Here is a 115343-nt window from a genome sequence, read left to right on the forward strand (position 1 = left end):
CCCACCAAATATTTTTGGGGGGTGGCGGGCTTGTTACCCCGGGGGGCCCCGCACTACCCCCCCGGGCGGCCCCCCCCCCCCCGGGGGCGGGCGGGGGGTGGGGGGGGGGGGCCCCCCCCCCCCACACCCCCGGCCGCCCGCTCACATCCGCGAGACGTTGCGTTCGTACACCAGACGCAGCCCGATCAGCGTCAGCCACGGCTCGTGCTCGTCGATCACCGAGGACTCGCCCAGCACCATCGGCGCCAGCCCGCCCGTGGCGATCACCGTCACGTCGTCGGGGTCCTCCGCCAGTTCCCTGGCCATCCGGCCCACGACCCCGTCGACCTGGCCGGCGAAGCCGTAGACGATGCCGGACTGCATCGCCTCGACGGTGTTCTTGCCGATCACGCTGCGGGGCCGGGCGACCTCGATCTTGCGCAGCTGCGCGGCCTTGACGCCCAGTGCCTCGACGGAGATCTCGATGCCGGGCGCGATGACGCCGCCGACGTACTCCCCGCGCGCGCTGATCGCGTCGAAGGTGGTCGCCGTGCCGAAGTCCACGACGATCGCCGGGCCGCCGAACAGTTCGTTGGCGGCGACCGCGTTGATGATGCGGTCGGCGCCGACCTCCTTGGGGTTGTCGAAGAGGATCGGTACGCCCGTCTTCACACCGGGTTCGACGAGCACCGCGGGGACGTCGCCGTAGTGGCGGCGGGTGACCTCGCGCAGCTCGTGCAGGACGGACGGGACGGTCGCGCAGATGGCGATGCCGTCGATGCCGTCACCCAGCTCCACCCCGAGGAGGGGGTGCATGCCCATCAGGCCCTGGAGGAGGACCGCCAGCTCGTCGGCCGTGCGGCGGGCGTCCGTCGAGATCCGCCAGTGCTCGACGATGTCCTCCCCGTCGAACAGGCCGAGCACGGTGTGCGTGTTGCCTACGTCGATCGTCAGCAGCATGGCCGGATCCCGCTCCTACTCCGCCGCTCGCAGGTCCAGGCCGATGTCCAGGATCGGCGAGGAATGGGTCAGGGCGCCCACGGCCAGGAAGTCGACACCGGTGTCGGCGTACGCCTTGGCGTTGTCCAGGGTGAGCCGGCCGGACGCCTCCAGCAGCGCGCGCCCGCCGACGACGCCGACGGCCTCCGCGCACTCCTCGGGCGTGAAGTTGTCCAGCAGGATCAGGTCGGCGCCGGCCTCCACGACCTCGCGCAGCTGGTGCAGGGTGTCGACCTCGACCTCGATCGGCACGTCCGGGAAGGTCTCCCGCACGGCCTGGAAGGCCTGGGCGACGCCGCCCGCGGCGACCACGTGGTTGTCCTTGACCAGCGCCGCGTCGGACAGCGACATGCGGTGGTTGACGCCGCCGCCGCAGCGCACGGCGAACTTCTCCAGCGACCGCAGGCCCGGCGTGGTCTTGCGGGTGTCGCGCACGCGTGCCCCGGTGCCCTCCAGGGCGTCCGCCCACGCGCGCGTGGCGGTCGCGATGCCGGAGAGGCGGCACATCAGGTTCAGCGCGCTGCGCTCGGCGGTGAGAAGGTCACGCGTGCGCGTGGTGACCGACAGCAGCTTCTGCCCGGCCTCCACGCGGTCGCCGTCCTCGACGTGCCGCTCGACCTCGAACTCGTCCGTGCAGACGATCGAGAGGACGGCCTCGGCGACCCTGAGGCCCGCCACCACGCCCGCCTCGCGCGCGGCGAAGTCGGCCGTGGCCACCGCGTCCTCGGGGATGGTCGCCACCGTCGTCACGTCCACGCCGTGGGCCAGGTCCTCCTGGATGGCGACGTTGGCGATGTCCTCGACCTCGACCGGGTCGAGCCCGGCGTCGGCCAGGAGCTGGGCGAGCGCGGGATCGAGCCCGCACTCCAGGTACTCCTCGTCGGTGAGGCCGGCGTCCGTGCCACAGGCACAGCCGTCGCCGCAGCCTCCGCTCGGGACGAGGGGAAGGTCCTCGGGGGTGCTCACTTCTGTCACTGCTCCTGCTGCCGGCGGGTCGGGGGGAAGTCTGCGGTATCGGTGGTGTGCACGGCGAGCGTCCGGTCCGGATTCAGCCGTACGACGATGTGGCGGCGCCAGTCGGTGTCGTCGCGCTCGGCACGGTCCTCGCGCCAGTGGCAGCCGCGGGTCTCCTCGCGCAGCCGGGCGGCGGTGACCAGGACGCGCGCCACGCACAGGAGGTTGGTGGCCTCCCAGGTGTCGACGCCGGGCTCGGCGGTCTTGCCGTTCTCGTCGAGGGCGTCGCGGGCCTCCGCGTGCAGTCGCTGGAGCTGCTCGGCGGCCTTCTCCAGGGAGCCGGCGGAGCGCAGGACGCCCGCGCCCTCGGCCATGATCCGCTGGATCGCGAACCGGGCCTCGGGGGCGAGGAGGGGGTGTGCGGGCCGGCCGGGGTGCTCGACGGGCGCGGGCACGCGCGCGGGGAGGCCGTCCGCCGACCGGCCCGCCGCGATGTCGGCGGAGATGCGCTCGGCGTAGACGAGGCCCTCCAGGAGGGAGTTGGAGGCGAGCCGGTTCGCGCCGTGCACGCCGGTGCAGGCGACCTCCCCGCAGGCGTAGAGGCCCGGCACGGTGGTCCGGCCGTGCGAGTCGGTGCGCACACCGCCGGAGGCGTAGTGGGCGGCCGGGGCGACCGGGACGGGCTCGGTGACCGGGTCGATGCCGTGCGCCCGGCAGGCGGCCAGGATGGTCGGGAAGCGGTGCTCCCACATCTCGGCGCCGAAGTGGCGGGCGTCGAGGTACATGTGCTCGGCGTCCAGCTCCTGCATGCGGCGCATGATGCCCTTGGCGACGATGTCCCGGGGCGCCAGCTCGGCCAGCTCGTGCTGCCCCAGCATGAAGCGCGTGCCGTCGGCGTCGACCAGGTGGGCGCCCTCGCCCCGCACCGCCTCGGAGACGAGCGGCTGCTGGCCCTCCGCGTCCGGGCCGAGGAACAGCACGGTCGGGTGGAACTGCACGAACTCCAGGTCGGAAACCTCCGCACCCGCGCGCAACGCGAGCGCGACGCCGTCGCCCGTCGACACGGACGGGTTGGTGGTCGCGGAGAAGACCTGCCCCATGCCGCCGGTGGCGAGGACCACCGCGGGCGCGTGCACGGCGCCCACGCCGTCGTGCTGGCCCTCTCCCATGACGTGCAGGGAGACGCCGGCGGTGCGGCCGTCGGCGTCCGTGAGGAGGTCCAGGACGAGCGCGTTCTCGATCGTGCGCAGCCCGCGCGCGCGGACCGCCTCGACGAGCGCGCGGGAGATCTCCGCACCGGTCGCGTCACCGCCCGCGTGCGCGATGCGGCGGCGGTGGTGGCCTCCCTCGCGGGTCAGCTCCAGGCCGCCCCCCTCGGACTCGTCGAAGTGGGCGCCGGTCTCGATGAGCCGCCGCACGGCGCCGGGGCCCTCGGTGACGAGGAGGCGTACCGCGTCCTCGTCGCACAGGCCCGCGCCCGCCACCAGCGTGTCCTCGAGGTGCTGTTCGGGCGTGTCGCCCTCACCGAGCGCGGCGGCTATGCCGCCCTGCGCCCAGCGGGTGGAGCCGTCGTCCAGACGGGCCTTGGTGACGACGACCGTCGTCAGTCCCGCGGCCTCGCAGCGCAGGGCGGCGGTGAGGCCGGCCACCCCGGAGCCGACGACCACGACGTCCGCGGAGATGGACCACCCGGGCGCGGGCGCGTGCAGTCGTATGCCTGTGCTGGTCACGAGGCGGCTCCGAAGGTGAGGGGGAGGTTGTCGATCAGCCGGGTCGCGCCGACCCGGGCGGCGACGGCGAGGACCGCCTCGCCGGTGAAGTCGTCGTCGACGTCGCCGAAGTCGGACGGGTCGACGAGGGCGAGGTAGTCCAGCCGCAGCGGCGGGACCATGCGCGCGGCCTCGTCCAGGACCGTGCGGGCGGCGGCCCGGACCGCGGCCACGGAGCCGGGGGCGGCCTTGGCCACGGCGTGCGCGTCGGCGGCCGCGCGGGACTCGCCCAGGGCGTTGAGCGCCTCCGCACGGGCACGGGTGGCGGGCACCTCACGCGCGCGTGCCCGCAGCGCCTCCTGCGCGGCGTGCCGGTCGCGGCCCGCGAACAGGGCCTGGGACAGGGCGAGCGCGGTGCGCCGCTCGGCCGGTGACAGGAAGCGGTTGCGGCTGGACAGGGCCAGGCCGTCCTCCTCGCGCGCGGTCGGCACGGCGACGATGTCGATGCCGAAGTCGAGGTCGCGCACCATGCGCCGGATCAGGGCGAGCTGCTGGGCGTCCTTCTGCCCGTACAGGGCCACGTCGGGGCGCGTCAGGTGCAGCAGCTTGGCGACGACGGTGAGCATGCCGTCGAAGTGCCCCGGGCGTGCGGCGCCCTCCAGGCGCTCCCCCATCGGGCCGGCGCTGACCCGGACCTGGGGCTCGCCGCCGGGGTAGACCTCGTCGACGGACGGGGCGAACACGACGTCGGCACCGGCCTCCTCGGCGGTCTTGAGGTCGGCGTCCAGGGTGCGCGGGTAGCGGTCGAGGTCCTCGCCCGCGCCGAACTGGAGCGGGTTGACGAAGACCGTGACGACGACCTCGCCCCCCGGCCCGGCGATCTCGCGCGCGGTGCGGACGAGGGTGGCGTGGCCCTCGTGCAGGGCCCCCATGGTCATCACCACGGCGCGGCGGCCCGCACGCGTGCGTGCGTGCAGTTCACCCGCGGTGCGCAGCAGGGTCGTGGTCATCGGGCATCTCCCTCGGCGCCGTCGGTCCCCTTGGCGAGTACCCCGAGGAGGTCCTCGGCGAGCTCCGGCTTGAGCAGGCCGCTGGCGAGGGCCCGGTCGGCCGTCGCGCGGGCCATCGCCAGATAGCCGTCGACGCTCTGCGGGGCGTGCCTGCGCAGCTCCGAGACGTGGGCGGCGACCGTGCCCGCGTCGCCGCGCGCGACGGGGCCGGTGAGCGCCGCGTCGCCGGAGCGCAGCGCGTTGTCCAGGGCGGCGCCCAGCAGCGGGCCGAGCATCCGGTCGGGGGCCTCGACGCCGGCCGCGCGCAGCAGCTCCAGCGACTGGGCGACCAGGGTGACGAGGTGGTTGGCGCCGAGGGCGAGGGCCGCGTGGTAGAGCGGCCGCCTCTCCTCGGCGATCCACTCCGGTTCGCCGCCCATCTCGATGACGAGGGCCTCGGCGGCCAGCCGCAGTTCGTCGGGCGCGGTGACGCCGAAGGAGCAGCCGGCCAGGCGCTGGACGTCCACCGCGGTACCGGTGAAGGTCATCGCCGGGTGCAGGGCCAGCGGCAGCGCGCCCGCGCGCAGGGCGGGGTCCAGGACCCGCGCGCCGTACCGGCCGGAGGTGTGCACGAGCAGTTGCCCCGGGCGGACGGCGCCGGTCTCGGCGAGGCCCTCGACGAGACCGGGGAGGGCGTCGTCGGGGACGGTCAGCAGCACGAGGTCGGCGCGCCGCAGGACCTCGGCGGGGGTGACGAGGGGGACGTCGGGCAGCATCGACGCGGCGCGTCGCCGGGAGGCGTCGGAGACACCGGAGACGGCGACCGGACGGTGCCCGGCGAGCTGCAGGGACGCGGCGAGGGCGGGACCCACCCGACCGGCGCCGACGACGCCGACGGTGAGCCGCGCGGGGCGGTCCCTGGGGTCTGGCTGTTGGACTGTACTCACGCGACGGCGGCCTTCCCGTTCCAGTCCGCTCTGGGTACCGGACGATTTCTCGTCATGTTAACGCGATCGGTTGCCGGGGACCCTGGTCGTCCACAGGCTGTGGGTGACCGCACTCCCCCTCCGGCGCGGAAACCGGGTGCCCGTACGGCCGCGCGCGCGAAATGATCCCCCGTATGAGCGATACGGCGGATCAGCCTCCACGGACGTACGAGCAGGAGCCGTCCGGCCCGATGTCGGACCCGGAGCCGGTGTCGGAGGACGAGCGGCGCGGGCGGCGCCGGGAGCGGCGGAGGCGCGCGGCCCGCGGCGCGCGGCGGGTGCTCACGCGTCCGGGGTTCCAGAGCACGGTCCGCCAGCGGCTCGCCCTCCTGGACGGGGCCGGTGAGGTGTACGACCTGGACGAGCCGGTGGACACGTACGGCGACGGCGTCGTCGCCGCCCTGGAGGCCGAGGTCGCCCGGCTGCTGGGCAAGGAGGCCGCCGCCTTCTTCCCGACCGGCACCATGGCGCAGCAGGTCGCCCTGCGGTGCTGGGCCGGACGCACCGGGAACCCGGCCGTGGCCCTGCACGGCAAGGCCCACCCGGAGGTGCACGAACGCGCGGCGTTCAGCCAGGTCAGCGGATTGCGCCCGGTCCGGCTGACCGACGAGCCCCGCCAGCCCACCGCCGAGGAGGTCCGCGACTGCGAGGAGCCCTTCGGGGCGCTGATGCTCGAACTGCCGCTCAGGGACGCCGGACACGTCCTGCCGTCCTGGCAGGAGCTGACCGAGCTCGTCGAGGCGGCGCGCGAGCGGGACGCGGTGGTGCACTTCGACGGCGCGCGCCTGTGGGAGTCGTCCGTCCACCTCGGCCGGCCGCTCGACGAGATCGCCGGGCTGGCGGACAGCGTCTACGTGTCGTTCTACAAGTCCCTCGACGGCTTCGGCGGCGCCGCGCTGGCCGGCCCGAGCACCCTGGTGGAGGAGGCGAGGACCTGGCGCCACCGCTACGGCGGCATGGTCTTCCAGCAGTTCCCCACCGCCCTGTCGGCGCTGCTCGGCCTGAAGCACGAGCTGCCCCGTCTGCCCTCGTACGTGCGGCACGCGCGCGTGGTGGCGGCCGCGCTGGCCGAGGGCTTCGCGGCGGCCGGACTGCCGTGGTCGCGCGTGCACCCCGAGGTGCCGCACACCAACGAGTTCCAGGTGTGGCTGCCGTACGACGCCGACGTCGTCGCCGAGGCCGCGATCCGTACGGCCGAGGAGACCGGGACCCTGCTCTTCGCCCGCGCCTGGGACGCGCCCGTACCGGGCCTGGCCGTCACGGAGGTCGACGTGCGCGCCCCCGGCCTGGAGTGGAGCGCCGGGGACGTGCGGACGGCGGTCGCCGACTTCGCGGCCCGGCTGGGGGAGGAGGACGCCGCGGCGCGGGGACGCACGGACGGGTAGGCGCCGGCCGGTGCCGCCGTCGGCCTCCGTGAGGGCCGGGCCCGGGGGACCGGCCCGGCACGCGCCGCCCCGCGCGGATCGCCGGCGGCGTCGAGTCGGCGAAGGCGTCGGTCGGCGACGGCGTCGGTCAGCGACGGCGTTGTCGGTGGCGGGATGCACCATGAGGGCATGAGCGTGAGCATCGACATCGCGGGGCTGCGGCCGGAGAGGGTCGCGATCGTGCCGTCCCCCCTCGCCGAGCTCGGCATGGCGCTGCACGCGCTGTCCGAGCCGGGGCACCATCCGGGTCTCCAGGGCTGGGTCACGGGTGTCACCGCGCGCCTGGACCCGCATCTCGCCGACCGGATGTGCGAGGCCGACTTCCTGTGGCGGTCGACGTTCTCGGACCTCTTCCTGCCCTACGCCGGCATCCCGGGGCGCAGCACGCTGCCGCGCGGGACGCTCGCCGAGGAACTGGACATCCTCGACGAACTCACGGACGAGCAGTTCGTGGACGCCGCGCTGGAGTTCACCTGCGTGATCACCTACGGCTCCTACGAGCCGCTGCTGCTCACGGACGAGCGCGTGCGGCGGCGGGCCCTGGAGGTGGCCGCCTCGCGCGGGCCCCGGCAGGTGCGGTTCACCCAGCGGCTGCTCGACGACCCGCCCGGCGTGCGCGCGTGGCTGCGGCGTTTCCTGGAGGACTGCGACGAGGCGTTCTTCGCGGAGGTCTGGTCACGGCTGGGCCACCAGCTGACGGCGGACGCCCGGCACAAGACGGAACTGCTGCGGCACCGCGGCCTGGCGGAGGCCCTGGCGGCGGTGTCCCCCGTCCTGAGCCTGGACGAGGCGGCCGGCCGGATCGAGGTCGACAAGCTCGTCGAGGGCCGTACGGTCACCGCGGGCGGCGGGCTGCTCCTGGTGCCGACCAGTCTGGGCTGGCCCCACCTCAGCGTGCTGCACCGCAGTGGCTGGCAGCCCGTGCTGCACTACCCCGTCGGATCCCCCGAGCCGGCCTCGCCGCCGTCGGTCGAGCAGCTCGCCCTGCGGATGACGGCCCTGTCCCACCCCGTCCGGATGCGGATCTGCCGCCATCTGGCCCGCAGCGCGTACACCACGAGCGAGCTGGCCCAGGTGCACGGCATGACCGCGCCCGAGATATCGCGGCACCTCGGCGTCCTGAAGAAGGCGGGCCTGATCACCACCCGCCGGCGCGGCCGGTACGTGCTGCACCAGCTCGACGTGACGAGGGTGGCCCGGCTGGGCAGCGACTTCCTGGAGGGGGTCCTCAGGTAGGGCGGGCGTCAGCCCGCAGGGCCGCCGGTGCCGGCCGCCGACCTCGCCGCGCGGCGGCGCGCCCGGCGGCGTCGCCGTCCGTCGCCGAGTTCTCCCCCGAGGATCGTGAGGACGGCGGCCGCGGCGCACACCGGAAGACTCGCCCGCTGGTCCACGAGGAGACCCAGGAGCCAGAAGGCCAGCGTCGTGCCGGCCCACCACGCGGCCCAGAGGGCGAGCGCTCTCCGTCCCGGAAGCAGTTTCACGCCGTCACCGTAGCCCGTCGGCCCTCCGGGCCTGCCGTCCGGATCACGCCGCGGACGCGGGGGCCGAGAGACCCTGCTCCCGCGAGGGGGACCGGGCGGCCCCGCCGGAGCCGGTCCTCAGTCGAACCGGATGTGCCCCAACCCCACCCGCACCTGGCGCAGTCGCGTGCGCAGCGCCCCTTCCGTGTTCGGCCGCAGGGTCAGCCCGGCCAGGACGGCGATGCGGTCGGCCGTCCTCGGCACGCTCGTGTGGTCCGTCCACAGGTGTTCGGCGAACTCCGGCTCGCGCAGCCGCTCCAGGCAGTGATCGAGCCGGCGAACGGCCCGACCGTCCCCGCGCACAGCCGCGTTCCCCGCGACGAAGAACCGCAGAAGACGCACCGGTCCGCGCTCACGCAGCCGCCTCAGCACGGTCTCCCGCTCGGCGAGGAGCGTGAAGTGGTGCACGTCGTGCCCCAGTTCGCGCAGCCGGCCGACGGTCTCGGCGAAGTGGCGCGGATCGGTGACCGTCATGGGGGCGATCACCACGCCGTCGTGCTCGCGGAGCGCCAGGTCGAGGACCTCGACGACCCCCTGCCGCCAGGACACCAGGTCCTGGAAGTCGCCCCGCAGGTCCGGCGGCAGCATGCGGCGCAGTCCGAAGCCGACGAGTTCGGGGTCGCAGACGACGCTGCCCGGCAGCCGTCGCCGGATCTCGTGTGCGGTCTGTGTCTTGCCGCCCCCGAAGGGACCGTTGATCCACAGGAGCATGCGCCGACCCTAGAGCCTGGCGGGCGTGCGCGGGGCGCGTTCGGAGGTGATCCTCACACCGCCGGGAAAGGCGCTGCCGGACATGTCCGGCTCAGCCGTGGCCCCCGGCCCGCACCAGCCCCGTCTCGTACGCCAGGACCACCACCTGCACCCGGTCGCGCAGTCCCAGCTTGGTCAGGATGCGCCCCACGTGGGTCTTGACGGTCGCCTCGGACAGCACCAGCCGCGCCGCGATCTCCCCGTTGGACAGCCCCTGGGCGACGAGGATCATGACCTCGCGCTCCCGCTCGGTGAGCCGCTCCAGCTCCTCGTGCCGGGGCTCCTTGCCCGCGCTGGGCAGCAGCGGCGCGAACCGGTCGAGGAGGCGGCGGGTGGTGGAGGGCGCGACGACCGCGTCGCCGCTGTGCACGGAACGGATCGCGGCGAGCAGTTCACCCGGCGGCACGTCCTTCAGCATGAAACCGGAGGCGCCCGCCTTCAGCCCCGAGAAGGCGTACTCGTCGAGGTCGAAGGTGGTCAGGATCAGCACCTTCGGCGGGTCCGGCTCCGCGCAGATGCGGCGGGTGGCCTCGACGCCGTCCAGTTTCGGCATGCGTACGTCCATCAGCACCACGTCGACGGGGGTGGAACGCACCACCCTGAGCGCCTCGACGCCGTCGCCCGCCTCCGCCACGACGTCCATGTCCGGCTGGGCGGCGAGCACCATCCGGAACCCGGTGCGCAGCAGCATCTGGTCGTCGACGAGCATCACGCGGATCGTCATCGAGTCCTCTTCCGTGAGTGGTGACAAGGGTCGGCACGGGGCGTACGCCGGTGTCGGTGCGCCGGTGTCAGTGCGCCGGTTTGAGCGGGAGCAGCGCGCTGATGCGGAATCCTCCGCCGGGGCGCGGGCCGGCGTCCAGCGTGCCGCCGACCATGCCGACCCGCTCCCGCATCCCGATCAGTCCGTGGCCCCGGCCGTCGGCGCCGCCCTCCTCGTACAGCTCGTGCGGCGCTCCCTTGCCGTCGTCCTCGACCAGCAGGCCGAGACCGTCGTCGAAGTAGACCAGGCGCACGCTGGCGCCCGCGTCCGGCCCCCCGTGCTTGCGCGTGTTGGTGAGCGCCTCCTGCACGATCCGGTACGCCGTCAGCTCGACGCCGCTGGGCAGGGGCCGCGGGGTCCCCTCGACCTTGAAGTCCACGGGCAGGCCGGAGCCGCGGCACTGCTGGACGAGGTCGTCGATCTGCTCGACGTCCGGCTGCGGGACGTACTCGCCGCCCTCCTCGTGCTCACCGGTGCGCAGGACGCCCAGCAGGCGGCGCATCTCGGCGAGGGCCTGCCGGCCGGTGGAGGAGATCGTCTCCAGGGCCTTCTTGGCCTGGTCGGGCGCCGCGTCGAGGACGTAGGCGGCGCCGTCGGCCTGCACCACCATCACCGAGACGTTGTGCGCGACGACGTCGTGCAGTTCGCGGGCGATGCGGGCGCGCTCGGCGGCGACGGCGACCTTCGCCTGCGCCTCGCGCTCCTTCTCCAGCCGCGCCGCGCGCTCCTCGAGCTGGGCGAAGTACGCGCGGCGGGTGCGCATGGAGTCGCCCAGCACCCAGGCCAGCGCGAACGGAACCGTCTGGAAGACGACTATGGCGATGTTGCCCGCCATGCTCGTCTGCTGGTTCGGCCAGCGCATCTGCGCCAGGGCCGCGGCGATCAGGCCCATGCCCAGCGCGAGCCGCGAAGCCCAGCGGGCGCCCGTCGCGGCGACCGTGTAGACGATCACCAGCAGGGCGAAGTCGGCGGCCGTGGTGGCCACGTCCAGCACGAGCTGGGCGAGGCCGAGCGCGCCGGCCAGCAGCAGCATCCGCTCCGGCACGCGCCGCCGGAGCGCCACCACCAGACCCAGCAGGAACGCGATCGGCACGAGCAGCGCCAGGGAGTCCGTCCCCCGGTGGTCCTGGCCGGAGGTGACGCCGGCCACCACGGAGATCCCGAACAGGACGAGGGCCCAGAAGCCGTCGACCAGGGTCGGGTGTCCGCGGAGGAAATCATAGAGACGCTGCACGTGACCCAGCGTAGGGAAGCGGGATGCGTGCAGGGGTCAACCGGAGGACCGATCCGGGCCCGGCGCGCGTACTCCGCAAGGTGGAGACCGTGATCACCTGGGCGCCTAGTCTGATCCGGTGGTGGAAACGATCCGGAGGGCGAAACGGTGACGGCCGCCGGCGGCCGGCGCGGCTGGCGGGCGGCGACCGAGGAGGCCCTGTACGGACCGCACGGCTTCTACCGGCGTCCCGAGGGTCCGGCCGGGCACTTCCGCACGTCCGTGCACGCCTCCCCGCTCTTCGCGCTGGCCGTGGCCCGGCTGCTGTGCCGGGTCGACGAGGCCCTCGGCCGGCCCGCGTCGCTCGACTTCGTCGACATGGCCGCCGGCCGCGGTGAACTGGTCACGGGCGTGCTCGACGCCCTGCCCGCCGACGTGGCCGCCCGCACACGCGCGTACGGCGTCGAGGTCGCCGCCCGTCCGGAGGGCCTGAGCCCTCGGATCACCTGGCTGTCCGCGCCTCCGCCGCGGGTCACCGGCCTGCTGTTCGCCAACGAGTGGCTGGACAACGTGCCGGTGGACGTCGCCGAGGTCGACTCCGCGGGTGTGCCCCGGCTGGTCCTGGTCGGCGACGACGGGACCGAGCGGCTCGGCGGGCCGGTGTCCGGGGCGGACGCGGAGTGGCTCGCGCGGTGGTGGCCGCTGCCGGGCGAGGAGGGGCTGCGGGCGGAGATCGGGCTGCCCAGGGACCGCGCCTGGGCCGCCGCCGTCTCCCGCGTCGCACGGGGGCTCGCGGTGGCCGTGGACTACGCGCACACGGCGCGGACCCGCCCTGCCTTCGGCACCCTCACCGGCTTCCGGGAGGGCCGCGAGACCGCTCCCGTCCCGGACGGCACGTGCGACATCACGGCGCATGTGGCACTGGACGCGTGTGCGCAGGCGTGCACTCCGGCGCACACGCCCGAGCGCCCGCTCCTCCTCAGCCAGCGCGCCGCCCTGCACGCCCTCGGGGTGGCGGGTGACCGTCCGGCGCTCGCGCTCGCCGCCACGGACCCCGCCGCGTACGTGCGGGCCCTCGCCGGCGCCGGGGAGGCGGCCGAGCTGACCGCGCGGGGCGGACTCGGGGACTTCGGATGGCTTCTGCGGCCGGTGGGCGTCCCCCCTCCGCTCGGCCCGCGCGTCCCGGCCGCCGGATGAGCCGCGCGGCCTACTTGTCGATGTCCCCGACGACGAAGAACAGCGATCCCAGGATCGCCACCATGTCCGCGACCAGCGTGCCCGGCAGCAGTTCGGTGAGCGCCTGGATGTTGTTGTAGGAGGCCGACCTCAGCTTCAGCCGGTACGGCGTCTTCTCGCCCTTGCTGACGAGGTAGTAGCCGTTGATGCCGAGGGGGTTCTCGGTCCACGCGTACGTGTGCCCCTCGGGCGCCTTGAGGACCTTCGGGAGCCGCTGGTTGACCGGGCCGGGCGGCAGGTCCCCGAGGCGGTCCAGGCAGGCGTCCGCCAGGTCGAGCGCGTTGTGCGTCTGCTCCAGGAGGCACTCGAAGCGGGCGAGGCAGTCGCCCTCGGTCCGGCCCACCACCTTCAGGGTGTCCCGGAGGTCGCCGTACGCGAGGTAGGGCTCGTCGCGGCGCAGGTCGAAGTCGACCCCGGACGCCCGCGCGATCGGTCCGCTCACGCCGTACGCGTGCACGGCCGCCGGGGTCAGGACGCCCACCCCGCGCGTGCGGCCCCGGAAGATCTCGTTGCCGAGCACGAGGTCGTCGTAGACGTCCATGCGCGAACGCACGGCGGCGACCGCACCGCGCGCGCGGGACGCCCAGCCGGCCGGAAGGTCCTCCTTGAGGCCGCCGACGCGGTTGAACATGTAGTGCATGCGCCCGCCGGACACCTCCTCCATGACGTTCTGGAGCACCTCGCGCTCGCGGAAGGCGTGGAAGACCGGCGTGATCCCGCCCAGTTCCAGCGGGTACGACCCCAGGAACATCAGGTGGTTGAGCACCCGGTTCAGCTCCGCCAGCAGGGTCCGCGTCCACACCGCGCGCGGCGGCACCTCCATGCCGAGCATCCGCTCCACGGCGAGGACCACGCCCAGTTCGTTGGAGAACGCCGACAGCCAGTCGTGGCGGTTGGCCAGCATGATGATCTGGCGGTAGTCGCGGGCCTCGAACAGCTTCTCCGCGCCCCGGTGCATGTAGCCGATCACCGGCTCCGCCTGCTGGATGCGCTCGCCGTCCAGCACCAGCCTGAGCCGCAGCACACCGTGCGTGGAGGGGTGCTGCGGGCCGATGTTGAGCACCATGTCGGTGCTCTCCGCGGCACCGCCGATCCCGACCGTGGTCTCCGTCGTGGGAGTCATGGCCCCAGTCTCCCCTACGTACGCTGGCCGCATGGAGACGGGGAGCACGACGGGCGCCGGGACGACGACGGACCCCGGGCCGCGGTGGACCGGGCTGCCGCCGGGCCTGCTGCGCATGCGGAGGCTGTTGCTGGTGGTGTGGCTGGGACCGGTCACCGTGGCCGCCGGAGTGCTGCCCGCCCTGTTCGCCGGCCCGGCGTGGGCCGCGTCCGCGCTGCTGCCCCTGGCGGGGGCCGTCTGGGGCTGGGCCGGACTCGGCCGCAACTGGCGCTCCTGGCGGTACGCCGAGCGCGCGGACGACCTGCTGATCAGCCGGGGCCTGCTCTGGCGCGAGGAGACGGTCGTGCCGTACGGGCGGATGCAGCTCGTGGAGGTGACCTCCGGTCCCGTCGAGCGGCACTTCGGTCTGGCCTGCGTGCAGTTGCACACGGCGGCCGCGGCGACCGACGCGAGGATCCCGGGTCTGGACCCGGCCGAGGCCGAACGGCTGCGGGACCGGCTGACCGCGCTGGGCGAGGCCCGATCGGCGGGGCTGTGACGGCGTCGGGCGTCGAGGAGGGCATACGGCCGGAGCGGGTCGTCGCCGAGCGGCGGCTGCATCCCGTGACGCCGTTCCGGCGGGCGTGGGCGCCCGTCGCCGTGGTCGTCGGGTGGGCGGCGCACGATCCGCACCAGGCGCAGGAGCAGCTGGCCCGGCTGACCACGGCGACCCTGGTCATCGCGCTCGCGGTGGTGGTGCCGGCGGCCTCGCTCTACGGGTTCCTGTCCTGGTGGTTCACCCACTTCTCGGTGACGGACAGCGAACTGCGCATCCGCACCGGCCTGGTGTTCCGGCGCACCGCGCACATCCGGCTCGAACGCCTCCAGGCGGTCGACGTCACCCAGCCGCTGCTCGCACGCGTCGCGGGCGTCGCGAAGCTCCGGCTCGACGTCGTCGGCGCCGACAAGAAGGACGAACTGGCCTTCCTGGGCGAGGCGGAGGCGCGCGCCCTGCGCGCGGAGCTGCTGGCGCGCGCGGCGGGCTTCGCGCCCGAGTCGGCGCACGAGGTGGGCGAGGCGCCCGCGTGCGAACTGCTGCGCGTGCCGCCGCGCGAACTGGCGGTCGCGCTGTTGCTGACCGGCGCCACCTGGGGCGCGCTCGCCGCCGCGCTCGTCGTGCCCCCGGTCCTGTGGCTGGCCACCCACAGCCTGTGGACGGTCCTCGCCACCGGTGTGCCGCTGCTGGGCGCGGCGGGCGCGCGCAGCGCCGGGCGGTTCGTCGGCGAGTACGACTGGACGGTCGGCGAGTCGCCGGACGGGCTGCGGATCGACCACGGTCTCCTCGATCGCGCGCACGAGACGGTGCCGCCCGGCCGCGTGCAGACGGTGCGCGTCGTCGAGCCGCTGCTGTGGCGGCGGCGCGGCTGGGTGCGGGTGGAGCTGGACGTGGCCGGCTCGGCCAACTCCGTGCTGGTGCCCGTCGCCCCGCGCGCCGCGGCCGAGGCCGTCGTCGCGCGCGTGCTGCCCGGTGTGCGGGTGCCCGCGGCGGCCGTCCCGTCCCGGCCACCGCGCCGGGCCGGCCGGTGCGTCCCGCTGTGGTGGCGGGGTTACGGCGTCGCGGTCACGGACACGGTGTTCGTCGCCCGGCGCGGACTGCTGCGCCGCAGTACGGCACTCGTGCCGCACGCCAAGGTGCAGAGCGTGCGCCTGTCCCAGGGGCCCTGGAAGCGGCTGTGGCGGCTCGCCGACGTCCATGTGGACACGGGGGCGGGCAAGACGGTGACGGCGCGGCTGCGGGACGCGCGGGAGGCCGCGGAACTGCTGCGCGGCCAGGCGGACCGGTCCCGGACCGGGCGCCGTGACGCGCGGTCCGACCGGTGGACGGCGTGAGCGCCGCGCACACCGCGGCCCGCCGCGCCCGAGTGGGCGTGGCGGGCCGGGAGGTGTGACGGTCCGGGAAGGCGTGACCGGCCGGCGTTCAGGAGGCGGCGCTGCGCAGTCCCTGGACGTCGATCTGCTCGGTCTCGTCGTGCTCGGTGAGGTCGATGACCTGGCCGACGGCCCGCGCGTGCTCGTCGGCCGGCTTGAACTCCGCCTCCGTCTCGGCCTTGTGCAGCGCGAGCGCCTCCTGGCCGACGACGTCGGCGAGGTCCTCGTTCTGCACGGCCTCCAGCGCGGCGGACGCCGGCTCCTTCTGCGTACCGAAGAAGTCGAAACCGCCTTCGGCCGCGGGACGTCGTGCCGGCTGCGCGGTCGGCGCGACGGCGACGGCGGTCGGGACGGTGAAGTGGCCGGAGGGACGCCGCACGGGGGCCTCGGAACGCGGGACGAGCACGCCGACGCCGGCGGAGGGGGCCGTCACGGGCGCTTCCGGGGCCTCGGCCGGGCCGGCCGGCCCGGTGGGCGGGGCGTCGTCGGCCTTCGTGCGCGCGACGGGCTCCTGCGGGGCGGGCTCTTCCTGGACGGGTCCCCGCGGGGCGGTCTCCCGCGAGACGGCCTCCCGGAGGGGCTCCGTCCCTTCCGGGGTGCCGTTCGTCCCGTCGGTCGGGTGGGCGGCGGTCGCGCGCGCGTGCTCGTCGACCGCCTCGGGCTTCCCCTCGGCCTCGTCCTCCCGCGCGGCCTCCGCGTCGCCGCCGGACTCGGCGGGGGCGGCGGCCCGGACGGGATCGGCCCCGGCGGGCTCGTCACCGGCCGCCGCGCTCCTCACCGGTTCCGGTCCGTCGGCGCCGAAACGGTCCAACGCCGCCTGTGCCCGCAGGAACAGCCGGGACCCGGACGGGGAGAAGACGGCGGGGGCCCGCGGCCCGTCCTCGGCGGAGCCGGCGTCCACGCCCGCGCTCCCGGACTCCGCGGTCTCCGTGGCGTCGGTGGCGTCGGCCTGCGTGGTCGCGCCGTCCTCGGCCGTCTCACGCGTCTCGTCGGTGGACCCGTCGGTCTCCGCCGTGTCGTCCTGCGCGGACCGCGCGGGCGGCAGCGCCAGCGACGGGACGGAGCCCTCTATCTCGAGCAGGCGGCGGCCCTCCAGGGCGCTCGCCCGCTCGGTCTCCGCGGTGGCGTAACGGCGCAGCAGGGACGCGTGCTCGTTGCGCAGGCCGGCCAGTTCGGCGCGCTTGGCCCGCAGCCGCTGCTCCAGCTTGACGCGCAGCTCGCGCGACTCCTCGAGGTCGCTCTCCAGTTCGGCGACCCGCTCCTCGTGGCGCCACTCGTCGCCCGCACGCGCACGCGTGAGGTCGGCCACCTGCTTGCCGGCCTGGATGTCCCAGCGGCGCATGACGAACGCGCTCGCGACCGCCGTCGCCGCCGCCGCGGCGGCCAGACCTCGGAGCACCAGTGGCTCCGTGAACACCCAGGGGCCGAGGGCGCAGACGAGGGAGACGCCTGCGATCGCCGAAGGGGGCAACAGCCGGTGCAAAGGTGGGGAATGGCGGTGACGTCCACGTGGCATGGCCAGAAACTTACCGCGCGTAGGCGAATGTTGGCGCCCCACCCCGTAAAAACACGGCCGTGGCGAAACCTTCACGGGACATCAGGAAACGGAGCGGTCACCGAATTCCCCGGAAATCAAGATCATTCATGATCGGCGGGGTGGTCCGCCGACGTCACCGGCCGCCCGGCCCCCGCCCAGCCGCCCGCTGATCCACTCCAGGGTCGGCGGGATCTCGCGCCGCCAGGTGTTGAAGTTGTGCCCGCCGCTTTCGAGGACGATCGACGAGATCCTCGTCCTGTGCGTGGCCTTCGCCAGTTCGATGAACTCCAGCGTGGCCTTGTAGTTGGATTCCCCCACCTTGCTGCTGGTGACGAGCAGCGAGGTGTCGGGCGCGGGCCGGTGTTTCAGGAACCACCGCAGATCGGCCTCGTGGCGTCGCGTCGCGTCACCGTGGAAGAGGTCACCGGTCGTCGGGTCGCTCGGCGCTTTGTAGTACGCCGACAGGCCCGCCCCCGCCCCGTAGACCTCGGGGTGGTGCATCGCCAGCTTCAGCGCGCAGTAGCCGCCCGTGGAGTCGCCTATGACGCCCCAGCTGCCGGGCCCGCTGTTCACCCTGTAGTGGGCCGCCACGGCGGCCGGCAGGTCCTCGGCGAAGAAGGACTCGGTCTGCGGTCCCCCGGGGACGTCCACGCACTCCGTGTCCCGCGGTGGCGCCACCGTCGGCCGCATCATCACCAAGATCATCGGCTGCATGCGGCCGTCCTCGGCGAGCCCGCGCGCGGTGCGCGGGTAGTCCAGCTTGTCCACGAGGGCCTCCGCCGTGCCCGGGTAGCCCGTGAGGACGACGGCCGCCGGGAACGTGCGCGCGCTGTGACGCGGATCGAAGTACTCCGGCGGCAGGTACACGAAGGCGGGCGAGGCGATGCGCGTCGTACGGCCGTCGACGGCGACCTTCTGGATCTGGCCGCCGAACTCCGGCCGCCCGCCGCCGCCCTCCACCCGACGGGTGTCGACCACCCGCAGCGGCCCGCCGCCCGCGTGGTCGACGACGACGCCCTGCTCGGTCTCCTGGCCGAACAGGTCCGCCCAGCTGGCGTAGAACCCGAAAGCCCGGTTCGCGGCGAGCCCCACGGCCGCGAAGAGGGCCAGCTGGGTGGCCAGCAGCAGGACGACGCGCGCGCCGACGGCCCGCCAACCCCGCCCGGCCAGACGCGGCCACTGCCACACGGTGCCGGCGAACAGCAGCACGGCGGACAGAACCGCCAGCAGCAGCACGGTTGTGCTCGTGAGACCCATCGGTGTTCCTGCCTGCGCTCTCCGTCCGGGTTCCCGTGGCCCCCGCTCCCCGCGAGGGCTTGTCCCGGACTTTCCCTGGCCTTTCCGGCGGCTTTGAGAAGACGAGTGAACCTCTCCCCCCGAGACACCGTCCTAGAGGGCGCAATGTCGCCGGATGCCCGATCGGCACCGGATTTCAAAGTCTCTCGCGGAACTACGGGATGCGATGTCTGTCAGGGAAGATGGGGAAATGTCGGTCGGGGTTCCGAAGCGATCAAGCCGGGTGCGCCGGTTGGTCAGGGGGCCGCGCCCCGAGGCCGTGCCCGCCCTCGTCGGCCGGGCCTGTGCCCTGGTGGGCATGCTGGACGTCGCCGCCGGGGTCTTCCCGCGGTTCCGCCACAGCCGTATGCACACCATGGCCGAGGTGCTCCCCGGCGCGTTCGGGCCGTTCGCCGCGGCGCTGTCGCTGAGCGCCGGCGTCCTGCTGCTGCTCCTCGCCCACGGCCTCAAGCGCAGCAAGCGGCGGGCGTGGCGCGCGGCGGTCGCCCTCCTCCCGGCGGGCGCCGTCGCCCAGTTCACCTACCGGCACTCGCTGGTCGGCGCGCTGATCTCCGTCGCCCTCCTGGTGCCGCTCCTGCGCCACCGCGACCAGTTCGCGGCCCTGCCCGACCCGCGCAGCCGCTGGCGCGCGCTGGCCAACTTCGTCCTCATGGGTGCCGGTTCCCTCGGCCTGGGCCTCGTCATCGTCAGCGCCCACCCGCGGCGCATGGTCGGCGACCCGAGCCTCGCCGACCGCCTCACCCACGTCCTGTACGGCCTCTTCGGCTTCGAGGGCCCGGTCGACTACCAGGGCAACGCCTCCTGGACGGTCGCCTTCTCCCTCGGCGCCCTCGGCCTGCTCACCGCCATCACCACCGTCTACTTCGCCTTCCGTCCGGAACACCCGGCCGCGCGCCTCACCGAGGAGGACGAGGTCCGGCTGCGCGGCCTGCTGGCCAAGCACGGCCGGCGGGACTCGCTCGGCCACTTCGCGCTGCGCCGCGACAAGGGCGTCGTCTTCTCCCCCAGCGGCAAGGCCGCCGTGACCTACCGCGTCGTCTCCGGTGTGATGCTCGCCAGCGGCGACCCCATCGGCGACGTCGAGGCCTGGCCCGGCGCCATCGAGCGCTTCATGGACGAGGCCAGGGCCCACTCCTGGACGCCCGCCGTCATGGGCTGCTCGGAGACCGGCGGCGAGGTGTGGACCCGCGAGACCGGACTGGACGCCCTGGAACTGGGTGACGAGGCGGTGGTGGACGTCGCGGATTTCTCGCTGGCCGGCCGCGCGATGCGCAACGTGCGCCAGATGGTCAAGCGCATCGAACGCGCCGGGTACGAAACCCGGGTCCGACGTGTCCGTGACCTCGGCGAAGGCGAGCTGGAGCGGATCCGGCGCGCCGCCGAGGACTGGCGCGGCACCGACACCGAGCGCGGCTTCTCCATGGCACTCGGCCGCATCGGCGATTCCACCGACGGGGACTGCCTGATCGCCACCGCCCACAAGGCCGACGTCGAACCGGGCCCCTACGGCGACCTGAAGGCGATCCTGCACTTCGTGCCCTGGGGCCCGGACGGCGCCTCCCTGGACCTGATGCGACGCGACCGCTCGGCGGACCCGGGCATGAACGAGCTCCTGATCGTCGCCGCCCTCCAGGCCGCCCCCCGGTTCGGCATCGCGCGCGTGTCGCTCAATTTCGCGATGTTCCGCTCGGCCCTGGCCCGCGGCGAGAAGATCGGCGCCGGTCCGGTGCTGCGCGCCTGGCGCGGACTGCTGGTCTTCCTCTCCCGCTGGTTCCAGATCGAGTCGCTGTACAAGTTCAACGCCAAGTTCCAGCCGCGCTGGGAACCCCGGTTCGTCGTCTACCGCGCCTCCGGCGACCTGCCCCGCATCGGCTTCGCCGCCATGCAGGCGGAGGGCTTCGTCAACCTCGCCCTGCCCCTGCCGCGCTTCCTGCGCCGCCGTACGTCCCCGGCACGCGCGTGTGCCCACATGGTGGCCGAGCGCGCGGTGACCGAGAGGGACGTACGGGCGGCGTAGGTCCTGCCCGGCGGATCGTGCCGGGCAAGGACCCGGCCGGACCTCCCGTGGCGGGCGGAGCGGCCCGGACGCCCGCGGGACCGGGGTCCGGGCGGCGGCTCCACCCCCCGGCCCCGGAGCCGCCGCCCGGGCCGCCCGGCAGTGCGGTCCCCCGCTGGGCCTACGCTGAACATATGAGCAAGCAGAGCGGACGAGGGCGCGTCGCCGGCCTTCCGGACTGGGACCGCTGCGCGGTCATGGGGGTCGTGAACGTGACCCCCGACTCCTTCTCGGACGGCGGCCGCTGGTTCGACACGACGTCCGCCGTCAAACACGGACTCGCGCTGGTGGCCGAGGGGGCCGACCTGGTGGACGTGGGCGGCGAGTCCACTCGTCCGGGTGCCACCCGCGTCGACGAGGCCGAGGAACTCCGGCGTGTCGTCCCCGTCGTCCGCGGCCTCGCCTCCGAGGGCGTCGTCGTCTCCGTCGACACCATGCGCGCCTCCGTCGCCGCCGGGGCCCTCGCCGCGGGCGCGGCCCTCGTCAACGACGTCAGCGGCGGCCTCGCCGACCCCGAGATGATCCCGGTCGTCGCCGACGCCGGCGCCCCCTTCGTCGTCATGCACTGGCGCGGCTTCCTCGAGGGCGGCAACGTCAAGGGCGTCTACGACGACGTCGTGCGCGAAGTCGTCGAGGAACTGCGCGAGCGCGTGGACGCCGTCCTCGCGGGCGGCATCGCCCCCGACCGGGTGGTCGTCGACCCGGGACTCGGCTTCTCCAAGGAGGCCGGCCACGACCTCTCCCTCCTCGCCCGTCTCGACCGGCTGCACGGCCTGGGTCACCCCCTGCTCGTCGCCGCCTCCCGCAAGCGGTTCCTCGGCCGGGTGCTGGCGGGGCCGGAGGGCGCGCCCCCGCCCGCGCGCGAGCGGGACGCCGCCACGGCCGCCGTCTCCGCGCTCGCGGCGCAGGCCGGCGCGTGGGCGGTGCGCGTGCACGAGGTGCGCGCGACGGCGGACGCGGTACGCGTCGCGCGCGCCGTGGAAGGAGCGCGCGAGGAAAGTCACGCGCCCGGCGCCGGCCGGCCGGCCGGGGCGCCCGGGACGTACGACATGCCCGCCCCGCAGGACACGCGCACCTCGCACACCCCCCACCCCCCGCACGGCGCGGAAGGAGCCCGGTGAGCGCCCCCCACACGGACGTCGAACAGGTCGAGGCCGCCAACACCGCCTTCTACGAGGCGCTCGAGCGCGGTGACTTCGAGGAGGTGTCCTCGATCTGGCTCACCCCCTCCGACCTGGGAGTCGACGAGGAGTACCACGACCCGGCGGACGTGGGCGTGGTCTCCTGCGTGCATCCGGGATGGCCGGTGCTCACCGGGCGCGGCGAGGTGCTGCGGTCGTACGCGCTGATCATGGCGAACACCGACTACATCCAGTTCTTCCTCACCGACGTGCACGTGTCCGTCACCGGCGACACGGCCCTGGTGACCTGCACCGAGAACATCCTCAGCGGCGGTCCCGCCCCGGAGGCCGGCGAGGAGCTGGGGCCCCTCGTGGGCCAGCTGGTGGTCGCCACGAACGTGTTCCGCCGCACCCCCGACGGCTGGAAGCTCTGGTCGCACCACGCGTCCCCGGTCATGGCCGAGAACACCGAGAACGCCGAGGACGACACGGACCCGGACGAGGAGACCCCCTCCTGAGCGGACGGCTCGCGAGCGAGTGGACGGCTCCTGAGCGAACGGACGGCTCCCGAGCGGACGGCACGGGCTCCGGGTGGGCCACCGGGGCCGGGACGTGGCGGGGATCACGAGGGCCGCGGTGAGGACCGCCACCGGCCCGTGGGCCACCGGGTTCCCCTGAGGGGAACACCCGGTGAATCCTCCCCGACCCGACCCGGCCGGCGCCCCCGTGGCCCGGCCCGGCCGACGCCCGCGGGTAGATTCGTCCGGGGCCGGTGTGCCGTCCGCACACGGCAGGGACCGGCCGTTCCCGACGACTGCAGGAGTGATTCGCGTGGATCGTGTCGCGCTGCGCGGCCTCAAGGCCCGCGGGTACCACGGAGTGTTCCCCCGGGAGCGCGAGGAGGGCCAGACCTTCATCGTGGACCTCGTCCTGGGCCTGGACACCCGACCGGCCGCGGCCGACGACGACCTGACGAAGACCGTGCACTACGGCATCGTGGCGGAGGAGGTCGTGGCCGTCGTCCAGGGCGATCCGGTCGATCTCATCGAGACGCTCGCCGAGCGCATCGCCCAAACCTGCCTGAAGCACGAAGAGGTCCAGGAGGTCGAGGTCTGCGTCCACAAGCCGGACGCGCCGATCACGGTCCCCTTCGACGACGTGACCGTCACCATCACCCGGAGCCGAGCATGACCGCGTTCTTCGCCGGGGGTCAGAGCGACCCGACCGTACAGCCGGTGCCCGCCTCCGTCGTCGAACAGGTCGACGCCGCCGACACCACCCTCCACAACCCCCAGCGGGCCGTGATCTCCATCGGCTCCAACCTCGGCAACCGTCTGGAGAACCTCCAGGGCGCCGTCGACGCCCTGGAGGACACCCCCGGCGTGCGCGTCAAGGCGGTCTCCCCGGTGTACGAGACCGAGCCGTGGGGCGTGGAGCCGGGCAGCCAGCCCTCGTACTTCAACGCGATCGTCGTCCTGAAGACCACCCTGCCCCCGTCGTCGCTCCTGGAGCGGGCGCAGGCGGTCGAGGAGGCCTTCCACCGCGTGCGGGACGAGCGCTGGGGCGCCCGCACCCTGGACGTGGACATCGTCGCGTACGCCGACGTCGTCTCCGACGACCCGTCGCTGACCCTGCCTCACCCGCGCGCCCACGAACGCGCCTTCGTGCTCGCCCCGTGGCACGACGTGGAGCCCGGCGCCCAGGTGCCCGGGCGCGGCGCGGTCGCCGAGCTGCTCGACACCGTCACCCGCGAGGGAGTGGCCGCCCGGGAGGACCTGGAACTCCGGCTGCCCGAGTAGTCGTTAAGGTCAGGACGACGACCGTCCACGGCCACCGGCCGTGGAACCCGGGGGAATCGAAGGGACACCGTGAGAGAGCTGCGCATCAGGATGCTGGCCGGCGTCTTCGTCGTCGCCGGCGTTCTGTCGTGGGCGGGCGCCCGCCTCTGGAACTCGGTGGGGACCCTGCCGAGCGTTCCGCTGGCCGCCCCCGTCGTCCTCGCCGTGATCGCGGTGGTGCTGCTGGCCACGGCGCTCTCGATCCGCTCCCGCCTCAAGGCGCAGCGCGAGCGCCGCCCCGAGGCCAAGGGCGTCGACCCCCTGATGGCGGCCCGCGCGGTCGTCTTCGGCCAGGCCAGCGCGCTGGTCGCCGCCCTCGTCGCCGGAATGTACGGCGGTGTGGGCGTCTTCCTGCTGGAGTCACTCGACATCCCCGCCCGCCGCGACCAGGCGATCTACGCCGGGTTCTCGGTCCTGGCCGGTGCCGGCGTCATAGCGGCGGCCCTCTTCCTGGAGCGCGTCTGCAAGCTCCCCGAGGACGACGACGACAACTCGGGAGCGGCCCCGGCGGCGTGAGGAACGGCCCCGGCGGAGTGGCGGCGGGCGGGGAAGCACCGCCGACCGCCCCACCCCGCCCCTCGTTCCGTCCCGGTCCTCCCCGTCCTCCCGGCCGTCACAGCTCGCCTCGGCGGCGCCGTGAGCCGTCTCAGCGGCCCTCGTGAGCCGTCTCAGCGCGCCATGATCAGGCTCATCGCCTCGTTGCGGGTCGCCGCGTCCCGCAGCTGTCCGCGCACCGCCGACGTGAGGGTCTTGGCACCGGGCTTGCGGATCCCGCGCATGGACATGCACATGTGTTCGCACTCCACGACGACGATGACTCCGCGCGGCTCCAGGATGTCCATCAGGGAGTCCGCGATCTGCGTGGTGAGACGTTCCTGCACCTGGGGGCGCCGGGCGTAGACGTCCACCAGGCGGGCCAGCTTCGACAGGCCGGTGATCTTCCCGCTGGTGGCCGGGATGTACCCGACGTGAGCGACACCGCGGAACGGCACCAGATGATGCTCGCAGGTGCTGTAGACCTCGATGTCCTTCACGAGCACCATCTCGTCGTGCCCCAGGTCGAACGTCGTCGTCAGCACGTCCTCGGGCTGCTGCCACAGGCCCGCGAAGATCTCCCGGTAGGCGCGGGCCACCCGCCCGGGCGTCTCCCGCAGCCCCTCCCGGTCGGGGTTCTCGCCGACCGCGATGAGCAGTTCGCGTACGGCGTTCTCGGCCCGCTTCTCGTCGAACTCGCCGACGGGCCCCTCGCCGTCCAGCGTCACGGGGTCGGTCATCCTGGTGCCTCGTTCCTGTACGGGTCGCATGTGGTGGACGCGTGATCGTGCGGTCACAGCCGAAATGCCGCGTCCCCCAGGCTAGAACCTGGGGGACGCGGCATGCATTCCGGCCCTGGTGGGAGCACCGGGGGCCAGAGCGTCAGCTCTCGGGACGCTCCTCGGGGGCCGGCTCGGCCACCGGGGCGGGGTCCACCACCGAGGACTTGGCGGTGCTGATCGCGGGGGCCGCGCCGTTGGCCCCGTTGGTCAGTGCCAGCTCCCGGGGGGAGAGCACCGGCGGACGGGTGGACGGCGTGCGCCGCGAGGAACCGGTCCACGCGGGACGTGCCGGGCGCTTGACGATGGCGGAGAAGATCTCGGCGATCTCCTCCTTGTTCAGCGTCTCCTTCTCCAGCAGCCGCAGCACCAGGTTGTCGAGGACGTCGCGGTTCTCGACCAGGATCTCCCAGGCCTCGTTGTGCGCGTTCTCGATGAGCTTCTTGACCTCTTCGTCGACCAGCGCGGCGACCTCTTCCGAGTAGTCGCGCTGGTGGGCCATCTCACGGCCGAGGAACGGCTCGGTGTTGTCGCCGCCGAACTTGATGGCGCCGAGACGCTCGGTCATGCCGTACTGGGTGACCATCGCGCGGGCCGTGGCCGTGGCCTTCTCGATGTCGTTCGCGGCACCGGTGGTCGGGTCGTGGAAGACCAGTTCCTCGGCGGCGCGACCGCCCAGCATGTAGGCGAGCTGGTCGAGCATCTCGTTACGGGTGGTCGAGTACTTGTCCTCGTCCGGGAGCACCATCGTGTAGCCCAGGGCGCGGCCGCGGGACAGGATGGTGATCTTGTGCACCGGGTCGGAGTTGGGAGAGGCCGCCGCGACCAGGGCGTGACCGCCCTCGTGGTACGCGGTGATCTTCTTCTCCTTGTCCGACATGATCCGGGTCCGCTTCTGCGGGCCCGCGACCACACGGTCGATCGCCTCGTCCAGCATCTGGTTGTCGATCAGCTTCTTGTCCGAGCGGGCCGTGAGCAGCGCGGCCTCGTTCAGCACGTTGGAGAGATCGGCACCCGTGAAGCCGGGGGTGCGGCGGGCGACGGCGGACAGGTCGACGTCGGACGCGACCGGCTTGCCCTTCTGGTGGACCTTGAGGATCTCCAGACGGCCCTGCATGTCCGGGCGGTCGACCGCGATCTGGCGGTCGAAGCGGCCGGGGCGCAGCAGCGCCGGGTCGAGGATGTCCGGCCGGTTCGTGGCGGCGATGAGGATCACGCCGCCCTTCACGTCGAAGCCGTCCATCTCGACGAGCAGCTGGTTCAGCGTCTGCTCGCGCTCGTCGTGACCGCCGCCGAGGCCGGCGCCACGGTGACGGCCGACCGCGTCGATCTCGTCGACGAAGACGATCGCCGGGGCGTTCGCCTTGGCCTGCTCGAAGAGGTCGCGCACTCGGGAGGCACCGACACCGACGAACATCTCGACGAAGTCGGAACCGGAGATCGAGTAGAAGGGAACGCCCGCCTCGCCGGCGACGGCGCGCGCGAGCAGGGTCTTGCCGGTGCCGGGAGGCCCGTACAGGAGCACGCCCTTGGGGATCTTGGCGCCGACGGCCTGGAACTTCGCCGGTTCCTGGAGGAACTCCTTGATCTCGTGGAGCTCCTCGACGGCCTCGTCCGAGCCGGCGACGTCCGCGAACGTCGTCTTCGGCGTGTCCTTGGTGATGAGCTTCGCCTTGGACTTGCCGAAGTTCATGACGCGGGAGCCGCCGCCCTGCATCTGATTCATCAGGAACAGGAAGACCACGACGATGAGGACGAAGGGGAGCAGGGACAGCAGAATCCCGACGAAGGCGTTCTGCTTCGTCGGAGAGACCGTGTAACCGTCCGGGATCTGCTTGTCCTGGTACTTGGTCTGCAGCGTATTGGCGATGGTCACGCCCTGGTCGCCGATGTAGCTCGCCTGGATCTTCGAGCTGCCCTCGACCTTTGTACCGTCCTTGAGCGTGACCTTGATGGTCTGCTCGTCACCGGTGGTGAGCTTGGCCGACTCGACCTTGTTGTCGTTGATCGCTGCAATGACCTGGCCGGTGTCCACCGTCTTGTGACCGCCGGACGAGCCGACGACCTGCATCAACACGACCACGGCAAGGACGGCCAGCACGATCCACATGACCGGCCCACGGAAGTATCGCTTCACGTCCATCCATACGGAGCGGTGCCGCCCCGTCCCTCCTGCCATAGTGAGTTTGATAAGACAGTTCTTCTGACGGTACCCCAGCATTGTCGCGCGAAGCCGCACGGGGAAGTCTGGCGAACCCGTCTGCATGCTCCAACGGCGCGGAACCCGCTGGGGTTCCCGATCGTCCTACACAGGACGCTCCAGTGGCTCAGCCGCCGTAGACGTGGGGCGCGAGCGTACCGACGAACGGCAGGTTGCGGTACTTCTCGGCGTAGTCGAGCCCGTACCCCACGACGAACTCGTTGGGGATGTCGAATCCGACCCACTCCACGTCGATCGCGACCTTGGCCGCCTCCGGCTTGCGCAGCAGCGTGCACACCTTGAGGGAGGCGGGCTCGCGCGAGCCGAGGTTGGACAGCAGCCAGGACAGGGTCAGTCCGGAGTCGATGATGTCCTCGACGATCAGGACGTGCTTGCCCTTGATGTCGGTGTCGAGGTCCTTGAGGATCCGCACCACACCGGAGGACTGGGTGCCCGCCCCGTAGGAGGACACCGCCATCCAGTCCATCGTGACGGGGGTGGACAGCGCCCGCGCGAGGTCGGCCATGACCATCACCGCGCCCTTGAGGACACCGACGATGAGCAGGTCCTTGCCCGCGTACTCCGTGTCGATCTTCGCAGCCAGCTCCGCCAGCTTGGCGTCGATCTCTTCCTTGGTGATGAGCACCGTCTTGAGGTCGGCACCCATGTCTTTCGCGTCCACCCGCATCACTTTCGGTCGTCCCACCGGCCACCGCCCCTCCGGGCGGAGGGTCACGATTCAGCCTTGCCGAATCACCAGTCTGCCACCCTGCCGCTGGGCGACGACTTTGCCGGGGAGATTGATGGCCCCCTGGCCGCGCCAGCCGGTGATCAGCCGGTCGATCTCCTCGATGTGCCGGGCGAAGAGGGAACCGGCCGGGGCACCCGCCTCAATGGCGGCACGGCGCAGGATGCGGCGGCGGACGGCGGGCGGCAGGGCGTAGAGCTTGGCGCACTCCAGCAGACCGGCGTTGTCCCGGACGGTGGCCTCGGCCTGGCCGGCCCAGGCGTCGAGGGCGTCGGCGTCGTCACGGGAGAGCTGGGCCGTACGGGCGAGCGCCTCGACGACGCCCTTGCCCAGGGCCTTCTCCAGGGCGGGCAGACCCTCGTGGCGGAGCCGGGAGCGGGTGTAGGCCGGGTCGGCGTTGTGCGGGTCGTCCCAGACGGGGAGGGACTGGGCCATGCAGGCCTTGCGGGCGGTCTGCCGGTCGAGCTGGAGGAAGGGCCGGCGGTAACGGCCGCCGGTCCCCGAGACCGCGGCCATCCCGGAGAGGGAGCGGATGCCCGAGCCGCGGGCGAGGCCGAGCAGGACGGTCTCGGCCTGGTCGTCGCGGGTGTGGCCGAGCAGGACCGCGGCGGCGCCGTGGCGGTCGGCGGCGGCGTCGAGGGCGGCGTAGCGGGCGTCCCGGGCGGCGGCCTCGGGGCCGCCCTCGCGGCCGACGGTGACGGCGGCGGACTCCACCGGGTCGAGACCCAGTTCGCGCAGGCGCAGGACGACCTCGTCGGCGCGCAGGTCGGAGCCCGGCTGGAGGCCGTGGTCGACGGTGACGCCACCGGCGCGGACGCCGAGCCGGGGAGCCTCGAAGGCGAGGGCCGAGGCGAGCGCCATGGAGTCGGCGCCGCCGGAGCAGGCCACCAGCACGAGCGGCGAGGGCGGGCGCTCGTGCGGAAGGGTGTCAGGAGTGCCGGGGGGGACGGTGCTGTGGTGGTCGGTGAGGATGTCGTGGAGGACGCGGCGGACCGCCAGGCGTATCGCCGCGACCGCAGGATGGGGACCCATGTCCGGTTCCCTTCATGAAATTTTCGGGTGATGAGCCCGAGGTCGGTCACGCAGAGTGTGTAGATGGTGACAGAACCGGGCCGTTCTCCGAGCATTGCACGCCTGATGGGGACTCACGGTCCCTCGGACGGGTGATTGCGGAGGCGTTCTCCTGCCGTCGGCCGGTTTTCGGTTCCCGTCCGCCGCCGTCCTCGCCGGCTCAGCGGTTCAGGACTCCGGCTTGCGGTGCACCCGGGCGACCCAGTCCGCCGGACGGGCGATCTCGGCCTTGGTGGGGAGGGTGTTGGGGGAGGTCCACACCCGGTTGAAGCCGTCCATGCCGACCTGGTCGACGACGGCCCGCACGAAACGCTCGCCGTCCTTGTACTGCCGGAGCTTGGCGTCCAGGCCGAGCAGCTTGCGCAGCGCCATGTCCAGCCGTGAGGCGCCCTTGGCGCGGCGCTGCTGGAACTTCTCGCGGATCTCGGCGACGGTCGGCACGACGTCCGGGCCCACCCCGTCCATCACGAAGTCGGCGTGGCCCTCCAGGAGGGACATCACGGCGGTGAGCCGGGCGAGGACCTCCCGCTGGGCGGGGCTCTGGACCAGTTCGACCAGGGAGCGGCCGCCGTCGTCCTCCTCCCCCTCGGGACGCCCGCCGACGAGGGACTGGGCCGCGTCCCTGATCCGCTCCAGGAACGTCATGGGGTCGACGTCCGTCTCCGCCAGGAACGACTGGATCTCGCCCTCCAGGTGGTCGCGGAGCCAGGGCACCGCGGAGAACTGCGTGCGGTGCGTCTCCTCGTGCAGGCACACCCAGAGGCGGAAGTCGTGAGGGCTCACGTCGAGTTCGCGTTCGACGTGCACGATGTTGGGCGCGACGAGGAGCAGCCGGCCACCGCCGTCGGCGCCCGCGGGCAGTTCACGGGTGGCGGGGGCGAAGGTCTCGTACTGGCCGAGGACGCGGGAGGACAGGAACGACAGCAGCATGCCGAGTTCGACGCCGGTGACCTTGCCGCCGACAGCGCCGAAGACCGCGCTGCCGCTGCGGCGCCCCTCCATCTTGTCGAGGAGGGGCTTGAGGATCTCCCGGAAGCCGGCCACGTTGGCCCGGATCCAGCCGGGACGGTCGACGACCAGGACCGGCGTGTCGTGCGTCTCCTCGGTGCCCAGCCGGGTGAAGCCCCGGACGTGCCCTTCCGAGACCTTGGCGTGCCGACGCAGTTCCGCGACGACGGCGCGGGCCTCGTCGCGGCTGACCTCCGGGCCGGGCCGTACGAGGCGGGTCGCGGTCGCGACCGCGAGGTTCCAGTCGACCATCCCGGAAGAGGCACCACCGATGCTCGTCATGCGTCAACCGTACGTGAGGGGTGGCGCCGCGGGCAGGGCGTAGGGCGGGAGTGGGGGATGCCTCGGGGTCGGGGTGGGGGCGGCGTCCGGGTCGGCGTGGCCCTCGCTCGGGGGCGGGGTGGGGGGGTGCGCGGCCGGACGCCGGGCGGGTCCGGCCTCAGCCGCAGCCGCAGGCCGCCAGCGCCGTGGCGGCTCGGTCCAGGGCCGCCTGCGCCGAGGCCGGGTCGGTGGTGTTCGCGGTGAGGACGGCGAAGGCCAGCAGGTGGCCGTCGCGGTCGACGACCGTGCCGGCGAGGGTGTTGACCCCGGTCAGGGTGCCGGTCTTGGCGCGGACGAGACCGGCCGCGCCGTCCGTGTAGCGGGTGCTGAGGGTGCCGGTGAAGCCGGCGACGGGCAGGCCGGTGAGAACGGGGCGGAGGCCGGGGCGGGCGGGGTCGCCGGCCTTGGCGAGGAGCGCGGTCAGGAGGTTCGCGGTCAGGCGGTCGTCGCGGTCCAGGCCGCTGCCGTCCCTGAAGTCGACGCCGTCCAGCGGCAGCCCGAGCCGTCCCAGCTGGGCGCGGATCGCCTGGCCTCCGCCGGCGAAGTCGGCGCGCACGCCGGTCGCGAGGGCGGTCTGGCGGGCCAGGGCCTCGGCGATGTCGTTGTCGCTGTTGGTCAGCATCCGCTCGACGAGGGAGGCGAGCGGGGGCGAGACGACCGTGGCCAGCGCTTCCGCGCGCGCGGAGGCCTTCGACGGGCCGGGCGCGGACGTCTTGATCCCGTACGCCTCCAGGAAGTCCGCGAATTTCCTCGTCGCGTCCGCCGCCGGGTCGGGCACGCGGGTCGCCGGGCCTCTCGTCGAGCCGTCCGTGCGTCCCTCGTCGGCGATCAGGGCGGTGACCCGGGCCAGGTTCGGGTTGACTCCGATCGGGTGAACTTCGGTGCCGGCGTACAGGGTGGTGTCGTACGACAGCGTCGCCCGGGTGATGCCACGTTTCTTCAGGGCCGTGGCCGTGGAGGCGGCCAGGGTGCGCAGGTCGGCCCCTCCCTCGGGGTTCTCACGGGTGGTGAGGGTGGGGTCGCCGCCGCCGACGAGGACGACCTCCTCGGTGCCGGGCTCCAGGGCGGTGCGGGTGGTGAGGCGGTGGTCGGCGCCGAGTGCGGCGAGCGCGGCGACCGCGGTGGCGATCTTCGTGGTGGAGGCCGGGGTCAGCGCCTCGTCGGCCCCGCTGCCGTAGAGCCGCTCACCGGTGGTCACGTCGACGACGGCGGCCGTACGACGGGTGCCGAGGGCCGGGTCGGCGAGGAGCGGGCCGAGGACGCGGGTGAGGGCGGCCGAGCCGGGGGCCGACTTCACCTCGGTCGTCGCGCCGCCGAGGCCGGTCAGGACGGACGCGGCGCTGGGCGCGGGCCGCGGCGCCCCGGCCTCGGTGCCGGACGCTCCGGTTCCGCGGCCGTGATCTGCGCCACCCGCTCGCGCCAGTGCGGCGGCCCGGTCCCGCTCGGCCGTACGCTGACCGGAGGAGTCCCAGGGACCGGCGGCGGCGGCCACGCCGACGGCCAGGGCCAGTCCGGCGGTCGTCGCCCCCGCGGCGTACTGCCAGGTCCGGCCGGGCCCCGGCCTCGTCATCCGCGTGAGCTGCGGTTTCGCCGCCCGTCCGAGCCGTGCGACCCGCGGCCCGGCGACCGCGGTCACGCGCGCGAGACGTGGCCGTACGGCCCCTGCGACCCGCGCCAGACGCGGTCGTACGGCGTCCGCGGCCCGCACCACATGCGGTCTCGCGGCCCGCCAAGGCCTCAGCTCGGGCACGATCACCAGCCCCTTTCGCGATCACACACCTGCGTGAGGGACACTTAATCACCAGAACTATGTGCTGATCATGGAGGAGTCACCGGTGGAGTTCGACGTCACGATCGAGATCCCGAAGGGTTCGCGGAACAAGTACGAGGTGGACCACGAGACCGGTCGGATCCGCCTGGACCGTCGACTCTTCACCTCGACCGCCTACCCGACCGACTACGGCTTCGTCGAGAACACCCTCGGCGAGGACGGCGACCCGCTGGACGCGCTGGTCATCCTGGACGAGCCGACCTTCCCGGGTTGCCTCATCCGCTGCCGCGCGATCGGCATGTTCCGCATGACCGACGAGGCCGGCGGCGACGACAAGCTGCTGTGCGTCCCCTCGACCGACCCGCGCGTGGAGCACCTGCGGGACATCCACCACGTGTCGGAGTTCGACCGCCTGGAGATCCAGCACTTCTTCGAGGTCTACAAGGACCTGGAGCCCGGCAAGTCCGTCGAGGGCGCCGACTGGGTGGGCCGCACCGACGCCGAGGCCGAGATCGAGCGGTCGTACAAGCGCTTCAAGGACCAGGGCGGTCACTGAGCCGCTCGGCCTCGAGGGGCCGTGGAGGGCCGCACGCACGCGTGCGGCCCTCCGGCATGTCGGGCGCGCATGTCGGCAAGCCCGCTTCCCTGGGCATACGTCAGTGGGCACCCGTCGGTACGCACATGTCGGTACGCGTACGTCGCGGCACGTACGTCGAGGCACGTACGTCGGTGCGCATACTGAGGTCTACGGAATGTGTCGTTCAGGGAGCGTTGCCCAGTGACGGAGGCGGAGGACCGCAAGCCGCAGTCGGACGAGGCGAAGGGCACGTTCGATCCGGAGATCACCTCCGAGTTCGCCCTCCCGCGGGGGCTGGCCGTCCCCAGGGGCGGGGGCGAGTCGGAGACGACGTCGGAGTTCGCCGTTCCGGCGGGCCTGGGCGTCGTGCCGCCGGCCGGCGGCGAGTCCGAGGGGTCGGCGTTCAGTCCGCCGAGGACGTACAGCTCGGGGCATGCCCCGCCCGCCTTCACCCCTGCCGAGGGCTTTCCCGTGGTCAGTCTGACCAAGGACGTGCCCTGGCAGGACCGGATGCGGACGATGCTGCGCATGCCGGTGGCCGAGCGTCCCGCGCCGGAACCGCCGCCCAAGGCGGAGGAGGGCGGCCCGGCCGTCCCGCGCGTGCTCGACCTGACGCTGCGCATCGGGGAGCTGCTGCTGGCGGGCGGGGAGGGCGCCGAGGACGTGGAGGCCGCGATGTTCGCGGTCTGCCGCTCCTACGGGCTCGACCGCTGCGAACCGAACGTCACCTTCACCCTGCTGTCGATCTCCTACCAGCCCTCCCTGGTCGAGGACCCCGTGACGGCCTCACGGACCGTGCGGCGCCGGGGCACCGACTACACCCGGCTGGCGGCCGTCTTCCACCTCGTCGACGACCTCAGCGACCCCGAGACGCACATCTCCCTGGAGGAGGCGTACCGGCGGCTCGCCGAGATGCGGCGCAACCGGCACCCGTATCCGACCTGGGTGCTGACCTCGGCGAGCGGGCTGCTGGCGGGCGCCGCCTCGGTGCTCGTCGGCGGCGATCTGATCGTGTTCGTGGCGGCGGCGGTCGGCGCGATGCTCGGCGACCGGCTGGCGTGGCTGTGCGCCGGGCGCGGGCTGCCGGAGTTCTACCAGTTCCTGGTGGCCGCGATGCCGCCCGCCGCGATCGGCATCGCGCTGACGCTCGGGCACGTCGACGTGAAGGCGTCCGCCGTCATCACCGGCGGGCTGTTCGCTCTGCTGCCCGGGCGGGCGCTGGTGGCGGGCGTCCAGGACGGTCTGACGGGCTTCTACATCACCGCCGCCGCCCGTCTGCTGGAGGTCATGTACTTCTTCGTCGGCATCGTCGTCGGCGTGCTGGTCATGCTCTACCTCGGCGTGCAGCTGGGCGCCCATCTCAACCCCGACGCCTACCTGGGCATCACCAAGCGGCCGCTGTTGCAGATCGGCGCGTCGATGCTGCTGTCGCTGACCTTCGCGGTCCTGCTCCAGCAGGAACGGTCCACCGTGCTGGCCGTGACGCTGAACGGGGGCGTCGCCTGGTCGGTGTACGGCGCGATGCACTACGCCGGCGACATCTCGCCGGTGGCCTCCACCGCCGTCGCGGCGGGGGTGGTCGGGCTGTTCGGGCAGCTGCTGTCGCGCTACCGGTTCGCCTCGGCACTGCCCTACACGACCGCGGCGATCGGGCCCCTGCTGCCCGGTTCGGCCACGTACTTCGGGCTGCTGGCCATCGCGCAGAACGAGGTGGACGCGGGGCTGGTCTCCCTGACCAAGGCGGCCGCGTTGGCGATGGCCATCGCCATCGGTGTGAACCTGGGGTCGGAGATCTCGCGGTTGTTCCTGCGGATCGGGTCCGCGGAGAAGCGGCGGGCCGCCAAGCGGACACGGGGGTTCTGACGCCGGACCCGGCCTCGGAATCCCCGCGACCGCGGCCGGGCCTCAGTAGCCCTGGTTGTGCGGGTACTGGCCGTTCTGCTGCTGGGGCTGGGACTGCCAGTCCTGCTGGGGGTACTGCTGTTGCTGCGGGTACTGCTGCTGGGGGTACTGCTGCGGGTACTGCTGGCCGTAGTGGTCGGGCTGGTACTCGTCCTGGTACTGGTGCCGGTTCTGCTCGCCGCCCTGGTACTGGTTCCCGGCCTGGTAATGGTTCCCGCCCTGGTCGCCGCCCTGGTCGCCGTACGGGTCGTGGTCCTCGATGCGGCGGAGTCGGGTGGTGGCGTCGTCCATGACCGGGGCCTGGGCCTGGGCCGGGGCCGGGGCCGACTGGGCGGAGGGCTCGGCCTGCGGGGGGTTCTTCTTGGACTGGGAGCGCGCCCGGAGGAACTCGATGATGATCGGGACCACCGAGAGGAGGACGATCAGGAGCAGGATCGGCTCGATGTTCTTCTTGACGAAGTCGATGTTGCCCAGCCAGGAACCGAGCAGGGTCACGCCCGCACCCCACAGGACGCCGCCGAGGACGTTGAAGATCAGGAAGGAGCGGTACCGCATGCCGCTGACGCCGGCGATGATCGGCGTGAACGTGCGCACGATGGGCACGAAGCGGGCCAGGACCAGCGACTTGGGGCCGTACTTCTCGAAGAACTCGTGCGCCTTGGTGACGTTCTCCTGCTTGAAGAGGCGGGAGTCCGGGCGGGTGAACAGGGACGGGCCCACCTTCTTGCCGAACATGTAGCCCGCCTGGTCGCCCAGGATCGCGGCGACGCAGATCAGGGCGATCGCCCCCCACAGCGGGAAGTCCAGCTGGTTCGACGTGATCAGCAGACCGGCCGTGAACAGCAGCGAGTCACCCGGCAGGAAGAAGCCGATGAGCAGGCCCGACTCCGCGAAGACGATGAGCAGCAGCCCCCAGATGCCGAAGCTGTCCAGCAGGTAGTCGGGGTCCAGCCAGCTCGGTCCGAGGGCAAGGGTCGTCACGGTTCCGGGCTCCTGACGGGGGTGAGGGAGTTCAGCGTCCTTCTACGGCCGCACAAAGCTATCAACGTCATGTGTACGCCCCAGGTTCCACGGGGGTCCCCAGGTTCCACGGGGGTCCCCAGGATGCACTGTGAGCCCGCCCGCGCAAACCTGTGAGCATGGGCATCGAGGATTACGGCGGCGGCCAGGGGCCCCGGCCGGACGTACTGGTCGTCACCACCAACGACGTACCCGGGCACCGGGTCGAGCAGGTCATCGGTGAGGTCTTCGGGCTGACGGTGCGCTCGCGGCACCTCGGGAGCCAGATCGGGGCCGGACTGAAGTCGGTGATCGGCGGCGAGCTGAAGGGCCTCACCAAAACGCTCGTGGAGACCCGCAACCAGGCCATGGACCGGCTCGTGGAGCAGGCACGCGCGCGTGGCGCCAACGCCGTGCTCGCGTTCCGCTTCGACGTCACGGAGGCGGCCGACGTGGGCACCGAGGTGTGCGCGTACGGGACGGCGGTGATCGTGGCCCGGGAGTGACCCCGGGCCGGGACCTACGCGGGCGTGTGCCGGGCCGCGTTGGCGGTGATCGCCTCCTCCAGGTGTGCGGCGAGGCCCGGACGGACGGAGTCGTAGAAGGCCTTGAACCGCTCGTCGGCGACGTACATCCCGCCCAGGGAGCGGTGGAACTCGTAGGAGCACTCGTAGAACCAGCGGTCGATGTGCCGCCGGTGTTCCTCGGCCATGTCCATGGCCCGCTCGCCGGTGGGCGGCTCACCGGCCGCCATGAGCGCGTCGTAGCGGCCGCTCCAGTCCGCCGCCTCCGCCTGCATGCGCCGCCAGTCGTCCTTGGTCCAGCGGGCGGCCCGGCGCTGCGACTCCGCGTACGCCCCGGTGCCGCCCCAGCGTCGCTCGGCCTCCTCGGCGTACTGTTCGGGGTCCTTGTCCCCGAAGACCTCGAAGCGTTCCTCGGGGGTCAGGTCGATGCCCATCTCACGTGCCTCCATGGCGTGTTCCACGGCCGCGGCCATCTTCTGCAGCTGCTCGATGCGGGCGGTCAGCAGGTCGAGCCGGCGGCGCAGGTGCGCGCGCGGGTCCGCCTCCGGATCGTCGAGCAGGGCGGCGACCTCGTCGAGCGGGAAACCGAGCTCCCGGTAGAACAGGATCCGCTGCAGCCGGTCGAGGTCGGCGTCGCTGTAGCGCCGGTGGCCCGCGGGGCTGCGCTCACTCGGGAGGAGCAGGCCGATGCCGTCGTAGTGGTGCAGGGCGCGCACCGTCACCCCGGCGAAGCCGGCGACCTGCCCTACGGAGTAGCTCACTTTTCCCCGCTCCCTTCTGGGTTCGCCCCCCACGGTGGGCCCTCACGCGACGTGAGGTGCAAGCCCGTCCGCCTTTTCTGCCGGTTCCTTCCGGTTCCTGCCGGCGGTGTCCTTCCCCCGGCGGCCACCTCCCCCGGGCGGCGCCCCTTTTGTCCGCATATCGTGAGCCCGTGGCTCAGGACACCGCGCGGCAGGCGCCTCCCCCTCCGGTGAGATCCGCGCGGGCGTTGCTGCCCTCGATCCCGCCCGCCCTGGTCGTCGGTGTGCTGGCGAGCCTGCTCCTGCTGCTGGTGAGCGGGCTGGCCGGGCAGTTGCAGGACGTGCTGTGGGAGAGCCTGCCGGACGCCCTGGGGGTGGGCCGCTACTCGGTGCTGTGGATGCTCGTCGTCCTGACGGCCACCGGTGTCGCGGTCGGCCTGGTGGTGTGGAAGGTGCCGGGGCACGCGGGTCCCGATCCGACGACCACCGGCCTGGAGGCCCCCGTGCTGCCGCCCGTGGTGCTGCCGGGGCTGCTGCTGGCCACCATGCTGATGCTGGCGGGCGGCCCGAGCCTCGGCCCGGAGAACCCGATCATCGCGGTGAACGTGGGGCTGGCGTACTGGCTGGGCAGCCGGCTGCTGCCGCGGGCGCCGGGCCGGGTGTGGCCGGTGCTGGCGGAGGCCGGGACGATCGGGGCGCTGTTCGGCACCCCGGTCGCGGCGGCGCTGCTGATCTCCGAGGCGCTGGCCGGACGGCAGACCGAGGGGGCGCTGTGGGACAACGTCTTCGCGCCGCTCGTCGCGGCCGCGGCCGGCTCGATGACGACGACCCTCCTGGCCCGGCCGAGCTTCGACCTCGGACTGCCGCCGTTCGGGCAGCCCGACTGGGGCGACCTGCTGTCGGCGATGGTGATCGCCTCGGTGGGCGCGCTGCTCGGCATGGCCGCCGTGCGCGCCTTCCCGTACGTCCACGCCGTGTTCGCGCGGCTGCGGCACCCCATGCTGGCGCTGCCGGCCGGCGGGGTCGTGCTGGGGCTGCTGGCGGCCCTGGGCGGACACCTGACGCTCTTCAAGGGGCTGGACGAGGTCGGTGACCTGGCCCACGACCCCGAAGGCTGGACGGCCGGGGAGTTCGCCACGATGACGGTGGTGAAGCTGGCCGCGCTGCTCGTCGCCACGTCCTGCGGCTTCCGCGGCGGACGGATCTTCCCCGCGGTGTTCGTGGGCTCCGCCCTCGGACTGACCGCTCACGCCCTCGTGTCCGCCGTGCACCCCGCGGTGGGAGTCGCGACGGGTGTGCTGGGGGTGCTCCTCGCCCTCACCCGGCAGGGCTGGGTGAGCCTGTTCGTCGCCGCCGTCCTGGTCTCCTCCCCCTCGGTCATCGCGCTGCTGTGCATCGCCTCGCTGCCGGCCTGGCTGCTGGTGACCGGCAGGCCGCAGATGCGGCTGCGGGAGGACGGGACGGCGATCCGGTGAACCGATCAGGCCCTTCGATCCGATGAACGAGCGGGGAAGGCACCGGCGTCGGTGCCGCCCCCGCACTCTCGCCCCCGCCCCCGACCGCGGCCCACCAGTCGCTGACCCCGAGCACCGAGCACCGAGCACCGAGCACCGAGCACCGAGCACCGAGCACCGAAGGAGAATTCCATGGCCCTGCACAAAGGCCCCGCCAAGTCCGACGAGCGCTCCCTGTCCGTGAACCCCTTCTACGGCGAGGCGAATCCGGTCGGCGGCATGACCGAGGCGCCGCCCCAGCACCGGCTGCCGGACGACCCGACGCCGCCCTCCACGGCGTACCAGCTGGTGCACGACGAGCTGATGCTGGACGGCAACTCGCGGCTGAACCTGGCCACCTTCGTCACCACGTGGATGGAGCCGCAGGCCGGGGTGCTGATGGCGGAGTGCCGCGACAAGAACATGATCGACAAGGACGAGTACCCGCGCACCGCGGAGCTGGAGCGCCGCTGCGTGGCCATGCTCGCCGACCTGTGGAACGCGCCCGACCCGTCGGCGGCCGTGGGCTGCTCGACGACCGGGTCGAGCGAGGCGTGCATGCTCGCCGGGATGGCCCTCAAGCGGCGGTGGAGCAGACGCACCACCGACCCGACCGCCCGGCCGAACCTGGTCATGGGGGTCAACGTCCAGGTCTGCTGGGAGAAGTTCTGCACCTTCTGGGAGGTGGAGGCCCGCCTGGTGCCCATGGAGGGCGAGCGCTTCCACCTGGACCCGCAGGCCGCCGCCGACCTGTGCGACGAGAACACCATCGGGGTCGTCGGCATCCTCGGCTCCACCTTCGACGGGTCCTACGAGCCGATCGCCGAGCTGTGCGCGGCCCTGGACGCCCTCCAGGAGCGGACCGGCGTGGACGTGCCGATGCACGTCGACGGGGCGTCCGGCGCGATGATCGCACCCTTCCTGGACGAGGACCTCGTGTGGGACTTCCGTCTGGCGCGCGTGGCGTCGATCAACACCTCCGGGCACAAGTACGGTCTGGTCTACCCCGGTGTCGGCTGGGCCCTGTGGCGCGACAAGGACGCCCTGCCCGAGGAACTGGTCTTCCGCGTCAACTACCTGGGCGGCGACATGCCGACCTTCGCGCTGAACTTCTCGCGGCCCGGCGCCCAGGTCGTCGCGCAGTACTACACGTTCCTGCGGCTGGGCCGCTCGGGTTACCGGGCCGTGCAGCGGTCCACGCGGGACGTCGCCCGGGAGCTGGCCGACCGGGTGGAGGCGCTCGGCGACTTCCGGCTGCTGACCCGGGGCGACCAGCTGCCCGTCTTCGCCTTCACCACGGCCCCGGGCGTCGAGTCGTACGACGTCTTCGACGTCTCCCGGCGGCTGCGCGAGCACGGCTGGCTGGTGCCGGCGTACACCTTCCCGCCGAACCGCGAGGATCTGTCCGTCGTGCGGATCGTGTGCCGCAACGGTTTCTCGTCGGACCTGGCCGACCTGTTCGTCGACGACCTGACACGGCTGCTCCCGGAGCTGCGCCGGCAGCCGCACCCGCAGACCCGGGACAAGGGGGCGGCCACCGGCTTCCACCACTGAGTCAGCGGTTCATGCCCCCGAACCTGCGCACGGCCGACGGGAAGAAGACGGCGAGCAGCACCAGTGGCCAGACGACGGCCGGCCAGAGGTCGTCGGTCGACCCCGCCGGGCCGAACAGGTCGCGCACGGCGGTCGCCGTCCTGGACATCGGGTTCCACTCGACGACCGTGCCGAGCCAGCCGGGCATGGACGCGGGGGTGGCGATGGCGTTGGAGAGGAAACCGACCGGCCAGACGAGGATCTGCACGGCCTGGACCATCTCCGGCTTCCCGGCCACCAGTGCCAGCAGGATGCCGATCCACAGCATCGCGAAGCGGAACAGCAGGAGGAGTCCCACGGCGCCCAGGAAGGCACCGGCACCGCCCTGGGCGCGCCAGCCGAGCGCGTACCCGACACCGAGCAGCACCACGAGGCCCAGCGCCGACTGCAGCATGTCGGCGGCCGCGCGGCCGACCAGGACCGCTCCGTCGGCCATCGGCATCGAGCGGAAGCGGTCGATGACGCCCTTGTCGAGGTCCTGGGTGACGGCGAGCATCGTGCTCTCCAGGCCGAAGGCCATGGTGAGCGCGAGCATGCCGGGCATCAGGTAGTCGAGGTAGTCGCCGTCGACCTCGCGGCCGCCGCCGACCAGATAGGAGAACATCAGCAGCAGCATCACCGGGAAGACGAACCCGACGGCCAGCCGGCCCGGCTGCCGTGCCCAGTGGGCGAGTTCGCGCCGGGTCATGGTCCAGGAATCGGTCAGCGCGTACGTGCTCACACGGCCTCCTTCGTACGGTCGTCCTGCCCGGTCAGGTGCAGGAACACCTCGTCCAGCGTGGGGCGGCGCAGGACCACGTCCTCGGCCTGGAGGCCGGCCTCCTCCAGGGCGCGGACGACGGCGGAGAGGGCGGCCATGCGGTCGGTGACCGGGGCGCTGAGCAGCCTGCGGTCGGGATCGACGGTGATCTCCTCCGCGGCCATGGGCAGCAGGGCGAGCGCCGCGCCCAGCAGGCCCGCGTCCCGCAGGACGACGTCGATGCGGTCGCCGCCGGTGAGCGCCTTCAGTTCGTCCGCGGTGCCGTCGGCGACGACCCGGCCCCGGTCCACGACCGAGATGCGGTCGGCGAGCTGGTCGGCCTCCTCCAGGTACTGGGTGGTGAGCACGACCGTCGTGCCGCCGTCGACCAGGGAACGGACCGCGGACCACACCTCGGCGCGGCCGCGCGGGTCGAGGCCGGTGGTCGGTTCGTCCAGGAACAGCACCTCCGGTTCGGTGATCAGGGAGGCGGCGAGATCCAGGCGGCGCCGCATGCCGCCGCTGTAGGCGCGCACCGGCTTGCGGCCGGTGTCTCCGAGCTCGAAGCGCTCCAGCAGTTCGTCCGCGCGCGTCCGCGCGCGGCGGGCTCCCAGGTGGTGGAGGCGGCCGAAGAGTTCCAGGTTCTGACGGCCGCCCAGCCCCTCGTCCAGTGCCGCGTGCTGGCCGAGCAGGCCGATGCGCAGGCGGACCTCGCGGGCCCGGCGCACCACGTCGTACCCGGCCACCTCGACCCGGCCCGAGTCGGGCCGCAGCAGCGTGGACAGGATCCTGACCAGCGTCGTCTTGCCGGCGCCGTTGGGGCCGAGCACTCCGTGGACCGTGCCGCGGGCCACGGCGAGGCCGAGCCCGTCCAGTGCCTGCCGGTCGCCGTACCTCTTGCGTACGTCCTCGACGACGATCGCCGCGTCGGTCATGTGACGAGCCCCCGCAATCTCTCGCTAGTCAAGCTTGACTACCACGTCAACGTAACGCACCCGGTCACACTCGTCAAACTTGATCAGAGACTGTCCCCGGGGTGCCGCTCCCCCGTCGCGTACGGGTTCCCTTCGCCGTCCGCGAGGACGCCGAAGAACGGCTCGCCCTCACCGGAGAACGTGTACGCCCCGCCCTCGATCCGCGCGATCAGGCCCAGGGTCCACCGCGCCTCGGCGTCCGCCGTGTGGATCCAGAAGTTCATGATCTCGCCGATGTGCCCGAGCTGCTCCGGGCCCTGTTCGGGCACGTAGTGCTCGGTGACGGCCGAGCGCCACTCCTCGATGCGCCGGATCCGCTCCTTCAGCAGCGCCACCGCCTCGGCGCGCGGCAGGTCCACCATGAAGCCGATGGCGGCCGACTTGACGTCCGTCTTCTGGTCGTAGGCGGTCAGCGACTCGCGCACCAGCCGGAAGTACTCCTCGGTGCCCCGCTCGGTCATCTCGTACTCGGTGCGGGGCGGGCCGCCGACGGTGGACGGGGCGATCTCGTGCGCGTGCAGCAGTCCCTGCTTCGCCATCTGCTTCAGGGCGTGGTAGATCGAGCCCGGCTTGGCGGTGGACCACTCGTGGGCGCCCCAGTACTCCAGGTCGTTGCGCACCTGGTAGCCGTGGGCCCGCCCGTGCTGGCGCACCGAGCCCAGCACGAGGAGACGGATCGCTGACATGGCGTCCAGACTAGGCCGCCCGCGACCGGCCGGGGGAACCGGCGGACCCCGGGGAGAGGTCGGCCGGACCCCGGGGAGGGACCGGCAGCGGCCGGGAGACGGCTCCCGGCACGCCGGAAGGACGGCTCGCGGCATGCCGGGAGGAGAACGAGGAGGGTGCGGGGGGTGAGGAGGTCTAGAAGGGGAAGCCGCTGCGCCCGTGCTGCACCGAGATCCACTTCGTCGTCGTGAAGGCCTCCAGGGTCGTCTCCCCGTTGAGGCGGCCGACGCCGGAGTTCTTCTCGCCGCCGAACGGCACGATCGGCTCGTCGTGCACCGTGGCGTCGTTGACGTGGAACATCCCGGTGACGATCCGCTGGGCGAAGGCGACGCCCCGCTCGATGTCACCGGTGTGGACGGCTCCGCTGAGCCCGTAGGGGGTGTCGTTGACGAGGCGTACGGCCTCTTCCTCGCCGTCGAAGGTGTTGAGGAAGACGACCGGTCCGAAGACCTCCTGCTGGAGCAGGGCGGAGTCGGTGGGCAGGCCGCTCAGCACGGAGGGCTCGACGAGGTTGCCGGTCGTCGTCCCGTGCAGGAGGGCGGTCGCGCCCTCGCCGACGGCCTGTTCGACGACGCCGGAGAGGGCCTCCGCCTGCGAGGAGTTGATGACGGGGCCGATGAGGGTCTGCGGGTCGCGCGGATCGCCGGCCTTGAGGGTCCTCACCTTGGCGACGAACTTCTCGGTGAACTCGTCGGCGAGCGAGCGGTCGACCAGGATGCGGTTGGCGGCCATGCAGACCTGGCCCTGGTGGACGAAGCGGCTGAAGACGGCGGCGTCGACCGCGTAGTCCACGTCGGCGTCGTCGAGGACGACGAAAGCGCTGTTGCCGCCGAGCTCGATGATGGACCGCTTGAAGTGCGAGGCGGCGACGGTGGCGACGTGCCGGCCGACCTTGTCGGAGCCGGTGAAGGAGATGACCCGCGGGACGGGGTGCTCCAGGAAGGCGTCGCCGATCTCGGCGATGTCGGTGACGACGACGTTCAGCAGGCCCGGGGGCAGACCCGCGTCCTCGAAGAGCCTGGCGATGACGGTACCGCCGGCGATCGGGGTGTTCTGGTGCGGCTTGAGCACCACGCCGTTGCCGAGGGCCAGCGCGGGGGCGACCGACTTCAGCGACAGCAGGAAGGGCACGTTGAAGGGGCTGATCACGCCCACGACGCCGACCGGCTCGCGGTAGACGCGGTTCTCCTTGCCGTCGATCGGCGAGGGGATGATCCGGCCCTCGGGGCGCAGCGACAGGTGGATCGACTCGCGCAGGAACTCCTTGGCCAGGTGGAGTTCGAAGGCGGCCTTGCCGAACGTGCCGCCGGCCTCGGCGACGAGGATCTCGCTGATCTCCGCCTCACGCTCCTCCACCAGCCGCAGCACCTTCTCGAAGACCGAGCGGCGGGCGTAGGCGTTGGTCGCGGCCCACTCCTTCTGGGCGCGGGCGGCGGCGCGGTAGGCCTCGTCGACCTCGTCGACGGTGGCTATCGTGATCGACGCGAGCTTCTCGCCGTCGTAGGGGTTGAAGTCGATGATGTCCCAGGACCCCGTCCCCGGACGCCACTTACCGTCGATGTACTGCTGGGCCAGGTCCGTGAAGTACGACGACATGTGATCCCTCAATCCCCTGCTGCCACCGGCCGCGATCGGCACAACGATCTGATCACACGTCATCGTATGTGTGTTTCAAGGGAGTTGGGGTCACAGTCGGCCACTCGCGGGGCTTCCCGAGGGGAAACCCCCGGCGCGCGTCGCCGGACCCCGCGGGGTCCGGCGCGATCCGGACGGACGACGGGCTCTAGGAGAGCTGGAGCAGCCCGCGCAGCAGGTCCCTGCTCGCGTCGGGGCCGGGGCTGTCCTGCTGGAGTTCCTTCAGCGCCTGTTCGTACTGGGCGACGTCCTCGCGCTTGTCCAGGTAGAGGGCGCTGGTGAGCTGCTCCAGGTAGACGACGTCCGACAGGTCGGGATCCGGAAAGCTCAGGATGGTGAAGGCGCCGGACTCGCCGGAGTGGCCGCCGAAACTGAACGGCATGACCTGCAGCCGCACGTTGGGGCGTTCGGAGATCTCGATCAGGTGCTGGAGCTGCTCGCGCATCACCTCGCGACCGCCGTACGGCCGCCGCAGGGCCGCCTCGTCGAGGACGATGTGGAAGCCGGGGGCGTTCTCGGCGACGAGGTACTTCTGCCGCTCCAGGCGCAGGGCCACGCGCCGGTCGACGTCGGCCGCGCTCGCGCCCTTCATCCCGCGCCGCACGACCGCGGTCGCGTACGCCTCGGTCTGGAGCAGACCGTGCACGAACTGCACCTCGTAGGCCCGGATCAGGGCGGCGGCGCCCTCCAGGCCGACGTAGGTGGGGAACCAGTTGGGCAGGACGTCGGAGTAGCTGTGCCACCAGCCGGCCACGTTGGCCTCGCGGGCGAGGCCGACGAGCGCCTGGCGCTCGGCGTCGTCCGAGATGCCGTACAGCGTCAACAGGTCTTCCACGTCACGTGTCTTGAAGCTCACCCGGCCCAGCTCCATCCGGCTGATCTTCGACTCCGACGCCCGGATCGAATATCCCGCCGCCTCGCGCGTGATGCCACGGGCTTCACGCAGTCGCCGTAGTTGCGAGCCGAGCAGCATCCGCCGCACCACCGATCCGGGCTCTCCCGCGCTCACGTTCGCCAGCCTCCCCAACCGTCCTCAGGGCCCGCAGTCTGCCACTAAAACACTTCGAGCAGTACTCGGCCGATTACAGAGATGGAAAAAAGCCAAAGGGTACCCCCGGTGCGAGGGCGGGAAGGGTGGGGAGAAACCGAGGGAAGTGCCCGCGAGCTGCGAGAAGATGGCGGAAAAAATGGCCAAGAAGCGGTACGGGCAGGTCCATTTCGGTCACGTGCACGTGCATCTGCCCTTGCATCTGCCCTTCGCATCGGAAACCATGGTCCCGCGCCACCGCTGCATCGCAACGACCGCGAATCCCGGGAGTGCCTCGCATGGGGACGAATGGATCGACCATGCTCGAGCCGTTACGGCAGGGCCTTCCGCCGCTCGACCCCGCGGCCGTGTCCGACGCGGCCTCCTGTGCTCTGCCGACCCGCCTCGAAGCGGTGCGCGAGGCGCGGCGGTTCACCAGGAGAACCCTCGGCCAGTGGGAAGTGGGCGAGCGGTCCGACGACATATGTCTGGTCGTCTCGGAACTGGTGACCAACGCCCTGCGGCACGGGATGGCGCCGGACGCCGCTCCGGGAGTGCCCGAGCGGCGGTCGCTCGTGCGGCTGCACCTGCTGCGGTGGACCGGGCGGCTGGTGTGCGCGGTGCGCGACCCCAGCCGGGACAGCCCCTTGCCGGGTGAGGTGGACGACTGCGCGGCGGAGTCGGGACGCGGACTGTTCCTCGTCGACTCCTTCACCGAGGGATGGGGCTGGCAACCCCTCTCCCCGAACCTGGGCGGCAAGGTCGTCTGGGCGCTGTTCCGGCTGCACGAACCCGCCGGCTGACGAACCGCGGTGCCTTCCGGTGCCGCGGTTCTACGCGCGTCGTAGCCCTTTGTGCACCGATTCGTCCGGCGCGTCGCACGCCGGGGCCGACCGTCGTCAGCCGACGATCAGGTGGTCGAACTCGCCGTCCTTGATGCCCAGCAGCATCGCCTCGATCTCGGCCCGCGTGTAGACGAGCGCGGGACCGTCCGGGAAGCGCGAGTTGCGCACGGCCACTTCCCCGCCGGGCAGCCGCGCGAACTCGACGCACGACCCCTGGCTGTTGCTGTGCCGGCTCTTCTGCCAGGCAACCCCGTACAAGTGTGTGGCCGCCATGCCGTTGTACACGTCGTGCCCCCCGTCAACGTCGTGGTCCACAGGTCGCTCCCTGATGGTGCACTGGCTCGTGTGGCCATAGATGCCATGGTCAACTGTTCCGGATCATAGCCCCGTTCACATGCGCCTGCATGAGCAGATGCACGTGCACGGGCGGTGCCCATGTGGTTACAGCTGTGACGCCCGCTTTACCGGGCCCGGACAGTTCTGGGGCTTGTTCCCGCGTCTGCCCCGCGCCCCGTTCCGCATGCGCCACCGGTGCCTTCGGGTGCTCCGCGGCAGCGCGGGCACGAGAGGTGGTCGAGAGGTGGTACGGATCGAACCACTCGTGCACAGGAAGAGACGCACCGGGTGCCTCCGGTGTTCCGTCGTCCCGGCCGCTGTTCGGCGGAGCGGCTCCGGAGCGGGCCGCGAAGGACGGCCGGATCATTCCCGCCTGGGCGGACGCGGGTCGTCCGCTCGGCCCGCCGGCCGGCCCGCGGGTCCCGTCCGGCGGCTCCGGCGTCGGAGCCGCGGAAGCCGTCGCGCCGCCGGGCCTCCGACCGCGAACAGGCCGGGGCCCCGGCCTCCGGATCCCCCGCGCGAGACGGTCTCGCCCCGGCGGCGACGCGGGCGTCGTTCCCAGGGGTGAGGGCCGGCACCTCTCCGGCGGGTCTGCGAAGGGGGCCGGCCGACGGACGTCCGGACGGCGCGCCCGCCGGCCAGACGGGACGCCCGGCGCACCTCCCGTCGGCCGAACGGCGATCGGGCCGTACGGCGGCAGGGGGAGCCGTCGTACGACGGTGGCCGGGATACGCCGGGGTGCCGGCGGGTGCCGTACGGCAGGGTGCGGGCGCCTGACGGGCGCGGCGCGCCGACCGCCCTCGTCAGGTCGCGGTGGCGCGTCACGCCGCCGGGGACATCGGCGGGCAGCCGCCCTCCGACCGTCACCGCCGGCAGGCTCCTACCGGTCCCCGGCCTCCTCGGGTCCCTTGCGGGGCGGGCGCGGGTTTCCCGGCGAAGGTGAGGTGAGGGCGGGGCGGGCCCCGTTCCCTCCGGGGCGGGCTCCCTTGTTTCCCGGCTGGTAGCTTGCTGCCGGTCCTTCCGGTTCTCACCGGTTCCTCCGGTCGACCCGGCCGTCCGGCTACAGCTTGGGAGCCCGCAGTGACTTCGGCGAACTTCTCGCGCCCCTCGCCCACCCCGCGTCCCGCGCGCGGGACCTCCCGCCGGAGGGTGCGGGCCGCCGCCGCGGCCGGTGCGCTGGCCGGTGCGCTGGCGGGTGCGCTCGCGTTGACCGCGTGCAGCGACGACGGCGGGTCCGGCGGCTCCGGGAGCTCGTCCCCGGCCACCCCGAGTGCCACGTCCGGCACGTCCGGCACGGGTGGCACGTCCGGCACGGGTGGCACGGGTGGCACGGGTGGCGGCGGTACGGGCGGTTCGGTGACGGCCGCCGGTGAGCTGGAGGGCAGCTGGCTCACCACCGCGGACGGCCGGGCCGTCGCCCTGATCGTCACCGGTCGGCAGGCCGCCCTCTTCGCGACCGGCGGCACCGTGTGCAGCGGGAGCGCCGGCAAGGAGTCGGACATGACGATGATCCGGCTCACCTGCCCGAGCGGGAAGAAGGACCGGACGACCGGCATGGTCGGCTCCGTCGACGGCGAGAGTCTCGAGATCACCTGGGACGGGGCGGCCGGCGAGGAGACGTACACCAGGGCGGAGGGTGGACAGTGGCCGTCCGGACTGCCGACGGCCGGTCCGGGATAGCCGAGCGGTCACCGGGCGGGGGCCGCGCACCGGAAGGGGGCGTTCATGCGTGATGATCCTCCCGAGCACCGTCACGTCACCGTAGGGACCACTCATGCGCGCCGTTCCGATCACCGTCACCGCCCTCGCCGCCGCCTTCCTCCTCACCGCCTGCGGCGGCGGGGACGACGGCTCCTCCGGCGACGGGGAGAACAAGGCCTCTTCCGGCAGCGCCTGCGCCGCCGGTGACCTGACCATGGCGGTCGGCGCCGTGAACGCCGCCCCCGCCGTCGGCGACACCGGCAACGTGACCGTCACGGTCACCAACGGCGGTGGCGAATGCACTCTGGAGGGCTTCCCGAAGGTCGAGCTGGAAGCCGCCGGGACCGCCGTCGCCGTCCCCCAGGACGAGGCCGCCGAGGCGCAGTCGCTGCCCCTCGCCGAACAGGCCACCGCCTCCTTCACGATCACCTACGTCCGCGGCGAGGAGGGCGAGGGCGGCCTCGCCGCCGAGACCCTCACGTGCGGCCTCGCGAACGCCTCGGCGACGGAGAGCCTGGACTGGTCGTACGGCGCGGTCGCCCTCAAGGACGGCGACAAGCCGGACGCCTCGGTGAGCGCGTTCCAGGTGGCGGGGGACTGACCTCTCGTCCGGCAGATCACGTCCGACGGCTCGCGGCCGACGGCTTGCGTAAGGCGGCCGGGCGCCCGGCCGCAGGGCGGCAGGGCGGCGAGACCGTACGCGGACAGGTCGCCGTCGCGGTGCGGCGACGCGGTCCGGCTCGCGGGGCCGCCCTGCGGTGCGGCGCGATGCGGTGCGGCGGGAGCCGACGTGATGCCCGCTCGTGGTCGTGGTGGGTGGGGACGCGGGCGCGTGGGGTCGTGCGCCCCCGGTCACGGGAGATGCGGTCGCGAGCGGACCTGCGCCCGGTCCGCCGCCTCCGCGCCCTCGGTCCAGCCCGCTTCGTCGGTGACGCCCCGCAGGCGGGTGGTGGTCGTCCGGGGGAAGAGGCGGTCCGTGGCCGCGGTGACCGCCACCTCACGGGAGGCCAGCACCGGGAGGAGGTCGGCGCCGACCGGAGTCTCGGCCGCGACGGCCAGCCGGGTGCCCACCCGGTGGGCGTAAGCGGCCAGGAAGGACTGGCGGAAGGTCTTCGTGCGCCGGCGGCCGCCCGCCCGCTGTGCCGCCTCCGCCTTCGCCATGGCGGTCCCGGCCTGCACGAGGAGCGAGGTGTAGAGCAGTTCCACCACCTCGAGGTCGGCCTCGAAGCCGACGACCGTGGAGAAGCAGAAGGGTTCGTTCCACACGGCCCGGCAGTGGTTCGCGCCGGCGACCGCGTCCAGCAGCACCGCCTTGGCCTGCTCGTACGGCGGCTCGACACCGATGCGGCGGGCGCCGGGCGCGTCCGGCGCCGGAGCCGCCGCGTCGAGCAGCGCCTCGTCGACGCTGTGCCGGGCCATCAGCTCCTGCGCCTTCGCGGTGAGCGCCTCCGCCTCCTCGGGGAATCCGGTCGCCTCCGCCTTGGCGAGCAGCGCGCGGATGCGGGTGAGCATGCGGGAGTCGGAGCGCGGCCGTCCGTCCGCCTCCCGGAGGGGTTCGAGGGTGGGCAGCCGCAGCAGCAGCCGGTACAGCTCCAGCACCACCGTCGCACGGGAGAAGCGGTCGCCGGTGCGGGGCGCGGGGCCGGCGGGCAGTTCCTCCACCTGGGCCGACCAGCGCCGGCCGCGCGCCCGGTCGTGCGGCGCCTGTGCGCGGACCAGCGCCGCGAGCAGGCGTACGTGCGTGTCCTCCAGGTCGCGGCGCACGAGCCGTACGAGGTCCGCGGGCTGCCAGCCGCGGCGCCAGGCGTCCGCCAGGAACTCCTGGCCGCGCCGGTCGAGTTCGGTGTCCGCGGCGGGGTCGGCGGCCAGCAGGGACGCACCCGTGTCGAGGGCGGTGTCGGTGTCGTCGTAAAGGGCCGCCCGGAAGGCGCGTTCGACGGTGCTGGGCGTGCTGCTCACCCATGGATCGTGCCACGCGCGCGTGGCGGCCCGCGATCGTCAACCGCGGGTTGACGCCTTCCCCGTGTCAACCTACGGTTGACGCATGACTTCGCGACAGGATCCTTCCGCCACCGTCCGTCTCGACGACCTCATCGACGCCATCAAGAAGGTCCACCCCGAGCCCCTCGAACAGCTCCAGGACGCCGTCATCGCGGCCGAGCACCTCGGCGACGTGGCCGACCACCTGATCGGCCACTTCGTCGACCAGGCCCGGCGCTCGGGGGCGTCCTGGAGCGACATCGGCCGGAGCATGGGCGTGACGCGGCAGGCGGCGCAGAAGCGGTTCGTGCCGAAGGAGTCGGCCGACCTCGACCCCGGTCAGGGCTTCAGCCGGTACACCCCGCGCGCGCGGAACACCGTGATGGCCGCCCACAGCGCCTCCAGGACGGCCGGCAACGCGGAGGGCCTGCCGGCCCACCTGGCCCTCGGCCTGCTCGCCGAGCCGGAGGGCCTCGCGGTCAAGGCGCTGGCCGCGCAGGGCGTCACCCCGGAGGCCTTGCGCGAGGCGGCGACCGCCGCGCTGCCGCCCGCCGTCGACGAGGCGCCCGAACTCGTCCCCTACGGCTCGCACGCCAAGAAGGTCCTCGAACTCACCTTCCGCGAGGCCCTGCGCCTGGGCCACGACCACGTCGGCACCGAGCACATCCTGCTGGCCCTGCTGGAGTTCGAGAACGGCGCGGGCGTCCTCAGCGGGCTCGGCGTCGACAAGGCGGGCGTGGAGCGGTACGTCGAGGAGACGCTCGCCCTGATCCAGGGCCGGCGGGAGCGGGAGGGCGCGCGGGGTCCGGAGGAGACGCCGGGGGCCTGAGGGTCCGAAGGACGCGCCGGAGGCCCGGGAGCACGGCGCCGGGGGCCCCGGGAGCCGCGCCGGAGGTCCGGGAGGGCGTGGCGGTCCAGGACACGCCGGAGGCCCGGGGGCGGGGCTCACCGGGCGGGCGTGCCCGGCGCCCCCGGCCCGTTGTCGGACCTGCCTGCGACACTCGCGGCATGGCCGAACGCTGGGCACTCGCCCCGGCCGAGGGCGGCGGCGCGGAGCTGGCCCCCCTCGGTCCGGACGGGCTGCCCGCGGGCCCCGTCGTGCGGGAGCCGGACCTGGCGGCGGCGGTCCGGGCGCGGCCGGACGTGAGCCGGTGGGTGTGGCGCTCCACGGCGGAGGTGTATCCGCGTCTGCTCGCCGCGGGCGTGCGGGTCGAGCGGTGCTACGACGTCGAGGACGCCGAGACCCTCCTCCTCGGCCACGAGGGGCGGCACGGCGAACCCCGCTCGGCGGCCGCCGCCCTGGCCCGGCTGCGCGGCGGCCCCGTCCCGCCGGATCCCCCGCAGCGCGCCGCCGAACCCGGCGCGCAGTCCTCGCTCTTCGAGCCGCAGGCCACCGCCCTCCCCCTCGCCGACCTCCTCGCGGTCTACACCGGGCAGCAGCGGCGGCACGACCGGACGGAGCACCCGGAGCGGATGCGGCTGCTGACGGCGGCCGAGTCGGCGGGGATGCTGGTGGCCGCGGAGATGAACCGCGCGGGTCTGCCCTGGAGCGCCGACGTCCACCGCGAGGTGCTCCACGGCCTGCTCGGCGAGCGGTACGCGGGCGGGGGCGAGCCCCGGCGCCTCGCGGAACTCACGGACGAGGTGTCGGCGGCCTTCGGGCGCCGGGTGCGGCCGGACCTGCCCGCCGACGTGGTGAAGGCGTTCGCGCAGGCCGGCATCAGGGTCAGGTCCACCCGCCGCTGGGAGATCGAGTCCCTCGACCACCCGGCCGTGAAGCCGCTGGTCGAGTACAAGAAGCTGTACCGCATCTGGGTCGCGCACGGCTGGTCCTGGCTCCACGACTGGGTGCGCGACGGCCGTTTCCGGCCCGAGTTCCTGGCCGGGGGCACCGTCACCGGCCGCTGGGTGACCAACGGCGGGGGCGGCCTGCAGATCCCCAAGGTGATCCGGCGCGCCGTGGTCGCCGACCCCGGCTGGCGGCTCGTCGTCGCCGACGCCGACCAGATGGAGCCCCGCGTGCTGGCGGCGATCTCCCGCGATCCGGGACTGATGGAGGTGGCCGGCCGGGAGAGCGACCTCTACCAGTCCGTCTCCGACCGCGCGTTCTCCGGCGACCGCGCCCAGGCCAAGCTCGCGGTGCTCGGCGCGGTCTACGGCCAGACCTCCGGCGACGGCCTCAAGAACCTCGCCGCGCTCCGCCGCCGCTTCCCGCGCGCGGTGGCGTACGTCGACGACGCGGCGCGGGCCGGCGAGGAGGGCCGGCTGGTGCGGACCTGGCTGGGCCGGACCTGCCCGCCCGCGGCCGGCGCCGGGGAGGACGCGGCGGAGGAGGCGGGCATCCCGACCGGGGACGACGATCCGTCCGAGGCCCGGCAGTGGACGCCCGGGTACGCCTCCGGCGACGCCCGTGCGCGGGGCCGCTTCGCCCGCAACTTCGTCGTCCAGGGCAGCGCGGCCGACTGGGCCCTGCTGCTGCTCGCCGCGCTGCGGCGGGCCTGCGCGGCCATGGCGGCCGAGCTGGTCTTCTTCCAGCACGACGAGGTGATCGTGCACTGTCCCGAGGAGGAGACCGGGGCGGTCGTCGCCGCGATCCGGGAGGCGTCGGAACTGGCCGGGCGGCTGACGTTCGGGACGACGCCGGTGCGGTTCCCGTTCACCACGGCGGTGGTGGAGTGCTATGCCGACGCCAAGTGATCACTCCGCCCCGGCGAGCAGCTCCCCCAGTTCCACCACGACGGCTCTCTCGTCCGTGCCGTCCAGCGCGGCCAGCGCCCGCCGCCACTCCTCCCGCGCCCGCCGCGGGTGCCCCTGCGCGTGCAGCAGGAGCCCGTGCTGGTGGCGGCCGAGCGCGCCGGTGTAGCGGTCGGCGCGGGCGTCGGCGCGGCGCAGCAGCTCGGCGCACTCGCGGGCGGCGCACTCGGTGCGGTCCAGCAGGCGCAGGGCGCGGACCAGGCCGAGCCGGGTCTGGGACTCGCCGTGCCAGTCGCCGTGACCGCCGAGGATGCGCAGGCTCTCCTCGAAGTGCGGCCGGGCGGCGGCCGGTTCGCCCAGGGTGAGGTGGGCGTAGCCGATGTTGCAGTGCGCCGAGTGCTGGACGAGCACCGCCCCGATCTCGTCGCCGATGGCCAGCGAGAGCCGGTGCTGCTCGATGGCGGCGCGCGGGTCGGTGTGCTCGTACAGGTTGCCGAGGTGGCTGTGGGTGACGGCCTGGCCGTGCCGGTCGTCGAGCCGGCGCGAGTACTCCAGGCTCTGCCGCAGCGCCCGGCCGGACTCCTCGTGGCGGCCGAGGCACTCCAGCAGCAGGCCGCGGTTGTTGAGGCAGCGCCGGATCCAGGAGAGCCGGTCGAGGCGGCGCCAGATCGCCAGGGACCGGTCGGTGAGGGCGAGGGCGGCGTTCTGGCGGCCGGTCAGGAAGTGCAGGCCCGCGAGGTCTCCCAGCGCGTAGGCCTCGGCGGCCTCGTCCCCGAGGTCGCGCGCCACCCGCAGCGCGGTCCGTCCGAGGATCTCCATCTCGGCGACCCGGCCGCTGCGGTGGAGGTAGGGGAAGAACAGGCGCAGGAGGGTGGAGACGAGGGGCGTGTCGTCCGCCCCGGACCGCGGTGTCCGGGTCCGGCCGCCGTGGGGGCCGTCCCCCGTGCCGTGCCGCCCGCCCTCGACCAGCGCGACGATGTTCTCCAGCTCGCCGTCGCCCCAGGCGAAGGCCTCCTCGGGGCCGCCGAAGGGAGGCACGTCCCGCACCCGGGCCGCGTGCGCGGACGGCTGGGCGGCGGTGGGCCACCGGCGGTCGTCCTGGTCGGGGCCCGGTTCGACGATGGCGGTGAGGGCGCGTTCGGCCACGGCGGCGTACCAGCGCAGGGCGGTGGTCCTCGGGGCGGTGGGGGCGAGGGTCCTCGGGGCGGTGGTCCTCGGGGCGGTGCGGACGGGATCGCCGGCGCCTGCGCCGTCGTCGGTACCCCGCCGGGGGGCGGCGCGGTCGTCACCCTCGTCGTCATTCCCGTGGGGATCGGCCTCGTGGGGATCGGCGCGGTGGTCGTCGTCCTCAGGGGTGCCGGTTCCCTCGTCGTCCTCGCGCTCCGCCAGCTCGCGCGCGAAGTCCCGCACGAGATCGTGGGGGGCGTAGCGGCCGTACGCCGTCTCCTCCAGGAGGGCCACGTCGACGAGGCGGTCGAGGGCGGCCTCGGCGCGGCGCTCGCCGGTGCCGGTGAGACGGGCCAGCAGCGGCACGCCGTACGCGGGCAGGTCGAGGGTGCCGATCCGGCGGAGCGCGAGGGCGGCGTCGCGGTCGGCCTCGCGGTCGGAGGCGGCGAGCGCGTCGTGCGCGACCGCGAGGGAGCGGCGCATGCTGAGGTCGTCGTACTCCAGGTGGTGCAGACGGCCGCCGGTGTCGGCCAGTTGGCCCGCCAGGACGTCCGGGGTGAGGGCCCGGCGGGCGGCGAGGCGGGCGGCCACGACGCGCAGGGCGAGCGGCAGCCGGCCGGTGAGCCCGACGAGGGGGTGGCCGGGACCGAGGCCGTCGCGTCCCGACGCGGCACGCAGCAGGGCCGCGCTGTCCTCGTCGGACAGGGGCGCGAGGGGGAAGCGGTGGGCGCCGTCGAGGGCGGTCAGCAGCGAGCGGCTGGTGACGATCACCGCACAGCCCGGACCGGCCGGCAGCAGCGGGCGTACCTGCGCGGCGTGCGCGGCGTCGTCCAGCACCAGGAGCGTGCGGGTCGGCGCGAGCAGGGTGCGCAGTGACGCGGCCGCCGCGTCCGGGTGTTCGGGAATGTGCCACGGGTCGGTGCCGAGGTCGCGGAGGAGCGTGGCGAGGGCCTGGCCGGCGGTGAGAGGGGTCATGCCCGGGGTGGCGCCGTGCAGGTCGAGGTAGAGCTGCCCGTCGGGAAAACGTTCCTTCAGGGTGTGGGCCACCTGCAGGGCGAGGGCGCTCTTGCCCACGCCGGCCATGCCGCTGATGACGGCGAGGGGACCCGCGCCGGTCGGAGGCTCCGCGGTGAGGGTGCGGCGCAGGGAGTCGATGCCGGCGGTACGGCCGGTGAAGTACGGCGGCGGTGGAGGGAGCTGAGCGGGAGGACGGGTGCGGGTGGGAGGCGGGGCGGGGGACGGGGGCGAGGCGGGGGCGGGTGTCCGGACCGGGGTACGGGGGTCCGTTCGCCGGCCCCGCAGGATCTCCACGTGGGCCTCGCGTACCGCCGGACCCGGTTCGATGCCGAGTTCCTCCACGAGGCGGGTACGCAGGTCGCGGTGGACGGCGAGGGCCTCGGCCCGGCGGCCGCTCCGGTGCAGGGCGAGCATCAGCTGACGGTGGTACGCCTCGCGCAGCGGGTGCTCCGCGGCCAGTGCGGTCAACTCCGGGACCAGACGGTCGAGTCCAGGTCCGGGCATGGGCGCGGACATGGGCGTGGGCACGGGCGTGGGCGTGGTTACGGGCTCGGGTGCGGGTCCGGGACGGGTTCCGGTGGCGGAGCCGGTTCCGAGTCCGGCTGCGATTCCCGGCCCGGTTGCAGTTCCCGGCCCGGTTGCAGTTCCTGGTCCGGATGTGGTTCCCGGCCCGGTCGTGGTTCCGGTTCGCGTCTCGCCCAGGCCGAGTTCGGCGTCGTAGCGCCATTCCAGGAGCTGCAGGCGCGCCTCCCCCAGGCGTTGGGTGAAGGCGTGGCCGCCCGGTTCGGCGGGGAGGCCGTCGAGCGGGGTGCCCCGCCACAGGGCGAGTGCCGCCGCGCACGCGTCGATCACCCGTCCCCAGTCGTGGACGGCGTGCGCGCCGCGGGCGGTGGCGAGGTGACGCTCGAAGAGGTGGACGTCGAGTTCGCCGTGCTCGATCCGCAGCCGGTAGCCGGGCGGCACCGTCCGCAGCCGCGCCGGGTCGTCGAGCATGCGCCGCAGCCGCGTGACGTGGTTGTGCAGCGAGGCCTGCGCGGAGGCGGGCGGCGCGCCGCCCCACAGCACCTCCTTGAGCGACTCGGCCGGGACGATCCGGCCGGCGTCGAGGAGCAGCGCGGCCAGCAGCGCGCGCGTCTTGGGGCTGCGGATGTCACGGACGCCGTTGACTCCGTGGACGCCGAAGGGGACGGGAGCGGTGGTGACACAGGGGTCCACGACGGTGCCGTACGGGGCAGGCACGTCGTCGTGCGGGGCGGGGACGCCGTCGTACGGGTCCGGGACGCCGTCGTACAGGACCGGTGGACCGAGCAGTCCGAACCGCAGCCCGCACTGCCGCATCACGCCGACCCCCGCCCTTCCGCGCACCCGTCCCGGACGCGCTCCTCGGCGGGATCCCGCCGCTCTCGCGGATCTCCGCCCCGGCACGGCGATGTTCCGCCACCCTGTCCCTGACGGTTCCGCAGGAGTCCGTCACCGTCGCGGCCCGCCTCCCGCGCCCGCCCGGCGGCTTCACCCCGGACGACCTGCGACGACGGCTCCGCCGCCACGGAGAACCGTTGGCCACATGTTAGCGATTCGTTGGGGGAGCCTGATGTGATCACCACATCGGATCCGTCTCGACGGCGCGCGCGTGCTACGCGTTTCTCGGGGGAGTGTCGCCGCCATGGCCGGTTCCGGACGCGCGTGGGGGCCTCGGTCGGCGGAGGTGAACGACCGGGGCCCGCGCCGCGGTTTCCGCCCCTGAGGGACCGGCTTCGCCGTGTCCCGCTCGGAGGGTGCGTCGAGAGGACCCGGGAAGGACGACCGGAGCCTCCCCGCCTCCAGCTCCTCACCGGTCGCACCCGCCGTTCACGCCTGCCACGACCGTCCGCGCGAGCAGGGCGGCACAGGCCGCGAGGCGGCCACGGTCGGCGACGTCACCGAGTGCGTGGCGCGGTCCACGGGGAAGCGAACGGCCGGCACGGGTACCGGTGTCAGGCACGAATACGTTCCTCCGCCGACGAACGGCGGCCGACCGGTGGACGACCCGGCAACCGACCGGCGGACGCCCGGCGGGCGGCGCGCGGCGGGTCAGCCGAGGGAGGCGGGCGGGTTCGGGCGGGCGAGGCCGAGGTCGTAGGCGAGGATCGTCGCCTGCACGCGGTCGCGCAGCCCGAGTCCGCCGAGGAGCGCGTCGACGCGGGATCTCACGGCGCCGGCGGTGAGGCCCAGCTGCCGGGCGATCTCCGTGTCGTCGAGCCCGGAGGCGATCAGGGTGAGGAGGTGCCGCTCGCGGCCGCTCGGGCCGGCCGGCTCGCGGGGGCCGTTCCTGGACCGGTCCCCGCTGCCCGCTCCCCGGGCGTAGTGGCCGATGAGGTGGCGGGTCGCGGACGGGGCGAGCACGCCCTCACCGGCGGCCACCGTCCGGATGCCGTGCAGGAGTCCGGCCGCGGGAACGTCCTTGAGGAGGAAGCCGGAGGCACCGGCGCGCAGCGCGTCGAAGACGTGGACGTCGAGGTCGAAGCCGGTCAGCACCAGTACCCGGGGCGCGTTCTCCCGGCCGGTGATGAGCCGGGTGGCGGCGATGCCGTCCGGGTCCCGCATCCGCGAGTCCATGACGACCACGTCGGGCGCCAGTTCCCCGGCGAGCCGCACCGCCGTCGCGCCGTCACCGGCCTCGCCGACGACCGTCATGTCCGTCTCGGCGTCGATGACGGCGGCGAACCCCGCCCGTACGACGTCCTGGTCGTCGGCGACCAGCACCCTGAGACTCATCGCTCCCCCTCGTCGTCCCGCCCGTCCGCGAGCGGCAACCGGAGGCACAAGGGCCCCTGTCGTCCCGCGGTCAGGGTGCCGCCCAGCGCCGCGATCCGCTCCGCCAGCCGCTCCCGTACGGCGGGGAGGCCGGCGCCGGTCACCCCCGTGGCCGTGAGGGTCAGCGCGTGGTCGTCGGCGTCGAGTTCGAGCACGGCGGGCTCCTCCCCGCCGGCCGCGAGCATCGTCTCGGCGGCGTGGTAGGCGGCCAGGTCGACGGCCGTGGGCAGCCGCCGCGGCACGCGGTCGGTGAGCCGTATCTCCACCTCGCGGCCGGTGGCCCGGCACTGCCGGGCGAGCAGGTCGAGGGCCTGGAGGGTGGGCTGCGGCCGCAGTTCGGGCCCGGCCGGACCCGGCTCCCCCTCCCGGACCGTGTCGAGCAGCGCGCGCATCGCGGCCAGCGCCTCGCGGGCCCGGTCGGCGGTGGCGTCGAGCCGGCCCGCCTCCGCCTCCGCGACCATGTCGGCGGCGCGCGCCAGCACCGTGCCCTCCAGCCCCGCGGCGATCCGGCGCCGCTCGGCCCAGGCCTCCCGCACGGCCTCCTCGGTCCAGGCGGCGAGGCGTTCCTCCCGCACCCCGCGGTCGGCCCGGTCCCGCCGCCCGCGCACGGCTCCGCCCCACCGGGCCGCGCCGACCGCCAGGGCCGCCCCGGCCGTCGCCGCCCCGGCGACCCCCCAGCCGGCCAGGTCCGTGCCGCGGTCCAGGACGGCGGCGCTCGCCGCGGCGGCGTGCACGACGACGGCGGCCGCGGGGACGGCGGAGAGGGAGGCGGCGGCCAGGGAGGCGGGGCCGGGCCGCGGCCCGGGCCCGACGGGGGACGGCGCGCCGGCGCGGCGGGCCGCGTCGGCGGCGAGCGCCACGCAGGTGGCGGCCATGCTCAGCACGGGCGGCACGAGGACCGGGCCCGTGTACCGGCCCACCATCATCGCCACCGGCCACAGCGGGGCCAGACCGAGCAGCACGCCCAGGGCGGCGCGGGGCGTCCGCCGCAGCCACAGCAGCGCGACGGCCTGCGCCGCGGCCAGCAGCGCGAAGAGCACCCCCGCCGACACCTGGGACCCGTTCGACGTGGTCTCCGGCCGGACGACCAGCACCGGCAGCAGCGGTTGCAGGCACAGCCCGACCGCGGCCGTCACCTGCGCGAGACGGTAGGTCCGCGCCACGGACGCCTCCACCGGTGCGGCGGTACGGCCGGGCAGGACCGCGCGCACCTCCCAGCCACCGTCCGCGGTCGGACCGCTGGTCAGTGTGCCGCCCGCCTCCCGCGCCCGGGACCGCAGGAAGCCCTGGCCGCGGCCCGAGCCGAGTCCCGCGCCGTGTGCCGCCGCGCCGGCCGGGGGTGCCGCGCTCGTGACCACGACGTCGGTACGGGTGTCGCCGTACCGGCAGCGCACCGTCGTGGCGGCGCCGGGGGCGTGCCGGGCGACGTTGGTCAGCGCCTCGCGCACGATGCCGTACGCCGCGTCCGCGACGACGCCGTCCGGCAGCGGACCGATCTCGTCCTCCACCCGCTGGTCCAGCCGGCGGAACCCGGCGACGAGGGAACGCAACCGCTCCTGCGGGGAGGGCAGTTCCTCCCGCGAGGGAGCCGGGGCCCGCACCGCGCCGAGCGCGCGGGTCACCTCCCGCCCGGTCTCGGCCGCGAACTCCAGCGCTTCCCCGGTGAGTTCGGGACGACGTTCGCGCAGTCCGAGCGCCGCTCCCGCCGTGACCACCACGGCGGTCAGATGATGTGCGCTGACGTCGTGCAACTCCCTTTCCATACGTCGGCGTTCGACCGCCGGCAGCCGGTGGCGCTCGGCCTCGGCGCGCCGGAGCACCTGCTCGTCCGTCCGTCGCGCGCGCCGGGTGCGCCGCACCAGCAGACCGGTGCCGCAGGCGGCGGCGTACAGCAGGGCGGTCAGGACGAGGTCGAGTCCGTCGCGGTCACTGAGCCCGTGCAGGCTGATGTTCTGCAGCAGTTGCCAGACGGCCAGGGCGACCACGCACAGGACGGCGGTGAAGGTGTCGCGCTCGGTCGCCACCGTGTACAGGGCCAGCGCCACGCCCGCGGTCCCGAGGACCGCCATCGCGCCGACGGGCAACGGCCCGGCACCCAGCGCACAGGCGGCGGCGACGAACAGGAGGGCGACGACGGGGCGTGCGCGACGGAGCGAGAGGGCGGCCGTCACCGGCCCGGCGACCAGCACGGCCACGAGGAGGGCGGACGCGAGCGGCGCGTGCCCGCGCACCAGCTCCGCCCCGGGCCACACCACGGCCTGGACGCAGATCAGCAGGACCGGTACCAGCCGGTCGTCGGTTCGGTTCATGACGGACCAAGGCTATGGGCGGGGCCGAACGGCGCCCTCGGGCCGGAGACGGATCCGGCTCTCCACCCTGGGATACAGAAAAGGGCGGCGTCGCGGAGCAGCCCTCCACCTCCGGTTCGACCGGGCAATCATCCTGCTGCCCGAGGACCGCGCGCCGGCCCGCTCATAGGCTCGATCCCATCGAGAAGGCGCCCTGCGGCCGACCCGCCCGAGCACCTCTCCCGCTGTGCCCACCTCTTCCGCACGACCGATCCCAGGGGGATTTCCATGTCCAAGCGCATCATCGTGCCGTCGGTCATCGGTGTCGTCGTCCTCGGCGGAGCCGCCGCCGGTCTCGCCGTGGCCTCGACGCAGACGTCCGGGAAGCTGACCGTCGAGAACGCCTCGACCCGCTACGTCCCTCCGGCCGGCACCCAGGCCGGCTCGCTCACCTTCACCGCGGACGTGAGCGACGACTCCGGCGTCCGGAGCCTGAAGGTCCTGGCCTGGCCCGCGAGTTCCGACCTGGACCCGACCGAGGCGGAGATGCGGTCCGTGGAGAGCGCGACCTGCCGGAGCACCTCGGCCGACACGTCCCGCTGCACCTACACCCTGAAGGTCACCGAGGCGGAGGCGGCCGAACTGGCGCCGGGCACCTGGCACGTCTCGACCCTGGCGACCGCCAAGGACGGAGACACGAAGTTCACCCCGCGCACGTCCACGTTCGCCGTGCCCCGCTGAGCCGCCGGCCCGTCGGGCGCGAACGACGCCCCGCCGCTGGAACCCCGCTCCTCTCCCCGCCGCCGGCGCGGCCGAGGGGCGGGGGCCGGTCGGCCGTCCCTGACCCCTACGGCGCGTCACCGGCCTCGCCCCGTGGCCGCCCACGGCCGGACCCGAGGCCGGAGCCGGCACCGACGACCGCCGCGCGCGGTCCGCGCGCAGCCTTCCCGCAGCCCGCGCCCGGCCCGTCGCCGCATCCGATAAAAGCAAAAGCCCCAGGTCACGGCGAGTGAGTCCTGGGGCTTTCACAGAGCCGCCTTCGGGATTCGAACCCGAGACCTACGCATTACGAGTGCGTTGCTCTGGCCATCTGAGCTAAGGCGGCGCGCTGTGCGCACCTATGGTGCGATCAGCAACGTCGGTAAGTCTACACAGTTTCCTGGAGTGCTCCGAACCACCCCGGGAGGGGGCCGTCCCGGGGTGGCCGCGAGGCTACGAGCAGGTCTTTCCGTCCGCCGGCGGGGTGCCGCGGACGAGGTAGTCGTTGATCGCGGAGTCGATGCAGGCGCTGCCGCGGCCGTAGGCGGTGTGGCCGTCGCCGCGGTAGGTGAGCAGACGGGCCGAGGCGAGCTGACGGGCCAGGGACCGGGCCCAGCGGTAGGGGGTCGCCGGGTCTCGGGTGGTGCCGACGACGACGACGGGGGCCGCGCCCCTGGCCTCGATGCGCTGCGGTTCCCCGGTGGCCGCGACCGGCCAGTAGGCGCAGTTCAGGGAGGCCCAGGCGAGGCCCTCGCCGAAGACGGGGGACGCCTTCCGGAAAGCGGGCAGCGCCTCGCGCACCTCGTCGGGGCCGTCGAACGCGGCGGGGAGGTCGAGGCAGTTCACGGCCGCGTTGGCGAACATCAGGTTGGCGTAGCCGCCCTCGACGCCCCGCTCGTAGTAGCTGTCGGAGAGCACGAGCAGGCCGGCGCCGTCGTTCTCGCGCATCGCCGAGGCCAGCGCCTCGCGCAGCTGCTCCCAGGTGCTCTCGTCGTACATCGCGGCGATCACCCCGGTGGTGGCGAGGGACTCGGTGAGCCTGCGGCCGTTCGCGTCGCCGGTGGGCAGCGGGCGGGCGTCGAGCCTGCCGAAGAACGCCTTGAGGTTCTCGCCGACCTTCCCGGCCTCGGTGCCGAGCGGGCAGTCCGGCCGGCGCGCGCAGTCCTTCGTGAACGACCGGAACGCCGTCTCGAACCCCGCCGTCTGGTCCAGGTTCATCCGCCGGGCGGACAGCGACGGGTCCATCGCGCCGTCCAGCACCAGCCGTCCCACCCGCTCCGGGAACAGCCCCGCGTAGGTCGCTCCGAGGAACGTCCCGTACGACGCCCCCACGTACGTCAGCCTGCGGTCCCCGAGGACCGCGCGCAGGATGTCCATGTCGCGGGCCGCCTCGACGGTGGAGACGTGCCGCAGCAGCCGGGCGGACCGGGCGCCGCAGCCCTCCGCGAACTTCTTGTAGGTGCCGACGAGTTCGTCGGTCTCCCGCCGGTCGTCGGGGGTGACGTCGGTCTGCGTGTGCGCGTCCATCTCACGCCCGTCGAGGCACTCCACGGGCTCGCTGCGGGCCACGCCCCGGGGGTCGACGGCGACCATGTCGTAGCGGGCGCGGACCTGGGCCGGATAACCGATGCCGGCGTACTGCTGGAGGTAACCGACGGCCGAGCCGCCCGGCCCGCCCGGGTTGACCAACAGCGAGCCGATCCGCTTGCCCGGGCCGGTCGCCTTCTTGCGGGCCACGGCGAGCCGGACGTCGCCGCCGCCGGGCCGGGCGTAGTCGAGCGGCGCCTTCATCGTGGCGCACTGGAAGCCGGGCACGCCGCACTCCCGCCAGCTCAGCTTCTGCCCGTAGTACGACGTCAGCGCGGACGGCGTGGCCCGCGGAAGCGCGGCCAGGGCCACATGGGCGGCCGCCGGGCCGGCGGAACTCGTGGAGCTCGGGGAGCTCCCGGAGGAGCAGGCGGACACGAGCAGGGCGGCGAAGGAGAGGAGCGTGACGCCGGTGCGGAACCGGTGGGGGGAGCGCCTGGAGTACATTGAACGAGCGTAACTGTGTGCGACCGGTTGAAAGCGATGCGTACGCGAACTGCCACGGACGAGTGACCCCGTCCATCACCTCGTACCCCCGGTCGCCCCCTCACCCGGCGTCGGCCGTCCGGTCGCCCCTCGACCGGTGCCGGTCGTCCGGTGCCGGGCTCAGCCCGCTCTCAGCGCCATCGTCATCGCCTCCACCGCCAGCAGCGGGGCCACGTTCCGGTCGAGGGCCGCCCCGCAGGCGGCGATCGCCTCGATGCGGCGCAGGGTGGACTCGGGGCTGCCGGCGCGGGCCAGCCGTTCGAGGGTGTCCTCGGCGTCCACGTTGGCGAGGGCGATGCGGGAGCCGAGCTGGAGGGCGAGGACGTCGCGGTAGAAGGCGGTGAGGTCGGAGAGCGCGACGTCCAGGCTGTCGCGCTGCGTCCGAGTGCGCCGCCGCTTCTGCATCTCCTCCAGGTCCTTCATCACGCCCGCCGTGCCGCGCGGCATCCGGCCGCCCTGCACCGCGCCCATCGCCGCCTTCAGCTCGTCGGTCTCCTTGCCGTCCCGCTCCTCGGCGAGCTGCTTGGCGTCCTCGGCGGCGGCGTCGACGAGTTCCTGTGCCGCCTTGAGGCAGCCGCCGACGTCCTGGACGCGCAGCGGCAGCTTCAGCACGGCGGCGCGGCGCTCGCGGGCCGCCGGGTCGGTGGCGAGGCGGCGGGCCCGGTCGACGTGCCCCTGGGTGGCGCGGGCGGCGGCCGCGGCGACGGCCGGATCGACCCCCTCGCGCCGTACGAGCATGTCGGCGACCGCGTCCACGGAAGGGGTGCGCAGATTCAGGTGCCGGCAGCGGGAGCGGATCGTCGGCAGGACGTCCTCGACGGACGGCGCGCACAGGAGCCAGACCGTGCGCGGGGCCGGTTCCTCGACGGCCTTGAGGACGGCGTTGGCCGACTTCTCGTTCAGCCGCTCGGCGTCCTCGACGAGGATGATCTGCCAGCGGCCGGTCGCCGGGGCGGTGTACGACTTGCGGACCGTGTCCCGCATGTCCTTGACGAGGATCTCCGCGCCCACGGCGGCGACCGCCGAGACGTCGGCGTGTGTGCCGACGAGGGCCGTGTGGCAGCCGTCGCAGAAGCCGCACCCGGGGGCCCCGCCGAGCGCCCGGTCCGGGCTCACGCACTGGAGCGCGGCGGCGAACGCCCGGGCCGTCTGGAGCCGGCCGGCGCCGGGCGGTCCCGTGAACAGCCAGGCGTGCGTCATGCTCGACGCCTCGGGCGGCGCGGTGCCGGCCGACGCCGCGGTGACGAGCGCGTCGGCGTCCCGGGCGGCGGCGGCGAGCTGCTCGCTCACCTTGTCCTGCCCGACGAGGTCGTCCCACACGGTCATGGCCCACGCCGCCCTTCCGTCACGTTCACGTCCCGCGGCGCCGGCCGAGCCGTGCCGCGGACCACCCTGCGCCCTGCGGGTTCCATTGTGCGGGCAGCCACCGACAACGCGGCCCGGCGCTCACGGACGGCGGCGGTGCCGGCCCCGCCGCGCGAGGGACACCGGCGCCGCCGCCCCGACCGCGACGCGGCCGGCGGCGCCACGGACCTCAGCGCCGCCGGCCCCGCCTACGGCCCTCGTCGACGTCGTCGTCGTCCTGGTGCCCGCCCAGAAGCTCGTCCGCCAGCGACGGCAGGTCGTCCAGCGGCGTCTCCTCGGCCCAGTCCGGGCGCGGCCGCTGCCGGGGCGCGCCCGTCTCGTCGACCTGCGGCAGCTCCTGCGTACGGTCCTCGGCCACCTCCGGCCGCGCCGCGCGCTCGTCGCGGAAGTACCCCCTCGGCACCCGGTCGTCGGGCTGCTCCGCGGAGACGGCGGGCAGCACGGCCGTCTCGTCCTCGGCACTCCCGGCGCGCACCGGCGGCAGCACGGCCGTCTCGTCCGCGGCCCCGGCGGGCGCCGGCGGCTGCGGCAGCTCGGCCGTCACCTCGGCGTCCGACACCCGCGCTCCGGAAGTCCCGGCAGCGGACGGTTCCGTGTCCGCCGCGCTCTCGACGGGATCCTTGTCCATGCGCACCGGGGGCAGGACGGCGGTGTCCTCGACCGGTCCGCCCGAGGCGTTCTTCGGGGTGACCACCGGGGTGGGCTCGGTCGCCGCGTCCGGGGCGACCGAGGCCGCGGGCGGGGCGGGCCGTGGCCGGGCCTGGGCCGCGGCGGCGGCCTGCTCCGCCGCGCGCCGCGCCTCCTCGGCCCGCAGCAGCGCCTCCTCGGCCTTGCGCTGCTTCTCCAGGCGCTGCGCCTCGGCCTCGGCGCGCAGCCGGGCCTCCTCCTCGGCCTGCTTGCGGCGCCGCTCCTCCTCCGCCTTGCGGCGGGCCTCCTCCTCGGCGCGGGCCTTCTCCTCCGCGAGGAGCCTCAGCCGCTCCTCCTCGGCACGCCGGCGGGCCTCCTCGGCACGCTGCCGGGCCTCCTCGGCCTGCCGCTCGGCCTCGCGCCGCTGCGCCTCCTCCAGCTCGCGCCGCTTGCGCTCCTCCTCCTCGGCGCGCAGCTTGGCGAGCTGCTCCTGGCGCTCCCGCTCCAGGCGCTCCTCCTCGGCCTTGCGCGCGGCCTCCTCCTCGGCCTTGCGGCGGGCCTCCTCCTCGGCCTTGCGCCGCGCCTCCTCCCGGGCCTCGATCTCGGCCTCGGAGAGCGGCAGCATCCGGTCGAGCCGGTGGCGTACGACGGTGGTCACGGCCTCGGGCTCCTGGCCGGCGTCGACGACCAGGTAGCGGCCCGGGTCGGCGGCGGCCAGCGTGAGGAAGCCGGAACGCACGCGCGCGTGGAACTCGGCCGGCTCCGACTCCAGACGGTCCGGCGCCTCCGTGAAGCGCTCGCGGGCGGTCTCCGGGGAGACGTCGAGCAGGATCGTCAGATGCGGCACGAGGCCGTTCGTCGCCCAGCGCGAGATCCTCGCGATCTCGGTCGGGGACAGGTCGCGGCCGGCGCCCTGGTAGGCCACGGACGAGTCGATGTACCGGTCGGTGATGACGACCGCGCCGCGCTCCAGGGCGGGCCGGACCACGGTGTCGACGTGCTCCGCGCGGTCCGCCGCGTACAGCAGGGCCTCCGCCCGGTGCGACAGACCGGCGCTGGAGACGTCGAGGAGGATCGACCGCAGCCGCTTGCCCACGGGCGTGGCGCCCGGTTCGCGCGTGAGGACGACCTCGTGGCCCTTGGCCCTGATCCACTCGGCGAGGGCCTCGGCCTGGGTGGACTTGCCGGCGCCGTCACCGCCCTCCAGGGCGATGAAGAAACCGTTCGCCGCGGGTGCCTGCACCGGGTCGTCGCCGCCGAGCAGCGCGTCCCGCAGGTCGTTGCGCAGGGGTACGCCGGAGCGGTCGTCGACCTTGGCGAGCACCAGCGCGGCCACCGGCAGCAGCAGCGCGCCGACCAGCATGAGCGTGAAGGCGGCTCCGCCGTGGGCGAAGACGAACTTGCCGTTCTCCAGCCGGTGCGGCCCGATCAGCGCCGCCACCAGCGGGGCGATCAGGGCGCCGAGCGCCACCAGCACCCGTACGACCGCGTGCAGGTGCTCCGTCATGCGCGCGCGGCGCTGGTCCTCTGTCTCCTGGTCGAGCAGCGCGTGCCCGGTGTTGGCGGCGACCCCCGCACCGACCCCCGCCAGGGCCGCGAGCAGCAGCACGGTGGTGACGTCCGGGACCAGCCCGGCCGCGAGCAGGGCCACGCCGGTGAAGGCGATCGCCAGCGCGAGCAGCCGGCGCCGCGACAGCGTCACCAGCACCTTCGGCGCCGTACGGACGCCGACGGCGACGCCGCCGGTCAGCGCGAGCACGAGCAGGCCGTACAGCACCGGGCCGCCGCCCAGGTCCTTGGCGTGCAGCACCGCCACGGCGACGGCGGCGGCGATCGCCCCGGCCACGGCGGCGCAGGCCAGGACCAGCACCGGGATCACGCCGGTGCGGCCCGCGTCGGCGCCGCCGGCCGTCCGCGGGCGGCGCAGCCCCTCGAGCGGCGACCGCGCGCGGGGGGTGCGGGTGCCGGGCAGTTCCAGGAAGACCACGACGGACAGGGAGCCGGCGAACAGTCCGCCCGCGACGTACGAGGCGAGGGCCGCCTGGTGCCCGCCGAACCAGTCGACGCCGGCGCCCAGGAGGTTGTTGAACAGCGCGGCGGCGACCAGCGTGGCGGCCGCCAGCGGGATCGCGAGGAAGGTGGTGCGCAGCGACAGCCGGCGCAGGGCGTCCATGTGGTCGGGCAGCGGCCGTACCGTCGCGCCCTCCAGGGGCGGGGCGGGCAGCAGCGCGGGGGCGGCGCCCTCGCGGGCGACCGTCCAGAACCGCTCGGCGACACCGGTCACGAAGACGGTGACCAGCAGCAGTGCCAGGGCGTCGTCGGGCGTCCAGTCGATCCACAGGGGCGCGACGATCAGCAGGGCGGCCCGCACGCCGTCCGCGCCGACCATGGTCCAGCGGCGGTCCAGCGGTCCGTCCGGCGAGGTGAGGGAGGTCAGCGGACCGAGGAGGACGGCGCCGAACAGCACGGTGGCGAGCACCCGGACCGCGAAGACGATCGCGACCGCGAACGCCACACCCCGGTAACCGCCGCCGAACGCACCCTCGACGATGGCCGCTTGCAGGGCGAGGAGGACGAGCACGAGGAGGGCGAGGGCGTCACCGACGCCGCTCACCAGCTGTGCGCTCCACAACCGCCTGAGCTGCGGCTCACGCAACAGCGCCCGTACGGCGCGCTCTCGGGAGTCCGCCGCCAGGGCGTCGTCCGGGGTCGGCGGGTGGGCCGTTGGCTGCTCGGCTCGCGTCATGCTTTCAGCCTATCGGCAGCGACTGACGACCCGGTGATCCCGTCCACACCGACGTCCGCCCCGACACCAAAGTGATGCCGGGGCGTGCGTTTTGTGAACGGCTTCCGGGGAACCGCGGCGCGGCTCAGTCCTCCGAGGCCGCCGTGGAGGCCGCCCTGGACGCCGTCGTCTTCTTCGTCGCGGTCTTGGTGGCGGTCTTCTTGGCGGCCGTGGTCGTCTTCGCGGCGGTCTTCTTGGCGGCCGTCTTCTTGGCCGGCGCGGCCTTCTTCGCCGTCGCCTTCTTCGCGGGCGCCTTCTTCGCCGTCTTCTTGGCGGGCCCCTTCGCCCGCTTCTCGGCGAGCAGCTCGTAGCCGCGCTCCGGGGTGATCTCCTCGACGCTGTCGCCGGAGCGCAGGGTGGCGTTGGTCTCCCCGTCGGTGACGTACGGCCCGAAGCGACCGTCCTTGACGACGACCGGCTTCTGGCTGACCGGGTCCTGGCCCAGCTCCTTCAGCGGCGGCTTGGCCGCGGCCCGGCCGCGCTGCTTGGGCTGGGAGTAGATCTCCAGCGCCTCTTCGAGCGTGATCGTGAAGAGCTGGTCCTCGCTCTGGAGCGACCGCGAGTCCGTGCCCTTCTTCAGGTACGGGCCGTAACGGCCGTTCTGCGCGGTGATCTCCACGCCCTCGGCGTCCGTGCCGACGACGCGCGGCAGCGACATCAGCCTGAGGGCGTCCTCCAGCGTGACGGTGTCCAGCGACATCGTCTTGAACAGCGAGGCCGTGCGCGGCTTGACGGCGTTCTTGCCGGTCTTCGGGGTGCCCTCGGGGAGCACCTCCGTGACGTACGGGCCGTAGCGGCCCGCTCGAGCGATGATCTGACGGCCCGTCAGGGGATCGGCGCCCAGCTCGAAGTCGCCGCTCGGCTTGGCGAGCAGTTCCTCCGCGTACTCCACGTTCAGCTCGTCCGGGGCGAGGTCCTCGGGGACGTCGGCCCGCTGGTGGTTCTCGGAGTCCTTCTCGCCGCGCTCGATGTAGGGGCCGTAGCGGCCGACCCGCAGCACGATGCCGTTGCCCACGGGGAACGACGACACCTCGCGCGCGTCGATCGCGCCCAGGTCGGTCACCAGCTCCTTGAGGCCGCCGAGGTGGTCCCCGTCGCCGTTGCCCGCCTCGGCCGCCACGCCGGTGCCCGTGCCCTCGCCGAAGTAGAACCGCTTCAGCCACGGCACGGACTTCGCCTCGCCGCGGGCGATGCGGTCGAGGTCGTCCTCCATCCTGGCGGTGAAGTCGTAGTCGACGAGCCGCCCGAAGTGCTTCTCCAGGAGGTTGACCACGGCGAAGGAGAGGAACGACGGGACGAGCGCCGTGCCCTTCTTGAAGACGTAACCCCGGTCGAGGATCGTGCCGATGATCGACGCGTACGTCGACGGACGGCCGATCTCGCGCTCCTCCAGCTCCTTGACCAGCGAGGCCTCGGTGTAGCGGGCCGGGGGCTTGGTGGCGTGCCCGTCGACCGTGATCTCCTCGGCGGTGAGGGCGTCGCCCTCACCGACCTGGGGGAGACGGCGCTCGCGGTCGTCCAGCTCGGCGTTCGGGTCGTCGGCGCCCTCGACGTAGGCCTTCAGGAAGCCGTGGAAGGTGATCGTCTTGCCGGAGGCGCCGAACTCGACGTCGCGGCCGTCGGCGGCGGTGCCGGCGATCTTCACCGAGACGCTGTTGCCGGTCGCGTCCTTCATCTGGGAGGCGACGGTCCGCTTCCAGATCAGCTCGTACAGCTTGAACTGGTCGCCGGTCAGGCCGGTCTCGGCGGGAGTGCGGAAACGGTCACCCGAAGGGCGGATCGCCTCGTGCGCCTCCTGCGCGTTCTTGACCTTCCCGGCGTACGTGCGCGGCTGCGCCGGCAGGTAGTCGGCGCCGTACAGCTGCGTGACCTGGGCGCGGGCGGCGTTGACCGCCGTGTCCGACAGGGTCGTGGAGTCCGTACGCATGTAGGTGATGAAGCCGTTCTCGTACAGCTTCTGGGCCACCTGCATGGTCGCCTTCGCACCGAAGCCCAGCTTCCGCGAGGCCTCCTGCTGGAGCGTCGTCGTACGGAACGGGGCGTACGGCGAGCGCCGGTACGGCTTCGACTCGACGGACCGCACGGAGAACCGGGTGTTCTCCAGGGCGGCGGCCAGGGCGCGGGCGTTCGCCTCGTCGAGGTGGAGGGTGTTCGCGCTCCTGAGCTGTCCCACGGAGTCGAAGTCGCGGCCCTGCGCGACCCGCCTGCCGTCGACGGTCTGGAGGCGGGCGACCAGCGACGACGGGTCCGAGGAGTCTCCCGCGCGGCCGGTCAGGAAGGTGCCCGTCAGGTCCCAGTACTCGGCGGAACGGAAGGCGATGCGCTCGCGTTCCCGCTCCACGACGAGTCGGGTGGCGACGGACTGCACCCGGCCCGCCGACAGCTTCGGCATGACCTTCTTCCACAGGACCGGCGAGACCTCGTAGCCGTAGAGACGGTCGAGGATGCGGCGGGTCTCCTGGGCGTCGACCAGCTTCTGGTTCAGCTCGCGCGGGTTGGCGACGGCGGCCTGGATCGCGGCCTTGGTGATCTCGTGGAAGACCATCCGCTTGACCGGGACCTTGGGCTTGAGCACCTCCTGCAGGTGCCAGGCGATCGCCTCGCCCTCACGGTCCTCATCGGTGGCGAGGAACAGCTCGTCGGAGTCCTTCAGCAGGTCCTTGAGCTTCTTGACCTGGGCCCTTTTGTCGGCATTGACCACGTAGACGGGCTGGAAGTCGTGATCGACGTCCACGCCGAGGCGGCGGACCTCACCGGTGTACTTCTCCGGCACCTCCGCGGCGCCGTTGGGGAGGTCGCGGATGTGCCCGACGCTCGCCTCGACAACGTATCCGGGGCCGAGATAGCCCTTGATCGTCTTCGCCTTGGCAGGCGACTCGACGATGACGAGTCGGCGGCCGCCCTTCGCGGTCTCGCTGGTCGGGGACAACTTCGCTCTTCTCTCCGGTCGACGCTGGGGCCTCCCCAGGCCTTGCTCCCGGGGTCGGGTCATGGTGACGCTGCGGAGTGTGACGGTACCTCCCGCCCCCGTGTCAAACGGGAAAAGCCCGCAACGGCCACTCGAACGGTAACCCGACTACCGCCGTTCCTGCCGCCCGGAGTGCGCACCGGCTCTTTTTCTGCTCACCGGAACGACGCCTGCCGCTCGTCCGCCGCCGATCCCTCGCGCCGGTCCCGTCGGGGCGCGGGCAAGATCCCCGGAAGGGGTTCAGACGCGGGCGAGGCACCATGCGCCGGCGGTGAGCGCGGTGACCGCGACGAGCGTCGCGACGGTCGCCGATGCGGCGGGGCTCACCCCCTCGGCGACGGGCTGCCGCTGCCGCAGGCGCACCGCGGTCCACCCCAGCAGACCGCCTCCGAACAGCGAGAACACCAACCCCGTGAAGATCGCCGGTCCACTGTCCATGATCGCCCGCGCTCCTTGTCTTCCACCCGCGCGTGTCCCGTCGCCCGGAGACTGGCACGCGCGGGCGGCGCCGGGACGAACCCGGGGTGAACGCCGGGCCCACGGACGGGGGCGACGGTTCACCGGCGGCGCCGGGACGTCCGGGACGTCCCGGCGGGTGCGGGCGGTGGCACGGGCGGACCGTGCGACGGGCCTCACATCACAACCGTCCCGGACGTGTGACCCTCGTCGCCGGGAGACCGGCCGGGCGGTGACGCCTCCGTGTGCGGGGCGGTGACGCCTCCGTGCGGGACGGTGACGCCTCCGTGCGGGGCGGTGACGCCTCCGTGCGGGACGAGCACCCGCACCACCTCGCATGCGACGCCGCGCATCCCGGCCTTCCGGCGCCGCCGTTCCTCCCCGCCGTCCCCGTCCCCCGGCTTCTCCGCGATTCGTGAACACGGTCCGGCCGCCGGTGAGCGGGGAATCCCGGTGAGCGGGGCGACCGGCCTGTTCCACCCCCCGGGCGGCTCAGGCAGGCTCGAGGAACCCCTGTTCCACCAGCAACCTGATCTGCGCGGGCGTCCGGTCACGCAGCAGGACGGGGTCCTCGCCGACGAGCTGGGCGATGGCGTCCAGGATCCGGCCCGCGCTCAGCGAGCCGTCGCAGACGCCGGCGAACCCGGCGCCCACCGTGTCCACCTTGGTGGCGCGGCGCATCCCGCGGTGCTGGCGCAGCACCACGTGCTCCGGGTCCTCGGCGCCGGGCAGCCCCACCTGCTCCTGCACGACCTCCGCGGCGAGCCTGAAGTTCCCCGTCAGCAGGGCCGCGTCGTCGTGCCCCCGCAGGTAGTCGACCCGCTCGAAGTGGGCCCTGACCGTGTCGCCGAGCGGCTGCTCGATGGAGTGCGGCCACTCCTCCACGGTGATGGTGGGCTCGTCGGAGGCCGTCCTGCGCAGGGTGATCCAGCCGAAGCCGACGGCCTTCACCTTGCGCGCCTCGAACTCGTCCAGCCAGGCGTCGTACCGCGCGCGGTACTCGGCCGGGTCTCCCTGGTGGTCACCGGCGTCCCTGAGCCACAGCTCGGCGTACTGCGTGACGTCCTGCACCTCGCGCTGCACGATCCACGCGTCGCATCCGCGTGGCACCCACGACCTGAGTCTGTCCTGCCAGTCCTCCCCTTCGACGTGCTGCCAGTTGGCGAGGAACTGCGCGAACCCGCCCACGTTCAGCCGTTCCCCCGCTCCCTGAACGAGCGAGCGGCACAGTTCGTCCCCGCCCATCCCGCCGTCGCGGTACGTCAGCCGGGCCGCGGGGGAGATGACGAACGGCGGGTTGGACACGATGAGGTCGAACGTCTCGTCGTCTCGGACCGGTTCGAACAGCGAACCCTCGCGCAGATCGGCGGCGGGCGCGCCGGACAGGGCCATGGTGAGCGCGGTGATGTGCAGCGCGCGCGGGTTGAGGTCCGTCGCCGTCACGCGCGTGGCGTGCCGGGAGGCGTGCAGGGCCTGGATCCCGGAGCCGGTGCCCAGGTCCAGCGCGGCGGCGACCGGGGTGCGGACGGTGATCCCGGCGAGCGTCGTGGACGCCCCGCCGACGCCCAGGACGACGCCCTCGGCACGGCTGCCGATGCCACCGGCCCCGCCGACGGCGCAGCCGAGGTCGGACACGATGAACCAGTCCTCGCCGTCCGGCCCGCCGTAGGGGCGTACGTCCACGGTCGCGGCGACGTCGTCCGCGCCCGCACGCGTCAGCCAGCCGGCCTCCACGCACGCGGGCACAGGCAGCACGTCCCGCACGCGCGCGTACGGCACCGGCTGCTGGAGCAGGAAGAGGCGGACGAGCGCTTCCAGCGGCGTGTCCCCGCGGGTGGCGCGGAGCGCGGGCACGGTCTCGCTGCGCGCGAGGGCCGCGTACGCGGGGGCACCGAGCAGGTCGAGGAGGCCGTCGGCGGTGAACGAGGCCGCGAGCAGGGCTTCACGCAGCCGGGCGGCGACGTCGGAGTGGCCGGCGGAGGGCAGGGGGGACAGGGTGGCGTTACTCACGCCCCCATTGTGTCCCGCGGACGGGCCGCACGCCCGGCCCCGGCCGGCCGCCGCCGTCAGCTGGTCGTGGCGCGGGCCGACGACGAGGCCGCCACCTTCTTGCAGCTCTCCTGCTGGGCCATGGCGGTCTTGACGTCACCCTTCTCGAGGTTCTTCAGCGCGGTGTTCCCGCTCTTGCTGAGCTTGCCGAGTTCGGTGGCGATGTCCTGGAGTCCGTCGGCGAACTTCCCCTGGTCCTTCGTGTCGAGCGCGTCGACCTGCTTCTTCAGGCCGGCGTAGGAGGTGGACAGGCCGTTCAGGGCGGTCACGGCGTCCTGCTTCTTCTTCTCGCCGTCGTCGACGCCGGGCGGCGTCCCCGCCTTCTGGATGGCCTGCGCGAGCGCCTTGTAGGCGTCGGACATGTCCTGGAAGGCCTGGGAGTCGGTCTTCTGGACGTTCACCGGGGCGTTGTTGTCCGTGGCGGCCTTCTTGATCGCGGCGTTGGCCGCGTCGACCTTCGCGTCCTGGGCGGGCAGCGCGTCGCAGACCTGCTTGGCCCAGGCGTCGAGCTCCTTGTTGCCGTCGTCGCTGCTGCTGCATCCCGACAACGCCAGTACGAGTACCGCACCGCCGGACAGTGCGGCCGCGAGCTTCTTGTTCACCGGATAGGTCCCTTCCATGGCTCTCGGCCCCGGAACATACACGCCGACCGGGCGACAACCCCAGGACGAATGTTCGCTATGTGCATGAATGAAGCCATTTATACCAAGAGAGAGAAGGCTCACGGCCCGGGCCCGCCCGCAGCGGGGCGGGCGTACGGCACGTCAACACGTGTCGTACGCCCGCCCTTTGGTCTGCGGGACTTTCCGGTCCCTACGAAACCACCGCCGGGTCGGCGGACTTGGCCGGCTCGTCGGCGCCGTCCTCGTCGCCCATGGCGATGCCGCGCCGCTTGGACACGTAGACCGCGCCGACGATCACCACGAGCGCGAGGAGCGCGATCGCGACCCGTGCGCCGAGGTTCTTGTCGTCGCCGTAGCTGAACTTGATCACCGCGGGCGCGATGAGCAGCGCCACCAGGTTCATGACCTTCAGCAGCGGGTTGATCGCGGGTCCCGCGGTGTCCTTGAAGGGGTCGCCGACGGTGTCGCCGATGACGGTCGCCGCGTGGGCCTCGCTGCCCTTGCCACCGTGGTGGCCGTCCTCGACGAGTTTCTTGGCGTTGTCCCAGGCACCGCCGGAGTTGGCGAGGAACACCGCCATCAGCGTGCCCGCGCCGATCGCGCCCGCGAGGAACGCGCCGAGGGCGCCGACGCCGAGCGTGAACCCGACGAAGATCGGCGCCAGCACCGCGAGCAGTCCGGGCGTGGCGAGTTCCCGCAGGGCGTCCCTGGTGCAGATGTCGACGACCTTGCCGTACTCCGGCTTCTCGCTGTGGTCCATGATCCCGGGCCGCTCCCGGAACTGCCGCCGCACCTCGTAGACCACGGAACCCGCCGAACGCGACACCGCGTTGACCGCCAGCCCCGAGAAGAGGAAGACGACCGCCGCTCCCGCGATCAGGCCGACCAGGTTGTTGGGCTGCGAGATGTCCATCATGAGGGTCATCGGCGCGCCGTCCCCGGAGAGCTTCTCGCCGACGTCCCGCGCGCCGGTGGTGATGGCGTCGCGGTACGACCCGAAGAGCGCCGAGGCGGCCAGTACGGCCGTGGCGATGGCGATGCCCTTGGTGATGGCCTTGGTCGTGTTGCCGACGGCGTCGAGGTTGGTGAGCACCTGCGCTCCCGCCCCCTCCACGTCGCCGGACATCTCGGCGATGCCCTGCGCGTTGTCGGAGACCGGTCCGAAGGTGTCCATCGCGACGATCACACCGACCGTGGTGAGCAGGCCGGTGCCGGCCAGCGCCACCGCGAACAGCGCCAGCATGATCGACGTGCCGCCGAGCAGGAACGCCCCGTACACGCCCAGGCCGATCAGCAGGGCGGTGTACACGGCCGATTCGAGGCCGACGGAGATTCCGGCGAGCACGACGGTGGCCGGACCGGTCAGCGAGCTCTTGCCGATGTCGCGCACCGGGCGGCGCGTGGTCTCGGTGAAGTAACCGGTCAGCTGCTGGATGACGGCGGCCAGGAGGATGCCGATCGCCACGGCGACGAGGGCCAGGAGGCGCGGGTCGCCGTCCTTGCCCAGGATCGCCGCGTCGGTGACGCCGTCCAGGTCGGCGTAGGTGCCGGGGAGGTAGACGAACACGGCCACGGCGACCAGCACGAGCGAGATCACCGCGGAGATGAAGAACCCCCGGTTGATCGCGGACATGCCGCTGCGGTCGGCGCGGCGCGGCGCGACCGCGAAGATGCCGATCATGGCCGTGACCACGCCGATCGCGGGCACGAGCAGCGGGAAGGCCAGGCCGGCGTCGCCGAAGGCCACCTTGCCGAGGATCAGCGCGGCGACCAGCGTCACGGCGTACGACTCGAACAGGTCGGCCGCCATGCCCGCACAGTCGCCGACGTTGTCGCCCACGTTGTCGGCGATGGTCGCGGCGTTGCGCGGATCGTCCTCCGGGATGCCCTTCTCGACCTTGCCGACCAGGTCGGCGCCGACGTCGGCGGCCTTGGTGAAGATGCCGCCGCCGACCCTCATGAACATCGCGATGAGCGCCGCGCCGAGACCGAAGCCCTCCAGCACCTTCGGCGCGTCGGCCGCGTACACCAGCACCACGCACGAGGCGCCGAGCAGACCGAGCCCGACCGTGAACATGCCGACGACACCGCCCGTGCGAAATGCGATCTTCATCGCCCTGTGCGAAACGGCGGTGAGATCCTTTTCCGGTTCTCCTTCCGCCGGAGTCGCTTCCCGGGCCGCGGCGGCGACACGCACATTGCTGCGCACGGCGAGCCACATGCCGATATAGCCGGTGACCGCCGAGAACGCCGCACCGATCAGAAAGAAGATCGATCGTCCGGCGCGTTGGTTCCAGTCGTCCGCGGGCAGCAACATGAGCAGGAAGAACACCACGACGGCGAATACGCCGAGCGTGCGCAGCTGCCGGGTCAGATAGGCATTGGCGCCCTCCTGGATGGCCGCCGCGATCTTCTTCATGCTGTCGGTGCCCTCGCCTGCCGCGAGCACCTGGCGCAGCAGCACGCCCGCGACCACGAGCGCGGCCAGTGCGACGACGGCGATGACCACCACGAGGAGTCGGTTGCCGTCGGTCAGCACCGCGGCCGCGGAGGTTGTGGAGTGGTCCAACCGGTGAGGGAGAGAAAGCCCCGCCATTCGTCCTCCTTGACGCTTGGACTGAGCTCAAGATGTGGACGGATTCTAGGTACCGGAACCTGATCAAAACAGTGCGCGGTAAACGGAATTCGCCTTCGCCCGCAAATCCGTCACGGTAATGCCCTCAAGGCATTGTCGTTCGTGAATGGATTCACGAAACTCTCGGCAGGATTCACTCGTCCGCCCGGCAAGATTCACTTTTCCAAGATTCACTTGCTGGCACCACTGTAAGCGCGCCGTCGCACCTGCGCACATGCCGAAGGGCCCCACCTCGTGGGGCCCTTCGGGTACGGATGTGTCCGGCCGGGCCGGACGGGGGGTGCGGGGTCAGCCGAGCACCGCGGCCGACGGTGTGGTCGGCCACGTCATGCGAATCAGCCCGCCGTGTTCGCCGGCGGTGACCTCCACGTCGTCGACGAGGCCGCTGATGACCGCGAGGCCCATCTCGTCCTCCTCGGCGTCCGTGTCGAGGTCACCGGAGCCCGGCCCCCGGTCGCCGGCCGCGACCCGCGGGGCCTCGTCGCCCACCTCGATGGAGAACTGCTTCTCCTCCTCGATGAGCGACACCTTCACCGGGGCGGTGATGCCACCGCTCCGGTGGAGTCCGACGGCACGGGAGCATGCCTCACCGACAGCGAGCCTGACCTCGTCGAGAACGGCCTCGTCCACTCCGGACCTGCGCGCCACCGCCGCCGCCACCAGTCGGGCGGTCCTGACGTGCTCGGGCAGCGCGCTGAAGCGGAGCTCAACGGTGGCCATGCGTCCCCCTCGGAACTACGGGCGTGCTGTCGGGGGGCCGGGCTGCCGAAAGCCCGGTACCCCGGATCGTTCAACTGGGCCGTCCGGGTCACACGGGCCCGGACGGAATGGTCAGTCGGTGGCCGCGACCGCTTCGTCGACCGAGGTGTGAATCGGGAACACCTTGGTCAGACCGGTGATGCGGAAGATCTTCAGAATGCGCTCCTGGTTGCAGACCAGGCGCAGCGAGCCCTCATGGGCACGCACCCGCTTCAAGCCACCGACCAGCACGCCGAGCCCGGTGGAGTCGAGGAAGTCCACGCCCTCCATGTCGACGACAAGGTGGAAATTGCCGTCATTCACCAGCTCGACCAACTGCTCGCGCAACTTGGGCGCGGTATATACGTCGATTTCGCCACCGACCTCGACGACCGTACGATCGCCGACGGTACGGGTCGACAGGGACAGGTCCACGGATCCTCCAGCACCTTGCTATCGAGCGGTCGTCCCTCGGAACACCTGGGCAGGAGCCCCCGGGACGGTACGCCAGCCGCGATGGCATTCAATCACTTACCGGCAGGCGTGCACGACGCCTTGGCTCCATTGTCCGTCACGCCAGTGACACACTCGGTGCCGATGGCCAAGAATCACCGATCCGATCGACCCTCGGCACAGCCCGCGCCCCGCCTGTCGCCGGGCCGGATCCTGGACCGGCTCGCCCCGGGCCCGAACCGGGCGTCGCGCATCACTCATACGGAGCATGTGCCCCCGCGGGCGGGTCGCCATGCCGTCTGGCCTGACCGGATTCGCCCGGAGGTCGTCGCGGCACTGCAGACCCGTGGCATCGAGCACCCCTGGGCGCACCAGGCCGCCGCCGCGGAGCACGCCCTGGACGGCGAGTCGGTGGTCGTCGCGACCGGAACCGCCTCCGGCAAGTCTTTGGCGTATCTCGTGCCGGTCCTGTCCACCCTCCTGGACGGCGCGCAGGCACCGAACGGGCGCGGTGCCACGGCCCTCTACCTGGCGCCGACCAAGGCGCTGGCGGCGGACCAGTGCCGATCCGTGAAGGAACTTTCACGACCGCTGGGCACCGCGGTGCGCCCGGCGGTGTACGACGGCGACACTCCGGTCGAGGAACGCGAGTGGATCCGCCAGTACGCCAACTACGTCCTCACCAACCCGGACATGCTGCACCGGGGGATCCTGCCGTCCCACCCCCGCTGGTCCTCCTTCCTGAAATCGCTGAAGTACGTCGTCATCGACGAGTGCCACACCTACCGCGGCGTGTTCGGCTCCCACGTGGCCCAGGTGCTGCGCCGTCTGCGCCGCCTGTGCGCCCGCTACGGCGCCTCCCCCGTCTTCCTGCTGGCCTCCGCGACGGCCGCCGAGCCCTCGGTGGCGGCCGGCCGCCTCACCGGCCTCCCCGTGGTCGAGGTGGCCGACGACGCCTCGCCACGCGGCGAACTGGTGTTCGCCCTCTGGGAGCCACCGCTCACCGAGATGCAGGGCGAGAGGGGCGCCCCCGTCCGCCGCACCGCCACCGCCGAGACCGCCGGCCTCCTCACCGACCTGGCCGTCCAAGGCGTCCGCACCGTGGCCTTCGTCCGGTCCCGGCGCGGCGCCGAGCTGATCTCCCTCATCGCCCAGGAACGTCTCGCCGAGGTGGACCGCTCGCTGTCCGGGCGTGTCGCGGCTTACCGCGGCGGCTACCTCCCCGAGGAACGCCGTGCCCTGGAACAGGCCCTGCATTCGGGCGAGCTCCTCGGCCTGGCCGCCACGACCGCCCTCGAACTCGGGATCGACGTCTCGGGTCTGGACGCCGTCCTCATCGCCGGATATCCCGGTACCCGCGCCTCCCTGTGGCAGCAGGCCGGACGGGCGGGGCGTTCGGGCCAGGGGGCACTGGCCGTGCTGGTCGCCCGGGACGACCCGCTGGACACCTTCCTCGTCCACCACCCCGAGGCCCTGTTCGACCGACCGGTGGAATCGACCGTCCTGGATCCCGACAACCCCTATGTCCTCGCCCCGCACCTGTGCGCGGCCGCCGCCGAGCTCCCGCTCACCGAGGAGGACCTGCCCCTGTTCGGCCCTGAGACCGAGGCGCTGCTGCCTCAGTTGGAGGCCGCGAGGCTGTTGCGCCGCCGGACGAAGGCCTGGCACTGGACCCGGCGCGAGCGTGCCGCCGACCTCACGGACATCCGGGGCGCGGGCGGCCGGCCGGTCCAGATCGTCGAGTCCGGCACGGGCCGCCTGTTGGGCACGGTCGACGAGGGAGCCGCCCACTCGACCGTCCACGAGGGAGCGGTCCATCTGCACCAGGGCCGCACCTACCTGGTGCGGTCCCTGGACCTGGAGGACTCGGTGGCCCTGGTCGAGGAGGCGAATCCGCCGTACACGACGGTCGCCCGGGACACGACGGCGATCTCCGTGCTGGAGACGGACGTCGAGATCCCCTGGGGCGAAGGCCGGTTGTGCTACGGCTCCGTCGAGGTCACCAACCAGGTGGTCTCCTTCCTGCGCCGGCGCGTCGTCACCGGTGAAGTACTGGGCGAGTCGAAGCTCGACCTCCCTCCTCGCACGCTGCGCACGCGGGCTGTGTGGTGGACGGTCACCGAGGACCAACTGGACGCCGCCCGCATCTCCCCCGAGATCCTCGGCGGAGCCCTGCACGCCGCCGAGCACGCGTCCATCGGCATGCTGCCCCTCTTCGCGACCTGCGACCGCTGGGACATCGGCGGCGTCTCGATCCCCCTGCACCCCGACACCCTCCTCCCCACGGTCTTCGTCTACGACGGCCATCCCGGCGGCGCGGGCTTCGCCGAACGCGCTTTCCACACGGCCCGTTCCTGGCTGACGGCCACCCGCCAGGCCATCGCCTCCTGCGAGTGCGAGGCCGGCTGCCCGTCCTGTGTCCAGTCCCCCAAGTGCGGCAACGGCAACGACCCGCTGCACAAGAGAGGCGCGGTCAGGCTCCTGACGGAACTGTTGCGGAGCGCACCGGCGGAGGTCGGCCGGCCGGCCGACGGCGGCAGGACGACGAAGGACTTCGAAACGGTGGAGGACGACAGGACGGTGGAGGAAGACGGGACCGCGGAGGAACCGGTGGAGAACGGCGGGACCGCGCAGGAGGGAAGGCCGGGAGAGCGCGTGGAGCAGGTGGAGTAGACGGCGCGGCCCGGGACCGCCCGGGGGCGGGGCGGGGAGGCCGCCGCCGTCCCCTCCGGCGGCACCGGTCCCGCAGGCCCTGCCCGGGCCCGGACCTCCACCGTGAAGAGCCCCCGTCCCGCCGCCGCCGTCACGTCCGACACCTCCCCCACCACCACGCACCGCACCAGCCGTACGCCCTGTGCCCGGGCCAACCGGTCCGCGCGGGCGCAGGCCGCCTCGGTGCCGTCCGTCCAGTGCTCCGCAGCCGTGAGTGCCGCGAGGTCGGCGCCCCCGGCGGCGCGGTGCCGGGCCAGGACGGCCTGCCCGAGGGCGAGCACGGCGCCGAAGACCGCGCACAGCACGGCGAGCACGGTGAGGGTCCACACGGTCGCGGAGCCCTGGTCGGTCCGGCACCGCCTCCCTGCCGCGACACCGTCCCTCCGGCCGCGGGGCCCTTCCGATCCCGAGGGCGCCTCACGAGCAGGGGCGCCGGCGCCGCCCGTCTTCCGGCGTCGCTGCCCGACAGCGCTCCGGCCCTCCCAGGAACACCCCGCGCCTCCCCCGCGCGCCCTCACGGTCCCGCCTCCGATCCGGCTCCGGCCCCGCCGCCGTCTCCCGTGACCTCCACGTCCTCCGCCGCCGCCACGGCTTCCTCCCGTACCTCGAACGGCAACCCTCGCAGCACCGGTGGTCTCGCCACGACCACCACCCGGACCCGGTCGCCCTCCCTGGTGACCGTCACCCGCGCCCCACGTGGTGCCGTCGCCCGCGTCACCTCCACGACCGCGTCGGCCGGGTCCTGCCGGGCGGCGGCCCGGGCACCGGTCCTGGCCGCGTCCACGCACTGGATCTGGGCGGCCATGACCAGCAGTCCCCAGACGAGCGCCAAGGCGAACGCCACCAGCACCGGCAGCACCACGGCCGCCTCCGCCGTCACGAACCCCCGGTCCCCGCCTCGCGGCCGGTTCCGCTCATGTGCCCCCACTGAGCGCCCGCTTCACAATGTCCTGCAGCTCCGCCGCGACCGCCCCGCTCGTCACGACCTGGTAGAGAGCCACGGCGAACGCCACCGCCGCAACGATTCCCATCGCGTACTCGGACGTCACCATCCCCGCGTCCCTGCGCGCCGCACGCACCCGGCGCACCAGGAAACGCAGCCTCACTCGTACCGCCTTGCTCATTTCGACCCCTGTGAGTCTCGATCCCACTTACCGACGACCGGCCCCCTTGGACCAGCCGGACTGCTCGACCTGCTCAATCTGCTCGACCTGCCACAGTCGTCTCCCTCGCCGTGCTCCTCCGACCGCTTGAACCCACGGACCGGACGCGCCGACCGCCTTGCCCGGCACGGCCGGCCCGGACCGGCCGACCAGGCCGCCCCTCAGGTCCCCCTCACGGCCCACCCCCTCCCAGCACCCCACCCGCCAGGCCGATCACGACGGGCACGATCCCCACGACGATGAAGGCGGGCAGGAAGCACAGCCCCACCGGTGCGGTGACCATGACGGCGGCCCGTCGGGCCCGAGCCGTGCCGGCTCGGGCCCAGTCGGCGCGGGCGTCGGCCGCGATCCGGGCAACCGGCACCGCCGCCGGGAGACCGGACACGTCGGCCCGCTCCAGCAGCCGGGCCAGCGCCTCCGCGCCGGGCGCCGCCGCCAGCCTTCGCCACGCACCCGCGGGTTCGCCTCCCAGACGCACCTCGGCCGCACCACGTGCCAACGCTTCCCCGACAGGCCCGTCGAGTGCTTCCCCCACGGCTTGCGCCGCGATCACCGGCCCCGCCCCCGCCGCGATGCACGCCGCCAGCAGATCGGCCGCCAGCGGCAACTGCCGGGCCACGGCCCGCGCGTCGGCCTCGCTCATCGACTCCGTCGCCTGCCGCCTGCGGCGCCACCACCACAGCAGCGCCGCCCCGGCCAGCCCCAGGCCGAGACCGACGACCCCACCACCCACCGCCCACCCGGCACCCGCCACCGCCACCTCCGGCAGCCACCGGTGGACGGCCCCCCGCACCCCGGGCCGCGGAACCTGCGGCTTCGCCGGGCGGGCCAGCACCTCGGCGAGCCGCCGTCTCGCCCGCCGCCGACGCCGCAGGGTGTCCGCGCACCGCACCGTCCACCCGAGGGTCATGACGATCCCCACGGCCGCCCCCAGCCCGTGGACGACTTCCGCACTCATCCCGCCTCCCCACCACTCGCTCGTCCTTCGTCCGCCTCACTCGGCCGACCGGCGCAGACCCGCCTCGCACACCCCTCCTTCCTGCTGCTCACGCCTCCTCCGCACCTCGCACGATCCGCAGCGCCCACCACGTGCCCAGGCCCTCCAGCGCCCCGCCGACGAGCAGGCACCCGAGGCCGGCCCCGGTGTGCAGCAGGACGTGCAGCGGGTCCGCGCCGAGTGCCGTGCCCAGGAGGAGCCCCAGGACCGGCAGACAGGCGAGCATCACCGCAGTGGAACGAGCTCCCGCCAACTGCGCTTTCAAATCAGCGCGTTGGTCGCGTTCGGCGCGCAACGCCCCTTCGAGCCGGTCGAGCCCTGCGGCGAGTCCCGCGCCCTGGTCCACGGCCACCCGCCAGCACGCCGCGAGCCCCGACAGACCACCGGCCCCGGACTGCCGTGCCGCACCGGTCAGCGCGCCGGGTACGTCACCCCCGAACCGGGCGGCCGCCAGCACGGCCGCCTGGGCCTCACCGAGCCCTCCCGAGTCGCGTGCGGCGCGCTGCAGGGCCTCACCGGGCTGCCTCCCGGAGCGCACCTCCCCGGCCAGCGCCGCGCACAGCGCGATCACCGCGTCCGCCCGGTGCTCACCCGCCCTCCGAGCCGACCGGGCCCGCCGCGCACGACGCAGCAGGGGTACCCCGGCCGCCCCCGCGGCGACCGGCAGCACCGAGCCGCCGAGCACGGCCACGAACAGCCCGACGACCGGTGACCACCACTCGGGCCGCCAGCGTGCACGCATGCGCCGCAGGTCGTGCGCCAGGCCCTGCCACGACGGTGGCCCGCCGCCGGCCGCCCCGCCCCCGTCCAGCAGCAACTGCGCCCGCCGAAGCGCCGAGTACGGTCCGCCCCACAGCAGAACCGCCACCCCGGCACAAGCGACAGCCGCGCTCATCGGCACCTCACCCGTCCCGCCTGTCATACCCATGGCTCTCTCCGCTCCTCTCGCTTCGCAACAGCTCCCTCAGCCGCTCCCACCCGCGCTCGCACGCGAACGCATCCGACCGCCAGCGCAATGCCGGCACGGTCCGCACCAGCCCCGAGGGGTCCCGCTCCAGCACGTGCACCTCGGCGATCCGCCGTCGCCCGGCCGGATCGCGCACGAGGTGCAGCACCACCGACAGCGCGGCCGCCAACTGACTGTGCAGAGCCGCCCGGTCGATCCCGGCCGCCGTGCCCAGCGCCTCGAGCCGGGCGGGGACGTCGGCGGCGGCATTGGCGTGGACCGTCCCGCACCCGCCTTCGTGGCCCGTGTTGAGGGCGGCCAGCAGATGGACGACCTCCGCTCCGCGCACCTCGCCCACGACCAGCCGGTCCGGCCGCATCCGCAGCGCCTGCCGCACCAGGTCCTCGAGCGTGACCAGCCCGGCACCCTCCTGGTTGGCCGGTCTGGTCTCCAGCCGCACGACATGAGGATGGTCCGGCCGCAGTTCCGCCGAGTCCTCCGCCAGGACGATCCGCTCCCCCGGCCCGACCAGCCCCAGCAGCGCACTGAGCAGCGTCGTCTTGCCGGTACCGGTGCCTCCGCTGACCAGGAAGGACAGACGGGCCCGCAGCAGTGCCCGCAGCACCTCGTCCCCGCCCGGCGGCACCGTGCCCGCGGCCACGAGTTCGTCCAGGGTGAACGCCCGTGGCCTTACCACTCGCAGCGCCAGGCAGGTGCAGTCGACGGCCACCGGGGGCAGTACGGCGTGCAGCCTGGTGCCGTCGGGCAGCCGTGCGTCCGCCCAGGGCCGGGCGTCGTCCAGGCGTCGTCCGGCCACCGCGGCCAGACGCTGCGCGAGGCGCCGCACGGCGGCCGCGTCCGGGAAGGAGACGGCGGTCAGCTCCAGGCCGCCACCCCGGTCGACCCAGACCCGGTCGGGAGCCGACACCAGGACGTCGGTCACCGACGGATCGGCCAGCAGCGGCTCCAACGGACCGCTGCCGACCAGCTCGGACCGCAGTTGCTCGGCCGCCCCGAGCACTTCCGCGTCCCCGAGGACACGCCCCTGTTCCCGCAGCGCCTGCGCCACGCGTGCGGGTGTCGGTTCGGCTCCGCTCTCGGCGAGCCACTGGCGTACACCGTCGAGGAGTGCGCCGGATCCCCGCGGCCGGTCGAGCCTGGGCTGCGTGCTCATACGGCGCTCGCCTCGGTCAGCGCCCGATCCCAGAACTCCTTGCAGAAACGGGCCAGCGGACCGCGTGCGGACCCACCGGGCGGCGCCTTTCCGCCGTCCGGGCGCAACAGGCCGGACTCGACGGGCACCTCACCGGCCAGGGGCAGTCCGAGCAGGCGGGACACTTCACGGTCGTCGAGTCCGGGGGCGTACGGACCGCGTACCACCACCCTCAGGTCGCGCAGGACCATGCCGACGGCGGACGCGACCCGTCCGGCCGCTGCGACGGCGCGCAGTTCGGCGGGGACCACGAGGAGACCGACGTCGAGCTGGGCGAGGGCCTCGGCGACCCCGTCGTCGATGCGCCGCGGCAGGTCGACCACGACCGTGCCGCCGCGGCGGCGGGCGGCGGCGAGCACCGCCCGCACGGCCTGTGGCGGGACGGCGACGCAGTCTCCACGGTCCCAGCTGAGCACACGTAGTCGATGAAGCGCGGGCAGCGACTCCTCCAGTGCTCCGCCGCCGACGCGCCCTCGTGAGGCGGCGAACGCCGGCCAGCGCAGTCCTTCGACGGTCTCGCCGCCGAGCAGTACGTCGAGCCCGCCGCCCAGTGGGTCCGCGTCCACCAGGAGGGTGCGCAGGCCTTCACGCGCGGAGGTGACGGCGAGAGCACAGGCGAGCGTGGACGCTCCGGCCCCGCCGCGCCCGCCGACGACTCCCACGGTGAGAGCCGGCCGGCCGACGCCCTCGGCGACGTCGGCGATCCGGTCGACGAGCCACTGCTCGCCGTCGGGCAGCACCAGGACGTGGTCGGCTCCGATCTCGACCGCCCTGCGCCACACCCCTGAGTCGTCCTGGTCGTGTCCCACGAGGACCACTCCACGGCGGCGGGCGGCGCCGCGCACACGGCGGGCGGCGTCGTCGCCGACCAGGACGAGCGGCGCGGACTCCCAGCCGCCCCGTTGCGGGGGCACCGAGTGGTGCACCTCGGGGGTGGCGCCGGCGGCGGCGCACAGCCGCAGCAGGTCGTCGAGGAGCGCCGCGTCCTCGGTGACGATCAGCGGCCTGTTCTGCCGCCCTCCGGCGGCCGGCGGGTCGTGTGTGACGGCTCCGGTCACGGTTTCCTCCCCTTCGCCGCGTGGCGCGCAGTCCTCTGCGGCCCCGCGAATCCCGTACGTGTGAAGAACCGGCGCCCGGTCTCCCTATGAAGGTCCGCCGGATACCGATCCGGGCGACCGGCAAACGGAACCGGCCCGGAACTCGGTGCGAGCGAACGCGTGGGATTCACGATGCGACGAAGCCGGAAAACGTGTGGATCTTGGTGGATAACTGTGGACCGGCGGGGAGTTGTGAATATCACCGTCACCCATACCGGTGAGCGCTGTCCGCCCCGCTCACCACACCCTCAGAACGGCTCGACAGCTACTGAGAGTGACGGATCGCGGACACGCCGAAGAGGCGACCTCCGTCGCCTCGGCACAGGTCCAGATCAGCGCAGGAACGGAAAAACCCGTCCGGACATGCGACGACCCCCGCCGGGGGGGAGAGCGGGGGTCGTCTCCACGGCCGACTCGGGGGGGGAGGAGTCGGACCGGGTTAGCACGGTCGCGAACGATCCGTGACTTCCATGGTGTACCCGAGAGCCTTCTCAGGCAAACCCACGCGCCGACCTTACGCCGAATGAGCAGCCCCTATGCTCAAGGGTGTGGAAAACCACTCCTTGCCCCGCACAGCCGCCTTCTTCGACCTGGACAAGACGGTCATTGCGAAGTCGAGCACACTCACCTTCAGCAAGTCCTTCTACCAAGGCGGGCTGATCAACCGCAGGGCGGCCTTGCGCACCGCATACGCGCAGTTCGTCTTCCTCGTCGGCGGTATGGACCACGACCAGATGGAGCGGACCCGCGAGTACCTCTCCGCGATGGTCCGCGGCTGGAACGTCCGGCAGGTGAAGGAGATCGTCGCCGAGACCCTTCACGATCTGATCGACCCGCTCATCTACGACGAGGCGGCCTCCCTGATCGAGCAGCACCACACCGCCGGCCGCGACGTCGTGATCGTGTCCACGTCGGGAGCCGAAGTGGTCGAGCCGATCGGCGAGCTGCTCGGCGCGGACCGCGTGGTGGCCACCCGGATGGTCGTGGGCGAGGACGGCTGCTTCACCGGGGAGGTGGAGTACTACGCGTACGGCCCGACCAAGGCCGAGGCCGTCAGGGAACTGGCGGAGTCGGAGGGCTACGACCTCGCACGCTGCTACGCCTACAGCGACTCGGCGACCGATCTGCCGATGCTCGAGGCGGTCGGTCATCCGCACGCCGTGAATCCGGACCGCGCGCTGCGCCGCGAGGCCGTCTCACGCGAATGGCCGATCCTGGACTTCCACCGGCCGGTGCGGCTCAAGCAGCGGATTCCGGGGTTCTCCGTCCCGCCCCGCCCGGCACTCGTCGCGATGGCGGCCGTGGGAGCCGCGGCGGCCACGGCGGGGCTGGTCTGGTACGCCAGCCGACGGCGGGCGGCGGCGCCCGCCTGAGCCGTGACCACCCGCGGCCACGGCATCCGATTGCGACCTGTTTGAGGGGAAAAGCAAAGAACGGCCGCCAGCACTTCCGCCGGCCGGGATCCTGGAGTACAAAGGAGTCAACGGCCCGCGAGACCAAGGACATCCGAGAGGATCACCTTAATACCGCATGTGGCCCCACGGACCGAAGCATGAACACCGAGCACCCACGCGACGTCGACCCGTCGATTACGGGCCAGCCGCACCAGGTGACGGGCGAAGTTCCCGACCTGATGGGCATATTTCGAGGACGCTTGGTAACCCGGTGAACATGCCAGCGGCGGTACGAGACCTCGTACCGCCGCAACCCTTTTCCGGGTCCTCCCGGTGTTTCCGGCCGCCCCGGAACACCTTTTCCGTCATGCCGCCCCGCGCTGAAGCGCCTCGCACACCGCTGTCGACTCGCGGGCCCCCAGCTCCACCGCCCTGCCGCAGTGGGCGATCCAGGCCGCCATGCCCTCCGGAGTGCCGGAGACATAGCCGTCGAGGGCCGCGAGGTAGGCAGCCCGGCCCAGTTCCGCGTGGCCCACCTCGGCAGGACAGACCGACTTGGGGTCGAGGCCGCTGCCGATCAGCACGATGCGCTCGGCGGCACGTGCGACCAGGCCGTTGTGCGAGGCGAAGGGCCGCAGGGCGAGGAGCTCGCCATGGACGACGGCGGCGGTGACCAGAGCGGGCGCGGAACTGCCCGCGATGATCAGTTCGGACAGTCCCTCCAGCCGGCCGGAGACCTCGTCCGCGCCCGGCAGGGACAGCTCGACCAGCGGCTCGGCGACCGCCTCGCCCGGTTGTCTCGGCCGCCCCACCTCGTCGCCGCCGGTAGCCGCGGCGACCAGGTGCAGTCGCGCCAGCACCCGCAACGGCGACTGCCGCCAGATGGACAGCAACTGGCCCGCCTCGGCGGTCAGCCTCAGCGCCGCGCCGACGACCCGCGCCTCGTCGTCGGCCCCGAAGTCGCTGCGCCGACGCACCTCCTCCAGGGCCCAGTCCGCCCCGGACAGCGCCGCCGAGCCGCGGGAGCCGCGCAGGGCGGCCTCGGAGGTGATCGCCGTGCTGCGCCGTCGCATGACGCGGTGCCCGTAGACGCGGTCCACGGCCTTGCGCACGGTCTCGACGGAGTCGGCCACCCCGGGCAGCGATCCCAGGGCTGCGAGCGGATCGACGGTAGCGCCTGTCGTACTCATGAGTACGACACTACGCAACGGAGGCACGGACCCCACGAAGGAGTGGTCTTCTTCACGTGGTCATGCGACGCAACGCACATGTGACACTACTCTTGGTGAACATGAAAATTGCTTTCGTCGGGAAGGGCGGCAGCGGCAAGACCACGCTGTCCTCCCTCTTCGTCCGTCATCTCGCGGCCGGCGGCGCGCCGGTGATCGCGGTCGACGCGGACATCAACCAGCATCTGGGCGCCGCACTCGGGCTCGACGAGGCAGAGGCCGCGGCACTGCCCGCGATGGGGGGCCGGCTGCCGCTGATCAAGGACTACCTGCGCGGCTCCAACCCCCGTATCGCCTCCGTCGAGACGATGATCAAGACGACCCCGCCCGGCGAGGGTTCGCGACTGCTGCGGGTGTCGGAGGACAACCCGGTGTACGACGCGTGCGCCCGGCCGGTGGAACTGGACGGCGGTGCGGTCCGTCTGATGGTCACGGGCCCCTTCACGGACGCCGATCTGGGGGTCGCCTGCTACCACTCCAAGACGGGAGCGGTGGAGCTGTGCCTGAACCACCTGGTGGACGGCCGCGACGAGTACGTGGTCGTCGACATGACGGCGGGCTCGGACTCCTTCGCCTCCGGTATGTTCACCCGCTTCGACATCACGTTCCTCGTCGCCGAGCCGACCCGGAAGGGGGTCTCCGTCTATCGCCAGTACAAGGAGTACGCCCGTGACTTCGGCGTCGAGCTGAGGGTGGTGGGCAACAAAGTCCAAGGTCAGGACGACCTCGACTTCCTCCGCGCCGAGGTCGGGGACGACCTGCTCGTGACGGTCGGCCACTCCGACTGGGTGCGCGCCATGGAGAAGGGCCGGCCGCCCCGGTTCGACACCCTGGAGGACGCCAACCGTCGCGCGCTGGACCTGCTGCGGACGACCGCCGACTCGGCGTACGAGCGGCGCGACGGGAAGCGCTACATGCGTCAGATGGTGCACTTCCACCTGAAGAACGCCCGGTCGTGGGGGAACGAGCGGACGGGGGCCGACCTGGCTGCGCAGATCGACCCCGGCTTCGTCCTCGGCGAGAGCCTGACCGCCCCGGTGTGACGGTCGCGCGGGCCGGCCCGCGCGACCCCCGCCGTCCACGGCCGACCGCTACCGCTTGACCGCCGGCGCTCCGGGCACGCCCTTCGGTGCCGGGGCCGGGCCGCCCGAGAGGAAGGACGCCCAGCCCTGCTTCGGGGCCTCGCCGACTCCGAGGCCGCGCAGCTTGGCCAGGGTCTGCGGGTCCTGGGCGTCCAGCCAGTCCGCGAGCTGCCGGAAGGAGACGCACCGCACCCCCTCCCTGGTGCACACGCTCTCCACGACCTCCTCGACGGCGCGCATGTACGTGCCGCCGTTCCAGGACTCGAAGTGGTTGCCGATGATCAGCGGCGCGCGGTTGCCCTCGTAGGCCCGCTGGAAGCCCCTGAGCAGGCCGTCACGCATCTGGTCGCCCCAGTACTCGTGCTGGGCGGGATCGCCCTGGGTGGTGGTGCCGGACTGGTTGACCATGAAGTTGTAATCCATGGTGAGCTGTTCGAAGGAGTGGCCGGGGAAGGGCACGAGCTGCATGGACAGATCCCACAGGCCCTCCTTCTTGCCGGGCCAGACCTGGTTGTTGACGCCGCTGGTGTCGTAGCGGAAGCCCAGTTCCCGGCCGGCTTTGCGGAAGTTCTCCTGCCCTTCGAGGCAGGGCGTGCGGGCGCCGACGAGTTCCTTGTCGTAGTCGAAGGGCAGGGGGGCCGCCTTCGCCGCGCCGGTGTTGGTCTTCCAGGTCTTCACGAACTGCTTGGCCTGGGCGATCTCCTCCTTCCACTCCTCGACCGACCACTCGCCGACACCCCCGTCCTTGCCGCAGAAGTGGCCGTTGAAGTGGGTGCCGATCTCGTTGCCCTCCAGCCACGCCAGGCGGAGCTGCTTCACGGTGTCGGCGATGCCCTGCTCGTCGTTGAAGCCGATGTCGGAGCGGCCCGGCGAGTGCTGGGGAGGCTTGTAGAGGTCGCGCTTGTGTTCCGGCAGCAGGTACACGCCGCTGAGGAAGTAGGTCATGGTGGCGTTGTTCTCCTTGGCCACCTTGCGGAAGTGGGAGAACAACCGTTGGCTGTCCTCGCCCGCGCCGTCCCACGAGAACACGACGAACTGCGGCGGCTTCCGCCCCGGCTCGAGCCGCTCCGGTCTGGGCAGATGGGGCTGGGCCCCGGTGAACGCGGTGGAGCCGTCACCGATGAGGCGGACGGCGTTCTCGGGCGCGGGGGCCGGCTTCGCCTTCCGGGACCCCGACGCCCCTTCTTCGGCGCCACGGGGACCACCGGTTCCCGTGGCGCAGCCGGCGAGCGACGCGATCGCAGCGGCGATCACGGCGCCCGCGGCGATCCTCTGGGTGGCGGTCATCTTCCGCCCACCTTCTTCCTTCTCCAGGGCCAACAACGGCGCCGCCAACGTCGCACGGAGCCCGGAAAGGAATTAATACGACAAGCCGACTAAATGCTCGGTTCGCTCACTCGAGTGATTGATTAACCCATTTGCCTGAAAAGTCCATGCTCGCCCTTTACTCTGCATTACGATTCATTTACTGATAGTTGATCCATCCCGCCGTTGTACGCCGTGACCCACGGCCGCACATGCGACCGCGCAGCCCCGGAGGAGACGGGAAACATGTCAGCCTTCGTCCCCACTCGTACGCCGGACTCGCCCCATGACGAGCGCGTCCACCCACCCCACAGCCCGCCGCCCGCATCGCACCGCCGCTTCCACGTGGCGGGCGCGGACGTGTCCGCCGCGATCGCGGTCTTCCTCATCGCCCTGCCCCTGTCCCTGGGCATCGCCCTGGCCACCGGCGCGCCCCTCCAGGCGGGTCTGGTCGCCGCCGCCGTCGGCGGACTCGTCGCCGGACGGTTCGGCGGCTCGTCTCTCCAGGTCAGCGGGCCCGCCGCCGGCCTGACCGTCGTCACCGCCGACCTCATCCACCGCTATGGCTGGCGGACCACCTGTGCCATCACCGTGCTGGCCGGACTCGCCCAACTCGGCCTGGGGTGCCTGCGCGTGGCGCGCAGCGCGCTCGCCGTCAGCCCCGCCATCGTGCACGGCATGCTCGCGGGCATCGGTGTCACCATCGCCGTCGCCCAGCTGCACATCGTCCTCGGCGGCAGCCCGCAGAGCTCCGTGCTCGACAATCTGAGCTCCCTGCCGGCCCAGTTGCTCGACACACGACCGGCCGCGGTGACGGTCAGCGTCCTCACGCTGGCCCTGCTGCTGTTCTGGCCGCGCCTGCCCGGCCGCCTCGGCCGTCTGCTGCGCAAGGTGCCCGCCGCGCTGGTCGCCGTCACCGGCGCCACCGCGACCGCCGTGTTCACAGGGCTCACCCAGCCCCGGGTCGAGCTGCCGTCCTGGAGCAGCCATGCCCTGGCGGGGCTGCCGGAAGGACCGGTGCTCGGACTCGTCGCCGCCGTCCTCACCATCACCCTGGTGTGCAGCGTGCAGTCGCTGCTCGGCGCGGTCGCCGTGGACAAGCTGATCGCCGCCCGCCCCGGCCTGCCCGCCCTGGTCGGCCGCTCCGACCTCGACCGCGAACTGCTGGGCCAGGGTGCCGCCAACCTGGTCTCCGGCGCCCTGGGCGGGCTGCCCGTCGCAGGCGTGGCGGTACGCAGTTCCGCGAATGTGCACGCCGGTGCCGTCAGCCGGAACTCCACCATGTTGCACGGCGTTCTCGTAGTGGTCGCCGCGCTGTTGATGGTCCCGGTCCTGGAGCTGATCCCGCTCGCCTCGCTCGCAGCCCTGGTCATGGCGGTCGGCATCCAGATGGTGTCCCTGCACCACATCCGCACGGTGACCCGCCACCGAGAGGTGCCGGTGTACGCCGTCACCATCCTCGGCGTGGTGTTCCTCGGGGTCCTGCAGGGCGTCACCCTGGGGATCGCCGTGGCCGTCACCGTCTCCATGCAGCGCCTCGCCCGCACCCGCATCACCCACGACGAGAAGGAAGGAGTCCATCACGTACGCGTACGAGGGCAGTTGACGTTCCTGGCGGTGCCACGCCTGAGCCGCGCGCTGCATCACGTGCCCCGGGGCGACCGCGTGATCGTCGAGCTGGACGGTTCCTTCATGGATCACGCGGCGTACGAGACACTGCAGGACTGGCAGAGGACGCACACCGCGCAGGGCGGCTCCGTCGAGCTGACCGGCCGCCGCTCCGGCGCGGGGATCGCCCTCCCCGGCTCCGGCGGTGAGGGCGACGACCCCGCCGTCTCGCCCGGCGGAGCCACCGTCTCCGTCGGCACGGCGGACAGCCCGCTCACCGGTTGTCGCTGCCGCCCCTGGACACCCTGGCGCAACCACCAGTGCGACGGCCCGCTGTCGGCAGCGCCGCCCGGTGACCGTTCCATGGAGCACCAGGAGGATCTGACGGAGGAGCCGGACGGCCAGGCCGGCACCCTCCCCGCGGGCTTCTCGGAGTCCGCCCGGCCGGCCGCAGCGAGCGCACTCGCCAGGCCCGCCGCGCCACCGGCGCCCACCGAACCGATCGCGCACGCCCGGGAGACCCCCCAGACCCCCAAAATCGAACAGACCGAACAAGCCGGCCTCGCCCGGCGGACAGAGCAGGCCCGGTCCCCCGTTGCCGCCGGCTCCCGGCCCAGTGCGCGCCAGTTGCTCCGCGGCATCAGCGCGTTCCAGCGGAACACCGCGCCGCTGGTGCGGGGCGAGCTGGCGCGACTGGCCCGGGAAGGGCAGCAGCCGTCCCAGCTGTTCCTCACCTGCGCCGACTCTCGACTGGTCACGTCGATGATCACCTCCAGTGGTCCCGGCGACCTGTTCGTGGTGCGCAATGTGGGCAACCTCGTGCCACCGCCCGGCGAGGAAAGCGGGGACGACTCGGTGGCGGCCGCGATCGAGTACGCGGTGGACGTACTGAAGGTGCGGTCCATCACGGTCTGCGGGCACTCCGGCTGTGGGGCCATGCAAGCACTGCTCAACGCCGAACCGGATGACGCGCGGACACCGTTGCAGCGGTGGCTGCGGTACGGACTGCCCAGCCTGGAGCGGATGGCCGACACCGGCCGGCCCGGGGCACGACTGGCGGGGCGGGCGGCCGCCGACGCGGTCGAGCAGCTCTGCCTGACCAATGTGGTCGAGCAGTTGGACCACCTGCGGACCCACGAGTCGGTGGCTCGGTCTCTGCGGACCGGTGAGCTCGAGCTGCACGGGATGTACTTCCACGTGGGTGAGGCGCAGGCGTACCTGCTCGGTGAGGACCGCACGGGCGAGAGCGCGGGCGAGGTGTTCGACCATGTGGGGGTGGCGGATCTGAGCGCGTGAGCGACCTGGGCGGGCGGGCCGAGGCACACGGCGGCCGGCCCGCCCGGCCCTGCTCCTCGCACGGGCAAGCCCGCCCACTGCCCGCAAACCCACCCCGCGTCGCTCCGCCCACACGCCTGGATGCCCGTCCGCCCATGAGCCTTCCCCCTGCGTCATCTCCTCGCCTGCCTTCGCCCGCCTCCCGCCTCCCGCCTCCCGCCTCCCGCGAGTGTGAAAGCCGTTACATCCGCTGAACTCCGGTCGGCCGGGGTCCGTGGGTACGGATGACTCGGAGCAACGGGACAAGAGGCCACGTCACACGACCCCGACAGGTCTAAACCAATTTTCCGTCAGCCCTTGTCACCGGCCCCCGGGTCTGATGAGCTGTGGCCTGGGACACAACGGACACCCTGGGAAAGGGAGATGTCGTGAGCAACGAAAGCCTGGCCAACCTGCTCAAGGAAGAGCGCAGGTTCGAGCCGCCCGCCGACCTGGCCGCCGACGCCAACGTCACGGTGGAGGCGTACGAGCAGGCCAAGGCTGACAGGCTCGGCTTCTGGGCCGAGCAGGCCCGTCGGCTGACCTGGGCCAAGGAGCCGACCGAGACGCTGGACTGGTCGAACCCGCCGTTCGCCAAATGGTTCAAGGACGGCGAGCTCAACGTGGCGTACAACTGCGTCGACCGGCACGTGGAGGCCGGGCACGGCGACCGGGTGGCGATCCATTTCGAGGGCGAGCCGGGCGACAGCCGCGCCATCACCTACGCCCAGCTCAAGGACGAGGTCTCCCGGGCCGCCAACGCCCTGCTGGAGCTGGGCGTACGCAAGGGCGACCGGGTGGCCGTCTACATGCCGATGATCCCCGAGACGGCCGTCGCGATGCTGGCGTGCGCCCGGATCGGTGCCGCGCACTCCGTGGTCTTCGGCGGCTTCTCGGCGGACGCGCTCGCCACCCGCATCCAGGACGCCGACGCCAGGGTCGTCATCACCTCGGACGGTGGGTACCGGCGCGGCAAGCCGTCGGCGCTGAAGCCGGCCGTCGACGACGCCGTCGCGCGCGTGGACAACGTCGAGCACGTCCTCGTGGTGCGTCGCACCGGTCAGGAAGTCGCCTGGGACGACAGCCGTGACGTGTGGTGGCACGAGATCGTCGAGCGGCAGCCGGCCGAGCACACGCCCGAGGCGTTCGAGGCCGAGCACCCGCTGTTCATCCTGTACACCTCCGGTACGACGGGTAAGCCGAAGGGCATCCTGCACACCTCCGGCGGCTACCTCACCCAGACGGCGTACACCCACCACGCCGTGTTCGACCTCAAGCCCGAGACCGACGTGTACTGGTGCACCGCCGACGTCGGCTGGGTCACCGGCCACTCCTACATCGTGTACGGGCCGCTGGCGAACGGCGCGACGCAGGTCATGTACGAGGGCACGCCCGACACCCCGCACCAGGGCCGGTTCTGGGAGATCGTGCAGAAGTACGGGGTGACGATCCTGTACACGGCGCCGACCGCGATCCGTACGTTCATGAAGTGGGGCGACGACATCCCCGCGAAGTTCGACCTCTCCAGCCTGCGGATCCTGGGGTCGGTGGGCGAGCCGATCAACCCCGAGGCCTGGATCTGGTACCGCAAGCACATCGGCGCCGACCGCACGCCCGTCGTCGACACCTGGTGGCAGACCGAGACCGGCGCGATGATGATCTCGCCGCTGCCGGGAGTCACCGCGACCAAGCCCGGCTCGGCGCAGACGCCGCTGCCCGGCATCTCGGCGACCGTCGTCGACGACGAGGCCAACGAGGTGCCGGACGGCGGCGGCGGCTACCTCGTCCTGACCGAGCCGTGGCCGTCGATGCTGCGCACGATCTGGGGCGACGACCAGCGGTTCCTCGACACGTACTGGTCGCGCTTCGAGGGCCGGTACTTCGCGGGCGACGGCGCGAAGAAGGACGACGACGGCGACATCTGGCTGCTCGGCCGGGTCGACGACGTGATGCTCGTGTCGGGCCACAACATCTCCACCACCGAGGTGGAGTCGGCGCTGGTGTCGCACCCGGCCGTCGCCGAGGCGGCCGTGGTGGGCGCCGCCGACGAGACGACCGGCCAGGCGATCGTCGCCTTCGTGATCCTGCGCGGCACGGCGGACGCCGAGGACGAGGGCCTCGTCGCCGAGCTGCGCAACCACGTCGGCTCCGCGCTCGGCCCGATCGCCAAGCCGAAGCGGGTCCTGCCGGTGGCCGAACTGCCCAAGACCCGCTCCGGCAAGATCATGCGCCGTCTGCTGCGCGACGTCGCCGAGAACCGCGCCTTGGGTGACGTCACCACCCTCACCGACAGCAGCGTCATGCAGCTGATCCAGGGCAAGCTCCCCGCGGCCCCCAGCGAGGACTGAGCACGCCTGTCACGGGCACCCTGCGCCGGGTGCCCGTGACGCACCTGCCGTGGGAGTCGCCGGAGCACCCCTGGCTCACTTTGGGTAACCTGGACACAGGTGAGCCGGGAAGTCTGGTCGGCACGAGTTCCGTGCTGTCCACCCACCGGAGGCCCACCGTGACCGCGCCCCGCGCCGACACCCCCCGCGCCACCCCTCCCCGCAAGGCCTTCGGACGCCTGTCCCTGCCCGAGCGGAACTACGTCGCGGACGCACTGCGCACCGAGACCGTCGGCGGGGTGCTGCTGCTGGTCGCCGCCGTCGCCGCGCTGATCTGGGCGAACATACCCGCGCTGCACGACAGCTACGAGAGCGTCAGCCACTTCCACCTCGGCCCCGGGGCGCTCGGGCTGAGCCTGTCGGTCGAGCACTGGGCGGCCGACGGGCTGCTCGCCGTGTTCTTCTTCGTCGCCGGCATCGAGCTCAAGCGCGAACTCGTCGCCGGCGACCTCAAGGACCCGAGGGCCGCCGCGCTGCCCGTCGTCGCCGCCCTGTGCGGCATGGCCGTACCGGCCCTGGTCTACGCACTGACCAATCTGACCGGTGGCGGGGCCCTGGACGGCTGGGCCGTGCCCACCGCCACCGACATCGCCTTCGCGCTCGCCGTCCTGGCCGTCATCGGCACCTCCCTGCCCAGTGCCCTGCGGGCCTTCCTGCTCACGCTCGCCGTCGTCGACGACCTGTTCGCGATCCTGATCATCGCCGTCTTCTTCACCGAGGGCATCGACTTCGCCGCGCTCGGCGGCGCGGTCGTCGGCCTGGTCCTGTTCTGGCTGCTGCTGCGCAGGGGCGTACGCGGCTGGTACGTGTACGTGCCGCTCGCGCTGGTGATCTGGGCGCTGATGTACAACAGCGGCGTCCACGCGACCATCGCCGGCGTCGCGATGGGCCTGATGCTGCGCTGCACCACCCGTGAGGGCGAGGAGCACTCCCCGGGCGAGCGCATCGAGCACCTCGTGCGCCCGCTGTCGGCCGGCCTGGCGGTCCCGCTGTTCGCCCTGTTCAGCGCCGGGGTGGTGGTCTCCGGCGGCGCGCTCGCAGACGTGTTCACCCAGCCGGAGACACTGGGCGTCGTCCTCGGGCTCGTCGTCGGCAAGACGGTCGGCATCTTCGGCGGGACCTGGCTGACGGTCCGCTTCACCCGGGCCTCGCTCAGCGAGGACCTCGCCTGGGCGGACGTCTTCGCCGTGGCCACGCTCGCCGGCATCGGCTTCACCGTCTCGCTGCTGATCGGGGAGCTGGCCTTCGAGGGCGACGCGGTCCTGACCGACGAGGTCAAGGCGGCCGTCCTGACGGGCTCCCTGATCGCGGCGGTCCTGGCGACCGTCCTGCTGAAGGTGCGCAACGCCAAGTACCGCCGGATGTGCCAGGACGAGGAGCGCGACGACGACCACGACGGCATACCGGACGTCTACGAGGAGGACGAACCGGAGTACCACGCGCGCATGGCGGAGATCTACGACCGCAAGGCCGCCGAGCACCGCCGGCTCGCCGTGGAGAAGGCCGCGAAGAAGGCCGCGGCACGCCACGGGCTTGCCGAAGTGGCGGGCGGGGCGGGCGAGGAGGGCGACCGTCCGGCATGATCTGACGGGACGGTACAAAAGACGGGACCGCACGCAGTCAGGCAGAAGACGGCGGAACCGTACAAGACGAGGGAGACCGCGATGAGCGCACCCGACGGCAGCCCGGTCGGCGCCGAACGCAGCATCGGCCAGCTGTTCGCCTCCGCGACGACCGAGATGTCGGCGCTGGTGCACGACGAGATCGCGCTGGCCAAGGCCCAGCTCAAGCAGGACGTGAAGCGGGGTGCGACGAGCGGCGGGGCGTTCACGGTGGCGGCCGCGATCCTGCTGTTCTCGCTGCCGATGCTGAACTTCGCCCTCGCGTACGGCATCCGTACCTGGAGCGGCTGGAACCTCGCGATCTGCTTCCTGCTGTCCTTCGCGGCGAACGTCCTCGTCGCCGTGGTCCTGGCACTGATCGGCGTCGCCTTCGCCAAGAAGGCCAAGAAGGGCAACGGCGCGCAGAAGGTCGCCGCCTCGGTGAAGGAGTCGGCGGGCGTCCTGCAGAACGCCAAGCCGCACCCGCGGCCCGAGTCGGCACAGGACCGGGGTCCGAAGGCCATCGAGGCTGTGGCACGCTCGTCGTCATGACGGACCCCGCCACCCCTTCGGCTCAGCCCGCCTCGGTCGTACGGCCCGAGTTCGTCGGCGAGACCAAGGTGACCCACCGGGAGGTCGCCGCCAACGGCGCGCGCTTCCACATCGCCGAACTGGGCGACGGCCCGCTCGTGATGCTCGTGCACGGCTTCCCCCAGTTCTGGTGGACGTGGCGGCACCAGCTGACCGCGCTGGCCGGCGCCGGCTTCCGGGCCGTCGCCATGGACCTGCGGGGCGTGGGCGGCAGCGACCGTACGCCCCGCGGCTACGACCCGGCCAACCTCGCCCTCGACATCACCGGCGTGATCCGCTCCCTCGGCGAGCCGGACGCCGCGCTGGTCGGCCACGACCTCGGCGGTTATCTGGCGTGGACCGCGGCGGTCATGCGCCCCAAGCTCGTACGACGGCTCGCGGTCGCCTCGATGCCGCACCCGAGGCGCTGGCGCTCGGCGATGCTCGCCGACGTCCGGCAGACCACGGCCGGCTCCCACATCTGGGGGTTCCAGCGGCCCTGGATCCCCGAGCGGCAGCTCACCGCCGACGACGGCGAGCTGGTGGGCCGGCTGATCCGGGAGTGGTCCGGGCCCCGGCAGCCGGAGGACGAGGCGATCGAGACGTACCGGCGGGCGATGTGCATCCCCTCCACCGCGCACTGCTCGGTGGAGCCCTACCGGTGGCTGGTGCGCTCGCTGGCCCGGCCGGACGGGATCCAGTTCTACCGGCGCATGAAGCGGCCGGTGCGCGTGCCGACGCTGCACCTGCACGGCTCGCTGGACCCGGTGATGCGCACCCGCAGCGCGGCCGGTTCGGGCGAGTACGTCGAAGCCCCCTACCGCTGGCGGCTGTTCGACGGGCTCGGCCACTTCCCGCACGAGGAGGACCCGGCCGCCTTCTCCTCCGAACTGGTCAACTGGCTGAAGGATCCCGAACCCGACCGGTGACCGGATCGTCGCGCCCGGTATCCGGAACGGAACTCCTGTCCTACGAAAGGCCAATTGCCCGGCGCATAGGCCAATTGGCGTGCCACCGGGCGGTTATCGACCTTGGGGCCCGGGCAGACGTCGGTGTATGGGCTGGACGCACGACTACAGTGACGCAGTACGCGACCGCCGCTCGACCGGCGGTCTTGACTCCCACGAACGAGGTAGCGGCCCGCAGTTGCAGGGCAGTGACCTTCGGGTGGGCATTCCGCGCATTCTCCGCCGCCGGGCCCGCTGGGTCTCGGTACGCCTGCGTCACCCGCGCGACTGACACTCTCGCGCGGCCCCTCCCGAGGCGCGTCCTCGGTGACGAAAATCCCCTTTTCCCTGATTCCCCCTGTTTTCCCCCTGTGGCGAACCGCCGCTTCCGACAGCATGTGGTGCCGGCCGTGCGACGGCCGGCACCACCTCAGAGGGCGCAGTTGTCGCTGTCCACCTGCTGGTTGGCGGCGTGTCCACGGGCGATGTCCTGCCGGATCTCGTCCGCGGTGAGCGCGTAGCCGGTGTCGGCGTCGTCGAGGGACTTGGCGAAGACCACGCCGTAGACCTTGCCTTCGGGCGTGAGCAGCGGGCCGCCGGAGTTGCCCTGACGGACCGTCGCGTACAGCGAGTAGACGTCGCGGCGAACGGTGCCACGGTGGTAGATGTCCGGACCGTTGGCCGTGATGCGGCCCCGCACGCGCGCCGCGCGGACGTCGTACGAGCCGTTCTCCGGGAAGCCGGCGACGATCGCGCTGTCCCCGCTCGTGGCCTTCCCGGTGGTGAACTGCAGCACGGGCGCGTCGAGATCGGGCACGTCGAGGACGGCGATGTCGCGCTTCCAGTCGTACAGCACGACCGTGGCGTCGTGCTTGCGGCCCTCGCCGCCTATCTGGACGGTCGGCTCGTCGACACCGCCCACGACGTGCGCGTTGGTCATGACGCGGCGCTCGCCGAAGACGAAGCCGGTGCCCTCCAGGACCTTGCCGCAGCTCTCCGCGGTACCCATGACCTTGACGATGGAGCGCTGCGCGCGGACCGCCACGGCGCTGTTCACCAGGGCCGGGTCGGGCGGCTGGACGTCGGTGATCGGCTCGTTGGCGAACGGGCTGAAGACCTGCGGGAAGCCGTTCTGGGCGAGGACGGAGGAGAAGTCGGCGAACCAGGTGTCGGCCTGGGCGGGCAGTGCCTCGGACACGCCGTGCAGCACCGTGGAGTTACGGACCTCCTTGCCCAGCGTGGGCAGCGTCGTACCGGCGAGGGCGGACCCGATCAGCCAGGCGACGAGCAGCATCGCGACGACGTTGACCAGTGCGCCGCCGGTCGCGTCCAGCGCGCGGGCCGGGGACCAGGTGATGTGGCGGCGCAGCTTGCTGCCCAGGTGCGTGGTCAGGGCCTGCCCCACGGAGGCGCAGACGATGACGACGATCACGGCGACGACGGCGGCCGTCGTGCTCACCTCGGAGTTGTCGGTCAGCCAGTCCCAGACGACCGGCAGCAGGTAGACGGCGACGAGACCGCCACCCAGGAAACCGATCACCGACAGGATGCCGACGACGAAGCCCTGGCGGTAGCCGACGACCGCGAACCAGACGGCAGCGACCAGCAACAGGATGTCCAGCACGTTCACCGTTCAGGCCTCGCCTCTTTCTGCCCGGCCGCGGCAGGCCGGCCGGGGTCCGGAGGGTCGTCCCCCGGATGCACACAGCACGGACGACACCCTGTCACGACCGCCAGTCGAGTGGCACCAGCTTCTCGCGGTCCCAGGGACGCTCCCAGCCCGCGTAGTGCAGGAGACGGTCGATCACGCCGGCGGTGAAGCCCCACACGAGGGCGGATTCGACCAGGAATGCCGGGCCTCGGTGGCCGCTCGGATGGTGCGTGGTGGCGCGGTGGGCGGGATCCGTGAGATCCGCCACGGGGACGGTGAACACGCGGGCGGTCTCGTTCGGGTCGACCGCTGCGACCGGGCTCGGTTCGCGCCACCAGCCCAGCACGGGGGTCACGACGAACTTGCTCACCGGGATGTACAGCTTGGGCAGCACACCGAACAGCTGGACGCCCGCCGGGTCGAGGCCGGTCTCCTCCTCGGCCTCGCGCAGGGCGGCCCGCAGCGGTCCGTCGCCGTGCGGATCGCCGTCCTGCGGGTCGAGGGCGCCGCCGGGGAAGGAGGGCTGCCCGGCGTGCGAGCGCAGCGAACTGGCCCGCTCCATGAGCAGCAGCTCGGGGCCGCGCTCACCGTCACCGAAGAGGATGAGGACCGCGGACTGCCGCCCGCCCCCGTCCTCCGGGGGCAGGAAGCGGCTCAGCTGGAGCGGCCGCACCGTCTCCGCGGCCTCCGCCACCGGCTCCAGCCAGGCCGGCAGCCCCTTCTTGCTGAGGGTCACCGCACCGCCCTGCGTGTCACTCGCGCGCGCCGTCACCGCACCACCCCCCGTTCTGCCCGGTCCAACGCCCGGGGGGACGTGGATCGTTCCGGTCCGGCAGTGCCCTCCCCCTGCCTCATCCGGCCCCCAGCGGCGGAGCGGGCCGGCCGCCCGCGTCCAGGTAGGCCTGGGGCGGGTTCAGCCGTTGCCCGGGGAAGCCGCCCTTCTCGTACTTCAGGAGCTTCTTCGCCTTCTCCGGGTCCGTCTCCCCCTCGCCGTACGCCGGGCAGAGCGGCGCGATGGGGCAGGCGCCGCAGGCGGGCTTGCGGGCGTGGCAGATGCGGCGGCCGTGGAAGATCACATGGTGGGAGAGCATCGTCCACTCGCTCTTGGGGAAGAGCGCGCCGACGGCGGCCTCGATCTTGTCCGGCTCGCTCTCCTCGGTCCACCGCCAGCGCCGCACCAGCCGCTGGAAGTGCGTGTCCACGGTGATTCCCGGCCGGCCGAACGCGTTGCCCAGCACCACGAAGGCGGTCTTGCGGCCGACGCCGGGCAGCTTGACCAGGTCCTCCAGACGTCCGGGAACCTCTCCGCCGAACTGCTCGACCAGGGCCTTGGAGAGGCCTGTCACCGACTTGGTCTTGGCGCGGAAGAAGCCGGTCGGACGCAGGATCTCCTCGACGTCCTCCGGGTCGGCGGCGGCCAGGTCCTCAGGGGTGGGGTACTTCGCGAAGAGGCGGGGGGTGGTCTGGTTGACCCGGAGGTCGGTGGTCTGGGCCGACAGGACGGTGGCGACCACGAGTTGGAAGGGGTTCTCGAAGTCCAGCTCGGGGTGGGCGTAGGGGTAGACCTCGGCGAGCTCGCGGTTGATGCGGCGGGCGCGGCGGACCAGGGCGGTGCGGGACTCGCTCCGGGAAGACTTCGGCGGCGCGGGGGACTTCGACGGCGCCGGGGCCGTCGCGGCGGCCCCCGCGGCGGCCGCCTTCTTCGTGGTCGTCCTCTTCGCGGCCGCCTTCTTCGCGGGCGTCCGCTCCGCCGCCGTCTTCTTGGCTGCCGTTCGTTTCGCAGGCGTCCGCTCCGCCGCTGCGGGCGTCGAGGCGGGCGTCCGCTCCGCCGCCGTCTTCCTCACGGTTTTCGCCCTCTTCTCGTCACCACCGGAGCCCTGTTCGCCCACAGCGGAATCGTGACGTTGCTTCACCCGCCCAGCCCCCTTGGCCTGTGCTCTCACCGGCGATCCGGACACCCGGCCAGCCTAAAGCCCGGCACCGACATCCGCCCCGGACCCTGAAGATCAGCCCCCGATTGGACCCCTGACGCTTACCCCAGGACACCTGTGCGGCATCCTTGTGACAGATCACACTGTTTGGACCGCCCGGCAAAATGGGGAACACGGACCCCTGGCACACGGGGGAGCAAGATCCCCTGAGCAGGTCGACAAGGAGAGAACTCGTGGACGACGTCCTCCGGCGCAACCCGCTCTTCGCGGCACTCGACGACGAGCAGGCCGCGGAGCTCCGCGCCTCCATGAGCGAGGTGACGCTCGCCCGTGGCGACTCCCTGTTCCACGAGGGAGACCCCGGCGACCGGCTCTACGTCGTCACCGAGGGCAAGGTCAAGCTCCACCGCACCTCACCGGACGGCCGCGAGAACATGCTGGCCGTGGTGGGGCCCAGCGAACTGATCGGCGAGCTGTCGCTCTTCGACCCGGGCCCGCGGACGGCGACCGCCACCGCGCTGACCGAGGTCAAGCTGCTCGGCCTCGGCCACGGCGACCTCCAGCCCTGGCTGAACGCCCGCCCCGAGGTGGCCACCGCGCTTCTGCGTGCCGTCGCCCGGCGCCTGCGCAAGACCAACGACGCCATGTCCGACCTGGTCTTCTCCGATGTTCCCGGCCGCGTCGCGCGCGCCCTGCTGGACCTGTCCCGCCGCTTCGGCGTGCAGTCCGAGGAGGGCATCCACGTCGTCCACGACCTCACGCAGGAGGAGCTGGCCCAGCTGGTCGGCGCGTCCCGCGAGACCGTGAACAAGGCGCTGGCCGACTTCGCGCAGCGCGGGTGGCTCCGCCTGGAGGCGCGGGCGGTCATCCTGCTGGACGTGGAGCGACTGGCCAAGCGGTCCCGCTGACCGCAGGTCCCCGCCGACGGTGTGTTCGTGCGGGCGTCCGTCGGAGGGCCGGGGTGCCGGTGCGAGCGCTGCCGCGGCGGTGTTCCGTCCCCCTGCTCCCCCACGCGCCCGACGGCCCCGTTTCCGCGCGCCGGACGAACCTCCGCGCGCCGGGCGGCCCTCGTCTTCGGCGTGAGTGAGGAAAAAGGGGAGGCCCCCTCGCCGTCTCCCGCAGCACAGTGCCTTCATGAAGGACACCCGTCCGGGTCTGGACGCCCAGGGGTTCATCGCGCGCGAAGGCTCCCTCGCGCGCGTGCCGCACGCCTTCCGGCCCGTCGTCGCCGCGGCACGGGAGCGGTTGCCACGCCTGTTCGGGGAGCGGCTGCACAGCGCGTACCTCTACGGGTCGGTCCCCCGTGGCACCGCACGCGCGGGCCGCAGTGATCTCGACCTCCTGGTCGCCCTGCGCGAGGAGCCCACCGGGGCGGACCGGGCGGCCGTCCGCTCCCTCGGCGCGGCGCTCGACCGGGAGCACCCGCAGATCGACGGTGTCGGCACGCTGCTCCACGGTCGTGCCCGGCTGCTGAGCGACGCCGAGCGGTACGGCCTGGGCTGGTTCGTGGCGTGTCTGTGCACGCCCCTGCTGGGCGAGGACCTGGCCGGGCACCTGCCCCGCTACCGGCCCACCTCCCTGCTCGCGCGGGAGACCAACGGTGACCTCGCCCTGCTCCTCCCGCGCTGGCGTGCGCACATCTCCGCGGCGGACGACACCGACGCGGCCCGGCTGCCGCTGGTCCGGTTCATGTCCCGGCACCTCGTGCGCACCGCCTTCACGCTGGTCATGCCCCGCTGGAACGGCTGGACCAGCGACCTGCACGAGATGGCGGAGGCCTTCGCCGCCCACCACCCCGCGCGCGCGGAGCAGATCCGCGCGGCGGCCGTACGCGGATACGAGCCGACCGGGGACGCCGGCGTGCTGCGGGGGTACGTCGAGGATCTCGGACCCTGGCTGGCGGAGACGTACGCGCGCGTGCACGGCGTGAAGGCACCGCGGCCGGACTGACGGGTGACCGGACGAGTTGCCTGACGGGTGACTAGGGCGTGTTGCGAAAGTGGCGTCGTCTGCCCGAAGGGCAGGTCCGGCGGCGTCTGGTGCGTGCGATCGCAAGGCGGAGGGTCGCCCCGATACTGGTTGTATCGGGGTGATCCCGACAACGCGGCGAGCGTGCGTGCCAGGCGTCGCCGGGCAGACGGGACTTTCGCAACACGCCCTAGATGAGGCCGTGCTCCCGGAGGTACTCGAGCTGGGCCCGTACCGACAGCTCCGCCGCCGGCCACAGGGACCGGTCCACCTCCGCGTAGACGTGGCCCACGACCTCGGCGGGGCTGCGGAGACCGTTCTCCACGGCCGTCTCCACCTGGGCGAGGCGGTGGGCGCGGTGGGCGAGGTAGAACTCGACGGCGCCCTGGGCGTCCTCCAGGACGGGTCCGTGGCCCGGCAGGACGGTGTGGACGCCGTCGTCGACCGTGAGGGACCTGAGCCGGCGCAGGGAGTCCAGGTAGTCGCCCAGGCGGCCGTCGGGGTGCGCCACGACCGTCGTGCCGCGGCCGAGGACCGTGTCGCCGGTCAGGACGGCGCGGTCGGCCGGCAGGTGGAAGCAGAGGGAGTCGGCGGTGTGGCCCGGCGTCGGGACGACCCGCAGCTCCAGGCCGCCGACCGTGACCGCGTCACCGGCGGCCAGTCCCTCGTCGCCCAGCCGCAGCGCCGGGTCCAGGGCCCGCACCTTCGTGCCGGTCAGCTCGGCGAAGCGGGCGGCGCCCTCGGCGTGGTCGGGGTGGCCGTGGGTGAGCAGGGTCAGGGCGACGCGCTTGCCGGCCTCCTCGGCGGTGCCGACGACCGCGCGCAGGTGCCCCTCGTCCAGCGGACCCGGATCGATCACGACGGCCAGCTCCGAACCGGGCTCGGAGACGAGCCAGGTGTTCGTGCCGTCCAGGGTCATCGCGGAGGCGTTCGGGGCGAGGACGTTGACCGCGCGCGGGGTGGCGGGACCCGAGAGGACTCCGCCGCGGGGCTGGCCGGGCAGGGCGGCCGCGTCGCTCATGCGGGGCCTCCACCGGCCGGGACGTTCCTGGTGAACTCGTCGTGGCCCGGCCAGGACAGCACGACCTCGCCGTCCTCGAGACGGGCCCGCGCCAGAACGGGGGTGAGGTCGCGCGCGGGTGCGGCGGCCAGGGCCTCGGCGGCCGTGCCGTACGGCAGCAGCTGGCGCAGCGTCGCGATCGTGGGCGGCATCATCAGCAGCTCGCCGCGGTCGTACGAGGCGGCGGCGTCGGCGGGGCGGATCCAGACCGTGCGGTCGGCCTCCGTGGAGGCGTTGCGGGTGCGCTGCCCCTCGGGGAGCGCGGCGACGAAGAACCAGGTGTCGTAGCGGCGGGGCTCGAACTCCGGGGTGATCCAGCGCGTCCAGGCGCCCAGCAGGTCGGAGCGCAGCACCAGCCCGCGCCGGTGGAGGAACTCCGCGAAGGACGTCTCGCGGGCGACGAGGGCGGCCCGGTCGGCCTCCCAGTCGTCGCCGGTGGTGTCGCCGACGACGGAGTCGGGGGTCGGCCCGGCGAGCAGCACACCGGCCTCCTCGTACGTCTCCCGTACGGCCGCGCACACGACGGCCTGGGCCGCCGTCTCGTCGACGCCGAGCCGCTCGGCCCACCACGCGCGCGTGGGGCCCGCCCAGCGCACGTGCCGGTCGTCGTCGCGCGGGTCCACTCCGCCGCCCGGATACGCGTACGCGCCTCCGGCGAAGGCCATGGAGGCGCGTCTGCGCAGCATGTGGACGACGGGACCGCTGCCGGCGTCCTTCAGGAGCATCACCGTGGCCGCGCGTCTCGGGGCGACCGGGGTGAGTGTGCCGTCCGCGAGCGCACGGATGCGCTGCGGCCAGTCCGCGGGGAACCACTGCCCATTCGCCATGGCCGGAGGCTATCCCGTGACGCGTGAATGTTCGAGAGGTGCCCGAGGCCGGACGGTACGCCGGTGGCACGGCGGGCCGACGGCGAGGTCCCGGCCTCCGGCGTCCACCGGACGGGCCGGCCGGCTACTGCGCCAGCTCGACCTGGATCTCCACCTCGACGGGCGCGTCCAGGGGCAGGACCGCGACACCGACCGCGCTGCGCGCGTGCACGCCCTTGTCGCCCAGGACCTCGCCCAGCAGCTCGCTCGCGCCGTTGAGGACGGCGGGCTGGCCGGTGAAGTCGGCGGCCGACGCCACGAAGCCCACGACCTTCACCACGCGCGCGACGCGGTCCAGGTCACCGGCGACCGACTTGACGGCGGCCAGGGCGTTCAGCGCGCAGGTGCGGGCCAGGTCTTTGGCCTCCTCGGGGGTGACCTCCGCGCCGACCTTGCCGGTGACCGGGAGCTTGCCGTCCACCATCGGCAGCTGGCCCGACGTGTACACGTAGGGACCGGACTGCACGGCCGGCTGGTAGGCGGCGAGGGGCGGAACGACCGCGGGCAGGGCCAGGCCCAGCTCGGCGAGCCTCGCCTCGACCGCGCTCACGCCTTCTCCCGCTTGAGGTAGGCCACGAGCTGCTCGGGGTTGTTCGGGCCGGGCACGACCTGGACGAGCTCCCAGCCGTCCTCGCCCCAGGTGTCCAGAATCTGCTTCGTGGCATGGACGAGCAGCGGCACGGTTGCGTATTCCCACTTGGTCATGGGCCGACTTTATCCGCTGCGGCGGCGCCGTTCCGTCCCGGCCATGTGGCCGATCGGACACCGGTTGTCCACAGCCTCCCGATTGACCGGCGCGCCGACTGGTTACGCTCGAAGACGTGAGCAGGCTCCAGGTCGTCAGCGGCAAGGGCGGGACCGGAAAGACCACGGTCGCCGCCGCTCTCGCGTTGGCTCTCGCGACCGAGGGGAAGCGGACGCTTCTCGTCGAGGTCGAGGGCCGCCAGGGCATCGCGCAGCTCTTCGAGACGGAGACGCTGCCTTATGAGGAGCGGAAGATCGCCGTCGCTCCCGGGGGCGGGGAGGTGTACGCCCTGGCCATAGACCCCGAGCTGGCCCTTCTGGACTACCTCCAGATGTTCTACAAACTGGGCGGCGCGGGCCGCGCCCTGAAGAAGCTGGGGGCGATCGACTTCGCCACCACCGTCGCGCCGGGCCTGAGGGACGTGCTCCTCACCGGCAAGGCGTGCGAGGCCGTGCGCAGGAAGGACAGGAACGGGCGGTTCGTGTACGACCACATCATCATGGACGCCCCTCCCACGGGCCGCGTCACCCGCTTCCTGAACGTGAACGACGAGGTCGCGGGCCTCGCCAGGATCGGCCCGATACACAACCAGGCGCAGGCCGTGATGCGGGTGCTGAAGTCCCCGGAGACGGCGGTGCACCTGGTGACCCTGCTGGAGGAGATGCCCGTCCAGGAGACCGCCGACGGCATCGCCGAGCTGCGGGCCGCGAAGCTTCCCGTGGGGCGGGTCGTCGTCAACATGGTCCGGCCGGAGGTGTTGGACGCCGACGGGCTGGAACTCGTCAGGACGGTGGCGCGTTCCTCTGTCGCGCGGTCGCTGTCCGCCGCGGGGCTGGGCGGGGCGCGCCGGGGCGGGCACGCCGAGCGGCTGGTGGACCCGCTCCTGACCCAGGCCGACGAGTACGCCGAGCGGTACGCGCTGGAGCACGAGCAGCGGGCCGCGCTGGGCGAGCTGGGTCTGCCGTTGCACGAACTGCCCTTGCTCACCGAGGGCATGGACCTGGCGGGTCTCTACGGACTCGCCGGTGAGCTGCGGAAGCAGGGGATGTCATGAGTGCGGAGCGGTCCCGGGCCCAGGAGGACGCTCGCCGTCTCTCCCCCGCGCGCATGCTGGACGTCGATCCCCTGCTCGACGACCGGGGGACCCGCATCGTGGTGTGCTGCGGTGCGGGCGGGGTCGGCAAGACGACGACCGCGGCGGCGCTGGGCCTCAGGGCGGCCGAGCGGGGCCGCAAGGTGGTCGTCCTCACCATCGACCCGGCACGCCGGCTGGCGCAGTCCATGGGCATCGACTCGCTCGACAACACGCCCCGCCGGGTGAAGGGCGTCGAGGGGGACGGCGAGCTGCACGCGATGATGCTCGACATGAAGCGCACCTTCGACGAGGTCGTCGAGGCGCACGCGGACGCCGAGCGGGCGGCCTCGATCCTGTCGAACCCCTTCTACCAGTCGCTCTCCGCGGGCTTCGCCGGCACGCAGGAATACATGGCGATGGAGAAGCTGGGGCAGTTGCGGGCGCGGGACGAGTGGGACCTGATCGTCGTCGACACGCCGCCGTCGCGCTCCGCGCTGGACTTCCTGGACGCGCCCAAGCGGCTCGGGTCGTTCCTGGACGGGCGGCTGATCCGGCTGCTGACGGCCCCGGCCAAGCTGGGCGGCCGCGCGGGGATGAAGTTCCTCAACGTCGGGATGTCGATGATGACCGGCACCCTCGGCAAACTCCTCGGCGGCCAACTGCTCAAGGACGTCCAGACGTTCGTGTCCGCGATGGACACGACCTTCGGCGGCTTCCGTACGCGTGCCGACGCCACGTACAAGCTCCTCCAGGCGCCCGGGACGGCGTTCCTGGTGGTGGCGGCGCCCGAGCGGGACGCGCTGCGGGAGGCGGCGTACTTCGTGGAGCGGCTGGCCACCGAGGACATGCCACTGGCGGGGCTGGTGCTCAACCGGGTCCACGGCAGCGGCGCCGCCCAGCTGTCCGCCGAGCGGGCGCTCGCCGCCGCCGAAAATCTTGAGGAACCCCGCATTGTGGATCAGGGCGACGGGAAGGCTGGACTTCGTAACTCTCCCGACACGTACGGCAGTTCAGAAGCAACCGCTTCAGAAGCAACCGCTCCGGGGACACCGGCCGCCGACCGTGGCACCGGCGGCGGCTCCCCCACCGACCCGGAGCGGTCCGCGGACCGGCTCACCGCAGGCCTGCTGAGGCTGCACGCCGACCGTATGCACCTGCTCTCCCGGGAGCAGCGCACGTGGGAGCGCTTCGCCTCCCTGCATCCCGAGGTCGCGGTCGCCGAGGTGGCCGCGCTGGCCGGCGACGTACACGACCTGGCGGGGTTGCGGGACATCGGGGACCGGCTCGCGGCCAACCGGCCGGAGCTGCCCGAGACGGAGGTCTGAGGGGGCTCGCCAGGGGACGGACCCTCAGCCCACCGCCGCGTAGTTCTCGTACACCTGGTCGTCGTCGAGCGGCACGATGCCCGCTCCGCGCTCGTACTCCGAGCGCGCGGTCTCCAGGAGCCGGCGCCACGAGGTCACGGTCGGCCGCCTGCGCAGCAGCGCACGGCGCTCGCGCTCCGTCATGCCTCCCCACACGCCGAACTCGACGCGGTTGTCGAGCGCGTCCGCCAGGCACTCGGTACGCACCGGGCATCCGGTGCACACCGCCTTGGCCCTGTTCTGCGCTGCTCCCTGCACGAACAATTCATCCGGATCGGTAGTGCGGCAGGCGGCCTGCGCACTCCAGTCGGTTACCCAGCCCATACCGGCGCCGTCCTCTCCCGAATCGAGGCTCCCCCACGGCGGCAGCGGCATATTCACCGCCGCCAGTTGAGGACGTTACGGAAGGCGGGCACAGCGCAACACCCCCTTCGGGCCCAATCTTGAATGGTCCGAACGGACTATGCGTAAGCGGCAGATCACCCGGGGGAGTGAGCCTGCGACATGTGGGGCGATCCCGGCGAATCGGGACGGTTCACTCAAGTCACAACGGACACCTATCGGCACACGAGGCGGATTCGGACACGCCCTCCTCAGGGACCGAGGAACCTCCGGAACGATTCGGGGTCGCCGGACGTATTGATACGTAGCCCTGCTGCTGTGACAGTTGAGAGCAGCTTAGGCCAAGGCATTGACGCGTGTCCGGCGAATGAGAACGTAGGCTGCCCTCATGCCAAAGAAGAGCTCCGGCGGTGGTCTGACGGCGACCCAGCAGGCCGCCAAGTTCCTCGGTGTCAGTGTGCTCGCGGGAGCCGTGCTGGCCGGCATCGCGCTGCCCGCGGTCGGGGCGCTGGGACTGGCCGCCAAGGGGTCGGTGGAGTCCTTCGACGAGCTCCCCGCCAACCTCAAGACGCCGCCGCTGAGCCAGCGCACCACGATCCTCGACGCCGAGGGCGACCAGATCGCCACGGTGTACTCCCGGGACCGCACGGTCGTCGACCTCAAGAACATCTCGCCGTACGTGCAGAAGGCGATCGTCGCGATCGAGGACTCCCGCTTCTACCAGCACGGCGCGGTGGACCTGAAGGGCGTCCTGCGCGCCCTCAACAAGAACGCGCAGAGCGGCGGTGTCTCCGAGGGAGCCTCCACGCTCACGCAGCAGTACGTGAAGAACGTCTTCGTCGAGGAGGCCGGTGACGACCCGACGAAGGTCGCGCAGGCCACCCAGCAGACCATCGGCCGCAAGATCCGCGAGCTGAAGTACGCGATCCAGGTCGAGGAGGAGCTGGGCAAGAAGAAGATCCTCGAGAACTACCTGAACATCACCTTCTTCGGCCAGCAGGCCTACGGTGTCGAGGCCGCCGCCCAGCGGTACTTCTCCAAGCACGCCAAGGAGCTGACCCTCCCCGAGTCGGCCCTGCTGGCCGGCATCGTCCAGTCGCCCAGCCGGTACGACCCCGTCAACGACGAGGCCGAGGCCGTCAAGCGACGCAACGTCGTGCTGGAGCGCATGGCCGAGGTCGGGGACGTCTCGCAGGCCGAGGCCGAGGAGGCGAAGCGGGCGCCGCTGGGCCTGAAGGTGACCCAGCCGAAGAACGGCTGCATCACGGCCGTGCAGGGCGCCAGCTTCTTCTGCAAGTACGTCGAGCGGGTCTTCCTCAGCGACCCGGTCTTCGGCAAGACGAAGGAAGAGCGCGCGAAGGTCTGGAACCGCGGCGGCCTGACCATCCGCACGACGCTGGAACCGCAGGCCCAGGCGTCCGTCCAGGACTCGCTGAAGGACCACGTCTACAAGTCGGACAAGGTGGCCGCGGCCGCCACGCTCGTCGAGCCCGGCACCGGCAAGATCCTCGCGATGGGCCAGTCGAAGCCGTACGGCTACAACAAGAACGAGACCGAGTACAACTTCTCGGTCAACGCCGCGATGGGCGGGTCGAACTTCGGCTTCCCGACCGGTTCGACGTTCAAGCCGTTCGTGGCCGCGGCCGCGCTGGAGCAGGGCAAGCCGCTGACGCAGTCGTACCCGGCGCCGTACCAGATGCAGTACCCGGAGAAGGTCCAGACGTGCAGCGGCAAGCCGTGGCTCAACGACGGCAGGCCGGAGAAGTACAAGCTGGAGAACGAGTCGGAGACCGAGGTCGGACCGTACGCGCTGAAGGAGGCCATGGAGCTGTCGGTCAACACCTACTTCGTGGAGATGCTCGGCGACATCGGCATGTGCCCCGTGGTGAAGATGACCGACGCCCTCGGCGTCGTCCAGGGCAACGGCGACAAGGTGCCCGAGGTGCCGTCCTCGATGACCCTGGGTTCGACCGGCCTCTCGCCGCTGACCATGGCGAGCGCGTACGCCGCCTTCGCCAGCCGCGGGATGTACTGCACGCCGGTCGCCATCGAGTCGATCACCCAGACCGTGGGCGGCACGAAGAAGTCGCTGGAGGTCCCGAAGTCGACCTGCTCGCGCGCGATGAGCGAGAAGACCGCGGACAGCATCAACACGCTGCTGAGCGGTGTGACCGACTCCGGCACGGGCAAGCAGGCCGGTCTCTCCGGCCGTGCGAACGCCGGCAAGACGGGTACGACGGACGAGCGCAAGAACGCCTGGTTCGTCGGCTACACCCCGAACCTCTCGGGCGCCGTCTGGGTCGGCAGCGCCACCCAGAAGGTCAAGATGACCGACATCTCCATCGGCGGCACCTACCACGCCCAGGTCTACGGCGGTGACACCCCCGGCCCGATCTGGCGGGACGCCATGACCGGTGCGCTGGAGGGCAAGGAGGCTCCCTCCTTCAACCTCGTCAGCATCCCGAGCCCCGAGAAGGACCCCAAGGGGGACGACCGCGGCGACAACGGCCGCGGGAACGGGAACGACGACGGGAACAACGGCGACGGGGGCTTCATCGGCGGCCTCGTCACCGGCGGCACGACGGGCGACACCTCCGGCGGCATCACCTTCCCGGACAACCTGTTCCAGGGACAGGGCAACGGGGGCGGCGGGGGCAGGGGGCGGGGCTGAGGCCCCGGACACCTCTTCCACGGCTACGGCCCCTGCCCCCCTCTCCGGGGGACAGGGGCCGTAGCCGTCGCTGCCGCGCGCGGGGGCGGTGTGTCCGGCGGCGGGCCGGATCAGCCCGCGGGGTCCTCCGGCCCATGCGAGGCCTCCGGCCCGTGCTGGGCTTCTAGGGTCTTTCGTTTGGATCAGGCCGGATCAGGGAGCGGGGTCCGGTGCCGTGCCTCGCAAGGCGGAGGAGGGAGTCAGGGCGGAGCCCTGGCGACCGACGACAACGCGGCGAGGTGCGGTGCCGGGGCCTGCGAGCCCAGCCTGATCCAAACGAGAGGCTCTAGCCCGCGAGGGCCTTCTTGACCACGGCGGCGACGCGGCCGCCCTCCGCCAGACCGGCCACCTTCGGGTTCACGATCTTCATGACGGCGCCCATGGCCCGCGGCCCCTCGGCACCGGCCGCCCTGGCCTCCGCGACGGCCTGGACGACGATGGCCTCCAGCTCGTCGTCGCCGAGCTGCTTGGGCAGGTACGCGGCGAGGAGCTCGCCCTCCGCCCGCTCCCGCTCGGCCGACTCGGGGCGACCACCCTGCGCGAAGGCGTCCGCGGCCTCGCGGCGCTTCTTCGCCTCGCGGCTGATCACCTTCTGCACCTCGTCGTCGGTGAGGTCGCGCTTGGTCTTGCCCGCCACCTCTTCCTTCGTGATCGCGGTGAGGGTCAGCCGGAGCGTCGAGGAGCGGAGCTCGTCGCGCTCCTTGATCGCAGCGTTGAGGTCTTCCTTGAGCTTCGACTTGAGCGTGGTCATGGAGGTGATTGTCGCAGGTGCGGGCGGAACGACGCCCCCTCATTTACGCCCGTCCGCCGACGGCCCCTCACCGGTGGCGTCAGGGCCGAACACACCGGAGGCGGGATGCCGGGGTGGCGGGGCGGACGTCAGGGACAACTGAGGGTCGTCTCAGGAAGGTTCCGGGGACAGGCGGGGTCCTGGCCCCCGAACGGGTCTGACACGATGGTCGTATGCGCGCGCGTTATGGAGTACCTCTGTCCATCGCGGCGGCTGGCGCCGCCGGTCTGGTGTACGCGGCGGGTTTCGAGGCCCGCTCCTTCCGCCTCCGGAGAGTGACGGTCCCCGTCCTCCCCGCCGGGATGCGTCCCCTGCGCGTGTTGCAGGTCTCCGACATCCACATGGTGAGCGGGCAGCGCAAGAAGCAGCGCTGGCTGCGCTCCCTGGCCGGCCTGCGTCCCGACTTCGTGATCAACACGGGCGACAACCTGTCCGACACGGAGGGCATCCCCGAGGTCCTCGACGCGCTCGGTCCACTGATGGAGTTCCCGGGGGCGTACGTCTTCGGCTCCAACGACTACTACGGCCCCAGGCCGCGCAACCCCGCCCGCTACCTGCTCGAGAAGGTCCAGGGCAGGCACGGGCTGAACGGCAACGCGCCGGTGGTCGACGTCGTCCACAACCCGTGGGAGGACCTGCGCGACGGATTCGACGGCGCGGGCTGGCTGAACCTCACCAACACCCGCGGCACCCTGAAGGTCGAGGGTGTGTCGATCGAGCTGACGGGACTGGACGACCCGCACATCAAGCGGGACCGGTACGCGCGGGTGGCCGGCGGCCCGTCGGAGACGGCGGACTTCTCGATGGGTGTCGTGCACGCGCCGTATCTCCGCGTCCTGGACTCGTACACGGCGGACGGCTACCCCCTGGTCCTGGCCGGCCACACGCACGGCGGTCAGATCTGCGTCCCCTTCTACGGCGCCCTCGTCACCAACTGCGACCTGGACACGGACCGGGTGAAGGGTCTGTCCACCCACACGGCGGAGGGCCGGACGGCGTACCTGCACGTGTCGGCCGGCTGCGGCGCCAACCGCTACACGCCGGTGCGGTTCGCCTGCCCGCCGGAGGTGACGTTGCTGACGTTGGTGGAGAAGGCGTAGAGGGGAGAGGGCCGGGATCCGGAGGTCCAGGCCCCGGGGGCTGTGCGCCGAGGGTCGACGGACGGGGAAGAAGAAGCGCTCTCCCCCGAACGGACCACCCGTATCGCCCCTTTTGCCCATGCTTTCTAGCGTGAGGGCATGACCGCTCCGATACCCAGGGACATGCCGGACCTGCCGGCGATCCCGCGGACCCACGCGCTCCTGCCCTCCTTCGTCCCCGCCTCCGCGGTGGTGGCCCCGGCACGCCACCCCTGGGCGGGCGCACTCCGGCTGCTCATCGCGGCGACGGCGGCCGGGGCCGTGACCCTCGCACTGCTGCTCGGCAGCCCCCTGCGGGTACTGAGCCACTTCTCGGTCCAGAGCACGATCCTGCTGGCCCTGGCCACCCTCGCGTCGGCCCGCCGCGCCTGGACGGCCCGCCGCCCCCTCCCCTCCGTCCTGACGGGCGCGGCGCTGCTCTACGCCGTGGCCGGCGGGCTGGTGTACCACCTGCTGCTGGCGGACGCGGCGAATCCGTACTCGGTGACGGGCACGACCGGCGCCCCGACGGGCTGGCACGCGGTCGTCCACCACCTCCTGCACACGGTGATCCCGGTGGCGGCCGTCCTGGACTGGCTGCTGCTGACCGCCCCGGACCACCTGCACCTGCGCCAGGCGGCGACCTGGCTGCTCTACCCACTGGCCTACCTGGGCTTCTTCCTGGCCCGCGCCGCGCTGATCACCGCCGGCACCCCCGACCGCTACTTCTACCCCTTCCTCGACGCCGAGGCCCACGGCTACCGGCACACCCTGGCCAACGCACTCCTCCTGGGCCTCTCCCTCTACGCCCTGGCCGTCCTCCTGGTCGCCCTCGACCACGCCCGCCCGAACCCCGTCCGCCACCGCGTCAAAACCGGATTTCGCCTCTAGCCGACGGTGGGCTAAAGTAAACGACGTCGCCGCGACAAGCAGTAGAGCAGCGACATCGGGGTGTAGCGCAGCTTGGTAGCGCGCTTCGTTCGGGACGAAGAGGTCGTGGGTTCAAATCCCGCCACCCCGACAGAGAAGTACCAGGTCAGGGGC

Annotated in this window: 95 protein-coding genes, 2 tRNA genes and 1 pseudogene; 39 read left to right on the forward strand and 59 right to left on the reverse strand. The window is 72.8% G+C overall.

All coding sequences use genetic code 11. From position 1 onward, the window contains the following. Nucleotides 1-141 precede the first annotated feature (141 nt). The 5 genes from ACZ5FU_RS08860 to ACZ5FU_RS08880 are packed head-to-tail and all read right to left on the reverse strand — an operon-like array spanning nt 142 to nt 5577. The gene (locus tag ACZ5FU_RS08860) at nt 142-939 is read right to left on the reverse strand and encodes a type III pantothenate kinase (RefSeq protein WP_451528359.1); all 798 of its coding nucleotides are present in this window, start codon (nt 937-939) and stop codon (nt 142-144) included. Nucleotides 940-954: 15 nt separating this feature from the next. Beyond that, complete coding sequence (gene nadC, locus ACZ5FU_RS08865; protein ID WP_468642643.1) at nt 955-1953, reverse strand: carboxylating nicotinate-nucleotide diphosphorylase; 999 nt, start codon at nt 1951-1953, stop codon at nt 955-957. After that, on the reverse strand, nt 1950-3662 hold the full coding sequence (locus ACZ5FU_RS08870; protein ID WP_468642641.1) for an L-aspartate oxidase: 1713 nt from the start codon (nt 3660-3662) through the stop codon (nt 1950-1952). The genes nadC and ACZ5FU_RS08870 overlap by 4 nt, the downstream gene beginning before the upstream one ends. Further along, nucleotides 3659-4651 carry a pantoate--beta-alanine ligase gene (gene panC / locus ACZ5FU_RS08875; protein ID WP_451528356.1) on the reverse strand — a complete coding sequence of 331 codons (993 nt, stop codon included), beginning with the start codon at nt 4649-4651 and terminating at the stop codon, nt 3659-3661. The genes ACZ5FU_RS08870 and panC overlap by 4 nt, the downstream gene beginning before the upstream one ends. Then, on the reverse strand, nt 4648-5577 hold the full coding sequence (locus ACZ5FU_RS08880; protein WP_469045116.1) for a Rossmann-like and DUF2520 domain-containing protein: 930 nt from the start codon (nt 5575-5577) through the stop codon (nt 4648-4650). Before ACZ5FU_RS08880 ends, panC begins: the two co-directional genes overlap by 4 nt. Nucleotides 5578-5807: 230 nt before the next feature. Between ACZ5FU_RS08880 and ACZ5FU_RS08885 the strand changes: the two genes are divergently transcribed. Both ACZ5FU_RS08885 and ACZ5FU_RS08890 read left to right on the forward strand, forming a co-directional pair. After that, complete coding sequence (locus ACZ5FU_RS08885) at nt 5808-7001, forward strand: threonine aldolase family protein (protein ID WP_469045264.1); 1194 nt, start codon at nt 5808-5810, stop codon at nt 6999-7001. 168 nt (nt 7002-7169) lie between these two features. Next, nucleotides 7170-8276, forward strand: a complete 1107-nt coding sequence (locus tag ACZ5FU_RS08890) for a DUF5937 family protein (protein ID WP_468642636.1) — start codon at nt 7170-7172, stop codon at nt 8274-8276. An 8-nt stretch (nt 8277-8284) separates the two neighbouring features. Here ACZ5FU_RS08890 and ACZ5FU_RS08895 read toward each other — a convergent pair whose 3' ends face one another. The 4 genes from ACZ5FU_RS08895 to ACZ5FU_RS08910 all read right to left on the reverse strand — a co-directional run bounded on the left by ACZ5FU_RS08895 (nt 8285) and on the right by ACZ5FU_RS08910 (nt 11307). Then, the gene (locus tag ACZ5FU_RS08895) at nt 8285-8521 is read right to left on the reverse strand and encodes a hypothetical protein (protein ID WP_469045117.1); all 237 of its coding nucleotides are present in this window, start codon (nt 8519-8521) and stop codon (nt 8285-8287) included. Nucleotides 8522-8638: 117 nt separating this feature from the next. Continuing rightward, the gene (locus tag ACZ5FU_RS08900) at nt 8639-9271 is read right to left on the reverse strand and encodes an AAA family ATPase (RefSeq protein WP_468642632.1); all 633 of its coding nucleotides are present in this window, start codon (nt 9269-9271) and stop codon (nt 8639-8641) included. A gap of 91 nt (nt 9272-9362) precedes the next feature. Further along, nucleotides 9363-10034, reverse strand: coding sequence for a response regulator (locus ACZ5FU_RS08905; RefSeq protein WP_451528350.1), 672 nt, complete (start codon nt 10032-10034; stop codon nt 9363-9365). A 67-nt stretch (nt 10035-10101) separates the two neighbouring features. Next, on the reverse strand, nt 10102-11307 hold the full coding sequence (locus tag ACZ5FU_RS08910; RefSeq protein WP_451528349.1) for a sensor histidine kinase: 1206 nt from the start codon (nt 11305-11307) through the stop codon (nt 10102-10104). 147 nt (nt 11308-11454) lie between these two features. On the opposite strand from ACZ5FU_RS08910, the gene ACZ5FU_RS08915 reads away from it, so the two are divergent. Then, nucleotides 11455-12483, forward strand: a complete 1029-nt coding sequence (locus ACZ5FU_RS08915) for an SAM-dependent methyltransferase (RefSeq protein ID WP_451780289.1) — start codon at nt 11455-11457, stop codon at nt 12481-12483. Nucleotides 12484-12493: 10 nt separating this feature from the next. On the opposite strand, the gene ACZ5FU_RS08920 is transcribed toward ACZ5FU_RS08915, so the two are convergent. Continuing rightward, the gene (locus tag ACZ5FU_RS08920) at nt 12494-13645 is read right to left on the reverse strand and encodes an NADH-quinone oxidoreductase subunit D (RefSeq protein ID WP_451780287.1); all 1152 of its coding nucleotides are present in this window, start codon (nt 13643-13645) and stop codon (nt 12494-12496) included. Between the two features lie 31 nt (nt 13646-13676). On the opposite strand from ACZ5FU_RS08920, the gene ACZ5FU_RS08925 reads away from it, so the two are divergent. Together ACZ5FU_RS08925 and ACZ5FU_RS08930 are read left to right on the forward strand one after the other, a co-directional pair. Further along, complete coding sequence (locus ACZ5FU_RS08925; protein ID WP_469045118.1) at nt 13677-14183, forward strand: PH domain-containing protein; 507 nt, start codon at nt 13677-13679, stop codon at nt 14181-14183. Then, the gene (locus ACZ5FU_RS08930; protein WP_451528345.1) at nt 14180-15514 is read left to right on the forward strand and encodes a PH domain-containing protein; all 1335 of its coding nucleotides are present in this window, start codon (nt 14180-14182) and stop codon (nt 15512-15514) included. The genes ACZ5FU_RS08925 and ACZ5FU_RS08930 overlap by 4 nt, the downstream gene beginning before the upstream one ends. A gap of 88 nt (nt 15515-15602) precedes the next feature. Here ACZ5FU_RS08930 and ACZ5FU_RS08935 read toward each other — a convergent pair whose 3' ends face one another. Continuing rightward, on the reverse strand, nt 15603-17069 hold the full coding sequence (locus ACZ5FU_RS08935) for a hypothetical protein (protein ID WP_469045119.1): 1467 nt from the start codon (nt 17067-17069) through the stop codon (nt 15603-15605). Nucleotides 17070-17195: 126 nt separating this feature from the next. Next, complete coding sequence (locus ACZ5FU_RS08940) at nt 17196-18347, reverse strand: alpha/beta hydrolase (RefSeq protein ID WP_451528343.1); 1152 nt, start codon at nt 18345-18347, stop codon at nt 17196-17198. A gap of 229 nt (nt 18348-18576) precedes the next feature. Here ACZ5FU_RS08940 and ACZ5FU_RS08945 point away from each other — a divergent pair, with 229 nt between their 5' ends. From ACZ5FU_RS08945 to ACZ5FU_RS08970, 6 genes are all read left to right on the forward strand, one after another. Next, a complete protein-coding gene (locus tag ACZ5FU_RS08945) occupies nt 18577-20403 on the forward strand; it encodes a phosphatidylglycerol lysyltransferase domain-containing protein (protein WP_451780279.1) in 1827 nt (608 codons plus the stop codon). Between the two features lie 173 nt (nt 20404-20576). Beyond that, the gene (gene folP / locus ACZ5FU_RS08950) at nt 20577-21563 is read left to right on the forward strand and encodes a dihydropteroate synthase (protein ID WP_451528341.1); all 987 of its coding nucleotides are present in this window, start codon (nt 20577-20579) and stop codon (nt 21561-21563) included. Further along, nucleotides 21560-22081: a nuclear transport factor 2 family protein gene (locus ACZ5FU_RS08955; RefSeq protein ID WP_451528340.1), complete on the forward strand. Its 522-nt coding sequence runs from the start codon at nt 21560-21562 to the stop codon at nt 22079-22081. The genes folP and ACZ5FU_RS08955 overlap by 4 nt, the downstream gene beginning before the upstream one ends. Before the next feature lie 313 nt (nt 22082-22394). Next, on the forward strand, nt 22395-22754 hold the full coding sequence (gene folB / locus ACZ5FU_RS08960) for a dihydroneopterin aldolase (protein ID WP_451528339.1): 360 nt from the start codon (nt 22395-22397) through the stop codon (nt 22752-22754). Continuing rightward, a complete protein-coding gene (gene folK / locus ACZ5FU_RS08965) occupies nt 22751-23362 on the forward strand; it encodes a 2-amino-4-hydroxy-6-hydroxymethyldihydropteridine diphosphokinase (RefSeq protein ID WP_451780275.1) in 612 nt (203 codons plus the stop codon). Before folB ends, folK begins: the two co-directional genes overlap by 4 nt. 69 nt (nt 23363-23431) lie before the next feature. Further along, nucleotides 23432-23917 carry a DUF3180 domain-containing protein gene (locus ACZ5FU_RS08970; RefSeq protein ID WP_451528337.1) on the forward strand — a complete coding sequence of 162 codons (486 nt, stop codon included), beginning with the start codon at nt 23432-23434 and terminating at the stop codon, nt 23915-23917. Nucleotides 23918-24069: 152 nt separating this feature from the next. Here the strand turns inward: ACZ5FU_RS08970 and folE are convergent, their stop codons facing one another. The 6 genes from folE to dacB form a co-directional block, all read right to left on the reverse strand. After that, nucleotides 24070-24675, reverse strand: coding sequence for a GTP cyclohydrolase I FolE (gene folE, locus ACZ5FU_RS08975; RefSeq protein WP_363092829.1), 606 nt, complete (start codon nt 24673-24675; stop codon nt 24070-24072). Between the two features lie 142 nt (nt 24676-24817). After that, nucleotides 24818-26857, reverse strand: coding sequence for an ATP-dependent zinc metalloprotease FtsH (ftsH, locus tag ACZ5FU_RS08980; RefSeq protein ID WP_451528336.1), 2040 nt, complete (start codon nt 26855-26857; stop codon nt 24818-24820). 184 nt (nt 26858-27041) lie between these two features. Further along, nucleotides 27042-27602 carry a hypoxanthine phosphoribosyltransferase gene (hpt, locus tag ACZ5FU_RS08985; RefSeq protein ID WP_363092831.1) on the reverse strand — a complete coding sequence of 187 codons (561 nt, stop codon included), beginning with the start codon at nt 27600-27602 and terminating at the stop codon, nt 27042-27044. A 51-nt stretch (nt 27603-27653) separates the two neighbouring features. Then, nucleotides 27654-28694, reverse strand: coding sequence for a tRNA lysidine(34) synthetase TilS (gene tilS / locus ACZ5FU_RS08990; RefSeq protein ID WP_451528335.1), 1041 nt, complete (start codon nt 28692-28694; stop codon nt 27654-27656). Between the two features lie 207 nt (nt 28695-28901). Continuing rightward, entirely contained in the window at nt 28902-30023 is a 1122-nt protein-coding gene (locus ACZ5FU_RS08995) for a zinc-dependent metalloprotease (RefSeq protein WP_451528334.1), read from the reverse strand. 157 nt (nt 30024-30180) lie between these two features. Then, nucleotides 30181-31818 carry a D-alanyl-D-alanine carboxypeptidase/D-alanyl-D-alanine endopeptidase gene (gene dacB / locus ACZ5FU_RS09000; protein WP_469045120.1) on the reverse strand — a complete coding sequence of 546 codons (1638 nt, stop codon included), beginning with the start codon at nt 31816-31818 and terminating at the stop codon, nt 30181-30183. Between the two features lie 79 nt (nt 31819-31897). Between dacB and ACZ5FU_RS09005 the strand changes: the two genes are divergently transcribed. Next, nucleotides 31898-32389 (forward strand): inorganic diphosphatase, encoded by a 492-nt coding sequence (locus ACZ5FU_RS09005; protein ID WP_007452023.1) that lies wholly within the window; start codon nt 31898-31900, stop codon nt 32387-32389. 222 nt (nt 32390-32611) lie between these two features. Beyond that, nucleotides 32612-34273, forward strand: coding sequence for a threonine/serine exporter family protein (locus tag ACZ5FU_RS09010; RefSeq protein WP_469045121.1), 1662 nt, complete (start codon nt 32612-32614; stop codon nt 34271-34273). 42 nt (nt 34274-34315) lie between these two features. Here the strand turns inward: ACZ5FU_RS09010 and ACZ5FU_RS09015 are convergent, their stop codons facing one another. Beyond that, nucleotides 34316-35293, reverse strand: a complete 978-nt coding sequence (locus ACZ5FU_RS09015; protein WP_469045122.1) for a DedA family protein — start codon at nt 35291-35293, stop codon at nt 34316-34318. Between the two features lie 158 nt (nt 35294-35451). Here ACZ5FU_RS09015 and ACZ5FU_RS09020 point away from each other — a divergent pair, with 158 nt between their 5' ends. Continuing rightward, nucleotides 35452-35817 carry a YbjQ family protein gene (locus tag ACZ5FU_RS09020; protein WP_451528330.1) on the forward strand — a complete coding sequence of 122 codons (366 nt, stop codon included), beginning with the start codon at nt 35452-35454 and terminating at the stop codon, nt 35815-35817. A 14-nt stretch (nt 35818-35831) separates the two neighbouring features. Here the strand turns inward: ACZ5FU_RS09020 and ACZ5FU_RS09025 are convergent, their stop codons facing one another. Then, complete coding sequence (locus ACZ5FU_RS09025; protein WP_451780271.1) at nt 35832-36596, reverse strand: MerR family transcriptional regulator; 765 nt, start codon at nt 36594-36596, stop codon at nt 35832-35834. Between the two features lie 170 nt (nt 36597-36766). On the opposite strand from ACZ5FU_RS09025, the gene ACZ5FU_RS09030 reads away from it, so the two are divergent. Together ACZ5FU_RS09030 and ACZ5FU_RS09035 are read left to right on the forward strand one after the other, a co-directional pair. Further along, entirely contained in the window at nt 36767-38050 is a 1284-nt protein-coding gene (locus tag ACZ5FU_RS09030; RefSeq protein ID WP_468642613.1) for an ion channel protein, read from the forward strand. A 171-nt stretch (nt 38051-38221) separates the two neighbouring features. Beyond that, entirely contained in the window at nt 38222-39622 is a 1401-nt protein-coding gene (locus ACZ5FU_RS09035) for a glutamate decarboxylase (protein ID WP_469045123.1), read from the forward strand. 1 nt (nt 39623) lies between these two features. On the opposite strand, the gene ACZ5FU_RS09040 is transcribed toward ACZ5FU_RS09035, so the two are convergent. The 5 genes from ACZ5FU_RS09040 to ACZ5FU_RS09060 form a co-directional block, all read right to left on the reverse strand. After that, on the reverse strand, nt 39624-40382 hold the full coding sequence (locus ACZ5FU_RS09040; protein WP_468642609.1) for an ABC transporter permease: 759 nt from the start codon (nt 40380-40382) through the stop codon (nt 39624-39626). Then, on the reverse strand, nt 40379-41335 hold the full coding sequence (locus tag ACZ5FU_RS09045) for an ATP-binding cassette domain-containing protein (protein WP_451528325.1): 957 nt from the start codon (nt 41333-41335) through the stop codon (nt 40379-40381). The genes ACZ5FU_RS09040 and ACZ5FU_RS09045 overlap by 4 nt, the downstream gene beginning before the upstream one ends. An 83-nt stretch (nt 41336-41418) precedes the next feature. Then, complete coding sequence (locus ACZ5FU_RS09050; protein WP_451528324.1) at nt 41419-42060, reverse strand: PadR family transcriptional regulator; 642 nt, start codon at nt 42058-42060, stop codon at nt 41419-41421. A 175-nt stretch (nt 42061-42235) separates the two neighbouring features. After that, on the reverse strand, nt 42236-43696 hold the full coding sequence (locus tag ACZ5FU_RS09055) for an aldehyde dehydrogenase family protein (RefSeq protein ID WP_451528323.1): 1461 nt from the start codon (nt 43694-43696) through the stop codon (nt 42236-42238). A gap of 187 nt (nt 43697-43883) precedes the next feature. Beyond that, on the reverse strand, nt 43884-44708 hold the full coding sequence (locus ACZ5FU_RS09060) for a helix-turn-helix domain-containing protein (RefSeq protein WP_469045265.1): 825 nt from the start codon (nt 44706-44708) through the stop codon (nt 43884-43886). A 374-nt stretch (nt 44709-45082) separates the two neighbouring features. Here ACZ5FU_RS09060 and ACZ5FU_RS09065 point away from each other — a divergent pair, with 374 nt between their 5' ends. Next, nucleotides 45083-45565: an ATP-binding protein gene (locus tag ACZ5FU_RS09065; protein WP_451780263.1), complete on the forward strand. Its 483-nt coding sequence runs from the start codon at nt 45083-45085 to the stop codon at nt 45563-45565. Between the two features lie 96 nt (nt 45566-45661). Here ACZ5FU_RS09065 and ACZ5FU_RS09070 read toward each other — a convergent pair whose 3' ends face one another. After that, on the reverse strand, nt 45662-45922 hold the full coding sequence (locus ACZ5FU_RS09070) for a DUF397 domain-containing protein (protein ID WP_451528321.1): 261 nt from the start codon (nt 45920-45922) through the stop codon (nt 45662-45664). 1101 nt (nt 45923-47023) lie between these two features. Here ACZ5FU_RS09070 and ACZ5FU_RS09075 point away from each other — a divergent pair. Then, nucleotides 47024-47623, forward strand: coding sequence for a hypothetical protein (locus ACZ5FU_RS09075; protein WP_469045124.1), 600 nt, complete (start codon nt 47024-47026; stop codon nt 47621-47623). A 94-nt stretch (nt 47624-47717) separates the two neighbouring features. Further along, nucleotides 47718-48245, forward strand: coding sequence for a DUF4232 domain-containing protein (locus tag ACZ5FU_RS09080; RefSeq protein WP_451528319.1), 528 nt, complete (start codon nt 47718-47720; stop codon nt 48243-48245). Between the two features lie 251 nt (nt 48246-48496). Here the strand turns inward: ACZ5FU_RS09080 and ACZ5FU_RS09085 are convergent, their stop codons facing one another. Next, on the reverse strand, nt 48497-49603 hold the full coding sequence (locus tag ACZ5FU_RS09085) for a DUF2786 domain-containing protein (protein WP_469045125.1): 1107 nt from the start codon (nt 49601-49603) through the stop codon (nt 48497-48499). An 85-nt stretch (nt 49604-49688) separates the two neighbouring features. Here ACZ5FU_RS09085 and ACZ5FU_RS09090 point away from each other — a divergent pair, with 85 nt between their 5' ends. Together ACZ5FU_RS09090 and ACZ5FU_RS09095 are read left to right on the forward strand one after the other, a co-directional pair. Beyond that, the gene (locus ACZ5FU_RS09090; RefSeq protein ID WP_468642602.1) at nt 49689-50453 is read left to right on the forward strand and encodes a Clp protease N-terminal domain-containing protein; all 765 of its coding nucleotides are present in this window, start codon (nt 49689-49691) and stop codon (nt 50451-50453) included. 179 nt (nt 50454-50632) lie between these two features. After that, nucleotides 50633-52321 (forward strand): bifunctional 3'-5' exonuclease/DNA polymerase, encoded by a 1689-nt coding sequence (locus ACZ5FU_RS09095; RefSeq protein ID WP_469045126.1) that lies wholly within the window; start codon nt 50633-50635, stop codon nt 52319-52321. Here the strand turns inward: ACZ5FU_RS09095 and ACZ5FU_RS09100 are convergent, their stop codons facing one another. From ACZ5FU_RS09100 to ACZ5FU_RS09110, 3 genes are all read right to left on the reverse strand, one after another. Further along, nucleotides 52322-55840 (reverse strand): AfsR/SARP family transcriptional regulator, encoded by a 3519-nt coding sequence (locus tag ACZ5FU_RS09100; RefSeq protein ID WP_469045266.1) that lies wholly within the window; start codon nt 55838-55840, stop codon nt 52322-52324. Nucleotides 55841-56572: 732 nt separating this feature from the next. After that, on the reverse strand, nt 56573-57256 hold the full coding sequence (locus ACZ5FU_RS09105; protein ID WP_451528315.1) for a response regulator: 684 nt from the start codon (nt 57254-57256) through the stop codon (nt 56573-56575). Beyond that, nucleotides 57253-59604, reverse strand: coding sequence for a sensor histidine kinase (locus ACZ5FU_RS09110; protein WP_468642599.1), 2352 nt, complete (start codon nt 59602-59604; stop codon nt 57253-57255). The genes ACZ5FU_RS09105 and ACZ5FU_RS09110 overlap by 4 nt, the downstream gene beginning before the upstream one ends. 267 nt (nt 59605-59871) lie before the next feature. Between ACZ5FU_RS09110 and ACZ5FU_RS09115 the strand changes: the two genes are divergently transcribed. Further along, complete coding sequence (locus ACZ5FU_RS09115; RefSeq protein ID WP_469045127.1) at nt 59872-60324, forward strand: DUF5707 domain-containing protein; 453 nt, start codon at nt 59872-59874, stop codon at nt 60322-60324. Nucleotides 60325-60614: 290 nt separating this feature from the next. On the opposite strand, the gene ACZ5FU_RS09120 is transcribed toward ACZ5FU_RS09115, so the two are convergent. The 11 genes from ACZ5FU_RS09120 to bldG form a co-directional block, all read right to left on the reverse strand. After that, a tRNA-Thr gene (locus ACZ5FU_RS09120) sits at nt 60615-60688 on the reverse strand. Nucleotides 60689-60795: 107 nt separating this feature from the next. Beyond that, the gene (locus ACZ5FU_RS09125; RefSeq protein WP_451780215.1) at nt 60796-62376 is read right to left on the reverse strand and encodes an alpha/beta hydrolase; all 1581 of its coding nucleotides are present in this window, start codon (nt 62374-62376) and stop codon (nt 60796-60798) included. Between the two features lie 159 nt (nt 62377-62535). Next, complete coding sequence (locus tag ACZ5FU_RS09130) at nt 62536-63741, reverse strand: DNA polymerase III subunit delta' (RefSeq protein WP_469045128.1); 1206 nt, start codon at nt 63739-63741, stop codon at nt 62536-62538. Between the two features lie 208 nt (nt 63742-63949). Next, nucleotides 63950-67153: a dTMP kinase gene (gene tmk, locus ACZ5FU_RS09135; RefSeq protein WP_469045129.1), complete on the reverse strand. Its 3204-nt coding sequence runs from the start codon at nt 67151-67153 to the stop codon at nt 63950-63952. Nucleotides 67154-67277: 124 nt separating this feature from the next. Next, on the reverse strand, nt 67278-70121 hold the full coding sequence (topA, locus tag ACZ5FU_RS09140) for a type I DNA topoisomerase (protein WP_469045130.1): 2844 nt from the start codon (nt 70119-70121) through the stop codon (nt 67278-67280). 279 nt (nt 70122-70400) lie between these two features. Then, on the reverse strand, nt 70401-70598 hold the full coding sequence (locus ACZ5FU_RS09145; protein WP_451528308.1) for a hypothetical protein: 198 nt from the start codon (nt 70596-70598) through the stop codon (nt 70401-70403). Between the two features lie 510 nt (nt 70599-71108). After that, nucleotides 71109-72626 carry a DUF7059 domain-containing protein gene (locus ACZ5FU_RS09150; protein WP_469045131.1) on the reverse strand — a complete coding sequence of 506 codons (1518 nt, stop codon included), beginning with the start codon at nt 72624-72626 and terminating at the stop codon, nt 71109-71111. Between the two features lie 56 nt (nt 72627-72682). After that, complete coding sequence (locus ACZ5FU_RS09155) at nt 72683-73285, reverse strand: small secreted protein (protein ID WP_451528306.1); 603 nt, start codon at nt 73283-73285, stop codon at nt 72683-72685. A gap of 193 nt (nt 73286-73478) precedes the next feature. After that, a complete protein-coding gene (locus ACZ5FU_RS09160; protein WP_451528305.1) occupies nt 73479-75884 on the reverse strand; it encodes a sodium-translocating pyrophosphatase in 2406 nt (801 codons plus the stop codon). Between the two features lie 327 nt (nt 75885-76211). Further along, the gene (locus ACZ5FU_RS09165; RefSeq protein ID WP_451528304.1) at nt 76212-76643 is read right to left on the reverse strand and encodes an ATP-binding protein; all 432 of its coding nucleotides are present in this window, start codon (nt 76641-76643) and stop codon (nt 76212-76214) included. Nucleotides 76644-76754: 111 nt separating this feature from the next. Beyond that, nucleotides 76755-77096 carry an anti-sigma factor antagonist BldG gene (gene bldG / locus ACZ5FU_RS09170; RefSeq protein WP_009189842.1) on the reverse strand — a complete coding sequence of 114 codons (342 nt, stop codon included), beginning with the start codon at nt 77094-77096 and terminating at the stop codon, nt 76755-76757. 81 nt (nt 77097-77177) lie between these two features. Here bldG and ACZ5FU_RS09175 point away from each other — a divergent pair, with 81 nt between their 5' ends. Next, nucleotides 77178-79787, forward strand: coding sequence for a DEAD/DEAH box helicase (locus ACZ5FU_RS09175; RefSeq protein ID WP_469045132.1), 2610 nt, complete (start codon nt 77178-77180; stop codon nt 79785-79787). Nucleotides 79788-79816: 29 nt separating this feature from the next. Here ACZ5FU_RS09175 and ACZ5FU_RS09180 read toward each other — a convergent pair. The 7 genes and pseudogenes from ACZ5FU_RS09180 to ssd form a co-directional block, all read right to left on the reverse strand. Next, nucleotides 79817-80155: pseudogene (locus tag ACZ5FU_RS09180) on the reverse strand (Rv3654c family TadE-like protein); the annotation flags it as partial. A gap of 185 nt (nt 80156-80340) precedes the next feature. Then, nucleotides 80341-80706 (reverse strand): TadE family type IV pilus minor pilin, encoded by a 366-nt coding sequence (locus ACZ5FU_RS09185; RefSeq protein WP_451780206.1) that lies wholly within the window; start codon nt 80704-80706, stop codon nt 80341-80343. A gap of 34 nt (nt 80707-80740) precedes the next feature. Continuing rightward, nucleotides 80741-80950: a DUF4244 domain-containing protein gene (locus ACZ5FU_RS09190; protein WP_451528301.1), complete on the reverse strand. Its 210-nt coding sequence runs from the start codon at nt 80948-80950 to the stop codon at nt 80741-80743. A 211-nt stretch (nt 80951-81161) separates the two neighbouring features. Further along, nucleotides 81162-81947 (reverse strand): type II secretion system F family protein, encoded by a 786-nt coding sequence (locus ACZ5FU_RS09195; RefSeq protein WP_451528300.1) that lies wholly within the window; start codon nt 81945-81947, stop codon nt 81162-81164. Nucleotides 81948-82035: 88 nt separating this feature from the next. Next, on the reverse strand, nt 82036-82881 hold the full coding sequence (locus ACZ5FU_RS09200) for a type II secretion system F family protein (RefSeq protein ID WP_469045133.1): 846 nt from the start codon (nt 82879-82881) through the stop codon (nt 82036-82038). Between the two features lie 7 nt (nt 82882-82888). Continuing rightward, nucleotides 82889-84106: a TadA family conjugal transfer-associated ATPase gene (locus ACZ5FU_RS09205; RefSeq protein WP_451780202.1), complete on the reverse strand. Its 1218-nt coding sequence runs from the start codon at nt 84104-84106 to the stop codon at nt 82889-82891. Next, nucleotides 84103-85203, reverse strand: coding sequence for a septum site-determining protein Ssd (gene ssd / locus ACZ5FU_RS09210; protein WP_469045134.1), 1101 nt, complete (start codon nt 85201-85203; stop codon nt 84103-84105). The genes ACZ5FU_RS09205 and ssd overlap by 4 nt, the downstream gene beginning before the upstream one ends. 575 nt (nt 85204-85778) lie before the next feature. On the opposite strand from ssd, the gene ACZ5FU_RS09215 reads away from it, so the two are divergent. Continuing rightward, nucleotides 85779-86615, forward strand: coding sequence for an HAD family hydrolase (locus ACZ5FU_RS09215; protein ID WP_451780198.1), 837 nt, complete (start codon nt 85779-85781; stop codon nt 86613-86615). Nucleotides 86616-87001: 386 nt separating this feature from the next. Here ACZ5FU_RS09215 and ACZ5FU_RS09220 read toward each other — a convergent pair whose 3' ends face one another. Then, nucleotides 87002-87826 carry a Fic family protein gene (locus ACZ5FU_RS09220; RefSeq protein WP_451780196.1) on the reverse strand — a complete coding sequence of 275 codons (825 nt, stop codon included), beginning with the start codon at nt 87824-87826 and terminating at the stop codon, nt 87002-87004. A 101-nt stretch (nt 87827-87927) separates the two neighbouring features. On the opposite strand from ACZ5FU_RS09220, the gene ACZ5FU_RS09225 reads away from it, so the two are divergent. Further along, entirely contained in the window at nt 87928-88908 is a 981-nt protein-coding gene (locus tag ACZ5FU_RS09225) for an ATP-binding protein (protein ID WP_469045135.1), read from the forward strand. A gap of 48 nt (nt 88909-88956) precedes the next feature. Here the strand turns inward: ACZ5FU_RS09225 and ACZ5FU_RS09230 are convergent, their stop codons facing one another. Then, nucleotides 88957-90234 (reverse strand): polysaccharide deacetylase family protein, encoded by a 1278-nt coding sequence (locus ACZ5FU_RS09230; protein ID WP_469045136.1) that lies wholly within the window; start codon nt 90232-90234, stop codon nt 88957-88959. Nucleotides 90235-90498: 264 nt separating this feature from the next. On the opposite strand from ACZ5FU_RS09230, the gene ACZ5FU_RS09235 reads away from it, so the two are divergent. The 6 genes from ACZ5FU_RS09235 (at nt 90499) to ACZ5FU_RS09260 (ending at nt 98971) form a co-directional block, all read left to right on the forward strand. Next, on the forward strand, nt 90499-93156 hold the full coding sequence (locus ACZ5FU_RS09235; protein ID WP_469045137.1) for a SulP family inorganic anion transporter: 2658 nt from the start codon (nt 90499-90501) through the stop codon (nt 93154-93156). A gap of 407 nt (nt 93157-93563) precedes the next feature. Next, complete coding sequence (gene acs / locus ACZ5FU_RS09240) at nt 93564-95522, forward strand: acetate--CoA ligase (protein ID WP_468642575.1); 1959 nt, start codon at nt 93564-93566, stop codon at nt 95520-95522. Between the two features lie 158 nt (nt 95523-95680). Then, nucleotides 95681-97144, forward strand: coding sequence for a Na+/H+ antiporter NhaA (gene nhaA, locus ACZ5FU_RS09245; protein WP_469045267.1), 1464 nt, complete (start codon nt 95681-95683; stop codon nt 97142-97144). A gap of 81 nt (nt 97145-97225) precedes the next feature. Then, complete coding sequence (locus ACZ5FU_RS09250; protein WP_451528290.1) at nt 97226-97714, forward strand: phage holin family protein; 489 nt, start codon at nt 97226-97228, stop codon at nt 97712-97714. After that, nucleotides 97711-98661, forward strand: coding sequence for an alpha/beta fold hydrolase (locus ACZ5FU_RS09255; protein WP_468642572.1), 951 nt, complete (start codon nt 97711-97713; stop codon nt 98659-98661). The genes ACZ5FU_RS09250 and ACZ5FU_RS09255 overlap by 4 nt, the downstream gene beginning before the upstream one ends. A 127-nt stretch (nt 98662-98788) precedes the next feature. Continuing rightward, entirely contained in the window at nt 98789-98971 is a 183-nt protein-coding gene (locus ACZ5FU_RS09260) for a hypothetical protein (RefSeq protein ID WP_451528288.1), read from the forward strand. Nucleotides 98972-99109: 138 nt separating this feature from the next. Here the strand turns inward: ACZ5FU_RS09260 and ACZ5FU_RS09265 are convergent, their stop codons facing one another. From ACZ5FU_RS09265 to nth, 3 genes are all read right to left on the reverse strand, one after another. Beyond that, nucleotides 99110-100309 (reverse strand): MarP family serine protease, encoded by a 1200-nt coding sequence (locus ACZ5FU_RS09265; RefSeq protein WP_451528287.1) that lies wholly within the window; start codon nt 100307-100309, stop codon nt 99110-99112. A gap of 94 nt (nt 100310-100403) precedes the next feature. Beyond that, the gene (locus tag ACZ5FU_RS09270; protein WP_451780188.1) at nt 100404-101066 is read right to left on the reverse strand and encodes an NUDIX hydrolase; all 663 of its coding nucleotides are present in this window, start codon (nt 101064-101066) and stop codon (nt 100404-100406) included. Nucleotides 101067-101181: 115 nt separating this feature from the next. After that, on the reverse strand, nt 101182-102174 hold the full coding sequence (nth, locus tag ACZ5FU_RS09275) for an endonuclease III (protein ID WP_451780186.1): 993 nt from the start codon (nt 102172-102174) through the stop codon (nt 101182-101184). 320 nt (nt 102175-102494) lie between these two features. On the opposite strand from nth, the gene ACZ5FU_RS09280 reads away from it, so the two are divergent. Together ACZ5FU_RS09280 and ACZ5FU_RS09285 are read left to right on the forward strand one after the other, a co-directional pair. Further along, complete coding sequence (locus tag ACZ5FU_RS09280; protein ID WP_020129286.1) at nt 102495-103169, forward strand: Crp/Fnr family transcriptional regulator; 675 nt, start codon at nt 102495-102497, stop codon at nt 103167-103169. 226 nt (nt 103170-103395) lie between these two features. Continuing rightward, a complete protein-coding gene (locus ACZ5FU_RS09285) occupies nt 103396-104211 on the forward strand; it encodes a nucleotidyltransferase domain-containing protein (protein ID WP_451780184.1) in 816 nt (271 codons plus the stop codon). A 208-nt stretch (nt 104212-104419) separates the two neighbouring features. Here ACZ5FU_RS09285 and ACZ5FU_RS09290 read toward each other — a convergent pair whose 3' ends face one another. From ACZ5FU_RS09290 to ACZ5FU_RS09305, 4 genes are all read right to left on the reverse strand, one after another. Continuing rightward, a complete protein-coding gene (locus tag ACZ5FU_RS09290; RefSeq protein ID WP_451528284.1) occupies nt 104420-105250 on the reverse strand; it encodes an MBL fold metallo-hydrolase in 831 nt (276 codons plus the stop codon). Continuing rightward, nucleotides 105247-106116, reverse strand: coding sequence for an NUDIX hydrolase (locus ACZ5FU_RS09295; protein WP_469045138.1), 870 nt, complete (start codon nt 106114-106116; stop codon nt 105247-105249). Before ACZ5FU_RS09295 ends, ACZ5FU_RS09290 begins: the two co-directional genes overlap by 4 nt. A 124-nt stretch (nt 106117-106240) precedes the next feature. Next, entirely contained in the window at nt 106241-106705 is a 465-nt protein-coding gene (locus tag ACZ5FU_RS09300) for a RidA family protein (RefSeq protein WP_451528282.1), read from the reverse strand. Next, nucleotides 106702-106860 (reverse strand): DUF4177 domain-containing protein, encoded by a 159-nt coding sequence (locus ACZ5FU_RS09305; RefSeq protein WP_003967454.1) that lies wholly within the window; start codon nt 106858-106860, stop codon nt 106702-106704. Before ACZ5FU_RS09305 ends, ACZ5FU_RS09300 begins: the two co-directional genes overlap by 4 nt. 116 nt (nt 106861-106976) lie before the next feature. Between ACZ5FU_RS09305 and bagA the strand changes: the two genes are divergently transcribed. Together bagA and bagB are read left to right on the forward strand one after the other, a co-directional pair. After that, nucleotides 106977-107954: an ATPase BagA gene (bagA, locus tag ACZ5FU_RS09310; RefSeq protein ID WP_451528271.1), complete on the forward strand. Its 978-nt coding sequence runs from the start codon at nt 106977-106979 to the stop codon at nt 107952-107954. After that, on the forward strand, nt 107951-109300 hold the full coding sequence (bagB, locus tag ACZ5FU_RS09315; RefSeq protein WP_451528270.1) for an ATPase BagB: 1350 nt from the start codon (nt 107951-107953) through the stop codon (nt 109298-109300). The genes bagA and bagB overlap by 4 nt, the downstream gene beginning before the upstream one ends. Nucleotides 109301-109324: 24 nt before the next feature. Here the strand turns inward: bagB and wblA are convergent, their stop codons facing one another. Then, complete coding sequence (gene wblA / locus ACZ5FU_RS09320) at nt 109325-109663, reverse strand: transcriptional regulator WblA (protein WP_324787120.1); 339 nt, start codon at nt 109661-109663, stop codon at nt 109325-109327. A gap of 406 nt (nt 109664-110069) precedes the next feature. On the opposite strand from wblA, the gene ACZ5FU_RS09325 reads away from it, so the two are divergent. Next, nucleotides 110070-112352: a transglycosylase domain-containing protein gene (locus ACZ5FU_RS09325; RefSeq protein WP_451528269.1), complete on the forward strand. Its 2283-nt coding sequence runs from the start codon at nt 110070-110072 to the stop codon at nt 112350-112352. A 325-nt stretch (nt 112353-112677) separates the two neighbouring features. Here the strand turns inward: ACZ5FU_RS09325 and ACZ5FU_RS09330 are convergent, their stop codons facing one another. Further along, entirely contained in the window at nt 112678-113142 is a 465-nt protein-coding gene (locus ACZ5FU_RS09330; RefSeq protein ID WP_451781647.1) for a GatB/YqeY domain-containing protein, read from the reverse strand. Between the two features lie 212 nt (nt 113143-113354). Between ACZ5FU_RS09330 and ACZ5FU_RS09335 the strand changes: the two genes are divergently transcribed. From ACZ5FU_RS09335 to ACZ5FU_RS09345, 3 genes are all read left to right on the forward strand, one after another. Beyond that, nucleotides 113355-114281, forward strand: a complete 927-nt coding sequence (locus ACZ5FU_RS09335; protein ID WP_451529472.1) for a metallophosphoesterase — start codon at nt 113355-113357, stop codon at nt 114279-114281. 138 nt (nt 114282-114419) lie between these two features. Next, nucleotides 114420-115190 (forward strand): Pr6Pr family membrane protein, encoded by a 771-nt coding sequence (locus tag ACZ5FU_RS09340; protein WP_451529473.1) that lies wholly within the window; start codon nt 114420-114422, stop codon nt 115188-115190. A 56-nt stretch (nt 115191-115246) separates the two neighbouring features. Further along, nucleotides 115247-115320, forward strand: a tRNA-Pro gene (locus ACZ5FU_RS09345). Nucleotides 115321-115343 lie beyond the last annotated feature (23 nt).

The sequence above is a fragment of the Streptomyces sp. NPDC031554 genome (assembly GCF_055580685.1).

Bases quoted from the DNA above. Each gene is read 5' to 3' on its own strand.
- ACZ5FU_RS09215 (WP_451780198.1), top strand. From the start codon at position 85,779: ATGCTCAAGGGTGTGGAAAACCACTCCTTGCCCCGCACAGCCGCCTTC.
- ACZ5FU_RS09110 (WP_468642599.1), bottom strand. From the start codon at position 59,604: ATGAACCGAACCGACGACCGGCTGGTACCGGTCCTGCTGATCTGCGTC.
- ACZ5FU_RS09145 (WP_451528308.1), bottom strand. From the start codon at position 70,598: ATGGACAGTGGACCGGCGATCTTCACGGGGTTGGTGTTCTCGCTGTTC.
- ACZ5FU_RS08885 (WP_469045264.1), top strand. From the start codon at position 5,808: ATGTCGGACCCGGAGCCGGTGTCGGAGGACGAGCGGCGCGGGCGGCGC.
- ACZ5FU_RS09220 (WP_451780196.1), bottom strand. From the start codon at position 87,826: ATGAGTACGACAGGCGCTACCGTCGATCCGCTCGCAGCCCTGGGATCG.
- ACZ5FU_RS09160 (WP_451528305.1), bottom strand. From the start codon at position 75,884: ATGGCGGGGCTTTCTCTCCCTCACCGGTTGGACCACTCCACAACCTCC.
- ACZ5FU_RS09155 (WP_451528306.1), bottom strand. From the start codon at position 73,285: ATGGAAGGGACCTATCCGGTGAACAAGAAGCTCGCGGCCGCACTGTCC.
- ACZ5FU_RS09165 (WP_451528304.1), bottom strand. From the start codon at position 76,643: ATGGCCACCGTTGAGCTCCGCTTCAGCGCGCTGCCCGAGCACGTCAGG.
- ACZ5FU_RS09130 (WP_469045128.1), bottom strand. From the start codon at position 63,741: ATGACCGTGTGGGACGACCTCGTCGGGCAGGACAAGGTGAGCGAGCAG.
- ACZ5FU_RS08905 (WP_451528350.1), bottom strand. From the start codon at position 10,034: ATGACGATCCGCGTGATGCTCGTCGACGACCAGATGCTGCTGCGCACC.
- ACZ5FU_RS09035 (WP_469045123.1), top strand. From the start codon at position 38,222: ATGGCCCTGCACAAAGGCCCCGCCAAGTCCGACGAGCGCTCCCTGTCC.
- ACZ5FU_RS09255 (WP_468642572.1), top strand. From the start codon at position 97,711: ATGACGGACCCCGCCACCCCTTCGGCTCAGCCCGCCTCGGTCGTACGG.
- ACZ5FU_RS08920 (WP_451780287.1), bottom strand. From the start codon at position 13,645: ATGACTCCCACGACGGAGACCACGGTCGGGATCGGCGGTGCCGCGGAG.
- ACZ5FU_RS09060 (WP_469045265.1), bottom strand. From the start codon at position 44,708: ATGCTGCTCGGCTCGCAACTACGGCGACTGCGTGAAGCCCGTGGCATC.
- ACZ5FU_RS09235 (WP_469045137.1), top strand. From the start codon at position 90,499: ATGTCAGCCTTCGTCCCCACTCGTACGCCGGACTCGCCCCATGACGAG.
- ACZ5FU_RS09335 (WP_451529472.1), top strand. From the start codon at position 113,355: ATGCGCGCGCGTTATGGAGTACCTCTGTCCATCGCGGCGGCTGGCGCC.
- ACZ5FU_RS09050 (WP_451528324.1), bottom strand. From the start codon at position 42,060: ATGTCAGCGATCCGTCTCCTCGTGCTGGGCTCGGTGCGCCAGCACGGG.
- ACZ5FU_RS08995 (WP_451528334.1), bottom strand. From the start codon at position 30,023: ATGACGAGCATCGGTGGTGCCTCTTCCGGGATGGTCGACTGGAACCTC.
- bagB (WP_451528270.1), top strand. From the start codon at position 107,951: ATGAGTGCGGAGCGGTCCCGGGCCCAGGAGGACGCTCGCCGTCTCTCC.
- ACZ5FU_RS08860 (WP_451528359.1), bottom strand. From the start codon at position 939: ATGCTGCTGACGATCGACGTAGGCAACACGCACACCGTGCTCGGCCTG.
- wblA (WP_324787120.1), bottom strand. From the start codon at position 109,663: ATGGGCTGGGTAACCGACTGGAGTGCGCAGGCCGCCTGCCGCACTACC.
- folE (WP_363092829.1), bottom strand. From the start codon at position 24,675: ATGACCGACCCCGTGACGCTGGACGGCGAGGGGCCCGTCGGCGAGTTC.
- ACZ5FU_RS09325 (WP_451528269.1), top strand. From the start codon at position 110,070: ATGCCAAAGAAGAGCTCCGGCGGTGGTCTGACGGCGACCCAGCAGGCC.
- ACZ5FU_RS09230 (WP_469045136.1), bottom strand. From the start codon at position 90,234: ATGACCGCCACCCAGAGGATCGCCGCGGGCGCCGTGATCGCCGCTGCG.
- folP (WP_451528341.1), top strand. From the start codon at position 20,577: ATGAGCAAGCAGAGCGGACGAGGGCGCGTCGCCGGCCTTCCGGACTGG.
- ACZ5FU_RS09200 (WP_469045133.1), bottom strand. From the start codon at position 82,881: ATGAGCGCGGCTGTCGCTTGTGCCGGGGTGGCGGTTCTGCTGTGGGGC.
- ACZ5FU_RS08900 (WP_468642632.1), bottom strand. From the start codon at position 9,271: ATGCTCCTGTGGATCAACGGTCCCTTCGGGGGCGGCAAGACACAGACC.
- ACZ5FU_RS09105 (WP_451528315.1), bottom strand. From the start codon at position 57,256: ATGAGTCTCAGGGTGCTGGTCGCCGACGACCAGGACGTCGTACGGGCG.
- ACZ5FU_RS09020 (WP_451528330.1), top strand. From the start codon at position 35,452: ATGGGCATCGAGGATTACGGCGGCGGCCAGGGGCCCCGGCCGGACGTA.
- ftsH (WP_451528336.1), bottom strand. From the start codon at position 26,857: ATGGACGTGAAGCGATACTTCCGTGGGCCGGTCATGTGGATCGTGCTG.
- ACZ5FU_RS09225 (WP_469045135.1), top strand. From the start codon at position 87,928: ATGAAAATTGCTTTCGTCGGGAAGGGCGGCAGCGGCAAGACCACGCTG.
- ACZ5FU_RS09250 (WP_451528290.1), top strand. From the start codon at position 97,226: ATGAGCGCACCCGACGGCAGCCCGGTCGGCGCCGAACGCAGCATCGGC.
- ACZ5FU_RS09195 (WP_451528300.1), bottom strand. From the start codon at position 81,947: ATGAGTGCGGAAGTCGTCCACGGGCTGGGGGCGGCCGTGGGGATCGTC.
- ACZ5FU_RS09055 (WP_451528323.1), bottom strand. From the start codon at position 43,696: ATGTCGTCGTACTTCACGGACCTGGCCCAGCAGTACATCGACGGTAAG.
- ACZ5FU_RS08945 (WP_451780279.1), top strand. From the start codon at position 18,577: ATGTCGGTCGGGGTTCCGAAGCGATCAAGCCGGGTGCGCCGGTTGGTC.
- ACZ5FU_RS09190 (WP_451528301.1), bottom strand. From the start codon at position 80,950: ATGAGCAAGGCGGTACGAGTGAGGCTGCGTTTCCTGGTGCGCCGGGTG.
- ACZ5FU_RS09205 (WP_451780202.1), bottom strand. From the start codon at position 84,106: ATGAGCACGCAGCCCAGGCTCGACCGGCCGCGGGGATCCGGCGCACTC.
- tilS (WP_451528335.1), bottom strand. From the start codon at position 28,694: ATGGGTCCCCATCCTGCGGTCGCGGCGATACGCCTGGCGGTCCGCCGC.
- ACZ5FU_RS09090 (WP_468642602.1), top strand. From the start codon at position 49,689: ATGACTTCGCGACAGGATCCTTCCGCCACCGTCCGTCTCGACGACCTC.
- tmk (WP_469045129.1), bottom strand. From the start codon at position 67,153: ATGACGCGAGCCGAGCAGCCAACGGCCCACCCGCCGACCCCGGACGAC.
- ACZ5FU_RS09175 (WP_469045132.1), top strand. From the start codon at position 77,178: ATGGCATTCAATCACTTACCGGCAGGCGTGCACGACGCCTTGGCTCCA.
- ACZ5FU_RS09045 (WP_451528325.1), bottom strand. From the start codon at position 41,335: ATGACCGACGCGGCGATCGTCGTCGAGGACGTACGCAAGAGGTACGGC.
- ACZ5FU_RS08940 (WP_451528343.1), bottom strand. From the start codon at position 18,347: ATGGGTCTCACGAGCACAACCGTGCTGCTGCTGGCGGTTCTGTCCGCC.
- ACZ5FU_RS08925 (WP_469045118.1), top strand. From the start codon at position 13,677: ATGGAGACGGGGAGCACGACGGGCGCCGGGACGACGACGGACCCCGGG.
- folK (WP_451780275.1), top strand. From the start codon at position 22,751: ATGACCGCGTTCTTCGCCGGGGGTCAGAGCGACCCGACCGTACAGCCG.
- ACZ5FU_RS09305 (WP_003967454.1), bottom strand. From the start codon at position 106,860: ATGACCAAGTGGGAATACGCAACCGTGCCGCTGCTCGTCCATGCCACG.
- ACZ5FU_RS08890 (WP_468642636.1), top strand. From the start codon at position 7,170: ATGAGCGTGAGCATCGACATCGCGGGGCTGCGGCCGGAGAGGGTCGCG.
- ACZ5FU_RS09125 (WP_451780215.1), bottom strand. From the start codon at position 62,376: ATGTACTCCAGGCGCTCCCCCCACCGGTTCCGCACCGGCGTCACGCTC.
- ACZ5FU_RS09295 (WP_469045138.1), bottom strand. From the start codon at position 106,116: ATGGCGAATGGGCAGTGGTTCCCCGCGGACTGGCCGCAGCGCATCCGT.
- ACZ5FU_RS09290 (WP_451528284.1), bottom strand. From the start codon at position 105,250: ATGAGCGACGCGGCCGCCCTGCCCGGCCAGCCCCGCGGCGGAGTCCTC.
- ACZ5FU_RS08935 (WP_469045119.1), bottom strand. From the start codon at position 17,069: ATGCCACGTGGACGTCACCGCCATTCCCCACCTTTGCACCGGCTGTTG.
- ACZ5FU_RS09100 (WP_469045266.1), bottom strand. From the start codon at position 55,840: ATGCGGCAGTGCGGGCTGCGGTTCGGACTGCTCGGTCCACCGGTCCTG.
- ACZ5FU_RS09260 (WP_451528288.1), top strand. From the start codon at position 98,789: ATGGGCTGGACGCACGACTACAGTGACGCAGTACGCGACCGCCGCTCG.
- ACZ5FU_RS09065 (WP_451780263.1), top strand. From the start codon at position 45,083: ATGCTCGAGCCGTTACGGCAGGGCCTTCCGCCGCTCGACCCCGCGGCC.
- panC (WP_451528356.1), bottom strand. From the start codon at position 4,651: ATGACCACGACCCTGCTGCGCACCGCGGGTGAACTGCACGCACGCACG.
- ACZ5FU_RS09285 (WP_451780184.1), top strand. From the start codon at position 103,396: ATGAAGGACACCCGTCCGGGTCTGGACGCCCAGGGGTTCATCGCGCGC.
- hpt (WP_363092831.1), bottom strand. From the start codon at position 27,602: ATGCGGGTGGACGCGAAAGACATGGGTGCCGACCTCAAGACGGTGCTC.
- ACZ5FU_RS09115 (WP_469045127.1), top strand. From the start codon at position 59,872: ATGTCCAAGCGCATCATCGTGCCGTCGGTCATCGGTGTCGTCGTCCTC.
- ACZ5FU_RS09340 (WP_451529473.1), top strand. From the start codon at position 114,420: ATGACCGCTCCGATACCCAGGGACATGCCGGACCTGCCGGCGATCCCG.
- ACZ5FU_RS09080 (WP_451528319.1), top strand. From the start codon at position 47,718: ATGCGCGCCGTTCCGATCACCGTCACCGCCCTCGCCGCCGCCTTCCTC.
- ACZ5FU_RS09330 (WP_451781647.1), bottom strand. From the start codon at position 113,142: ATGACCACGCTCAAGTCGAAGCTCAAGGAAGACCTCAACGCTGCGATC.
- ACZ5FU_RS09095 (WP_469045126.1), top strand. From the start codon at position 50,633: ATGGCCGAACGCTGGGCACTCGCCCCGGCCGAGGGCGGCGGCGCGGAG.